Here is an 83,349-nt window from a genome sequence, read left to right as displayed (position 1 = left end):
GCCGTATTGGGAGCCGTTGCCGGTGCAGTATGCCGATTACACGTTGTGGCAGCGTGCGTTGCTCGGTGACGAGGACGATCCGGCGTCGGTGATGTCGTCGCAGTTGGCGTTCTGGTCGCGTGAGCTGGCCGATCTTCCGGATCTGCTGCCGTTGCCCACGGATCGACCGCGGCCCGCGCAGCAGTCGATGCGCGGCGCCACGGTGAAGTTCGAATTCGCGCCGTCGGTGCACCGCGCGTTGATCGACATTGCGCGAGAGGCGCATTCGACGGTGTTCATGGCGGTACACGCCGCGTGGGCACTGTTGATGGCCAGATTGAGCGGCACCGAGGACATCGCCGTCGGTACGCCGATCGCCGGTCGCGGCGAAGCAGGCCTCGACAAGCTCGTCGGCATGTTCGTCGGCACCCTCGTGCTGCGCACGGAGGTCTCACCGCACGTGAGCTTCACCGACCTGCTCGCTCGCACGCGTGCCGCCGATCTCGCCGCGTTCGACAACACCGACGTACCGTTCGAGCGACTGGTCGACGAGCTCGCGCCTCTGCGCACGACGGATCGCTCGCCGCTGTTCCAGGTGCTGATCGAGTTCCAGAACAACGAACGGCCGCACCTCGAACTGCCCGAACTCGTCGTCACCGCGCTCGACTTCGACGCTGCCGTCGCGAAGTTCGATCTGCAGCTGACGATGTCGGAGAACGTCGACGAATCCGGTGCTCCCGCAGGCATGTCGGCGGCGATCACGTACGCCACCGATTTGTTCGACGAGTCGACGGTACGCATGTTCGCGGACCGGTTCTCCGCCATCGTCGAGGCCGTCACCGCCGACCCGAACTGCATCGTCGGTGACGTCGACATCGTCATCCCCGCCGAAGTCACGGCGATGCAGTCCACGTGGAACCATGCGGGTCGCACGCCGTCCGAGGACACGCTCACCAGCCGATTCGAAACGGCTGCAGCCCGTTTCGCCGACACCGTCGCCGTCGTCGACGGCACGTCGGCCTACACGTACGCAGACCTGGACGCACGCGCGAATCGGCTTGCGCGACATCTGGTCTCCGTCGGCGTCGGACCCGAGACACTCGTCGCGGTGGCGATGCCGCGCACCGCCGACCTCGTCGTGGTGCTGCTCGCAGTACTGAAGGCGGGCGGCGGCTACCTCCCGGTCGACGTCACCTATCCGGCGGACCGGCTGGCGTTCATGCTCGACGACGCCAGCCCGGTGTGCGTCGTCTCCACGACGGCGGACATCGGATCGGTGCCGACCGACGGCACCACCTCGGTGCTCGTCGACGACCCGGAGACCGCGTCCGCACTGGAGCGGCTGTCGTCCGACGTGCTCGGCGACGAGGACCGCCTCGGCAAAGCGTCCGCGGACTCGATCGCCTACGTCATCTACACGTCCGGAAGCACCGGACGCCCCAAGGGTGTTCAGGTCACGCACACGACGGTCGCGACGCTGTTCGAGAACACGATCGACAAGTTCGGCTTCGACGACACCGACGTGTGGACGATGTTCCACTCGTACGCGTTCGACTTCTCGGTGTGGGAGCTGTGGGGACCGCTGCTGTACGGCGGCAAGCTCGTCATCGTCGACTACTACACGGCTCGCTCGCCGGAGAAGTTCCGCGAACTGCTGGTCTCCGAACAGGTCACGGTGCTCAACCAGACACCGACGGCGTTCTACCAATTCGCCGAGGCCGACCGAGTCGCACCCGCCGAGGCAGGCCGACTTGCGTTGCGCTACATCGTCTTCGGCGGTGAGGCCCTCGACCTGGCCCAGCTCGGTCGGTGGTATGCACGTCACGACGAGAATGCTCCGACCCTCGTCAACATGTACGGCATCACCGAGACGACGGTGCACGTCAGCTACCTGCCGTTGACCGCGGACTTCGCCGCGTCGGCGTCCGCAAGCGTCATCGGGCAGGCTCTACCGGGGCTGACCGTGTCGGTTCGCGACCACCGCCTGCGGCTCGTTCCGCCGGGTGTCACGGGTGAGATGTACGTTTCGGGTGCACAGCTCTCCCGCGGTTACCTCGGCCGCACGGCGCTGACGTCGACCCGTTTCGTCGCCGATCCGGAGTCCGCCACCGGTACGCGCATGTACCGCACCGGCGACACCGCGCGCTGGAACCGTGACGGGAGCCTCGAATACCTCGGCCGCAGCGACACACAGATCCAGTTGCACGGATTCCGCATCGAACTCGGTGAGATCGAGTCGGCGCTGTCGAACTTCGACGGGGTGGCCCAGGCGGTCGTGACGGTCCGTGACGACGGGGCAGGAGATCGACTCGTCGGCTACGTCGTGCCCGAATCGGGCCGCACCGTCGAACCGTCGGCCGTGCTCGAGTTCGTCGGCGCGACGCTCACGTCCTACATGGTTCCCGCGGCGCTCCTCGTGATCGACGAGCTGCCGCTCACCGCCAACGGCAAGCTCGACCGTCGCGCACTGCCTGCCCCGGACTTCGCGTCGCGCGTCACGCAGAGCCGAGCACCCGCTACCCCGGTCGAGGAGCGGCTCGCATCGCTGTTCGCCGAGGTGCTCGGTCTCGACGCGGTCGGCGTCGACGACTCGTTCTTCGCGCTCGGCGGCGACAGCATCATGTCGATCCAGTTGGTGTCACGTGCGAAGGCGGCCGGTCTGGTCATCGCGCCGCGGGACATCTTCGAGCGCAAGACCGTCGCGTCGCTCGCCGAGGTCGCCAAGTTCGGCAGCGCCACCGACGTCGTCGTGCTCGAAGAACTTCCGGGCGGGGGAGTCGGCGACCTGCCGCTCACTCCGATCGTGCAGTGGATGCTGGGGCGGAGCGAGCACTTCGGTCGCTACACGCAGACGGCCTTGCTGCAGCTGCCGCCGTCGATCGACTCCGACGTGTTGGATCGCACCGTGCAAGCGGTGCTCGACCGCCACGACATGCTCCGAGCGCGGTTGTACCACAACGAAATCGGAGACTGGACCGAGACTGTCGCTCCGGAGGGAACGATCGCCGCAGCATCGGTGATCCACCGCGTCGTCGTGGACACCGTCGTCGGCGACGAGTTCTCCGCCGTCGCCGCGCGCGAACTCGACGCCGCCGCCGATCGCCTCGACCCCGCCGACGGACGAATGATCCAGATGGTCTGGTTCGCCACGGAAGCGGGCGCGGGCCGTCTGCTGATCGTCGCTCACCACCTGGTGATCGACGGCGTCTCCTGGCGGATCCTGGTGCCCGACCTCGCGACGGCGTGGGCACGGATCGTGGCAGGAGAGAATCCCGATCTGGCCGAGACGGGGACATCGATGCGGCGCTGGGCCACCGGTCTCGCCGAGGTCGCGGAACGTCGTGCATCCGAGCTCCCGCTGTGGACTCGGATTCTGACCGGTGACGACCCGCTCATCGGCACGCGGGCGCTCGACCCGGCGATCGACGTCGACGCCACCGTCGATCGAGTGAAGGCGTCGCTGCCCGTCGAGGTCACCGAACATCTGCTGACGACGCTGCCCGAAGCGTTCCACGGCAGCGTGAGCGACGGGCTGCTGACCGGTCTGGCATTGGCGTTGACCGCGTGGCGCCGCGAACGCGGCGCGGACGTCGACAACGCGCTCGTGAGCCTCGAGGGCCACGGGCGTGAGGAAGGCGTCGTTCCCGGCGCCGACCTCGGCCGCACGATCGGGTGGTTCACGACCATCTTCCCGGTTCGGCTCGACCTCGCCGGCATCGACGTCGCCGACGCGTTCGTCGCGGGTAGTTCCGCCGGCGACGCGATCAAGACGATCAAGGAACAGCTGGTCGGCATCCCGGACCATGGCATCGGCTTCGGCCTGCTGCGCTACCTGACCGATCAGGGTGGGCAGGCACTGAGCGGATTCGATCGTCCGCAGGTCAGCTTCAACTACCTCGGCCGGTTCGCGACCGCGTCGACCGAGGGCATGGACGACGTCGGCTGGATTCCGGTGTCCGACGCGACCCTCGGGGATGCACAGAATCCGACGATGCCGGTCCCCGCGCTGCTCGACATCAATGCAGTCACCAATTCGACGCCTGCCGGGCCGGTGCTCGACGCGACGTTCGCGTTCCCGACGGGCGTGTTGTCCACGTCCGAGGTGGAGCGGCTCGTCGAACTGTGGATCGAAGCGCTGACGGCGCTGACGGTGCATGCGGCAGGTACCGATGCGGGTGGATACACCCCGTCCGACCTCGAGCTCGTCGATCTCGACCAGGCGACGATCGTGGACCTCGAACAGCGCTTCCCGGCGCTCGACGACGTCTGGTCGATGTCGCCTCTGCAGTCGGGTCTGCTGTTCCACGCGCGCCTCGCGGGCGAGGTGGGACACGGAGTCGCAGCGGGTGCCGACGACGGCGTCGACGCGTACATGGTGCAGCTCGGCCTCGAGCTTCGCGGAACGGTCGACGCGACGCGCATGAAGGCGGCAGCTCAGACGCTGCTGGATCGCCACGCGAACCTGCGTACCGCGTTCGTGCACGACGCCGCAGGCCACTCCGTGCAGGTCGTACAGACCGGGGTCCGGGTGCCGTGGAAGCAGGTCGACCTCCGCGGCACCGACGACGCCGACAGCGCGCTGGAATCCGTCCTGGCCGAGGACAGGGGCACGCGGTTCGTGCTCGATCGTGCGCCGTTGCTCCGGTTCACCCTGATCACGAAGGCCGACGGCGAGTGGCGACTGCTGCTGACCAATCACCACATACTGCTGGACGGCTGGTCCACCCCACTTCTCATCAAGGAACTGCTGACGCTGTACGCGACGGCGGGCGACGACTCGATGCTGCCGCGGGTGCCTGCATACCGTGACTATCTGTCGTGGATGAAGAAGCAGGACCCGGAAGTGTCGACGGCACAATGGGTTCGGGCGCTCGCGGGTGTCGAGGAGCCGACGCTGCTGGCCGCCGCGGACCGCGGCCGTCAGTTGTCGACGGTGTCGCTCGAGACGACGCGATCGCTGCCTCTGGAGACGACGGCGGCACTTCGCGACCGTGCGGCTCAGCGCGGTGCGACGCTCAACACGTTCGTGCAGAGCGCGTGGGGAATCGTGTTGGCCACGTTGACCGGTCGTCACGACGTCGTCTTCGGCGCCACCGTCTCGGGTAGACCGCCGGAGATTCCGGGCATCGAGTCCATGATCGGCCTGTTCATCAACACGCTGCCGGTCCGCGTCACACTCGACCCGGCAGAGCCGATCGGCGATCTCGTCGACCGGATCCAGGTGGAGCAGGCGTCACTGCTCGATCACCACTACATGGGTCTCACCGAGATTCAGCGTGCCGCCGGCGCCGGCGTCGCGTTCGACACCCTCACCGTGTTCGAGTCGTATCCTGTCGATCGCGCGGGACTGTCGGAGGACACCGACATCGCAGGCATGCGTGTCGCCGACGTGGTGGGCAAGGACGCCGCGCACTATCCACTGACGCTCGTCGCGTCGGTGGACGATCGACTGCATCTGAAGGCGAAGTATCTCCCGGACCTGTTCGCCGAGAACGAGGTCGAGCGCATCGTCGGCCGCGTCGAACGCGTGCTCCACGCGATGCTGTCCGACGACCGCAGGCCGGTCGCAGGCATCAGGCTGCTCGACGACGCGGAGCACGACGCGCTGGCACCCGTCTCGGGACTCGAAGGCGGGTCGACGCGGTTGCTCGCGCAGGTCTTCGAGCGTGCGGCGTCGATGGATCCCGATCGGATCGCGCTGCGCTACGACGGCAGGTCCGTCGACTACCGCGAACTCGATCGCCGGTCGTCGCAGCTGGCACGCCTGCTGCTGCGCCGCGGAGTGGCAGCCGAGACGTTCGTTGCGCTCGGCCTTCCTCGGTCGGTGGAGTCGGTCGTCGCGGTGTGGGCCGTCGCCAAGACCGGAGCGGCATTCGTTCCGGTGGACCCGGGCTATCCACGCGATCGCATCGACCACATGCTGTCCGATTCGGCCGCCCGATTCGGCATCACCACGACTGCGAGTCGCGACGATCTTCCGGCCGGACTCGTCGGCGGTGAGCCCTGGATCGTCGTCGACGACGTCGACACCGAGTCCGAACTGGCGTCGTTGTCGTCCGAGCCGCTCACCGAGACCGAACGCGTCGCAGGCGTCGACATGTCCAGCGCGGCCTACGCGATCTACACATCGGGTTCGACGGGTCTGCCCAAGGGCGTCGTCGTCACCCACAGCGGCCTGGAGAATTTCGCGAACGAACAGATCGATCGGTACTCGCTGACGCCGGACGCTCGGACGTTGCACGTGTCCTCGCCGAGCTTCGACGCGTCCGTACTCGAATATCTGCTGGCGTTCGGTGCAGGCTCGACCATGGTGATCGTCCCGCCCACCGTCTACGGCGGCGACGAACTACGGGCCATCATCGAGGCGGAAGGCGTCACGCACGCGTTCATCACGCCCGCTGTGTTGGCCTCGGTGAATCCGATCGGGCTCGACACGTTCGAAAACGTCGTCGTCGGCGGCGAAGCAGTACCTGCCGAGCTCGTGACGACGTGGGCGCCCGGCCGTGCCCTGTTCAACGGATACGGCCCGACCGAGACCACCATCATGTCGAACATCAGCGATCCGCTCGACGGCGATTCGCTGCTCACCATCGGCGGCCCGATCCGCGGCGTGGAAGCGGTCGTCCTCGACGGCCGGATGCAGCCGGTTCCCGTCGGCGTGCAGGGAGAGCTCTACCTCGCGGGCGCAGGCCTGGCACGCGGCTACCACGATCGTCCCGGCCTCACCGCGGAGCGGTTCGTCGCCAATCCGTTCGGCAAGCCGGGAACGCGGATGTACCGCACCGGTGACGTCGTTCGGTGGACGCCGGAACGCACAGTCGAATACGTGGGACGGCGCGACTTCCAAGTCAAGGTGCGCGGCTTCCGTATCGAGCTCGGCGAGATCGACGCAGTGTTGTCCTCGCACCCGAGCGTCGACTTCGTCGCGACGGTGGGCGCCGAATCACCCTCCGGCACTACGGTTCTCGTGTCGTACGTTCGTCCGGTGGACCGGACGGCGGAACTCGACGTGTCGGTACTGACCGAACACGCGGCCGCCAGCCTGCCCGGACACATGGTGCCGTCGATCATCGTTCCGCTGGAGGAGATTCCGCTGACGCCCGTCGGCAAGCTCGATCGCCGAGCACTGCCGACACCCGAGTTCGGTGCCGAGACCGCCGACTACGTCGCGCCGCGCGACGCGGAGGAAGAAGCGGTCGCCGCGGTGTTCGCCGACATCCTCGGAGTCGACCGCGTCGGAGCACTGGACGGATTCTTCGACCGCGGTGGCGACTCGCTGTCCGCAACGCGCGTGATCGCGCGTGTCAATGCGACGACGTCGAGCAGCCTCGGTGTTCGAGCCATCTTCGAAGCCCCGACGGTGGCGGCGCTCGCCGCACTCGTCCGCGGATCTTCGGCTGTGGACGGCCGTCCGGTACTCGGCGCGAAAGCGCGACCTGCGGAGATTCCGCTGTCGCTCGCGCAGCAGCGGATGTGGTTCATCAACCGCTTCGACCCGTCGTCACCGGCGTACAACGTGCCTCTCGTCGTCCGGCTGACCGGCGAGCTCGATCCGGCCGCGTTGACGGCGGCGGTGTCGGACCTGCTGGATCGGCACGAGTCGCTGCGCACGACGTTCCCCGCCGGAGCCGATGGACCGCAGCAGCTCGTACACCGCACCGAGGACGTCCTTCCGACGGTCGTCGTGACGCCGGTGGAGGAGAACGACATTCACGAGGCCGTCGGACGCTTCGTCGGCGTCGGTTTCGACGTGGCGACCGAGATTCCGATCCGCCTCGCGGTGTTCGAGGTCCCGTCGCCCGACGAGCCCGTCCACGTCCTCACCGTCGTCGTGCACCACATCTCGGCCGACGGCGCGTCGATGGCGCCGCTGGCTCGCGACGTCATGACCGCGTACCTGGCACGAACGCAGTCGACGGCTCCCGCGTGGGAACCGCTCGAGGTGCAGTACGCCGACTACACGCTGTGGCAGCGCGAGCTGCTCGGCGACGAGGACGATCCGACGAGCATCGCCTCACGTCAGCTCGAGTACTGGCGCACGACGCTGCGCGGTCTGCCCGAGCTGCTTCCGTTGCCGACGGACAAGCCCCGTCCGACCACGCAGACATTCGTCGGTGGCCGCGTCCGATTCACGATCGACGCCGAACTGCACGTCAGGCTGACCGAGTTCGCCCGGACTCACCCGGCGACGATGTTCATGATCGTGCACGGTGCGTTCGCGGTGACTCTGTCCAGGCTCAGCGGCACCGACGACATCGCCATCTCGACTCCGATCGCCGGCCGCGGCGAGGCGGCACTCGACGAAATCGTCGGCATGTTCGTCAACACCCTCGTGCTGCGGACCGTCGTCGTGGGCGCCGAGTCGTTCGATGCGCTTCTGCGACGCCTCGTACACGACGACCTCGAAGCGTTCGCGCGCGGTGACATCCCGTTCGAGCGGGTGGTCGAGGTGCTCAACCCGTCGCGTTCCACCGCGTATGCGCCGTTGTCGCAGGTCGCGTTGTCGTTCCAGAACAACGAACGGGCGCGACTCGACCTGCCGGGCCTGGTCGTGGAAGGCGTCGACATCGACGTGCCGGTGGCCAAGCAGGATCTGCAACTGCTGCTGTCCGAAACGTTCGACGAACAGGGCGCACCCGCCGGTATCGACGGTGCGATCGACTATGCGACCGCGCTGTTCGAACCGTCGACCGTGCACTCGTTCGCCGAACGCTTCGTACGCATCCTCGATGCGGCGATCGGCGCACCCGATGCTCCACTCGGCGACATCGACATCCTCACCGAGACCGAACGGCCGCTGTTCGCGCCTGCGCGCGGCGACGACGGGGGAGAACCCTCGACGTGGCCCGAAATTCTCGCGCATGCCGTCCGGGAAAATCACGACGGCATCGCCCTCGAGTACCTCGACCGAACGCTGACGTACGCCGAACTGGACTCCGTCTCGACCCAGATCGCGCGCATGCTCATCGATTACGGCGCGGGACCGGAGACGTACGTGGCGCTCGCGATGCCGCGGTCGATCGAATCGGTCGTCTCGACATGGGGCGTCACCAAATCGGGCGCCGCGTTCCTCCCCGTCGATCCGAACTACCCATCCGAGCGCATCGCTCACATGCTGGACGACTCCCGGTCTCCGATCGGCCTCACGTTGTCTGCGTTCCGAGATCAGTTGCCGGACAGCGTCACCTGGCTCGTCGTGGACGACCCGGAGTTCGTGGCCGATGCCGAGCAGTACCCGACGGATCCGGTGACCGATGCGGACCGAACGTCGGCTCTGCAGCTCGACCATCCGGCGTACTTGATCTACACGTCGGGGTCCACGGGCCGTCCGAAGGGTGTGGCCGTCCGACACCGCGGAATGTCGAACCTCGAGCACGAGGTGACACTGCGGTTCCACCCGACGCGGCAATCGCGCATCTCGCACAACGCGTCACCGAGTTTCGACGCGTCCGTGTACGAGATGACGATGGCCATCGGCGTCGGTGCGATTCTGGTCATCGTCCCGCCCGGCCTCTACGGCGGCAGCGACTTGGCCGATTACCTCGAAGCGCACCGGGTGACGCACACGTTCCTGACACCCGCGGCGCTCGCGTCCATCGACGCCGATCGGCTTCCCGACGTGGAGGTGCTCGCGCTCGGCGGCGAGGCGGTGACGTCCGAACTCGTCGCCCGCTGGGCGCCCGGACGCGAACTGTTCAACGGGTACGGCCCGACGGAGACGACCATCCAGGCCAGCGTCGGCGGCCCGCTCGCGGCCGGTGCTTCGATCGACGTCGGTAGCCCGGCGATCGGGTTCCGCTACCTCGTGTTGGACGAGCGACTGAGGCCCGTGCCTGCGGGGGTCGCCGGCGAGCTGTACATCGCCGGACCCGCGACGGCCCGCGGTTACCTGCACCGGTTCGCGTTGACCTCGGAACGGTTCGTCGCGGATCCGTTCGGCGAGCCCGGCGAGCGCATGTACCGCACGGGCGACGTCGTTCGCTGGACGAGCGGTCACACGATCGAGTTCGTCGGACGCAGCGACTTCCAGGTCAAGGTGCGCGGCTTCCGCATCGAACTCGGCGAGATCGACGCCGCGCTCACCGAGCACGACGCGGTCGGCTTCGCGGCGACGATCGGTCACACCGCGCCGTCGGGTGACACGGTTCTCGTCTCCTACATCCGGGTGAACGACGAACACAGCGTCTCTACGACGCAGCTGACCGACTTCCTCGCCGCATCCCTTCCGCGGCACATGGTGCCGACGGCGATCGTCGAACTCGACGAAATTCCGTTGACCCCCGTCGGCAAGCTCGATCGCCGTGCTCTTCCGGTACCGGAGCTGGGGTCGACATCGACGCCGTACCGTGCGCCGTCGACCCCGACGGAGACCGCGGTCGTCGCGGTGTTCGCCGACATCCTCGGAGTCACCACGGTCGGAGTCGACGACAACTTCTTCGATCTCGGTGGTACGTCCCTCGTCGCGACGAGGATCGTGCCCGCACTCGAAGCGGCCGTCGGCGTCCGGGTTCCGCTGCAGGCGCTGTTCCTCGATCCGACGGCAGGCGGTCTCGCCGCGCGGATCGACGCAGGGGAAGGCACGTCGACATCCCAGCTCGACGCCGCGTTCTCGGTCGTGATTCCGTTGCGCGCCGAGGGCAACGGAACGCCGTTGTTCTGCGTCCACCCGGGAATCGGCCTGTCGTGGGGTTACTCGGGAATCGTGCGGCACCTCGACGACGACCGTCCCGTCTACGGTCTGCAGCTGCCGAGTATCTCCGAAGGTGGGCGGTTCGAGTCCATCCAGGAACTCGCACACCGGTACGTCGAGGAAATCCGCGCGGTTCAGCCGGACGGGCCGTACAACGTGCTCGGGTGGTCGCTCGGCGGCGCCATCGCGCATGCCGTCGCCGTCGAGTTGCGTGCGACGGGTGCGGAGATCGAGTCGCTGACGATCATGGACAGCTACGTTCTCGATCCTGCCGAGACGACCGCGGGTGAACTGACCGTCGAGGAACTTCTCGAGGGCCTCGGCGTGGACGTCTCGCGTGACGAGTCCGAACCTGCCCTGACCTACGACGGTGCCGTGACGTTGCTGAACGACGCCTTCGGACAGGACACCGGCCTGACGCCCGGTCACCTCGAACGGATCAACGCGGGATTCTCGAATTCGACGGCATTGATGAATGCATTCGTTCCGGATGCGTTCGACGGTGATGTTCTGTTCTTCGCGGCCGCACGGGGATCCGGTGACGGAGTTCGACGAGAACCGTCGCAGTGGAATTCGTTCGTGTCCGGAGAAATACGTATTCGATCGATCGATTGCGCGCACAATCAAATGATCGAGCCGGAGGTTCTCGCGGAAATCGGAAAGGAACTCGAAGAGTATCTCGACAGATGATTTCTGGTTCCGACGAATTTCGCTTCATTCGGTCACAGAACGCGCGGTAGCGAATACCATCGTGACCTACGCACGATCCATTTCGCCGAACTACGGTCTGGGGATGCCTGTGAAACGAATCAAGTCCGTGTCAGCAACCATCGTGGCGGTCGTGGCCACGACCGCGGTCACCGTGGCTCTCGGCAGCGGACCCGCGAATGCTGCACCCGCAGCAGAGGCGGTCGGCTTCGAAACGTCGGCCACCCCCGAAGGATCGGTGAGGACCGTCCTCGACGGCGGCGCCTTCCGTCTCGACGCGTCGGCGTCGGCGGTTCAGGTCGTCGGTGATTCGGGGGCGGTGCTCGCGAGCCTGCCGCTGACGTACACGGTGAACGGAACGCAGTATTCGATCGCACCGTCGATCACAGGGGAGCGGCAGCTTCTGCTCACACCGCAGCCGGCCGCGTTGGTCACCGACGTGGCCGGACCGGTGACGAAACAGCAGGCGCTGGACAACCTGCTCAGCCAGACCGGAATCGGACTGGCCAACGGGGGAGCGGCAGGAGCAGCCGTAGGTGCGGCACTCGGACTTGCGATCGGGTGTGTGTCGATCTTCCCCAATTTCATCGCGGGTTGCATCATCGGTACAGCGATCGGTGTCGTGGCGGGCACGATCATCGGGACGAACAACGCGAACCCCAACATCGGGCCTGCGGCGTTCGAGTACTTCAACACTCCGTAGACGGCACGACGAAAGGTCGGGCCGCAACGGTGTCGCCGTTGCGGCCCGATCTTTTTCGATGGGTAGGTCAGTTGTTCGTGTTGTCCAACGCGCGGCGCATCGAGACGGCCTTCACCATGGTCTCGGTGAATTCCTCCTCGGGATCCGACAACGCCACGATTGCGCCGCCGACACCGAAGGTCACCTCGTGCTCGGTGGAGACGATGGTTCTGATCACGATCGAGAAGTCGGCGGTGCCGGTCAACGAGAAGTAGCCGATCGCTCCGGAATACACCCCGCGAGGGCCGTCTTCCAGCTTGTCGATGATCGCCATCGTGCGGATCTTCGGCGCTCCCGTCATCGAGCCGCCCGGGAATGCAGCCCCGATGCAGTCCACGGCCGACGCGTCCTCACGCAGACGGCCCCGAACAGTCGACACCAATTGGTGCACAGGAGCATAGGTTTCGACATCGAACAGCTTCGGTACGTGCACCGAACCGGGCACGCACACGCGAGCGAGATCGTTACGGACCAGATCGACGATCATGAGGTTCTCGGCGTTGTCCTTCTCGTTCGAGAGAAGATCCGCCCGCAGCAACTCGTCTTCCGCCTCCGTTGCGCCCCGGGGGCGCGTGCCCTTGATGGGCTTCGACTCCACGATGCGGTCGGCGTCGATGCGGAGGAAGCGTTCGGGCGACGCGCTCGAGACGGACAGGTCGTCGAACCCGAGGAACGCGCTGTACGGGGTCGGATTGATCTCGCGCAGACACGAATACGTGCCGAGCGCGTCGATCGGTCCCGGGAACGTAGCCATGTTGGTCAGACACACCTCGTAGGTCTCACCCGACCGGATGTCGGCGAGACACTGTTCGATCAGTCCGATGTACTTCGCACGATCGTGGCGGAGCTGCAGATCCGCTTGCACCGTCGGAGCGACCAACGGCTGTTCGGGCTCCGGCTCGGAACGACCTCGAACTCCGTCGAGACGCCGCAGCGACTCGGTGATCGATGCGAACCAGTCGAGTGTCGCCGGCTCCTCGTGATCGGCGACCAGCGCCAGAACATGGCACCGCCCGGCGTCGTGATCGAACACGAGCGCGCGGTCGGCGAAGACCATCGACGCGTCCGGAGTCGGGGCAGTGTGGACCAGCTGACCTCCCACGTCTGCCTTCAGTTCGTACCCCAGATAGCCGACGTACCCGAGACCGAAGGCGAACGGATGGTCGTGCAGCGGCGGGACGGCGCGTTCCGTCAACTGCCGATTCAGGTAGTCGAAGAACGTCGAATCCACCGACTCGACGGTGCCGTCGCTGCGCTGCACGTTCACGCGCGCCGCGGCGACGCTGTAGGTCACGTATTCCGCACGGGGACCGGAACAGTCACCCATGATGGAGAACCGTGAGTCCGCCTCCAACGCCGAGCTCCCGTCGAGCCAGAACTTGTTCGGACCGTCGGCGAACAATGCGCGAAAGACCTGTTCGGTATCGAAATCGCCCTCGACGCAACGGGTTTCGATGGTGTACGCGGACCGGGTAGGCGCAGTCTGCGACTTCGCGGCGGGCAGACTCAGATCGCGAAAGTTCGCCAGAAGCTCCCGTCCGTATTCGGTGCTGATCGACTCGGGGTGAAACTGCACTCCCCACATCGGAAGCGTGCGGTGGCGAACAGCCATGACGAGGCCGTCGGCCGTCCACGCACACGGCTCCAGGTCGTCGGGAAGCTCGATTGCGACGAGCGAGTGATACCTGACCACCGAGAACGACGACGGCAGCCCGTCGAACAGATCGGTGCCGGCGTGCGTGATCGTCGAGACACGACCATGCATCGGGAGCGGCGCGAGATCGACGTGACCACCCAGCACGTGACAGATGGCCTGGTGCCCCAGACAGACACCCAGCACCGGTAGACCACTCTCGAGAATCACACGCGACGAGATGCCGAGGTCGTGGGCGGTGGCGGGTCGGCCGGGGCCGGGGGAGATGACAACGTTGTCGTATCGGGCGAAATCCAATGTCTCCCAAGCGACGTCGTTCTTCACGACGGTGGGCGAAGTTCCGTTGACCTCGGCGAGTAGTCCGTACAGGTTGTACGTGAACGAATCGTAATTGTCGATCAACAAAGTGCGCACTGCCATGACGGCCACCTAACGCTGCCGCGGAGTCGAGGCGGGTCCGTCGCCGTTCGTCGATGCTGCGCCGTCCGAGTTCGACTCCAGCGAGGCTGCGACCGGGTCCGCGTCGATGATGACGTCCTCGACGCGACAAGCCTCTGCGATGAGCAGGGAATACACCGACGCCAGGAAGTCCTCGGACAGATCGTTGTTCCGCGCGAATTCACGAGCGCGGTCCTGCACGACACCGACACGGCCGGGCTGCATCATCGGAATATCGAAGTCTCGCTTCACATGTGCGACGCGAACGCACACGTCGATGCGTTCCTTGACCGCTTCCAGCAGCCGCCGGTCGATCGCATCGAGTTCACCGCGAAGCGATCTCAACAATCCGTCGGACTCGTCGCTCACGATTCGCTGCCCCCTCGTTCTGCAGCACAGCGCTGCGATTGCTCGATTTCAACGGTATTCACAACATATCGCGCTGACTTTCTGGACCGTTACCCCGACGACGATCGGCTCAGCCTTCGATTCTGACATCTCGGCGCGCCCCACGAGGGGAACAATGACCGACATTTTCGTTTTCGTCGTCGGATCGTTGCACGACGCCCGAAAAACAAACTTCGGGCCCATTCGAGACGAAAAAACTGCGCCGAACGAATGAATTCGTTCGGCGCAGTTGCATTTCGGACGCTCGGATTCGCGGAGTCCGAACGCGAAGGGTGGTGCGCATCGGCTCTACCCGAGTATCAGGCTCCGCGTCGCTTCACCTTGAGGAGATCCATTCGCTCCTTGAGAAGCTCTTCGAGTTCCTCGACCGAGCGACGCTCGAGCAACATGTCCCAGTGAGTACGGGGAGGCTTGACCTTCTTGGTCTCGGGCGCAGCGCCCTCGATCAGGGTGCCTTCCAGACCGTTGCGGCACATCCAGGTGCCCGGAATTTCGGCGTCGTCCGCGAACGGCACATCGAACTCTTCGCCGTTGTCGCAGCGGTAGCGGGCGACGCGACGAGGCGCGAGGTCGTGATCTCGATCGGTCTCGTAGCTGACAGCGCCGAGTCGGCTACCCCGAAGTACACGATCTGCCATTGTGAAGTCCTCTCCCTCGATAGTGCGTGCTGGGGCGGACGTCGTGCCTGCTGTACACGATCCGCACGCCACTCACAGATCTTCAACGCGCCGACGTCGCCGAACGTTCCCGGTTCAGCGTGCGACACGAATCGATCCGCGCACAAGTACGCATCATTCTACCCGGCAGCACGCCGTAGGCTCGTGGGCGTGTCACCGATGTCCCGACGAGCCCATGCGTGCGAATGGTGTGGACGCGAAGTCGCGGATTCCGGAATGGGGCGTCGGCGACGGTACTGCAGGCAGTCGTGCCGTCAACGCGCCTACGAACACCGAAGCGCAGTCAAGGGCACGTCGATCGCGGAGGATGCGGTCGTCCTGTCCGCGGACGAGGCGTCCGCCCTGATCGATCGAGCCTTCGAGGTCCGGTGCGCCGCCGAGGACGTGGCGATCGCGATAGGTGAAGGTGCCACGGCCGAGGAATTGACGCGCCTGTGCGACGACCTCGTATCGCGAGCACGGGACGCCGAACGACTTCGGTGAGGTGGGAGGGATCTGGACCGGGCCGGCAGTAGTGTTGTCGAATGAACACCGGCGAGGGCGAGGCTCAGCGCGAATGGAATGGCAAGGCGCGGAACGAGACCCCGACTCAGCAACTCGATCGCAATTGGAACGCACTGCTTCAGGAGCTTCGAGTCGTGCAGACCGGTGTTCAGCTGTTGACCGGATTTCTGCTCACGGTCCCGTTCCAAGGCCGCTTCGATCAGCTGTCGTCGACTGGCCGGGCCGTGTATCTGGTCACGGTCGCTGCGTCGATCGTCGCGACGATACTGCTGATCGCCCCGGTCGGTATGCACCGTCTTCTTTTCCGCAAGCGGGCCATCGGATATCTGGTCCGAGTCGGAAACCGACTTGCCATTCTCGGGCTGTTGTCACTCGCCGTGGCGCTCGTCGGGGTCGTGACTCTGACGTTCGACCTGGTGCTGGGCATCGTCGGAGCCGTCAGTGCTGCGATCGTCGTGGCGGTACTGCTGATCGGCCTGTGGTGGGTCCTGCCGCGTAGCCATCTCGCGCATGGCGACATGGATTCCGGCGACGGTTCCCGGATATCGGACTCGGAAGGTCCGACTGCGTCCTAGTGGTCGCGCAGCTTCTCGATCAGATCGTCCTTCTTCAGATCCGAGTAGCCCGACAGGCCGAGTTCCTTGGCCCGCGACTTCAGGTCGTCGACGGTCCAGTCCTCGTACGAACCCGAATGACCGCCCTTCGCGCCGACGGACGACCGACCCTTGTTCGCCGCGGCGTTGGAAATGCGAGCCGCTTTTTCTTTCGAGTTGCCTTCCTTGCGGAGCTCCTCGTACATGTCCTGGTCCTTGAGCTGCGGCTTCGAATCGCTCGACGAATTCTTCGGCATGGTTCCTCCTGACGTCGTGTCGGGAGTCGGATATCCGTGCGTTGCGCTGTTCAAACGACGCCGTGCGGGGCCGGGAACCGTTGGATCCACGGCTGCGCTTCCTCGAGCTGCGCCGCGAGCTGAAGCAGGAGACGCTCCGAGCCGAGAGGTCCGACGAACTGCACTCCGAGGGGGAGGCCGTCGTCGGTCCAGTGCAACGGAACGCTGATCGCGGGGCGGCCGGTCAGATTGGCCAGCTGGGTGTACGGCACCCAACCGAGGTTCTGCTCGATCGCGTCGTCGAGCAAGCCGCTCAGTGCCATGACGCGCCCGCCACGCATGGCGTTCATGACGCGTGCTGCAAGTTGGACCAGAGGCGACGTCGCGGTTGCGCCGAGCCGCGGCGGGGGAGTTGCGAGCGTGGGGGTAAGGAACAGATCGAACCGAGTGTGGAACTCGGCGAGGGACCGTACGTAGGTCCTCGTGTTCTCGAGAGCGGCGATCATCGCGTTCATCCCGCTGTGACGGCCGAACTCGGCCATCGCCAGCGTGTCTGGTTCGAACTGCGAGTTCTTCGCACCGAGACGGGCCTTGATGTCGACGACCTGGGCGTACACCTGCGCGAACCAGATCGTCAGGAAGTCACGGGACAAGGACCGGTCGTCGTAGGGAGGAGCCACCTGTTCGACGCGGTGGCCCAGCCCGGTCAGCAGTGTCGCAGCCCGTTCGACCGCCGCGACGGCTTCACGGTCGGGGTTCGGGTTCACCGACGACGAGGTGGACCAGCCGATGCGAAGCTTCGCAGGACGGCGGTCGAGATCGGACGCGAACGGCGTGGTCGGGAACTGCGCCGAATAGTCGGCGTAGGGGTCGGGGCCGACGATGGCGTCACACAGTGCTGCGCTGTCTCGAACGGTTCGGCTCACCACACCTTGCCCGACCATCCCGAACAGGACCTCACCGGTCTGTGGTCCGTACGGCGACAGACCGCGACCGAGTTTCAAGCCGACCAGTCCGTTGCAGGCAGCCGGGATGCGGATGGATCCACCGCCGTCGTTGGCGCCCGCTGCGGGCACGATACCGGCGGCGACTGCGGCGCCGGCACCACCCGACGATCCACCCGGCGTGCGTTCCGGGTTCCACGGATTACGGGCGGGGCCCCACAGTTCCGACTCGGTGACGCCCTTCGCGCCGAATTCGGGGGTGTTGGTCTTTCCGAAGATCACCAGACCGGCATCGAGGAACCGTTGTGTGACCAGTGCATGCTCTGCGGCGACATCGTTCTTCAGTGATCGTGAACCGTAGGACGTCGGGTAACCCTTGTACTCCTGCGCCAGATCCTTGATCAGGAACGGGACACCGGCCAACGGCCCGGTCAGATCGCCGCTGTCGGCACGCTCGTCGGCGGCAGCGTCCATACGCATGACGATGGAGTTGAGGCCACCGTCGACGGCGTCCGCCCGCGTGCGCGCCAGATTCAGCAGTTCGCGGGGCTTGACCTCGCCGGTTCGAACCAGCTCGGCCAGAGACGTCGCGTCGTTGGACACGTATTCGGCGAATTCCACCGGGCGATGCTATCCCGCGCCGGGCCGACGTTCGACCGATTCCGCACCGCGAATCGTTCCTCGGCTGGGCTACTCGGCTATCGATCGCGAAAAGCGCGCCCGGCCTTGTTTTCTCGCGGCCTGAGGCTGCTGTTCGGCAGCGTCGGGGCGGGCAGATGCTGGGTATCACCCTCGTAGCCCTGCACCTGGCCGAACCTGTCACTGTGCGCCTCCCACTGCTCGCGGTAGCGCTCGATCTCGGAGTGCGTGCGGCCGACGAAGTTCCACCACATGATGATGTCCTCGTTCAACGGAGTTCCACCGAGCAACACGACACGGGCCGACGCGTCGGCGCCGACGTTGCGCAGGTGAAGACGCGTCGCGCCGACCCCGATGTATCCCATCTCGGTTCTAACGAGCGGTTCGGCTGCGGACTCGACGACCTGCACTGTTCCGTCGTCGACGAGGACACCGTGTTCGAACGTGGGGTCCACGTCGAGCTCGATCTCGGCACCCGGCGCGAACGTCAGCTCGGCCCCGAGCAACGGCGTGAAGGTGTGCACCGGCGACCGATCACCCGCACATTCGCCGAGAAACACACGAACGGCGACGCCGCTCAGCTCGACGGCAGGTGGCACGTAGTGCGCGAAGTCGCGCGGCGTGTCCGCGGCGTCGGCCGGAAGGGCCACCCAGAGCTGGACGCCGTGCAGGATCGTGGTGTTCGACGTCGACACCTCGGTGTGCGCGATCCCGTGGCCTGCCGTCATCAGGTTCAGCTCACCGGGCCGCACCATCGCGTGATTGCCCATCGTGTCGCGATGTTCGATCTCTCCGGTGAACAGCCAACTGACCGTCTGCAGACCGGTGTGTGGATGCGGTGGTACGTCCATGCCACCCGTCGTCGACACGTCGTCGGGACCGTAGTGGTCGGCGAAACACCAGGCGCCGATCAGCGACCGTTCGCGCTGGGGCAGTGTGCGACGCACCGTCATCGCACGCGGTCCACCGAGCGGCACATCGCGCGCTGTGAGCACCTCCACGACGATGTCGCCGACGTCACCAGCAGTACCTGCGTCCGCGTCCGACCGGCAGTCGATCTCGGACGGCCGGGTTTCGAGGTTGCTCATGTGCTCATGTTCCTCCTTGCCGGCGCACCTCGTCGGATCGGGGTGGGAACTGCCGTCGGTCGACGAGTAATGTCGATGCGCGAGAACGTGTTCGATCCGCTCCGTACGACCCGAGAGGCTTCCGTGACCCACAGCGATTCCGACGATGCACACTCTCCAGTGCTGCGGGTGCTGATCGACAAACATGATCCCGAAGTGTTCAAAGCGCAAGTCGCTGTGGCCAAGGCTGTCCGCGCCGCCACGCACGACGCCGGTATGGATCGCCGGTTCGTCGAGCTGGTCAACGTCCGTGTTTCCCAGATCAACAGGTGCGCATACTGTCTGGACGTCCACGGCGCAGCCGCACTGGCAGCGGGGGAGACGCCGCAGCGCCTCTCGGTGTTGCCCGCGTGGCGGGACACGACGTTGTTCGACGATCGTGAGCGCGCCGCTCTGACGCTCGCCGAGTCGATCACCACGCTGCCCGACAGCGCCAGCCAGGATCGCGACTACGCATCCGCCCGAAAGGTGTTGTCCGACAAAGAGATTTCGGCATTGTGCTGGGTAGCAATTGCCATGAATGCCTTCAACCGCATATCGATCGTCAGCCGACACACGGTGCGACCTCAACAGTAGAAAGGCCACACGATGACCGCTTCGAACGACGACATCCGCGACCGCGTCACCGTCACTCACGATGCTCCCGGGCAGCGCTACACCCTCGGAATCGACGACTCCGTCATCGGCTTCACCGAGTACCGCGCCCACGACGGCCGGAGGGTGTTCTTTCATACCGAGATCGACGACGCCTATGCGGGCCACGGCCTCAGTTCGATCCTGGTGAAGAACGCACTCGACGACGTGCGTGCACAGGGCCTGCGAGTGGTCGCCGTCTGTCCGCTGGTGGCCAAGTACGTCGGCAAGCACACGGAGGTCCAGGACATCGTGGACCCGGTTACCCCACAGGTTCTCGAATTTCTCGACGCAGCGTCACAGTGAGCTGAACCCCGGCGACGAACTCCACACCTATACAAACGTCACTGTGACGTTTCTATAGGTGTGGGCAGGGTCGGTGAGTCGGGGGTCCCGTGGCTTTCCGGTGCCGCCGAGACTCCATGAGGTGAACGACGATCGTGGGGCGAGAACCGTCGGGCGACAATCGTGGGCCGACGACGTCCCGGCGGATGCCGGCTGGACCGAGTGCGCGAACCGCGTGGAGATCGACGTTAGGAGCGGTGTGAGACAGAGCGTTCCGATGTGTCGAGGCGTGACGCGTGTGCACCGTGGCACAGCCAGTTCATGACTCGGCGCCCACGTCAGCGTTTTGCCGATAATCTACATTATGTCAACTAAGCGACCGGCCATCGACTGGCCAGCGCTTCACAGATGGCACGCTGCTCTCCCTCGTCGTGCGTGTGCATCAGCAACCCTTCGACGGTGAACACCGCAATCATCACTTCGGCGTCGACGGTCTCCGCGGAGACGCCGGCTGCTTCCAGTTCGGCACGGAACAGACTGCCGGTGAGTAGATGAAAGTTGTTGTGCCACTCCGCTACCGCCGGTGAATGCGCCACGCGAGCATGGACTGTCGTCACCAGGCCGCTCATCTCGGTCAAACGCCGCACGATCCACAGCACCCGAGCCGCAATCGGCTCACCCGAAATTGCCTGATACATCGGCCAGACGTCTGCCATGACAGCCGAGACGACCGCGACGAGTACGTCGTCCTTGTCCCCGAAATACCAGTAGATCGTGTTGGCTGCTACCCCTGCTTCCTTCGCCAGCTTGCTCACCGACGTCGCGTCGAACCCGCCCTCGACGAACAACCTGCGCGCCGCCGCGACGATCTCTTCGCGCTTCTCATCGGCAGCTTGCGGTTTCTTGTTCCGCGCCACGGCGACGTTCACCTCCACAACGATGTCTCCGGAATGGTCACTGACTCTTGAATGGCATTCAAGAGTCTGCTAGCTTGTTGAATACCATTCAAGATACCTCGTGGAGGTTCTCTATGACGTCTCAGCGCAGTTACGTTCGGTCCGATGTCACCTTCGGATCCGGCGACCCGTCGTGCGCAGCCTGGCTCTACCGTCCGGACGGCGTCGCGAACCCGCCGATCGTCGTGCTCGCGCACGGCTTCGCGGCGTTCCGTGAACTCCGGCTCGACGCGTACGCCGCGCGGTTCGCCCAAGCCGGCTATGCCGCATTCGTCTTCGACTATCGCCATTGGGGTGCCAGCGAGGGTATGCCGCGCCGCATTCTCGACATCGGCAAGCAGCAGGCCGATTGGGCTGCTGCACTCGCCTATGTTCGGAGCCTCGACGGCATCGACACACGGCGAGTGGTGGCGTGGGGGTCGTCGTTCGGCGGTGGCCACGTCCTGAAGCTGGCCGCCCGAGACACCGGCCTGGCCGCTGCGATCATCCAAGTTCCTCACGTGAGCGGACCCGCGTCGGCGTTCTCCCAATCTCCGGCGTTGGTGGCGCGACTCATCCTGGGTGGAATCCGTGACCAAGTCCGGGCATGGACGGGGCGAGCGCCCTACCGCATGGCCGCGGTGGGACGGCCTGGCGACATCGCGATGATGACCTCACCCGGCGCCTACGAGCTGGTCGAACGCATGGGCGACATGCGTGAGGAACTCCTGGCGGAGAACGACGTCGCCGCCCGGATCGCTCTACGCGTCCCGCTCTACTCCCCCGGGCGCTACGCACGCGACGTGAGCGCCCCCGTCCTGGTCCAACTCGCTGCGAAAGACGACGTCACACCGATCGAGAAGGCCCAGGCCGTCGCTCGCCGAATTCCGAACGGTGAAGTCCACACCTACGACATCGGCCACTTCGAGCCGTACCTCGATCCCTACTTCGACACCATCGTCGCCGAGCAAATCGATTTCCTCGACCGCCACTTGGGAGACCCACGATGACCACCGACACCGTTCGACGTACAGCCCTCGTCACGGGCGCCTCCGCGGGAATCGGAACCGCATTCGCCCGCCATCTCGCGGCAGAGGGTCACGACCTCGTTCTGGTCGCCCGACGCGCAGACCGGTTGGAGACGCTCGCACACGAACTGCGTCGGCAACACGCGGTACGCGCCGAGATCGTCGCGGCAGACTTGAGCGACCCGTCGACTCCAGCCGCGATCGTCGACCGTGCACACGAACTGGGCATGCCGATCGACATCCTCGTCAACAACGCTGGGCTATCGTCGAGTACCAAATTCTCCGACACACCATGGGAGTCGGTCGCTGCCGAGATTCAGCTCATGGTGACTGCGGTGACCGAACTGACTCACCGCTTAGTACCCGGAATGAAGACGCGACGGTGGGGCCGCGTCGTGAATCTTTCGTCCCTCGCCGCGGTGTCTCCGCCGGGAGAAGGCCTGCTCTACACCGGAATAAAGACCTACGTCCTGAACATGTCCCAATCGCTCGACATGGAGCTGAAGCCCCACGGCATTCACGTCACCGCATTGTGCCCGGGCTTCACTTACAGCGAATTTCACGACGTCATGGGCACCCGCGACGCCGCAGACCGCCTACCGGGATTCATGTGGCAGCACCCCGAAGCCGTGGTCCGCGAGGGATGGGCAGCAGTCACCGCAGGAAAGCCCGTGTGCATACCCGGCGTGGTCAACAAGGTCTCCGCGGCAGCCATGCGGCCCATCCCGGGCCGTATCGGCTACTTCCTCGGACGGACACTCAACCCGTTCAAGTAAAAGTTCTTCGTCGGAGACCAGCCTGAGCCCGCCTCCGCACACGGTTCTCCCCCAGTTTCACGACGACGACCCCGGCGAGGATCAGCACACCACCGCCGATTTGGACCGCCCGTGGAACTTCGCCCAGCAGTAGCCATGCGAACACCAATGCCGACACCACCTCGGTCAGTCCGACGAACGACGCCAGTCGCGAGCCGAGCCGCCGGCCGGCGGCGATTCCACATACGTACGCCACTGCGGCCGTCACGACGCCCAGCACCAGAATCGAGACCCACCACGGCACACTCGCGCTCGCGAGCACCACCGAACGCGTCGTCGCGGTGAACGGCACGATGCCGACCAGTCCCGCGAAAAGGAGAATCGTTCCGCCGCACAGTAACCCGCCGGCCGCGAGCGTCAACGGCGGCAACCCGTTCGACTCGTCCGCTGACACGATCCAGTACACGGCCGCACCGGCCATGGCACCCAAGGCCCACAGAACACCGACCGGATTCAGCGAGGTACCCGAGACGAGGTCGAGCACCAGCACCAAGCCGACAGCTGCGAGTGCAGCGCCGCCGACGGTCTGCAGAGTGGGGCGTTGCTTGTGCCGCAACCACATCCACAGAACGACGACGACAGGCGAGGTGAACTCGATCAACAGCGCTACCCCGACCGGCATGTACCCCACCGCGTTGAAGTAGGCCAGCTGACATCCGGCGACGGCAATGGCCCCGTACGCGACGAGTACACCGATGTTGCGCGACAACACGTTCCATCGTCCACGCAGTGCAAGCAGGCCCGGAACGAGCAGAACGGCGGCGGCGATCAGGATTCGCGCTGTCACGGCTGCGCCTGCACTCCACCCCGCGTCGAGCAGACCCTTGGCCAACGGGCCCGACAATCCGAACGATGCCGACGACACGAGCGCCAGTCCCAGACCGGACGCGAGACGAGATGGGCGTCGGACCGCGATGTCATCAGTCAAGGAGGTCATGAGTCATGACGGTAGAAGGTGAAGATGTAAGGTGTCAATATGGTTTTCGCTCATGACACGGAGAGCGCGTTGGTGTCAGCGGTCGCCCTGGCCAACTCGGCCGAGGATCCCGACACACTCGAGACTCGGACCGACCTGCGCGAGTTCTATCGAAGCCACAATTACACGGGCCGATTCGACGGCGACGAGCTCGAGCTGGCTGCAGTTCGCGACCTGCGACCACTGCTCAGGCAGTTGCTGACGAGCGACCGTGACTCTGCGGTCGACGTCGTCAATCACATCCTCGCCGACGCGAATGCTCTCCCGCGTCTCGTGCGACATGGCGACACCGACTGGCATCTGCACGCGGTCGGCGACGACCGTCCCTTCGCGGAACGCATCGCCGTCGAGTCCGCTATGGCGATGATCGACGTCATCCGGTCGAACGAGATGTCGAGACTGCAGATTTGCGCCGCCGACTGCGACGGGATCGTCCTCGACCTCTCGCGGAACCGATCGCGCAAGTTCTGCAGCACGGCATGTGGCAACCGCACCGCAGTAGCGGCATATCGGAGTCGACAGAGCGAACGGGAACCGTCGGCCGAGGAATGAAGGAAGCGACGTATCTCGTCCTTCCACTGTCAATCTATAGCGCACCCGGGGCCTTGCGGCAAGACCCCGTCCGTCCCTCATACTCGTGGACCCAACGCTTCGACCAGCGGAAACGAGAACACATGAGTGGGAAACCGCAGACTGCCGACAGTGCCTTCGACCTTCCCGCGCACCTGCACCACAAGAACGACCCGACTCTGATCGCCCACGACGAGGCCTTCTTCGCATCCGTCGCCGCGAGTCTCGAACGCTCCATCACGGACTTGCTCGCTCGGCTCGACGCCACAAGGAAAGCGCCCGTCGAGATAGGTCGAGAAGCGCTCGAACGCGACATGGAGGTGCATCGGCTGAACGCTCGTATCCGGACGATGCGTCGGTACGGCCTCGATCTCTGCCTGGGCCACATCGTGAAAGCGGGGAGCGGCCGGACGGTCTACATCGGGCGACTCGGCCTGGTGGACTCGAACGGCGACCAGTTGCTGATCGACTGGCGCTCCCCCGCCGCCGAACCGTTCTTCGGCGCGACGCATGCACAGCCGATGGGCCTCGAACGACGTCGACGCTATCGCTGGACCCGGGGCCGTATCAGCGACTACTGGGACGAGGTCTTCACCGCCGACGGCTACGACGGTCCGCGCAAGGCAGCGCTCGACGATCAATCGGCGTTCATCGCGAGTCTCGGCGGTTCGCGGTCGTCGAAGATGCGCGACGTCCTGGGCACGATCCAGGCCGATCAGGACGCGATCGTTCGGGCCGGGTCGTCCGGAGCGCTCGTCGTCGACGGTGGGCCGGGGACGGGCAAGACAGTCGTCGCGCTGCACCGTACTGCTTATCTGCTCTACGCCGATCCACGTCTCGGGCGGGGCCACGGCGGCGTGTTGTTCGTGGGACCGCACAAGCCCTATCTCGCATACGTGTCCGATGTCCTACCCAGTCTCGGCGAGGAAGGCGTCACCACCTGTACGATCGCGGACCTCGTGTCCGAGGGCGAGAGAGCCGTCCCTGAGACGGATGCCGAGGTGGCCAGGCTGAAATCCTCCGTCGAACTCGTCCGTGCGATCGACAAGGCGGTTGCGTTCTACGAACAGCCGCCTAAGACGGGCATGACCGTCGAGACCGAGTGGGCGAACATCCAATTGACCCCGGACGATTGGACGGAGGCGTTCGACGCACCGGACCCCGGGACACCGCACAACGAGGCGCGCGAGATCATCTGGGATGCACTGATCGCCATTCTGATGGACAAGTACGCAGGCGACGAGCCGTTGTCGTCGGTGCGGAAGTCGTTGCAGGAGAATGACGATCTGCGCACCGCGCTCGACAACGCGTGGACTCTGATCGAGGCGGCCGACCTGGTCGGCGATCTGTGGTCGGTGCCGGCCTATCTGCGTCACTGCGCGCCCTGGCTGTCGGCGACCGACGTTCGCACGCTGTACCGCGTCGATGCGCACAAGTGGACGACCGCCGATCTTCCGTTGCTCGACACTGCGCGTGCACGTTTGGGTGACCCGGAAACTGCACGGCGGGAGCGCCGTCGGTCCGCGGCTGCCGCAGCCGAGCGTTGTCGGATGGACAGGGTGGTCGACGAACTTCTTCAACTCGACGACGAGGACGGCTTGATGGCGCAGCTGGGTCAAGACGGCATTCGCGACGCACTCGTCGACGACTCCGCGTTGCCCGACGTCGACCCCGACCGCCTGGCCGGACCCTTTGCTCACGTCGTCGTCGACGAGGCACAGGAATTGACGGATGCGGAGTGGCAGATGTTGTTGTTGCGCTGCCCTTCTCACAGTTTCACGATCGTCGGAGACCGGGCGCAGGCACGTCACGGGTTCGTCGAGACATGGCAGGAACGATTGGAGAGAGCAGGACTGACGCGCGTCCAGTTGGCGTCGTTGAGCATCAACTACCGGACGCCGGAAGAAGTCATGACCGTGGCCGAGCCCGTCATCAAGGCGGCGCTTCCCGACGCCAACGTTCCGAAGTCCATCCGTCGCAGCGGAATTCCCGTCGTCCATGCGCCGGTTGCCCAGCTCGACCAGTTCGTCGACGCATGGACCGACAGCAATCCCGACGGAATCGGGTGCGTCATCGGACTCCCAGCTTTTCGCGCCAGGGACAGGATTTCGTCGCTGTCGCCGGAACTGGCGAAAGGACTCGAGTTCGATCTGGTGGTGGTCGTTGATCCGGAGTCGTTCGGATCCGGTATCGAAGGTGCCGTCGATCGGTACGTCGCGATGACCCGTGCGACGCAGAAGCTCGTCGTGCTGACTACGAGTGGTGCCGAACGATGTTGACGACGTTGCCGTCGGGGGCGCGGACGAGGAATCGCCGCACTCCCCACGCTTCGGTCGTCAGCGGGTGGACGATGTCGTAGCCGAGGCGTTCGGCTTCCTCGTACGCGGCATCGACGTCGTCGACCATCACCGACATGACGGAGTCCGCTGGTGAGGTTGCGTCACCGGTGACCACCTGCACGCTCGATTCCCCGTCGGGCGTCGTGAAGCGGGCCACCCAGCCGAGATCGAACTCCTTGTTCTCGAGACCGAGGAATTCGCCGTAGAAGCTCTTGGACTGCTCGATGTTCCCGACTGCAAGATTCGGGACGATCTTACGCACTCGCATCGGCTCTCCTCGTGACGACCAGTGACGACCAGGCTCAGCGTAATGCCGGTTCGAGTGGCTCGGGACGATTCTGCATTCCATCACCGCCACCGGAGTACGTAGACTCCGTCCATGGCACTCGACCACGGTGATCCCGGTGACGCACCCTCGACTCCTCCCCCGCTGACCGAGACCGAAACGGTGCGACGGCCCACCGCGGCCGAAGAAGCCCGAACCGTTGCCGCGTCGACCAACATGGCGACCCTCGCGAGCCTGACGGCAGACGGCGACCCATGGGCGTCGTACATCACCTACGGGCTCCTGGACGGCTCCCCTGTCCTGTGTGTGTCACGGATGGCCGAGCACGGGCGCAACCTTCTGCACGATGCGCGGGCGAGCCTGGCCATCGTTGCTCCCGAGTCCGCGAGCGATCCCCTGTCCGTCTCTCGGGTGACGTTGGCAGGCGTCGTCGAGTCGCCACGTGACGACGAACTAGACGCGGCCCGCGAAGCCCACCTCGCGGCGGTACCCGCAGCGAAGTACTACATCGACTACAGCGACTTCACGCTCTGGATTCTGCGTGTCCACCGGGCGCGGTGGGTCGGCGGGTACGGCCGCATGGATTCGGCGACCGCCGAGGACTACGCGGCCGCAGCCGCGGATCCCGTTTCGCCGCACGCCGCGTCGGCGATCACGCATTTGAACGACGACCACGCGGATTCACTGCTCGCCATGGCGCAACGTCTGGGCGGTTACCCCGACGCGACCGCGGCAACCTGCACGTCGGCCGACCGCTACGGTCTCGATCTCAGCGTGCGGACGCCGCGCGGCAATGCGACGACGCGCGTCGGATATGCACACCCCATCGATGCGATCGACGAGCTTCGTTCGGCGACAGTCGAATTGGCTCGACGCGCACGAGGATGAACGCATTCACCACTTGTCGATGTGCAGAACGGAGTCGATCGGTTCCCGGGGCGCGGGCTTGAACGTCTCGCCGGTGAAGTACGCGGTCGGCATCAACGCTGCCTGGTGGAAGCCTTGCGGAATGCCGAGAAGGTCGGCCACCTCGGCTTCACGCGACAGATGCAGTGTGGTCCACGCCGTTCCCAGACCTCGCGCACGCGCAGCGAGCGAGTAGCTCCACACGGCGGGCAGTAGCGATCCCCACAGTCCCGCCTGATTGCCTGCGGGTAACTCGACAGCTCCGCGGATGCACGGAACGACCAGGACCGGAACCTCGCCCATGTGCTCCCCCAGCCACGCGACACTGTCTCCGACCCGCCGCTGGACCGGAGCTCGGTCGGGGTCGTCGGAGAACAGCTTCGCTGCAGAACCGCGGGAGTCGAGGTACTTCTCGACTTCCTCGCGATAGATTTCGCCCAGCTGAGCGCGCAGCGATCTGTCGGTCACCACCATCCATTGCCAACCTTGACGGTTCGAGCCCGACGGAGCCTGCAGGGCGATCTCGAGACATTCGCGAATCAGTTCGACGGGAACCTCTTTGGACAGGTCCAGCCGTTTACGCACGGTCCTCGTGGTGGTCAGCAGCTCGTCGGGTGTCAGGTCGAGAACAGGAAACGACGTCATTCCTCGAGTGTGTCACCGACGGGTCGACGACTCAAAGACGTGGCCTCCGGCCCGTGCGCGGATAGTTGTAAGGGGGTGGGACTATCCGCGCACGGGCGCGTCAGCGCCGTAGTTCGTGGGTGAGGGTGTCGAGTTCGTCGCCGCCTGCCATTTCACGGGTCAGATCATCGAGGCTGATCTGATCGTAGGTGCAGTCCAGTTTCTGCCGGCCACGGTTGAGCAGGACGAAGTGGTCACCGACCATGTAGGCGTGGTGCGGGTTGTGCGTGATGAACACGACCCCGAACCCTTGTTCCTTCGCCGCGGAGATGTAACGCAGCACCATCCCGGACTGCTTCACACCGAGCGCGGCGGTGGGCTCGTCGAGGATCAACACGCGGGCGCCGAAGAAGATCGCCCGGGCGATCGCCACACACTGGCGCTGTCCACCGGACAGCGACCCGATGGGCGCGTCGACGTCGGGCAAGTCGATGCCCATCTTGTGCAGCTCTTCGATCGTCGTGGCCCGCATCGCCGCCGCGTCCAGGGTTTTGAACGGGCCCTTGCGCAGTTCCTGGCCGAGGAAGAAGTTCCGCCACACCGGCATCAACGACACCACCGCGAGGTCCTGGTAGACCGTGGCGATGCCCTTCGAGAGGGCGTCTTTCGGGGAGTCGAACTTGGTGTCGACGCCGTCGACGAGCAGTTCTCCTTCGGTCTGTTGGTGCAGGCCAGCCATGATCTTGATCAGAGTGGACTTGCCCGCGCCGTTGTCGCCGAGCACGCCGGTGACCTCGCCGGCGCCGACGCGCAGGTTGATGTCTTTGAGCGCGATGATGTTGCCGTAGGACTTGCCGACGCCTTTGAGTTCGATCAGCGGGGTCTTCCCGCCGCCTGATGGGGTTGCGTCGATGGGAGTTTCAGCGTGTGTGGTCATGACCGGTCACCTTTTCGCTGCGTAGTTACGGAAGCTGTTGTTGGCGATGACGGCGAACAGCAGCATCGCGCCGAGGAAGAATTTGAACCAGTCGGGGTTCCAGCCGGCGTAGACGATGCCCTGGTTGGCCATGCCGAAGATGAACGCGCCGATCATCGCACCGATCGTGGTGCCGAAACCGCCGGTGAGGAGGCAGCCACCGATGACGGCGGCGATGATGTAGAGGAACTCGTTGCCGACACCTTGGCCGGACTGGACCGTGTTGAACGCGAACAGCAGGTGCATGCCGACGAACCAGGCGCAGAACCCGACGAACATGAACAATCCGATCTTGACCTTGGTGACCGGGACACCGATCGCACGGGCCGAGTCCTGGTTGCCGCCGACGGCGAAGATCCAGTTGCCGATGCGGGTCTTCATCAGCACGTAGGTCGAGATAGCAGTGAACAGCAGCCACCACACGACAGTGATGCGGATCGACACCCCGCCGATGGTGAACGAGGACGCGAATACCTTCTTCGCGGAGTCGAAGCCGGCCATGTCGGAGATCGAGGGGGTCGCGACCTGACCGGTGACGAGCTTGGTGACCGCGAGGTTGATACCGGTGAGCATCAGAAAACTCGCGAGGGTGATCAGGAACGACGGAATCTTCGTCTTCATCACCAGATAGCCGTTGAAGAAACCGACAGCGAGGGCGAGCACGAGAGCCAGGGCCGAGCCGAGCCACACGTTCAGGTGCAGGTTGTAGGCAATCATCGAGGCCATGATCGAGGAGAACGTGACCGCGACGCCGGTCGAGAGATCGAACTCTCCGCCGATCATCAGCAAGGACACGCCGATGGCCATGATGCCGATCGTCGAGGACGCGTAGAGGACCGTCGCCAATGCCTCCGGTGAGCGGAACGGTGGGGCGACGATGCAGAAGAAGACGAAGATGACGATCGCACCGAACAGGGCCCCGATCTCCGGGCGAACCAGCAACCGCTGCAAAGGCTTCTGCTTCTTCACCCGCTCATCGGTGACCACCGTGTGCTTCGACAGATCCAAATCGGCCTGTGTACTCATGAGAATTCCTTCCGTGCTGGAAGCCCGGTGGCCCGGCCGGTTTCAGCCGGGCCACCCGACGGTCCTAGCGAGTGCCGTTTGTGGCGTACTCGGCGATTGCGTCGATGTTGGAGGAGTCGATGAACGCAGGACCGGTCAGGACCGGGGTGCCGCCACCGATGGTGTTGCCGTTGTTCAGGTACAGCCACAGCGAATCGACGGCAAGGTAGCCCTGCAGGTAAGGCTGCTGGTCGATGGCCCACTTGACGTCGCCGCCCTTGATGGCGTCGACGAGAGCGGAGTTGGTGTCGAAGGTGACGATCGTGGCATTGCTGCCAGCGTTCGTCTTGGACTGGATCGCGGCGAGTGCGATCGGGGCGCCCAGAGTAACGATGTGGTCGATGCTTGGATCCTGCTGCAGCTTGGCGGTGATGGTCGCCTCGACGGACGGCATGTCCTTGCTGTTGACGTTCAAGATCTCGGTCTGTCCCGAGAACCCTTGCGTCACACCGGCGCAACGCGACTCCAGTGCGACCTGGCCCTGCTCCTGGATGATGCAGAGTGCCTTCTTGGCACCTTCGGCGTTGAGACGCTCACCGGCAGCTGCGCCGGCAATGGTCTCGTCCTGGCCGAAGTACTGCTGGACGCCCTGAGCCTTCCAGGCGTCGAAACCGGAGTTGAACGCGACGATCGGCGTACCGTCCGCGACTGCTGCCTCGACGGCGGGCGCCATGGCGTCGGGCTTCGCCAGCGTGACTGCAATTCCGTCGACGTCGCTGTCGAGTGCCGTCTGGATGAGGTTGGCCTGGTTGGGCGCCTCGGGGTCCGACGAGTACCGAAGCTCGATGTTGTCCTTGGCTGCCGCAGCCTCAGCACCCTTGCGGACGAGGTCCCAGAAGGTGTCACCGGGAACTTCGTGGGTGATCATGGCGATCGTCGCGCGAGGGGTGTCGGCCGTTCCGGCGTTGGATCCGCCGCCGGAGCTTTCCGGCGCACCGCCGGTGCTCGAGCAACCCGCCACGACGACGGTGGCACACAGCGCCAGCCCGATGGCGGCGCCCGAAGAGCGCAGCCTGCGGAGCGAACCCGGACGGCCAGTGCCGCGACTCGTGTGAAGTGTCATCAATTCTCTTTCTCGACGCCGGACCGAGATGGCCCGGTGGTGAATCAATCGATGGTGCGATCAATATGTAAGCCACATCACAGCCGAATGTCAAGCATTTGTCCTGACATTAGAAACTCTCGGGTTCCGACACTCCGTCGCGCTGCGGTGCCGTTCAGCCTCCGAACAGCAGAAACAGGCCTGCGAACGTGAAAAAGACCATCAGAACCATCAGCGCGAGTTGGCCGGTCAGACGGTGATTCCTCGGCAGTAGCCGGAGCGATGCATCGTGCGCTGCGGAGACACCAAGGATGTGCCCGGCAAGGACGCACAAGACCTTGACCGTAGAGACGACGCCAGGGTGTTCCGACAGGACGTACGACACTTCCCAACTCTGCTGGCCGACGAAGTTCCATCCCGAATGGAACGGGTCTGCGAGAAGCAGTACTGTCGTCTGCCCCTTCTCGACGAGGTAGGTCAGGTAGTGAGCGAGGACGTAGCCGAACACGATCGGAACCAGTGAATGAACCAGTTGCCCTGGTAATTTCGCGCGCTGTTCGCAGGTCATGCCCCCCGTTGCGCGGGCGCACAGCCAGAACGAGACACCGACGAACGAAACCAGCGCCAGCAGTCCCCCGGTCCGCCACAGCATCGCCTCGGTGCTCGTCGACGACATGTCGTCGACGAGATTGCGCCACGCGGGAAGTTGCGACGCACTGTCGAACGCCGTCGACCCGAGCAGCACGGCGACCACCGCGACGGTACCCCGCACGACGGGCAGAGACGGCAAGCCGTCCAACGGGTTTCGTAGCGTCAGCGCCCGGTCGCCCTGGCTGCGCGCCAGAATCGCAAGCCTCGAGATCGTATCGCTGTACTTCTCGAAAGGGTCTGCGTTCTCGAACCAGACGGTTCCGAACACGACCGCGCCGACGATCATGACGACCGCATATGCCAGACACCAGGTCCGGATCGCATCGAGCGATCCGGGATCGGACGATGCGAGCTCGAGCCAGACGAACGCGAACAGGCCGGCGGCAGAGGGCCACGCGCCCAACCGTTCCGGGTAGCGCAGCAGCATCGCACCCGGGGCGCGACCGATCATTCGACACACAACGGCGTGCACCGTCCTGAGCGGAGACACGATCCGCCACACCGGCCCGAACAAGGCGGAGACGACCGGGACGCCGACCCACAGCAGGACGTAGAAGACCCCGGGCAACGCGTTGGTGGCGTCGTCCGGGCCGGTGATCGCGATCCAGGCTACGAAGGCCGTGAACATCACGGCGGACAGCCGAACAAGCGCGCGGGTCAGGGCCGCATCGACGACCCGGGTAATACCAGGCGACAACGTCGCCCACCGACGCGACGGATCCAATCGCGGTGTGCGCCAAGCGAAGATCAAGATCGCGAACGAGATGGACAACGCCCACGCGCCGCCGACCAGAACGAAGGTGACCGGAAGCGGTAGGTCGGTGGATCCGCCGAGGCCGTGAGCGAGGATCACGGCCTGACGACGAGTGTGGCGATCGTCCGGTCTGCGTCGTGCAGTTCGAGCGCGACCTGTCCGGGAACCTCGACGGTGAACTCGAACGTCTGTCCGTTCGTCGGTGCTATGTCGAACGAGTGATCGGGCACCGAGTGGACATGAAGTTCGTCCTCGGCGTCGCTGTCGACGCGCACCGTGACCTTCTCGCCCACCGATCCGTCGACGCGTTCGTTCGTGGGCGTGACCGAACCGTCCGCGATCACGACGTCGATGGTCAGCGAATCGGGTTCAGCCGTGACCGCAGAGGTGGCGGCGGACGCCGACGTCGAGGTGACGGCCCCGTCATCGTCGTTCGACTGGCCGGACGAGCATCCGACCGCCAGACACAGCATCGCGGCGCCCGATATCGCGGCGCAGCGGGCGTACTTCATGAACTCTCCTCGTCGTGGTGATCGTGCCCGGCGGGTCCTTCGCCTCGTGGCGTGTCCTCTGCTTGTTCGTTGCGTTCGGCGCGGCGGTCCTTGGCGACGACGTACAGGACCACCGCGACGATGATTAACGCCGGAATCAGGGCTGGTAGAGCGAGCACCACCGAATGGTCGGCCAGATAGACGACGTTCTCCGGTGGTGTCGTCGCGAATGCGATCATGTTCGGCTCGGCGTCTTCGCGGTCCGTGCGTTACGAAGTGAGTTGCGTGGGGTGACCTCGCTGATGCGGACCGTGCCCCACGCCAGCGCCCACACGAGCGCCAGCGTGCAGACCAGAACCACCAGCGATGCCGCGCCGAACAGCCATGACGGGTGATCGAAATTGCGCTCACGCTGCAGCAGCGTGATCTCCGAGACCAGATCGCGGGTGAACTCGGCGTCCGCGGACACTTCCGGCGCGCCGATGCCCGGGTCCGCGGCCATGAACACCGGTGCAGCGGTGAGCAACCGGCCGTCGTGGATGCGGAGCACCGTCTTCCACGTTCCGTCGACGGGCACAGGCTTGGTCGATCGATACGTCCCAGGGCCGGTCTGCTCGAGCTTGTCGACGACCAGGCCTCGTAACGTGTCTCCCGCGCCCTGCCACGCCAGGATCGCCAACCATTCGGGATCGTCGCTGACGAGGTCGGGCGGGTCGATCGTGACGTCCGCAGTGACCATGCGGTAGCCGTCGACCGACGGCGCGTCGGTGAGGCGGACCGTCGCGGTGGCGTCGGTGGGGACGTCGAACATCAGACCATTCGCAGTCGTGCCGGCGAGCGCCAGAATCATCGCCAGCACGATGCTGCGACGGAACGCCGCGCGGGGTAACCCGTCGCCGCTCAGCGCCTGGGCGAACAGTCCGGCGCAGAGTCCGGTCGTGATGCCCACCGGGACCGTCATCAGCAGCGTGTCCGCCCACATGCTCGACGTCCACGGAAAGATGTAGACGGCGTCGACCCACAGCGACTCGCCCCAAATTCCGATCGTTCCGACGCCGAGGCCGGCAACGGCTCCGAACAACAAGCGGCGCCTGACCAACGGAGTCAACGCGATCAGTTCGACCACGATCGCAGCACCGAGATACAACGCGAACACGTTGTGCGGTTGGCCGAAGACCGGCCCGACGAGCAGAGCCGTGATCTCGCGAACGACGGCCGCGAACGCGACGGCGAAGAGCGCGGCACCGGGACCGACCATGAGACGAGCGGCAACCAGCGCGAACGCACCCGCTCCCGCGATCAGCATCGGCTGGAAGATCAACTGGAACTGTTCGACGCCGAAGTCGAACTCGATCTGGAACACCGACAGACCGATCACCAGGCCGCCGAACGCGGAGCTTCGCAGAAGCCAGGTGACCACAGGACTCTTGTGCCAGCGGGGATCCGGGCCGTCGGCGTCGGAACCCATCGCGATACGGCCCTCGTGTTCGAGAAGGATCACGCCGACGAGCGACAGCCCCGCACCGCCGATCAACATCAGGTGCGTCGGACCCCACAACGTGACGTCCTGGCCGAAGATGCGATGCCAGATGTCGTCGAGCGGGAAGCCGATCAGTGCATACAACCCAGCCCCGGCGATGAGGACACCACCGGTCGGCACGTACCAGGTTCGCGTCAGCTTGATCGCCGCACGGCCGGGCTTCTCGTCGAGCGGGAGGATCATCGCCAGTGCGCCGGCGATGAAGAGGAAGAACAGCCCGACGAGGATGAAGTAGTGCGCTGGGTTCGCGAGGGGTCCCTCGTCGCGCCCTTTCCCGATGTGCAGGCTGACATCCCAGATGAAGCCCAGGAACGCCGTCAAGATCGTCGATACGAACATCACCAACGGCAGCGCGGCCCACCCCGGCAGGTTGGCCTTGCTGCCGGCGAAATCGGCAAGGCGTCCCAGCCAGGTGATCCGCCGAGTACGGTGCAAGAAGGCGAGATAGAGCAATCCCAACGAGATCACTCCGGCTGCCGCGCTCATGCCGAAGACCTGGTCGAGCGCCGCACCTCCACCTTGCCCGCCGCTACCCTGAGCGACGACGGTCATCGGCGCCGCATTGAGGTTACTCGCGGTAACACTTATCTCGAACATGGTCAGAGTATGTACCGCCTCTGCTCGAAAAACCAGAGTTTCGTCGTATTGCTCGACGCCACCCGCCGATCGTATGTCCGGTGGTCACCGCACGTGTCTTTCTGAAGCGATCCAGTAGCGTCGACGCAACCATCGACGACCGTGCCGAAGACGCCGCCCAGGTCAGTGGCCCTGCGGCTTGTCGTCAGCAGCGAAAATGCCTGCTGCATGGGAACCTTGCCGCGACGACGAATCCGATGGCGACTACCGTTGCGTGAGACATCGCAATCTCTAGGGAGCAGGTAATGAGCATCCAACCGGTCGAATCGAAGCGTCATCATGTCGTCGTCATCGGTTCCGGATTCGGAGGACTATTCGGCGTCAAGGCACTGAAGAAGGCCGACGTCGACATCACGCTGGTCGCCAAGACCACCCACCACCTGTTCCAGCCGCTTCTCTACCAGGTGGCGACGGGCATCCTCTCCGTCGGCGAGATCGCGCCGACCACCCGAGTGATTCTGCGTAACCAGAAGAACGCCGAAGTTCTGATGGGTGGAGTTCTCGACATCGACCTCACGGCGAAGACGGTCACGTCGAAGCTGCTCGAGCGTGAGACGGTGACGCACTTCGACAGCCTCATCGTCGCGGCGGGCGCCCAGCAGTCCTACTTCGGAAACGACCACTTCGCCGAGTTCGCACCCGGCATGAAGACCATCGACGACGCGCTCGAGCTACGCGGACGGATCCTCGGCGCGTTCGAACAGGCCGAGCTGTCGAACGACCAGGAAGAGCGCGACCGACTGATGACCTTCGTGGTCGTCGGCGCGGGCCCCACCGGCGTCGAGCTGGCAGGTCAGATCGCCGAGCTCGCAGACCGCACCCTCGACGGTGCCTTCCGCAACATCGATCCGCGCGACGCACGCGTCATCCTCCTCGATGCCGCTCCTGCCGTGCTGCCCCCGATGGGCGAGAAGCTGGGCAAGAAGGCAGCGGACAAGCTCGAGAAGCTCGGCGTCGAGATCCAGCTGAACGCGATGGTCACCGACGTCGACAACGACGGTCTGACCGTCAAGGAAAAAGACGGCACGACGCGTCGCATCGAGGCGCAGTGCAAGGTGTGGTCCGCGGGAGTTCAGGGCAGCCCGCTCGGCAGGCAGCTCGCAGATCAGTCCGAATCGGAGACGGACCGAGCCGGTCGTGTCATCGTCGAGCCCGACCTGACGGTCAAGGGTCACCCGAACGTCTTCGTCGTCGGCGACCTCATGTCGGTTCCCGGCGTTCCCGGTATGGCTCAGGGCGCCATCCAGGGTGCGACGTATGCAGCCAAGCAGATCAAGGCATCGTTGAAGGGCGCCGACGCGACGCAGCGCGAGCCGTTCAAGTACTTCGACAAGGGTTCCATGGCCACGGTCTCGCGCTTTAACGCGGTCGCCAAGGTCGGCAAGCTCGAATTCGGCGGCTTCATCGCCTGGCTGATGTGGTTGGCTCTGCACCTGTACTACCTGGTGGGATACCGCAGCCGCATCACGACCGTCATCTCGTGGTTCGTGACGTTCCTCGGCCGCGGTCGCGCGCAGATGGCGTCGACCGAGCAGCAGGTGTTCGCGCGACTTGCCATCGAGCAACTCAACTCGCTGGAGCCGTCACCTCCGGCGGTCGACGGTGACGGCAACCGTCGTGAGGAGAAAGCGGCCGGCTAGCCCGCCCGACGCTGCACCGAACTCGGCGTCACTCGTGCCCGTGATGGGCATGGGTGGCGCCGAGTTCGTGCAACATGGAGTGCACGATGTCGTCGTCGAGGCGGTACGACATCTTCTTCCCGTCGCGCTGAACCGCCACCCACCCCTCGTTTCGAAGAAGCCGGAGTGCGTGGGATACCGACGTCGCCGACATGCCGAGCGCGGCAGACAGATCCGACACGCAGATCCCCGGCGCGCGGTGCATGCACAGCAGAATGCGCAGCCTCGTCAGGTCGCCCAGAAGGTCGAAACGCTGAACCCAGTCTCCGATGTCGTCGACGGCATCGAGTGCGGCTCTGGCCTGGGCTACGTGTTCCGGATCGAAGGCTTCGGTCGAGTCGGTCGATGCCGGATCGGCAGTGGACGGGTCGGTCATGGCACCAACGGTAGTGCGTCGAGCGCGGGACCGGTGCTCGTCGTCAAACTCCCTCCCGCGGCCAACGGCATACGGACGGCGGAACTGCCGACGGCCCCGGCCGGTCGATCGTCCGGATACACGAGTGTGCTGGACAACGACCGCGGCGCGGACAACACGTCGTGTCCGACCGTGCCGAAGCCCAATTCGACGCGGTGACGGAGATGAGCGTGTCCGTCGACATCGGTGTGCATCGTTCCGATCCACCGACCGAGGTTCTCGCCGACACGCCCGATCTGGACGCGCTCGCGATATTCGATTCGCGACGACGCAGCGAACTCGATCCGCGTGCGAGTGTGATGTATCGCGTTGCCCGCGACGACCATCGGCTCGGGATCGAAGACGAGGACGCCTCCCTCGTCCACGCTCACGAGCCATTCCGCATTCGACTCGACGACCGACCGGCCGGGAAGCGCGACCGACGCGGCCACGCTGTGCAGCGACAGCGTGGCACCGGCCCCGACGACGATCCTGATGCACAGAGTGTCGCCGCCGAGAGGCGTTGCGGCAGTACCGATCATGTGGACGGTGTCCGGACCCGTCAGACGCGCGGCCAACCCACCGACTGCGTCGATCCTCGGACTTCGATCGGCGGACGCGACGATGGTGAGCTCAGTGCGCATCGGCCGCGGCCGACTCCCGCAGCTGCGTTCTGATCCATTCGAGCACCAGTGACGCCGACGGATCCTCGGTCAGCGAGACGAGAGCGGTAGGGCGGCCTTCCCGAACGCGGACGGCGTCGTTCTCCATCACGGTCAGGTCGGCGCCGACGAACGGGGCCAAGTCGGTCTTGTTGATCACCAACAGATCCGAGTAGGTGACACCAGGTCCGCCCTTGCGCGGAACTTTGTCGCCGCCGGCGACGTCGACGACGAAAATCTGCACGTCGATCAGTCCCGAGGAGAACGTGGCGGTCAGATTGTCTCCACCCGACTCGACCAGGATCAGGTCCAGCGGCGGGTTGCCCTCCACCAAGTCGTCGATGGCATCGAGGTTGGCGGTGATGTCGTCGCGGATCGCGGTGTGGGGGCACCCACCGGTCTGCACGGCCGTGATGCGCTCGTCGGGCAGCACGGCATGACGCCGCAGGAAGTCGGCGTCTTCCGTCGTGTAGATGTCATTGGTCAACACCGCGAGCGACAGCTCGTCACGTAGTTCCCGGCACAGCGCCGCCACCAGAGCGGTCTTGCCGGATCCGACGGGTCCGCCGATTCCGACGCGCAGCGCCTCCCCGGGAACGCGGGTCCGGCGCGGTCGGTCGTGGCTGTGGTCGTGCGGTTCGCCGTCGATCAGATGCGGAGGCATGGGTTTTCCGCCTTTCTTGTGGTGTGCCGATCGGTCAGGACACGAACAGAGGTCGTTCGCGAAGGGCATGGGACTCGGACAGGACGTCGAGCAGTGGATCGGACAGGTCGACCAACTCAGGATGCGTCGACACGACGACATCGGTGACCTCGTCACACGTGCGTGCCAGTCGCAGCGTGCAGGCGGCCACGTCCGATGGATCGAGGGCGAGCAGCCGCTGTGCCGCAATCGCCGACCCGGTCATCGTCGTGTAGATCTGAACCGCCGCGATGTCGCGATACGACAGGCCGGCGACTCGGCCGACGAGTCCGGCCACGACCGGTAGGTGCGGTCGGCGGGCCACGCTGTTCCAATCATGTTCGGGCCACGTCGTTTTCGCGAGCCTGAGCAGACCTCTCCCCTGCGCCCGTGACGCACCACGCGCTGCGGGCGACGGAATGCGCGCGTCCGTCTCGGCGTCCGCGGTCGTCGGGTCGAGCAGCCCGGCGCAGACCGAAGCGGCGATCGACGCACCCACGGCACCGCTTGTACGGAGACGACGGTTCAGGAATGCCTCGACCGTCGGCAGGTCGCGGACCACACCCTGTTCGACGGCTTCCTCGACGCCGCCGGAGTGCACGTGGCCCCCGGTGGGCAGGCGCGAATCGGCCAGGGTGAGAAGCGTCGAAACCTGAGCTGTCACTGCACTCAAAACAGGAAATACCTTTGCGCCATGGGCAACTCGGTGGCCGGCTGCTCGGTCCAGACCTCACCGTCGATACGCACGGTGAACGTGTCGGGATCGACCTCGATCCGCGGTTGCGCGTCGTTGTGCGGCATGTCGGCCTTTCCGACAGCGCGCACGTTACCGACCGGGACGAGCCTGCGGTCGCAGTTCAACCGGTCCGCCAAACCGTCCTCGATGGCCTGCGGGGCGACGAAGTGCACCGACGTCGCGGCCGCTGCCTTCGCGGAGGCACCGAACATCGGACGCGGCAGTTCGGGCTGAGGGGTCGGGATGGATGCGTTGGCGTCACCCATCTGGGCCCACGCGATCATGCCGCCCTTGATCACCAGGTGGGGCCGGACACCGAAGAACGCCGGATCCCACAACACGAGGTCGGCCAGCTTGCCCGGTTCGACCGAGCCGACCTCGTGATCCAGCCCATGGGCCACTGCAGGACAGATGGTGTACTTCGCGATGTAGCGCATGACGCGGGTGTTGTCGGCGCGGACATCGCCCGACAGGTAGCCGCGACGCTTCTTCATGACGTGCGCCGTCTGCCACGTCCGCAGTACGACCTCACCGATACGACCCATCGCCTGCGCGTCGCTGCCGATCATCGAGATGGCGCCCATGTCGTGCAACAGATCCTCGGCAGCAATCGTCGACGGCCGAATCCGGCTCTCGGCGAACGCAAGATCCTCCGGAATGGACGGGCTGAGGTGATGGCACACCATCAGCATGTCGAGATGCTCGTCGAGGGTGTTGACGGTGTGCGGCCGCGTCGGATTCGTGGAACTGGGCAGCACGTACCCCTCGGACGCGACGGTGATGATGTCCGGCGCGTGTCCTCCGCCTGCGCCCTCGGTGTGATACGCGTGGATGCCGCGACCCTTGATCGCAGCGAGGGTCGTCTCGACGAACCCTGCTTCGTTCAGCGTGTCCGAGTGCAGCGCTGCCTGAACCCCTGCCTCCTCGCACACCGCCAGGCACGCATCGATCGCCGCGGGCGTCGATCCCCAGTCCTCGTGCAGTTTGAAACCCGAAGCGCCCGCGCGCAGTTGCTCCCACATCGCATCGCGGCTGACCGTGTTGCCCTTGCCGAGCAACACGATGTTCATCGGCCAGTCGTCGAGCGACTCGAGCATGCGCGACAGGTGCCACGCGCCCGGCGTCACGGTCGTCGCCTTGCTGCCCTCCGCAGGCCCCGTGCCACCACCGATGACCGTGGTTATGCCGCCTGCGAGTGCCTCGTCCATGATCTGCGGGCAGATGAAGTGGACATGGCAGTCGATTCCGCCTGCGGTGAGAATCTTGCCGTTGCCCGCGATGATCTCCGTCGACGGCCCGATCACGAGATCGGGATGCACCCCGGACATCGTGTCCGGGTTACCCGCCTTGCCGAGCGCCACGATTCGGCCGTCGCGAATTCCGACATCGGCCTTGACGATGCCCCAATGGTCGACGACGACCACTCCGGTGATGACGGTGTCGGGTGCGCCGTCGGCACGCGACGCGCGGGACTGTCCCATCGATTCGCGAATGACCTTGCCGCCACCGAACACGGCCTCTTCTCCGGCCAGACCAGGTCCACCACTACGGTCCTCGGTGATCTCGATCAGAAGATCCGTGTCCGCCAACCGGATTCGGTCACCCGTCGTCGGTCCGAACAGTTGCGCATAGCGCGCTCGACTCAGGTGCGCCATCAGGCATCCAACTTTCCGGGAGGGTTCATGCTCAGCCCATGCACTTCTCGTCCGCCGGCGAGAGGGACCAACTGCACCGTCATGGCGATGCCGGGTTCGAAACGCACTGCCGTGCCTGCGGGAATGTCGAGTCGCCGCCCGTACGCGGCGGCGCGGTCGTAGTCCAGTGCCTCGTTCGATTGCGGGAAGTGCACGTGGCTTCCGACCTGGACGGGCCTGTCCCCGGTGTTGACGACGTCGATCGTCACCACGTCGGCGCCTTCGTTGATCTCGATCGTTCCGTCCTCGGTGATGATCTCGCCCGGGACGACATGGCCGTCACCACGCTTCGGCGAGATCGGCTCGTGCACGGTGATGAGCTTCGTTCCGTCCGGGAACGTCGCTTCCACCTGCACTTCCGGAAGCAGCTCCGGTACACCGCCGATGACGTCGTCTGCCGTGAGAACCTCACGACCCGACACCATCAATTCGGCCACCGAGCGACCGTCACGCGCCCCCTCGAGCAGATGATCGGTGATCAGAGCGATCGCCTCGGGATGGTTGAGCTTGCGCCCGCGAGCCTGGCGTTTCCGAGCCAGCTCGGCTGCATAGCTGAGCAGTAGGCGATCCTGCTCGTGCGGAGTCAGCCGCATCGAATCTCCATCCCTCTCACGCGAACACCGTCGGGCGTCCACGCTAGTACCGACGCAGACCCACTCGGTGCGCGGGCGATGCTGAACGCCAGGGTGTTTCGCGGTGGAAACCCAGGTTTTACACGCTCGAAACAGGACCGGCCGGAGCGCCGGCGGTACCGTCGGACCGATCGAGAAGGCTGCGGAGCGACGCCCTCGTGATCGACGACGACACGTCCGACAACTCCCGTTCGGTCACCGCCCCGGAATCGAGGCCGCGAACGAGCACTCCCGCGAGTGCCTGTGCGGTCGCGGGCTCGTCCATGATGCCGCTGTCCTGTCGACTCAGATAGGCCGCCACCCGTGACGCAGCGGTCGGCATCGCGTCACGGAAGAATCCGAGCGTCGCCGCCCACCGCGTCACGAGGTGCCCCGGGTGCATGTCCCACCCCTGGTAGAACCCACGCTCGAGCGAACGAGTGACCAGACCGAAGTGCCTGCGCAACGCCGCCTCGATGTCGGCCTGCGAGCCGGTCGGGACCACCTGAGTGGATCCGTCGCACACCCAGACGCCGGTCTGCGCCGCCGCCGCGAGCATCACGTTCTTGGCGTGATCGGCCACCGGATGCGCCAGCGACTGCTGAGCGGACGTGATTCCGCACGCGGCGCTGTAGTCGTAGGTTCCGTAGTGCAGAGACGTGCACCTGCCGTCTGCCAGACGCAGTGCCCGCGCGACGGTCGCCGTACCGTCGGGACCCACGACGGCCTGGGGACTCTCGATCTGCAACTCGAAGCGCAGCGCGTGATCCATCAGCCCGTGCGCACGTTCGAGCTCTTCGCACAGTGCGACCACCGCGGTGACCTGTTCGGCCACACGCAGTTTCGGAACCGTGAAGACGAAGCCGTTCGGGACACCGCCCGCAGCATCGAGAACCAGTTCGAGTGTGCGAACGGCACGTCGCCGTTCGTGGGCGGCAAGTCCTTTGGGCCGGATGCCCACCCACGAAGGACCCGTCGGATCCGCCGCCAGCGCGGAAAGAACCTGCCCTGCGTGACGTGCGTCGCGGTCCTCGTCCTCGTCCGAACGCCAGCCGTAACCGTCCTCGAAATCGAGCCGAAGATCCTGGATCGGCGACGTGTGCAGGACATCGCGGACCGTCGTCAGAACCCCTGCGGCGTCGAGGGATTCGACGACGTCGGCGTGCGCGTCGACGAGACGGGCTGCCTGACTACCCCACTGCTGCGGGATGCCGACGTCGGCGATCGACGCGGGTACGTACACGGTGTGTATCGGCTGACCGCCGATACGGTCACCGGGATAGTCACGGGCGAGTTGCTCGTCGACGGGGCGGAGAATCGACTCGATGCGGCCGAGGGCTGCACCGTCCAACCTGGTGTCGAAGTATTCGGCGTCTCTCGTCACGCGCCCTAGTGTCCCAGAACTGCCGTGTCCACGATGTTCGCGAGGCGGACCTTCCCCTGCGCGACGGCCTTTCCTGCCTCGTCGACGATGTCGACCCGCCACAGTTGTTGGGTACGACCGCGATGCACCGGTACTGCCTCGGCGGACAGCGTGCCCGAACGTGACGCACGCAGGAAGTCGGTGTTGTTGTTCACGCCGACGACGTGGCCACGATCCCCCAGCCATACGCTCGCGCCGATGCTGGCCAGCGACTCGACCACGGAACAGAGAACTCCACCGTGCATGATTCCTGCGGGCTGATGCAGGCTCGGCGTGACGTCCCAGCGCGCACGCACGCGGTCGGCGGTGACCTCGGTGTACTCCAACCCGATCGCACCGTCGAAGCCACGCGAACTCACTTCGGTGATCGCAGCTACATCGCCGCTCGCCATCACGGCCGCGTCGACGGTGGGTCCTGGCTCGCTCATCGAATCTCCTCAAGCTGGTCCTGGTGTCACGACGGTTGGAACACCGACGAATCCAGAACTACACGAGGACATCTGCACATGGATCGGCGGGCCTCACATCGAGAGATGTGAGGCCCGCCGTGGCAAGGACCGGGAGTCACTGCAGCCCTCAGGACTCCGGCGCGGTCCGTTCGTCTGGGATCCAGAATAGGCAAGCCTTACCTGATTGGCAAGAGCTTCCGACGCCTTTTCAGGAGGCTCGCGATCGCAGTCGCGCCGCTGTCGACAGGCGCGACCGAACCGGCGCGCCGGCCGCCACGAACGCGTCGAGCAATGCTTGACCACGACGCGCCCCGTCGGACGCCCGGGCGCCGGCCAGAACCGGAACGTAGGTCGACGCACCCAGCACGGCGTCGCCGACAAGACTCCAGAATGTCCGCGCATCCAACGGCGCACGTGCTCCGATCGAGCGCAGTACTGCATGCAGCGAGGTGATGCATCGGTGGGCCGTCCAGACAAGAAGGGCTTCCTCGCACGGAAGGGTCACCGCACCCGGTTGGCCTTCGAGGTGGTCTCCGGGCAGGACGCGGAGCATCGGCGACGACACTCCCGCCCAATCGATTCCGCCGTCGCTGTCCATGTGAATCCACAGGTTGTCGATGCCGGGGTCCCAGGCACGACCCTCGAGCACGATCAGCGCCGCCACGCGCCCGACGACCGCATGAATGAGCGCGGTCGCGACCTGCGCGGCCGCAGCTTCGGGTAGCCGGAGGTCTTCCAACGACCTCGCGAGCATCTGATCGGTTCGGCCGTCCTCGAGCCCCACGCCTAGCTGCCACCAGCGCCGCTTGGCCTCCTGTGCCATGGATGCGATCGCGTACATGCGGGGGTAATCGGGGTTCAGCGCTCGAAGTTCGATACACGAGCGCGACAGCGCACCACCGTCGTCGATGCGGGTGATCGATCGATGCACCTCGGCCCATGCGGCGGACGTCGTAGTCGCAACTGACACCGAAACACTCCCTCTGTCGTTCCCTCGGCCCACGGCCGCTGTGCATAGGCTAGCCTAACCAATGCCACACGGTAGCGGTCCATCGGGCCATGTCTCCTGCATCACTGGAATGCGTTGGCTAGCCTTACCTGGACGCACGCTGAAGCAGAGGGTTCCGTAACCTAACTGCGTGGACCTTCGAACACAGTGAGGAATCAGGAACGACAGTGACTACGGCCCCCCTGCTCGGTCCGGGAGCACCTCACCCGACGCCCGACGACGACTTCGCCACCGAGGACATCCCCCGCGGACCTGCGCCGTGGGGCCCCAGAATCGCTGCGACCGTCGTCGATCTCGCGATCGTGCTGCTTCCACTCGGCATCGGGTGGTCCATCGTCGACTCGCTTCGGGACGACAACGGCGGCGGTGAAGCCGACAGGTTCGTGTTCGGCGCGATTTCGGTTGCCGTCGCCATCGGACTTCTGGTGTGGAATCAGGGGTTTCGTGAGGGTCGCGAAGGCCAGAGCACAGGAATGCGGTGGACCGACCTCGTCGTGCGCGACGCCGACACCCTGGATCCGATCGGTCCGAAGCGGTCACTGCTGCGCGCGACAGGAGTCGGCCGGGGACGCACCGAGGTAGTACGCCAGAAGACCGCCCTGGACGAACAATTCGAGCCCATCCCCCGTGACAACTCGGTGGCGGGAATACGCAAGCGACGAATTCTCGGACTGATCGTGCTCGTCGTGGCGCTGGCCGCCGCCATACTCGCCAGCATCGCGATCGGGGCAAGGCCACTCACATTCGCCGAGATCGGCCACGCGCTGCTGAATTCCACCGGCACGGACACCGACATCATCGTTCGTACGCTACGAGTTCCACGTACGGTGCTCGCTCTCGTCGTGGGAATCGCGCTCGGTATCGCAGGTGCCTTGATTCAGGGGCACACCCGAAACCCGTTGGCGGACGCGGGACTTCTCGGACTGAACGCCGGAGCCGCGTTCCTCGTCGTCCTCGCGATCTACCTGTTCCGCTTCAACTCTCCGAGTCAATACCTGTGGTTCGCCTTCGCGGGCTCCGCCATCGCAAGTGTCGTGGTGTTCGGGCTGTCGTCGATAGGAAACGGAAAAGCGAGCCCGTTGAATTTGGCGCTCGCAGGCGCGGGGGTTGCGTTCTTCCTGTCGGCCATGACGAACGCCATCGTGCTGCTCGACCAGACGAGTCTCGACGGCTATCGGTTCTGGTCCGTCGGGTCCGTTGCAGGCCGCGGGCTCGACATCTTCTGGACGGTCCTCCCCTTCCTCGTCATCGGCGTCCTCATCGCGTTGGCCAGCACTCCTGGACTGAACGTGATGAGCCTCGGTGACGACGTCGCTCGGTCGCTCGGCACGAACATCGCCTTGACGCGCACCGTCGGAATCGTCGCGATCACTCTGCTCACCGGTGCCGCCACAGCCGCGTGCGGCCCCATCGCGTTCATCGGTCTCGTCGTACCCCACGTCGCACGTGTGGTCACCGGTCCCGACTATCGATGGCTCGTGCCCTACGCGGGATTGATGGGCGGGGTGATGCTCATGATCGCCGACGTCATCGGCCGCGTCGTCGTCAGGCCCGGCGAGCTTCAGGTCGGCATCGTGCTCGCACTGTTCGGCGCGCCGTTCTTCATCGCTCTCGTCCGTCGTCGGAAGTTGGCAAGCCTGTGACCGCTCACCTCGAAACGCCGCTGTCCGAGTCGGATACGCCCGCGTCCACGGTTCCGTCCAGGCCTGCGTTCCGCTTCGGGCCTCTGTCTCTGGTCCGTCGTACGTTCATGGTCGTCGTGACCCTGCTGTTGGTCGTTGCGCTGTTCTTCGTCGTCTGCATCAACATCGGGCGCGGCGACTTCCCTCTGTCGATCGCGCAGGTCGTCGACGTGCTGTTGGGCGGCGGCTCCCGCATCGATCGATTCATCGTGATGGACCTGCGACTGCCGAGGTCTCTCACCGGCCTTCTCGTCGGCATGGCGCTCGGAATGTCCGGCGCTGTCACGCAGTCGATCTCGCGGAACGCTCTCGCCAGCCCGGACATCCTCGGCATCACGTCGGGCGCAAGTGCCGCTGCCGTCGCATTGATCGTGCTCGGCGGCGGCGGGTCGTTCGTCGGTGTGCTCGCGACGCTGGGCCTGCCCCTCGCTGCCCTGGTGGGTGGCCTCGTCACCGCCGTGTTGATCTACGCGCTTGCGTGGAAGCGCGGCGTCGAGGGCTTCCGGTTGATTCTCGTGGGCATCGCGATCAACGCGATGCTCGTCGCCGCGATCGGCTGGTTGCTGATCAGCGCCGACATCAACGACGTCTCGCGAGCGCAGCTGTGGCTCAACGGTTCGCTCAACGGCGCGGACTGGAGCAAGGTGTGGCCCGTGGCCGTGGCCGTCCTGGTCGTCGGCACGCTGACGATCATCTCGACGTTCACACTCGGCGCGCTTCGACTGGGCGACGACAACGCCAAGTCACTCGGTGTCCGCTTGCAATCGGGTCAGGCGACGCTCCTGCTCGCTTCGGTCGCTCTCGCGGCGGTCGCCACCGCCGCGGCAGGACCGATCGGGTTCGTCGCCCTCGCGGCACCGCAGATAGCACTCCGGCTGCTGCGGACTCCGGGGCCGCCGATCATCGCGTCGGCCATCCTCGGTGGTCTGCTCGTCGTCGGGAGCGATCTCATCGCGCGCACCATCCTTCCCGTCGAACTTCCCGTGGGCATCGTGACGTCCGCGTTGGGTGGCCCCTTCCTGCTCTATCTCCTGGTCCGCAGCAATCGAAAGGTCTCCGCATGACAACCATCGACCCGTTGCGCCTCGTCGCGGAAGACCTCACCCTCGGCTACGGCGACCGAACCATCGTCGAGAATCTCGACCTCGAAGTGCACACCGGTGTCATCACCACCGTCATCGGGCCGAACGGGTGCGGCAAGTCGACGCTGCTGCGATCCCTCGGCCGCCTGCTCAAGCCGAAGGCCGGTCGCGTCGTCCTCGACGGCAAGGCGATCTCGTCGATGCGCACCAAGGACGTCGCGCGGGTGCTTGGAATGCTCCCCCAGGCGCCGACGGCTCCCGAGGGACTCACCGTCGCCGACCTCGTGTCGCGCGGCCGCCACCCGCATCAGTCGTGGATCAGGCAGTGGAGTTCCGACGACGAATCCGAGGTCGCCAACGCACTCGAACTGACCGGCGTCGGCGACCTCGCCGACCGACCGGTCGACGAACTGTCCGGCGGCCAGCGGCAACGCGCCTGGATTTCGATGGCTCTGGCGCAGGGCACCGATATCCTGCTCCTCGACGAGCCGACGACGTACCTCGACCTCGCGCACTCCGTCGAGGTCCTCGACCTCGTCGACCGCATGCACGAGGACATGGGTCGCACGGTCGTGATGGTGTTGCACGACCTCAATCTGGCCGTGCGCTACAGCGATCAGCTGATCGTCATGTCCAAGGGCAAGATTGTCGAGAGCGGTCGACCGCAGGACGTCATCTCCGAAGAATTGCTGCTCGACGTCTTCGGTCTCGAGGCGACGGTCATCGAGGATCCCGTGTCGGACAGGCCGCTCATCGTCCCGATCGGCACGCGGCACGTGTACGGCGCGACCGGCGGGCCTCGCAAGACCGTGACACGCCGGAACGCCTAGCGCTCGATCATCGTGCGCACGAGTCGATAACCCTGACCGAGAGACACCTCGGGCAGATACGCACGACCGACGGCGTTGCCGATGCTCGGTAGCGCGGCAGGGTCGGCGTACGTCATGTGCATCGATTCGTACCGCGGCTGGAACTTCGACTTGAACGCCAGCAACGACCGGAAGCCGTAGACCGGTTCGAGCGTCCTGCCCAGCACGTCGAGCAACCGGTCGAGCAGACGCGAGAACGTCAGCTCTTCCGGTGTGCCGTTCTCGGAACTCTCGTCGTCGACCTTGGCCAGTGGCGCTCCGGACAGACTCAGGAAGCGGACCCCTTCCTCCTTCAGCAGAATTGCCGCCGACGCGATCAGGAATTCCATCGTCGGCCGGAATCCCTCCGACCGTCTCCGCATGAAATCCAGTGTCCACCCGACTATCTCGCCGTTCTCGTACACCGGCATCCACGACGTGACGCCGTGCACGGTCCGGTGCTCGTCGACCGCGATCAGACACCGCACCTGCGCGTCGTCCACCTCTTCGAGGCCACCGAGAGTGAAGCCCATCTCGGGCATCCCCTTGTCGGCGACCCACTCCTCCGAGATCGCCTCGATCTGATCCGTGATCGCGAGGGGAGCATCCGGAAAACGAATCCATTCCGCATCGACGCCGGCTTTCTTGGCACGGTTCAGAGCCGTCCGCACATCCTGGAATCGCTTGCCGGTGAACGCCAATTCCTCCAGGTCGAGGATGGTCTCCTCCCCGACCTGGATCCCGCCCCAGCCGAGCCCGTCGGTGATCTCTCGGACAGCAGGCGTCACCGAGTAGAAACACGGGATCCACCCGTTCTCCGACGCATACTCCGCGAATCCGACGACGTACTCGCGCAGCCGATCTCGGGGACCGACCGGATCGCCCGTCGTCAGTGCCACACCGGAGATGACCCGGTAGGCGACGTAGCCACTGCCGTCCGGCGAGAACCAGTACGTGTTTCCTCGCCACGTCGTCATCCACGAGAGCGCGCTGCCGGAGCTCGACGTCAACACCTCACGTGCCCGCTCGGCCGCGTCGGACTCGGCTCCGAAGGCGGGCGTCAGAAAGGTTCCGAAGGTCAGGACGCATACCGCGACCCAGAACACCACCCCGGTCCATTCGAACAGCAGCGTGGTCGGAATGTCCTCGGGCAAGAACCGAGGTTCGAGCCACTGGAGGTACACGGGTGGGATGAGTCGCTGGGGGAAGTCCGCGAGCAACCGAAGCGCAGTCGGGGTGTTGTCGAATCCACCTCGCGCCGCGAGTCCGCCCAGGACGTACAGAACCGCGAGGACCGCACCGGTGCCGAGCACCGACAGGGTCCATCGCCGATAGGTTCCCTTCAGGGCCGACACGTCGAAGAACTTTCGGGTTGCCACCAGGATCGTGAGCACCACGAGTGGAAGGAGGAACGGAATCACGGTGCGGTACACCGTCGGCGATTCGAGACCGTAGAACAGGGACTCGTCGTCGCCGGACTCGAGGTATCGGATGGCGAAGTTGGCTACCGACACCACGAGGAGCACGACCTGAGCGACGACCGTTGCCCCCCATGCGAAGCGACGACCCCGGCGAAGGCCGTCGGCAAGGAACAGCAGGAAGATCGACGGCATCAACGACAGGATCGTCGGACCGACACCGCCCAGACGTAATTCGAGGAGACCCGTTCGACATTCGGGATCGGTCGCGGAATCGGCGCAGATCTCGCGCACCTCGGCGGCGGTGTACGGCACGCCGCGTACGACCTCTCGTAGCACTGCAAAGGGGCCGACCGCATCGGGGCTCAGTGCCGCGAGCACAGGGCCGAGTGCACTTGCCGCGACCACGAGCGCCACCAACACGCGGCCTTCGCGCTGAGTGCCTGCAAGCCGCGGACCGCGTGCGGATCGGCCCACGAACGCCGGTCCGAGTATCAGCCCGACGATCGCCGCAGCCAGCCGAATGACGTCTTGAAGGTGGCCGCTGAAGAGCGCCGACGTGATGAGGAGCGCAAGAAGCCCGACGCGGATGCGTCGGCGCCACAACGTGTCCATGCGGGCGCTCGCCACCATGACGACACCGACGATCCACGTGGTGGGCCCGATGGCGGTTCCTACGTGCAGGCGAAAACCCCAGTCCGCGTCGAACATCTTGGCCAGCGCCGCGAGCCCGAGTCCGAACAAGGCACCGAGCACCTGGGTCACGACGGCCGCGAGCGCGAACTTGCCCGACCCCATGCGTCGCTCGATCGGTGCCGCCGCGACGACGACGGCCACCACGACGACGATGTAGCCGAGAACGTTCGGCGCGAAGAGACCGGCCGTCAGGACAGTCCACACGCGGAAGTCCTGGAACGCCATGATGCCGGTCGCGAAGTCACGGTGCAGAGTGTTACCGCCTACCGCCACACCGACGATGCCGAGCGCGAGGATGACGGCGAGAGCACCGAAACTGACCGGCGCCCCTTTGGCGCCGTAGACGATCAGCGAGCGCAGCCGTACGAGCTGACGGCCGGTGTTTCTCAGACCGGCGGCCACACGAATGCGGCGTAGTTCCAGCCAACTCGGCTCGGAGACCACGTCGTCCGTGGTGTCCTCGACGGCTTCGTTCACGAGATCAACCCCACTCTCTTCATCAGCCAGGGCAGCTCGAGCTTCAGTCCCTGCGACCACACGGCGAAACTGTGGCCCCCGGGAACCTCGTCGTAGCGCACGTCCATTCCAGCAGCCTTCGCCGCTTGATACATCGTTTGCTGGCCAGGCTTGTAGTCGTTGTCGTCGGCGCCGACGACGAATGCTCCACCCGAGTTCGGGAACTGCTCGGACTTCAGCAGATCGAGCGGGTTGACCGCGACGAACGCCGCATCGTTCCCGCCGAAAGCTTCGTCGACCGTGCGGGTCCGGTCACCCAGAGTCGGCTCGACCTGGCCCGACAGATCCAGGAACGTCGGATAGACGTCGGGATGATTCGTCGCCATCTGTATCGAGCAGGTACCGCCGTACGACAGGCCACCGATGATCCAGCTCCGGGGATCGGTCGACACCTGCAAGTTCTGCTTGATCCACGCCGGCACGTCCTGAGATAGGTACGTCGCGACGTTGCCGAGAGGCGAGTCGACGCACAACGGATTGGCGAGTGTCGACCCTGTCGCGTCGGCCACGACCACGACCGGCGCGAGACCGCCGTGGTCCCGCGCGAAGGCGTCCATGGTCTCGGCCAGCTTGCCGCCCTTCAGCCAGTCGTCCGGCTCACCCGGCTGTCCGGCGAGGAGAACGAGGACCGGCAGTAGCGGACGTGGATTCGCGAAGTACGACGGCGGCAGATAGATCTCGGCCTGCCTGGCCGAGAACGACGACGCCGTCGGAGGAATGGTGACCGACGTCAACTTGCCGGCCGACGGCATCGACGACGGCGGCTGCCATGCGTCGGACGTCGGATTGCCGCTGACGACCTGCTCCTGCGGCCCCGGTATGTCGGCGATCGAGATCCTGTCGACGTCCTCGACCCCGAACAGCGTCCCGACCGTCGGATACGCGGAGAACACGAGGTTGACGTGGGCGGACGCCGCCAGCACGACGAGAACGGCCGCGATCACCGATGCCGCCTTCGCCAGCACTCCCCGGGCAGCGATGGTGCGCGGTACGACGAGCAGCACCGCGGCGAGCCCGATGCCGATCCAGACGTAGATCTCCGTTTCGATGGGGTCGGGGAACGGACGCCACACCTTCTCGACGACGTAATAGAGCACCACACCGATCACGAACGCCGCGGTCGCGCCGATCGGCAGCGCCCGCAGCACATACCAACGCCGCTTCGACACGACCAGCCACACGCCTCCGAGGGCACCGAGAACGGACAGGACCGTCGTCGTGGCGCTACTGACGAATGACAGAGAGACGAACCAGTTCACGCGGTGCCTCCAGTTGTCTCGTCGTCGAGATGCTTCTGCAGAATAAGCGCATTCACCACCGGCCCCCCGAAGCCGACACCGTCCCGTGCGCAATGGACTATGACACATCACACAAGTACCGGCGACGCTTACTACCACCAGTAGTACGCATTCCTGTCGGACTACCCGTAAACTTGGACGAATGGCAGGTCTAGGGGAACTCGAACGCGCAGTGATGGATCATCTGTGGGACTCCGCGGAGCCACAGACTGTTCGGCAGGTGCACGAAGCACTCGCCGCACACCGTGAGTTGGCCTACACGACCGTCATGACGGTTCTGCAGCGTCTCGCGAAGAAGCAACTGGTGAAGCAGCAACGCGACGACCGCGCACACCGCTACGCCCCGTTGCACGGGCGAGACGAGCTGGTGGCCAGTCTCATGGTGGATGCGCTCGCGCAGGCTCCCGAGTCCGGAGGGCGTGCAGCAGCACTCGTTCACTTCGTCGGACAGGTGGGCGCCGACGAAGCGGCAGCTCTCCGTGACGCTCTCGCCGCGCTCGAGGTGGCACAATCGGGTGGACGTGCCGGCTCGGCCGAAGCCGGACGACAATCGGACTGACCCCAGCCCTCGGTTAGTGAGGAAATGAACTCCACCACAGCTCTGGTCTTCGCGCTACTTGCTCTGCTGCTCGCCGGGCCGGTTCCTGCCGTCCTGAGCAGGGCTACGTGGCCGTATCGAGCTCCTCGTGCAGCCCTCGTGCTGTGGCAGGCGATCGCCATCGCCGCAGTGTTCTCTGCGTTCTCCTCCGGCCTCGCCATCGGAGGGCTGCTGCTGGTCCCTGGCCCCGACGGCCGCCCGACGACGGCACCGACCGACGAAATCGATGCCCTCGGCCTGCCGCTGTGGCTTCTGTACGTCGTCGTTCTCGCGATCACCTTGGGTATCGGCGCGAAACTGATCTTCTCCGTGGTCCAGGTCGCCGTGCGCACGCGTCGCCGTCGCGCGCGGCACCGCGTTCTGGTCGACCTGCTCGACCGCAGCAGCGACGACGGTCGGCCGTTCCCCGGAGTCCGAGACGCGGATGTTCGAGTGCTCGACGCAGTCGAACCCATCGCGTACTGCCTGCCGGGCCTGAGGCAGCGAGTCGTACTGAGCGAAGGCGTTCTGACCAATCTTTCTCGCTCCGAGGTCAAGGCCATCCTCTCCCACGAACGCTCCCACCTGAGGTCGCGTCATGACCTGGTCCTCGAAGCGTTCACCGCGGTCAACGAAGCGTTTCCCCGCATCGTCCGTAGCAAGTCGGCTCTGGGCAGCGTCCAACTGCTGGTCGAACTGCTCGCCGACGATTCGGCAGTCAAGGTGACCGGACCGACTCCCCTCGCCCGCGCGTTGGTGACATGTGCAGGTTCGACCGCTCCCCGGGGCGCGCTGGCAGCGGGTGGACCCAGCACCTTGATTCGAGTGCAGAGGCTGGCGGGTCCCCGCAGCGACATGCCGCTCAGCGTCGCCGCGTACGCAGCGGCGGCGGTGATTCTCGTCGTGCCGACCATCTTCGTCGCCATGCCGTGGCTCGAAGAGCTCAGCCGACTGCTCGGCCACCGCTAGCAGTCGGCCAGCTCACAACTGTTCGAATCGAGGAATCGAACAGTTGTCGCGTACACTCGATCGAGGTCGCCATCGCGGCCACGAAATTCGAAAAGGCACAGGCAGCTCCATTCTGCGCGACTTCAGTTCGCTCATCGATGGCCAGGTGACAGTGCCCTGGCTCGTCTCACTGTTTTGGCTGTGCCCACGTCTTCGATCGGCGTTTTCTACGGCTGTGGCTTCGTGGCGTGCCCGTAATCCGGAGAGGTTCAACTGCGTGACCCACGCTGTTCCATCTAGTACATCCGTTTCTCCTACCGCGGACGCCGACGACGCGACCGTCACATTCGCCGAGCTCGGCCTACCCGAGCCCGTTGTCGCCGCACTCGCGCGCAACTCCATCACGGTGCCGTCGCCGATTCAGGCCAAGGCGCTTCCCGACGCCATCGCCGGCAAGAACGTTCTCGGTCGCGCTCAGACCGGCTCGGGTAAGACCCTTGCCTTCGGCCTGCCGATTCTGGCGCGCCTCGCACAGCACACGGATCGTCCCGCTGCGAAGCGACCCCGTGCGCTGGTCCTCGTTCCTACCCGTGAGCTGGCATTCCAGGTCGTCGACTCGCTGTCTCCGTACGCCGGAGCAGTCGGACTGAACGTGCGCGCCGCTGTCGGTGGCACGCCGTTCAACAAGCAGGTCGAGCAGCTGCGACGCGGCATCGACGTCTTCGTCGCAACTCCCGGTCGGCTTGCCGACCACCTCCGCCAGGGCACGTGCGTCCTGGACGCCATCGAGATCACGGCCCTGGACGAGGCCGATCAGATGGCCGACATGGGCTTCCTGCCCGAGGTTCGCGCCGTGCTGGCCGAGACCCCGTCCGACGGACAGCGGTTGCTGTTCTCGGCGACGCTCGACCGCGAGGTGCAGTCCCTCGTTCGCCAGTTCCTGCCCGACCACGTCGAGCACTCGACGCAGGACGGCAAGGCGAGCGTCCGCACCATGGACCACTACATGCTGATGGTCGATCGTGGCCAGAAAGACCTCGTGCTGTCCGAGATCGGCGCTCGCGAGGGTGGCCGCACCATCATGTTCGCGCGTACCAAGCTCGGGTGCGACGGCATCACCGATCGCCTGCGCGCAGTGGGCGTCGCTGCGGAGTCCCTGCACGGCGGTAAAGCACAGAACCAGCGCACCCGTGTCCTCGAGCGTTTCAAGAGTGGGCGAACACCGGTTCTGGTCGCCACCGACGTCGCTGCCCGCGGTATTCACGTCGACGGCATCGATCTCGTCGTGCACGTCGATCCCCCGGCCGACCACAAGGACTACCTGCACCGCGCAGGCCGTACGGCTCGTGCCGGCGAGAAGGGAACGGTCGTCGCGATCGTTCTGCCGAACCAGCGTCGACAGATTCAGCGTCTGACCGGAATGGCCGGGGTCAAGGCCACCTCCGTGAACGTCGCACCGGGGTCCGCCGAATTGACCGACATCACCGGTGCACAGAAGCCGTCGGGCGAGCCGTTGCGCGCGGTCAGCAGCGGTGTGCGCGATCGACGTGACGACCGGCCTCGTTCCGGCGGCTACCAGGGCGACCGGCCTCGTTCCGGCGGCTACCAGGGTGACCGCCCCCGCACCGGCGGCTACCAAGGCGACCGGCCCCGCACCGGCGGCTACCAAGGCGACCGCCCCCGCACCGGCGGCTACCAAGGCGACCGCCCCCGCACCGGCGGCTACCAAGGCGACCGGCCTCGCACCGGCGGCTACCAAGGCGACCGCCCCCGCACCGGCGGCTACCAAGGCGACCGCCCCCGCACCGGCGGCTACCAAGGCGACCGCCCCCGCACCGGCGGCTACCAAGGCGACCGCCCCCGCACCGGCGGCTACCAAGGCGACCGGCCTCGCACCGGCGGCTACCAGGGCGACAACCCTCGTACCCGGCCCAGCTACGCCCAGGACGACGCGAAGGCCGGCGGTTTCCGTAGCCGCACCGAGCGCCGCTCCTACGACGGATTCGACGGGCCTGCACGCGCCCGGTAATTTCGTTCGGAATTCCTGATCGTCCGATGGCTGCCACCTCTTCCGAGGTGGCAGCCATCGTGCTTTCCGTGCGTCGGACAACCGGCGAAACGATGGGATCCTCGGCCTGAAGCGGGGACCGCTTCGCTTGTCGTACGTTCGCGCGCCCGGCATGAAAAGCTGTACCTATGACCTCAGCAGTGAACTCGTCAGAACTCGCCCAGATCGGCGTCACCGGACTCGCCGTGATGGGCTCGAACATCGCCCGAAATTTCGCGCGCCACGGACACACCGTCGCGCTGCACAACCGCAGCATCGCCAAGACCGACGCATTGCTCGAGGAGCACGGAAGCGAAGGAAAGTTCGTCCGTACGGAGACGATCGAGGAATTCGTCGCCGCATTGCAGAAGCCACGCCGAGTCCTGATCATGGTCAAGGCAGGCGACCCCACCGATGCCGTCATCGAGGAGCTCGCGTCCGCGATGGAAGAGGGCGACATCATCATCGACGGCGGTAACGCGCTGTACACCGACACCATTCGCCGTGAGGCGTCCCTCAAGGAGCGTGGACTGCACTTCGTCGGTGCAGGCATCTCCGGCGGCGAGGAGGGAGCGCTGAACGGCCCCTCGATCATGCCCGGCGGTCCGGCCGAGTCGTACAAGGCTCTGGGCCCCCTGCTCGAGTCGATCGCCGCTCAGGTCGACGGCACCCCGTGCTGCACCCACATCGGTCCCGACGGTTCGGGTCACTTCGTGAAGATGGTCCACAACGGCATCGAGTACGCCGACATGCAGCTGATCGGCGAGGCGTACAACCTGTTCCGCGACGCACTCGACCTCACCCCGGCCCAGATCGCCGACGTCTTCACCGAATGGAACAACGGTGACCTCGAGAGCTACCTCGTCGAAATCACCGCGGAGGTGCTGAAGCAGGTCGACGCGAAGACGGGCCAGCCGCTCGTCGACGTCATCGTCGACGCTGCCGAGCAGAAGGGCACCGGACGGTGGACCGTCAAGGCCGCACTGGACCTCGGCGTCCCGGTCACCGGCATCGCCGAGGCTGTCTTCGCTCGTGCACTGTCCGGTTCGCGCACTCAGCGGAAAGCCGCCGTCGGCCTTGCGTCGGGCACGTTGTCCGAGAAGCCGTCCGATGCCGAGCAGTTCACGCACGACATCAGCCGCGCGCTGTACGCATCGAAGATCGTCGCGTACGCGCAGGGATTCGACCAGATCGCCGCAGGCAGTGCCGAGTACGACTGGAACCTCCACCCCGGTGACCTTGCGACGATCTGGCGCGGTGGCTGCATCATCCGTGCACGTTTCCTCGACCGCATCAAGGACGCGTACGACGACAATGCCGAGCTTCCCAGCCTGATCCTGGCGCCGTACTTCCGCGAGGCGATCGAGAACGCGATCGACAGCTGGCGCCGCGTCGTCATCACGGCTGCGTCGCTCGGCATTCCGGTGCCTGCGTTCGCGTCGTCGCTCGCGTACTACGACGCGCTTCGCGCCGAGCGTCTGCCGGCGGCGCTGACCCAGGGACAACGGGACTTCTTCGGGGCGCACACCTACGAGCGCACCGATTCCGAGGGCAAGTTCCACACACTGTGGAGCGGCGACCGCTCCGAGGTGGAGGCCTAGTAACCCACCGCCGCGACGAGCCGCCGGTCACGACACTCGCAGAGATGTCGTGACCGGCGGCTCGCTGTCACCATGCGCCGGCGTCGTACCACCCCGGCGGTGGACCGAGGACCGGTTGGACGATGGTCGATGGGACGTCACCCTCCCACGGCAAGACGCCCTCGCAGTCTCTCCAGACGGCCTGGACGGCCCGTACCGAAGCTGGAGAATAGATGCCGTTCGCCATTGCCAACCACTCGTCGGTACGGTCGACGTCGACGACATAGAAGTCGAAACCCGCTGCCGAGACGTGCATTCCGGCGACCAGACGATCTCCACCGATCACCACACGTCGCGCCAGCGCGTTCAATATCGCGGCGGAATCCGACGGGTCCCGGCCGGTCACCACGATCTCGGGGTGAACGTGGGCGGTCAAACCGATCGTGTAACAGAACGCGGGATCGATCCTGCCGTGCGGCAGGTCGGCGAGCGATCCTCGGGTGTCGGACTCGACGTACTGCAGCGCCCACCCGTGTTTGTCGATCAGTTCTTCGATACTGCGTAGGTACTCCGGAAACGATCGGCCCTCACACATAGCGCACATGGCTCCCCCAAGCTCTCGACGTGGTGCTCGACAATCGATCGAACACATGTTCTCGCCGCGCATGTTGACTCGAGGCACCGACAGAAACCCGCCACAGCGGTACTGTTCCGCTATGACGCGCCCTCGTACGTTCGACCACGTGAGGTGACGGGCGAGATGCCCGTGCTGGCGATCGTCCTCGCTCTCGTCGCAGCGTTTCTCTTCGCGTGCGCGTCGGTGGCGCAACAAAGTGCCGCGGCTGCGGTACCCGAGGGCGAATCCTTGGTCGCTTCGCTCGTTCGCAGTCCGCGGTGGTGGGCCGGTGTCCTCGGCGACGTGGGCGGGTACGCCGTTCAGGTCGCGGCGCTCTGGGCTGGATCCGTACTGCTGGTTCAACCACTGCTGGTGTCGATGCTGTTGTTCGCGCTGCCGCTGTCGGCCAAGTTCTCCGGCTACCGAATGACGCGGACGACATGGGTTCTCGCGATCTCCCTCGCTCTCGCGCTTGCGGTGTTCATCGTCGTCGGCGATCCCACCGAGGGACATGCGAATGCACCGCTGTCGCAATGGATCGTGCCTCTGGTGATTGCGTTCGGCGTCGTGCTTGCCTGTATTGCTGCGGGCTCGATGTCGAGAAGACCCGGGTCCCGTGCGCTGCTTCTGGGCGCCGCGGGTGGACTGTTGTTCGGAATGGCCGTCGCGTTCACGAAGTTCGTGACCGACCTGGTCGAGCATGATGCGATGACCGCAGTGACTGCGTGGCAGACCTATGCACTGGTCTTCTGCGGCATAGCAGGCTTCTACCTGCAGCAACGCGCATTCCAGTCCGGGCCGCTGTCTGCTTCGCTCCCCGCCGTCACGATCGGCGAACCCTTCGGAGCGGCCTTCCTCGGCATCACGGTTCTGGACGAGCGCGTGCGCCACGATGCTTTCGAGCTGACCGTCATCGCCGCTGCCGTCGCCGTCATGATCTACGCGACGATCACCTTGTCACGCTCGCAGGCGGAGGTCACCGCACACGCGGACGCCGTCTGACCGGTACGCTGGCGCACCGTGCAGTTCCTCGATGGCCAGCAGCCCCCGTACGACTTGACCTACGACGACGTCTTCCTGGTGCCCAACAGGACCGACGTGACGAGCCGGTTCGACGTCGACCTCTCGACCGTCGACGGATCCGGAACCACCATCCCGATCGTCGTCTCCAACATGACCGCTGTCGCCGGTCGTCGTATGGCGGAAACCGTCGCGCGACGCGGTGGGATCACGGTCATTCCCCAGGATCTTCCGGTCGCAGCCGTGGCGGACACCGTCGCATTCGTCAAGAGCCGCGATCTGGTGGCCGACACCCCCGTCGTCCTCGGTCCCGACGCGTCGGTGTCCGATGCACTCGCGTTGATGCACAAGCGTTCACACGGCGCCGTCGTGGTCGTCGAGGCAGGCAAGCCTGTCGGAGTCGTCACCGAGAGCGCCTGCACCGATGTCGACCGCTTCGCACGGCTCAGTTCGGTGGCCGTCACCGATTTCGTGACGGTGTCCTCGGACGCCACTCCTCGCGCGGTGTTCGAGTCGCTCGAGGCGTCACACGAGGGCCTGGCCGTTCTCGTGGCTCCGGACGGAACCCTCGCCGGCGTCCTCACTCGCACGGGCGCGATCCGGACCGGTATCTACACACCGGCCGTCGACGCCGCAGGCAAGCTTCGGATCGCAGCAGCGGTGGGCATCAACGGCGACGTCGCCGCGAAGGCGAAGGCACTCGTCGAGGCGGGCGCCGATCTGCTCGTCGTCGACACCGCGCACGGACATCAGGAGAAGATGATCGAAGCGCTGTCAGCCATCAAGGCGTTGGACCTGCCGGTCCCCCTCGCCGCCGGAAACGTGGTCTCGGCAGCGGGTACACGCGATCTCGTGCAGGCAGGCGCGGACATCGTGAAGGTCGGCGTCGGCCCAGGCGCGATGTGCACGACTCGCATGATGACCGGTGTGGGGCGGCCTCAGTTCTCCGCCGTCGCGGAATGTTCCGCCGCCGCGGCGGAACTCGGCGCGTCGGTCTGGGCCGACGGCGGTGTGCGCCACCCTCGCGACGTCGCCCTGGCGCTCGCTGCAGGCGCGGCGAACGTGATGATCGGCTCGTGGTTCGCCGGGACGTACGAGTCACCGGGTGATCTGCGATTCGATCCCGCGGGCAACGCCTACAAGGAGAGCTTCGGCATGGCGTCCAAGCGTGCCGTGGCGGCGAGGACTGCAACCGACAGCGCCTTCGACCGCGCACGAAAGGGTCTGTTCGAAGAAGGCATTTCGAGCTCGCGGATGCGGCTGGACCCCGATCGTCCCGGCGTCGAAGATCTGATCGACCACATCTGCTCGGGGGTCCGAAGCACCTGCACCTACGCGGGCGCGCGAACGCTACCGGAACTTCACGAACGCGCCGTCCTGGGCGTTCAGTCCGCTGCCGGCTTCGCCGAGGGACGCCCGCTGCCCAGCGGATGGTGACGTCCGCCGCGGCACACGGGCGCGTCGTCGGCCCTAGACGTTAGACTGAAGGCTTCGCGATTCATCGAACATCCTTCGGCCCGGTTCACGGACGTACGTGCGTGAACCGGGTTCGGTGGAACAACGGAAAGGAACAAGGTGCCTGAGGCACCCGTCATCACCAGCGCCGCCGTCGCGTCCAGCGACCAGGGCGACGAGGGCTCCACTTCGGAGGGCTCCTCTATCGAGCCGGGTGACGAACCCGGCGACCTCACTTCCTCTCGATCACCCTCACCATCTCGATCGACACTGCGTCGCCGTTCGCGGCAGCCGGAACCTCACGGCGCCATGCGCCTGTCTCAACTACGGCGGCGATGAGCCATGGACTTGATCCTGAGCATCCTCAGCCTCGTCGGATTCGTCGCACTGACCGCAGGCACTGCTCTCTTCGTCGCAGCCGAGTTCTCGCTGACGGCGCTCGAGAAGAGCGCGGTCGACTCGGCTGCTGCCGCAACGGGCGACATCCGTTCTCGGCAGGTTCAGCGCGCGCACCGAACGCTGTCGTTCCAGCTGTCCGGCGCGCAACTCGGCATCACCATCACGACCCTCATCACCGGCTACCTCGCAGAACCGGTCCTGGCCCGCTTTTTCGTGCCCATCGCGACGGCGCTCGGAGCGTCGGAGTCCCTGGCGTCGGGTCTGTCCCTCGCGGTCGCTCTGATCGTCGCGACGTCGTTCTCCATGATCTTCGGCGAGCTCGTGCCCAAGAACATCGCCATTGCCGAACCCATGGCAACCGCGCGTGCCACCGCCGGATTGATGTCCGGGTTCTCGGCCGTCTTCCGGTGGGCCATCAACGGCCTGAACGGTTCGGCCAACTGGCTGGTTCGCAGACTCGGCGTCGAGCCGGCCGAGGAACTTCGGTCCGCCCGCTCACCACGTGAGTTGAGCTCGCTGGTGCGGACATCGGCCCAGCACGGTTCGCTCGACGAGAGCACTGCCCGTCTCGTCGGCAGATCTCTGCAGTTCGGCGAGCGCACCGCCGAGGAACTGATGACGCCCCGGGTGAAAGTCGAATCGCTGTCGGTGTCCGACACCGCGTCCGACTTGATCGAGACGGCGTCGCGCACGGGCTTCTCCCGATTTCCCGTCGTCGACGGCGATTTGGACGACACCGTGGGTGTCGTCCATCTGAAACATGCGTTCGCCGTGCCCGCGGGGCGGCGAAGCGAGACCCTGCTCGACACGCTCGCCCAGGATGTGCCCGTCGTTCCGTCCAGCCTGGACGGCGACTCGGTCATGGAACGGGTGCGGGCGGACGGAATGCAGGTCGCACTCGTCGTCGACGAGTACGGCGGCACCGCAGGAATGGTGACCATGGAGGACCTCATCGAGGAGATCCTCGGAGACGTGCACGACGAGCACGACGAACCGGAAATCGACGTGCAGAGATTCGGCGACGGTTGGCTCTGCTCCGGCCTGCTTCGGATCGACGAGGTCGCCGCCGCGACCGGGTATCACGCCCCCGAAGGCGAGTACGAGACCATCGGCGGTCTGGTTCTGTCCGAACTGGGCAGAATCCCGACCGCAGGCGACAAGGTGGTACTCCCCCGCTTGGCGTCCGACGATCCGGCGGACTCCAGCGGCGGTTGGGTCGCTCGAGTCACCCGCATGGATGGTCGACGAATCGACAGAATCATGCTCCAGCCCGTAGCCGCCGAAACGGTGGCACAGATCAGCGCGGAGGAGAACGCACGTGGGTGACGTACTCGCCGTTCTGCTGGCGGTTCTACTGCTCGGCGGCAACGCATTTTTCGTGGGCGCCGAGTTCTCGTTGATCTCGGCACGACGCGACCGGCTGGAATCACAGCTCGCACAGGGCAAGAAGCGTGCAAAGTCGGTGATCGAGGCCGGCCAGAATCTGTCCCTCATGCTCGCGGCAGCGCAGCTGGGCATCACGATCTGTTCCATTCTGCTCGGGCGCGTCGGTGAACCTGCGGTCGCGCACCTGTTCGAGAAGCCGATGGATCTGCTCGGCGTCCCGGAAGCACTGCTGCACCCGATCGCGTTCACGATCTCGCTGGCTCTCGTCGTCGTGCTGCACATCCTGATCGGCGAGATGGTTCCGAAGAACATCGCCATCGCGGGCCCCGAGCGCACGGCGATGCTGCTCGTTCCGGTGCATCTGATGTTCATCAAGGTCGCCAAGCCGCTGATTTCGTTCTACAACCTGTGCGCCAACCTCACGCTGCGTGCTGTGCGGATCGAACCGAAGGACGAACTGGAGTCGTCGGTGTCGGCCGACGAGTTGTCTCAGATGATCGGCGAGTCACGATCCGAGGGCCTGATCGACGAGGAGGAACACCGTCGCCTCACACAAGCCCTCGATATCTCCGGACGCACGGTGGCCGAAGTTCTGATTCCGTTCGCGGAGGTGAGGACCGTTCGCTCGGCGAGTGCGACGTCGGGACCCACACTGGGTTCGGTGGAGGACGCCGTCGTCGCCACCGGCTTCTCGCGGTACCCGGTGCAAACAGCGGACGGTTCGCTCGCCGGCTATCTGCACCTGAAAGACGTCCTCGAGTACATGCTCGACGACACCGCAGGACCGGACACCGAGATACCCCGTGCGCAGGTCCGACGCCTACCCGTCATCGCGTCCGAGACGACGATCGACGACGCACTGACGCGGCTGCGTCGGATGAGCAGTCACCTCGGGGCAGTTCGTGACGCCACAGGAGCCACGGTCGGGATCGTCGCTCTCGAAGACCTCGTCGAGGAGTTCGTCGGCACGGTGCGCGACGGTACCCACCGGGTCGCCGACCCGACGCCCGGGCATCCGGCGCGCGGGAGTGGTTCGTCCTGATCGCCACACGTTCGGTTCTGCCGGAACAGGAATGGACGGCGATGCGGGCCGCTCACCTGGACCGCGTGGATCGGCTGGTGGGCGATTATCTCGCGGAGCGTGCTCGGGGCGCGACGCACCCGGTCCTGGACTTCCTGTTCACCTACTACAGCTTCAAGCCTGGACATCTCCGTCGTTGGAACCCCGGCTACGGTGTCGTGCTCGCGGGCGACGCCGCGCGTGACTACGCCGGTTTCGCGTCGTACGAGCTACACGACGGTCCCGACGGCGGCATTCGAGTCCGTGAGTCGGTGCTGGACTCACGTCGGTCCGCCGTCGAATTCACCCTGGGTCTTCTCCGGGCGACCGCAGCGCGACTGCCCCACCACGGCTGCTTCGGACTGCACGAGTGGGCCATGGTCTACCGCGGCGGGCACGAGGCGCTTCGACACGGTTCGGTGCCGCTTCGACTGGGCCACGACGGCACCGATGCCGTAGTCGATTCGATGACGATTCGGTGCACGCACTACGACGCTTTCCGCTTCTTCACCGACGACGCCGTACCCCGTAATCTGTTGCAGCTCGCGCCGTCGAGCCGGGTCGAGACGGAGCAACCGGGGTGCGTCCACGCGAGCATGGACCTGTACAAGTGGAGCTACAAACTCGCACCCTTGATCGATTCCGATCTCGTCACCGACTGCTTCGAATTGGCCCTTGCCGCACGCACTGTCGACATGCGGGCGAGTCCGTACGACCTGTCGGATTACGGCCTGGCTCCGATCGCCATCGAGACACCCGGTGGTCGGTCCGAATACGTGCGCGCGCAAGCCGACCTGACGGCCAGGGCAACCCCTCTCCGACACGCCTTGATCACACGGTGTGAGAACCTACTCGTGAGCGGCGGCGATCCCGCCCGACCTACTGCCGAGTAACATCGTCCACGATGTCGTTGGGGCGGCCATGGAGTCGCCCGTGACCGGAAAGAGCGAGGGATTCATGACCGATCGCAAAACTGTTGGCGGACTGCAGGTTGCCGAGGTGCTGTACGACTTCGTCCAGAACGAGGCACTTCCGGGTACCGGCGTCGACGCAGACAAGTTCTGGGCGGGCGCGGAAGCCGTCATCACCGACCTGTCCCCGAAGAACAAGGCGCTGCTCGCCGTCCGTGACGAAATCCAGGGCAAGGTCGACGCCTGGCACGGTGAACATGCGGGACCGAACTACGACCGCGCCGCCTACAAGACGTTCCTGAAGGACATCGGCTACCTGACCGACGAGCCGGCCGACTTCCACATCACCACCGCGGGCGTCGACACCGAGATCACCTCGACCGCGGGCCCGCAGCTCGTTGTTCCGGTCCTGAACGCACGCTTCGCGATCAACGCATCGAACGCCCGCTGGGGATCGTTGTACGACGCGCTGTACGGCACCGACGCCATCTCCGAAGAGGGCGGCGCCGAGAAGGGCACCAGCTACAACAAGGTTCGCGGCGACAAGGTCATCGCATTCGCCCGCGAGTTCCTCGACGAGGCAGCGCCCCTGTCGTCCGGTAGCCATGTCGGCACGACCAAGTACGTCGTGGATGCCGCGTCCCTGTCGGTCACGCTCGCCGACGGCTCGACCGTCGGTCTGGCAGATCCGTCGCAGCTCCTCGGCTACCAGGGCACCCCGGATGCGCCGTCGGCAATCCTGCTGCGCCACAACGGTTTGCACCTCGAGATCCAGATCGACGCCGAAAGCCCGATCGGCAAGACCGATGCCGCGGGTGTCAAGGACGTGCTGCTCGAGTCCGCGGTCACCACGATCATGGACTTCGAGGACTCCGTCGCCGCGGTCGACGCCGACGACAAGGTGCTCGGCTACCGCAACTGGCTCGGACTGATGCGCGGCGACCTCGCCGAGGAAGTCACCAAGGGCGGCAAGACCTTCACCCGCACCCTGAACGAGGACCGCGTCTACACCGCGATCGACGGAAGCGAACTGACGCTGCATGGACGTTCGCTGCTGTTCGTGCGCAACGTCGGTCACTTGATGACCTCCGATGCAATTCTGGACGCCGACGGCAACGAGGTCCCCGAAGGCATCCTCGACGCTCTCTTCACCTCGCTTGCCGGTCTGCACTCGCTGACCGAGGACAACGTGCTGAAGAACTCGCGCACGGGCTCGCTGTACATCGTGAAGCCGAAGATGCACGGCCCCGACGAGGTCGCGTTCACCGTCGAGCTGTTCGGGCGCGTCGAGCAGGTCCTCGGCCTGCCGGAGAACACGCTCAAGGTCGGCATCATGGACGAAGAGCGTCGTACGACGGTCAACCTCAAGGCCGCGATCGAGGCCGCGAAGGAACGCGTGGTGTTCATCAACACCGGCTTCCTCGACCGCACCGGCGACGAGATCCACACCTCGATGGAGGCCGGGCCGGTCGTCCCCAAGGGCGAGATGAAGGCACAGACCTGGATCAAGGCCTACGAGGATTTCAATGTCGACACCGGACTCGCCGCAGGCCTCGAAGGTAAGGCGCAGATCGGAAAAGGCATGTGGGCCATGCCCGATCTGATGCACGACATGCTCGAGCAGAAGATCGGCCACCCCAAGGCCGGAGCGAACACCGCCTGGGTGCCGTCGCCGACCGCCGCGACGCTGCACGCCCTGCACTACCACAAGGTCGACGTCTTCGCCCGGCAGGAAGAGATCGCGAAAGCCAAGCGGGCCACCGTCGACGAGATCCTCGAGATCCCGTTGGCACCGGCCACCGACTGGTCGGACGAGCAGAAGCAGCGCGAACTCGACAACAACGCGCAGTCCATCCTCGGCTACGTGGTGCGGTGGATCGACCACGGCGTCGGCTGCTCGAAGGTGCCGGACATCAACGACATCGCGTTGATGGAAGACCGTGCAACGCTGCGTATTTCGAGCCAGTTCCTCGCGAACTGGATTCGGCACGGCATCGTCACCGAGGACCAGGTCCGTGAATCGCTGCAGCGCATGGCACCGGTCGTCGATCGCCAGAACGCAGGAGACCCGGCATACAAGAACCTGGCACCGGACTTCGACTCGAACATCGCCTTCCAAGCAGCCAGCGACCTGATCTTCCAGGGCGCCGGCCAGCCCAACGGCTACACCGAGCCGATCCTGCACCGCCGCCGCCGCGAGTACAAGGCGGCCGCCAAGTAGGAGCCGACGCGATATCCCGGACTCCATGGGTCGGTCCGCAAGCTCTGCTGTCGCACAGCGCTTGTAGTCTTTCCACGTGGGTGAACATCGCACGTCGGGGGGCTCCCGGGGTATCAGCAAGGGACCGGTGATCGCGGCGGGCATCATCATCGTGGTGGTGCTCGCCGTGTTCGGATGGTTCCAATTGCGAGATCGAATCGCGGACCAGGGCGTGCAGGCGGCGAGTACGTGCGTCGAGGGTCCGTTGACGTTGCCGGTGACCGTCGATCCGGACATCTCGCCCATGGTCACCGAATTGGCCGCGCGTTTCGACGCCACCAACCCGATCGTGCGCGACCATTGCGTCACAGTCGACGTCGCGACGACGCCCACGGCTGCGATGGCCAGTGCCGTCGCAGCCGGCCCGGACAACTGGGACCCCGCCGCTCTCGGCGCTGTTCCCGCACTGTGGATTCCGCGCTCGTCCGACGCTCTGCAGGGGGTTCCCCCCGGAACGATCGACGGCACGCCCCGATCGGTCGCCAGTTCTCCGATCGTGCTCGCAGGCCCGGACGCTGTCACGTCCGCGTTGTCCGCCGGCAGCGTCGGATGGGCGGATCTGCCTCGCCTGCAACGCGCGTCGGACGGGCTGGACGCACTGGGGCTACCCGGCTGGGGTGGGCTCCGCCTGCAGGTGCCTACCGGGCCCGATGCGGCATCGACCTCCCCTGCATTGGCCGCGGTGGCAGCCACGACGGTCGAGTCACCGACTGGATCGCTGTCGTTGGAACAGGCACGCAGCGGGGCCGTCGTGTCGGCCATGTCGGCGCTCGCGACCACCGATCGAGGACAGAGCGCCGTCTCCGTCGACTCGACCGATGCGGTCCTCGCACGGATCAGTGCCGATCCCTCCCCGAACTCGGATGTGCACACGGTCCCCGTCACCGCGCAGCAGCTGCGCGCGTCCGCCCAGACAGGACTGTCCACGTACGCGCCCGTCGGTGCGACGCCCGTCGCGGACCATCCCGCTGCGATTCTGGGAAGCGGCTTCTCGACCGACACGCTCGACCGGGCAGCCGCTCAGTTCGTCGAGTTCGTACGGCAGCCCGCCAACGCCACCGTCTTCTCCGACGCCGGTTTCGACGTCGGAGACATCGAAGCCGAGGCTGCGGCGACCGCGTCGGACACGCGGCAGGCGTTGATCGACGCGGTTCGAGACCCTGCGACGCCACGTCGCGCGACGGTCTTGCTCGACGTGTCCGGTTCGATGGACACGACCGAAGGTGCCAGGACGCGCTTGCAGAACACGGTCGACGCGCTGAACCAGCAGTTCGAGTCCGTCGTCGGCGCGTCCGATCTCGGATTGTGGGTCTACAGCGCGAATCTCGACGGTCAGCGGGCATTCCGGACAGCGGTGCCCACCGGCCCTCTCGACGAGCAGATCGCATCGGGAACGCGACGCGATGCTCTTGTTTCGGCGGCGAGCGCGCTGCGTCCCGAGACATCGACGTCGACCTACGAATCCGTCGTGGCCGCCTATGTCGACGCCGTGGACAACTACGTGCCGGGCCGGCCGAACAGCGTCGTTCTCGTCACCGACGGACCGAACGACGACGCGTCGATATCGTCGGATCGATTCCTGCGCATGCTGTCCGACCTCGCCGAGCCCGACAAGCCGGTGGCCATCGATGTAGTGTCCATCGGAACCAATTCCGACATTCGCACGTTGCAGTCCATGTCCGACACGACCGGGGGTTCGACAACCACCGTCGGTTCGTCGGACGGGCCCGAACTCCTCGACCTTCTCCGAAAGTTGCTGTACTGAAACATGACACGCCTGCTCGTGTTCGGCACGTTCCTCGCGCTCGTCGCACTTGTGCTGCATCTGCGTTACGTCAGAGCAACTCGACTGCCTCGCCCCTACTCCCTCGTCGTCGACGTCGTACTGGTCGTCATGTGGGCCCTTGCCCTGATCGGAATCGGTTCCGGTGAACTGTTCGACCCCGCATGGGCACGCATTCCGGCGTTCGTCGGTCTCAGCTGGCTCGCCGTGGTGCTCTACCTCGTACTGGGTACCCTTCTCGTCGGTCTGGCGACCTTCGCGATCCGCATCGCGGCGGCCGCACGCGGCCGCGACTCCGTTGCCACCCGTCGGCGGGTGACACGGGTGGGTTCCGCAGTGGTCGCGGCGGCGTCCGTCGCTGCCGTCGGGTACGGCCTCGTCGAGGCCGCGCATCCCCGCATCACCGACACCACGGTCGCGCTGGACCGCCTACCCGACGAGTTCGCCGGTCTCCGAATAGCATTGGTGTCCGACGTCCACGCAGGCCCGTCGCGCGGCCGGGACTTCGTGCAGAAGATCGTCGACGACGTCAACGCGCAAGCGCCGGACGTCGTCGTGCTCGACGGTGACCTCATCGACGGCACCGTCGAACTCGTCGGTTCGGATCTGGAGCCACTGCGGCAACTGTCGGCGCCTCTGGGCGTGTTCGGAGTGAGCGGGAACCACGAGTTCTACGCCGACGACGGCGGAAAGTGGCTCGATCTGTGGTCGTCGCTCGGGGTGACGGTGCTGCGCAACGAGCGAGCCACCGTCAGCCGCGGAGGCCAGGACATCGACATCGTCGGAATCAACGACGCGACCGCACCTGCACCGTACGAGCCCGACCTCGCAGCCGCTCTCGAAGGTCGTGACCCCGAACGATTTTCGCTGCTGCTCGCGCATCAGCCGCTGCAGGCGGAGGAAGCGTCGGAGATGGGAGTCGACATGCAGGTGTCGGGCCACACGCATGCGGGGCAGATCTGGCCGTTGCGGTACCTCGTGCCGCTGCAGCAGCCGAGCGTCGAGGGCCTCGATCGGGTCGGAAACACGACGCTGTACACCACCAGGGGTGCGGGCGCATGGGGTCCTCCGGTGCGAGTCGCAGCACCGCCGGAGATCGCGATGCTGCGACTCGTGTCGTCCTGACCGTTCAGGCGAACGATTCGATCGGCGGGCACGAGCAGACCAGGTTGCGGTCTCCGTGCGCGCCGTCGATTCGCCGCACGGCAGGCCACACCTTGGCTCGCCCGGCGCCCGTGTCGGGGAATGCGGCCTCCTCGCGCGTGTACGGATGAGACCACTCCCGCGCGAGGCTGCGCGCGGTGTGCGGGGCGCCCCGCAACGGGTTGTCGTCGACGGGCCATTCGCCCGAGCCGACGCGATCGATCTCGACGCGGATGGCGATCATCGCGTCGCAGAATGCATCGATCTCCTCGAGACTTTCGCTTTCGGTAGGCTCGACCATGAGCGTCCCGGCGACCGGGAAGCTCATCGTCGGTGCATGGAAACCGTAGTCCGCCAACCTTTTTGCCACATCGTCGACGGTCACACCGGTTCGCTTGGTCAGCTCACGAAGATCGAGGATGCATTCGTGAGCGACCATGCCGTTGTCGCCCGTATAGAGCACGGGGAAGTGCTCGTCGAGGCGACGGGCGATGTAGTTCGCCGACGCGATGGCCGTCAGCGTCGCACGTCGCAGTCCCACCGCACCCATCATCCGAATGTAAGCCCACGTGATCGTCAGGATCGACGCGCTTCCGTACGGCGCAGCGGCGACCGGTGCGCCGCCTCCGAGTCCCTCGCGCAGCGGATGTCCCGGTAGGTACGGCTGCAGGTGGGCACGGACGCCGATGGGTCCGATACCCGGGCCGCCACCGCCGTGCGGGATGCAGAACGTCTTGTGCAGATTGAGGTGGCTGACGTCTCCGCCGAACTTTCCCGGACGGGCCAGTCCGACAAGTGCATTGAGGTTCGCGCCGTCGACGTACACCTGGCCGCCCGCGTCGTGGACCGCGGCACAGATGTCGTCGATCTGATGCTCGTACACACCGTGGGTGGACGGATACGTGATCATGATCGCGGCCAACGAGTCGGCATGCTGATCGATCTTCGCGCGCAGATCGTCCACGTCCACGTCGCCGTTGGTGCGACATGCGACGACCACGACCTTCATACCGACCATGACCGCGGACGCCGCGTTGGTGCCGTGCGCACTCGACGGAATGAGACAGATGTTCCGATGACCGTCGCCGCGACCGATGTGATAGTCCCGAATGGCAAGCAGCCCAGCGTATTCGCCTTGACTGCCGGCGTTCGGCTGCAGGCTCACCGCGTCGTAGCCGGTGATGTCGACGAGCCACTTCTCGACGTCGGCGATGATGGACCTGATGCCTGCTGTGTCATCGTCGGGCGCGAACGGGTGCAGCCTCGCGAACTGCGGCCACGTGATCGATTCCATCTCCGCGGTCGCGTTGAGCTTCATCGTGCACGAACCGAGCGGAATCATGCTGCGATCGAGCGCGATGTCCTTGTCGGACAACATGCGTAGATATCGCAGCATGGAGGTCTCGGTGCGGTGCCGGGTAAAGGCAGGATGCGTCAGGAACTCGGACGTGCGTCGGGCAGATGCAGGAAGCGAGTCGACGCGTTCCGCATCGGACCGCTCGGCACCGAACGCCGCGAGCACCGCGTCGACGTGCTCGTCCGTCGTCGCTTCGTCGCAGGACACACTCACGGTGTCGTCGTCGACGAGGCGCAGGTTGATACCCGCCTCCTTGGCGGCGGCCACGACGGCGCCGGCACGCCCCGGAACTGTCGCCGTCACGGTGTCGAAGAACGCGTCACCGGCCAGCGAGACACCCGCACCGCGTAACCCCGCCGCGAGAGCAGTTGCACGCGCATTGACCCGCAACGCCATCGAACGCAAGCCGTCGCTGCCGTGGTAACTCGCGTACATCGCCGCGACGATCGCCAGCAACACCTGCGCGGTGCAGATGTTCGACGTCGCCTTCTCACGACGGATGTGCTGCTCTCTGGTCTGCAGCGCCAGACGGTAGGCCACGTCGCCGTCGGCGTCGACGGACACCCCGACGAGCCGTCCGGGCAGCTGCCGCGAATGCGCCGATCGAACGGCCAGGTAGCCGGCGTGCGGGCCGCCGTAGCCCATCGGCACACCGAAGCGCTGAGAAGTTCCGAAGCAGGCGTCCGCTCCCACCTCCCCGGGCGGAGTCACGAGTGTCAGCGCGAGAAGATCGGCGCCGACGGCCACGAGCGCACCCCGCTCGTGCGCGCGGGCAACGATGTCCGACAGATCGCGTACCACGCCGCTCGCACCGGGTGTCTGCGTCAGCAACCCGAAGAACTCACCGTCCGGAAGACCGTGCGACAGGTCGCACCGCACCAGTTCGATCCCGAGCGGGGCCGCGCGCGTCTCGAGCACCGCAAGCGTTTGTGGGAAGACGTCGGTGTCGACGACGAATCTCGGTGACGTCGACGCCCGGTTCGCTCGTCGGAGCAATGTCATCGCTTCGGCTGCAGCGGTCGCCTCGTCGAGCATGGACGCGTTCGCGACCTCCATGCCCGTCAGATCCGCCACCATCGTCTGGAAGTTCAGCAACGCCTCGAGCCGACCTTGGCTGATTTCCGGCTGATACGGCGTGTACGCGGTGTACCAGGCCGGGTTCTCCAGGATGCCGCGGGTGATGACCGGGGGCGTCAGTGTGTCGTAGTAGCCGAGTCCGATCATCGAGACCGCGACCGTGTTCTGCTCCGCGCGCTGCGCGAGTTCGGCAAGCGCGTCGTGCTCGCCGACCGGGAGCGGCAACGCGTCGAGGCCGGCGCCTACTCCTGACGGCGCGTCGTCGAGGATCGCCTGCGGCACGGACTTCGTCGCGAGGTCGTCGAGCGTCGGCACCCCGACCACGTGCAGAATTCGTTCGAGTTCGTCGGCGCTGGGTCCGATATGCCGATCGGCGAACACGTGCTCGCTCGGCGTCGACGAAGAGTAGGTGGGGACGGTCGGATCGATCACGAGCCACTCCAGGTGCGTGCGACAGGGCCCTCCCCCTCTGTCGCATGCCCACCGACGCGGGCGCCTGAGAGATTCGGCCCGGGCGACGACGTCGTCCGGCCTTTCCCCTTGGGCGGATGGGTGCTCCCATCACTTTCCAGAGACGTCGAGGCTCACACGGTCCGTGTGCCTGAGAGATTGACGGGGAGGTGTTGCTCCTTCGGCGCCCGAGACTGGCTGTCCCGGAACTCTCCCGCGTAAGCGCGACGTGCGAAAAGTCTAACCGGTCTTTCGGCTGGCGCGATTCTTGCGTCGCGACGCGAGTTCGTCCTCGGGCGTCGTCTCGAAATCGCCGCCGTCGGCGCGTTCGGCCGGGAAGTCAGCGATCAAGCCGGTGAGTTCACGCATGGCGCCGTTCACCGCGATTCCGAAGACACCCTGTCCGCCCTGCAGCAGGTCGACGACCTCCTCGGCCGACGTGCACTCGTACACCGTCGTGCCGTCGGAGAACAGCGTGATGTTGGCCAGGTCGCCGACACCGCGCTGACGCAGATGATCGACGGCGACACGGATGTTCTGCAGCGAGATTCCGGTGTCGAGGAGACGCTTGACGATCTTCAGGACGAGCATGTCCTTGAAGGAGTAGAGACGCTGACTACCCGAACCCGCCGCGCTCCGGATGGACGGGACGACAAGCCCGGTGCGAGCCCAGTAGTCGAGCTGCCGATACGTGATGCCCGCGATCTGGCACGCGCTGGGAACGCGGTAGCCGACAAGTTCGTCCGGGACCGAATCGTCCGGAAACAAGCCTGGCTGGAAGTCCGGGACCGGAGTCGCCGGGGCCGCCGTGGTCTCGGGCGATGCGGTGGTCTCGGGCGATGCGGTGTCGGACGACGCCGTGTCCACCGCGTCCTGTTCAGCGGTGCCCGGCGTGTCGGACGCTGAACCGTGGCGGCGTTCCTGCGGCTGATCTCCCACTGACTGCTCCCTCTTCGGATGTCTCGACACTGCGCACGGATCGCCAACTTCGTTCGATCCGGCCGGGCTGAATTCCCGGCTTCCTGCCGCGTGAGGTCCATTCCGCGTACGAGGCCAGAGTACTCCCCGGCACGCAGCGACGACATGGGATCGCCGAGCGGAACTCACAGGCGGAACGTTAGGACCCGAGTGAGGGCGAATCAACGCAACGCGCCGTAACTCTGAACCTAAAGTTGAGGTTGAGACTCTTCCGTTATCGAATCGGTCGTTCTACCCGCCGGTGGCCTTGAAATCATCCGGGGACACCGACTCGAGAAACTCCTTGAACTTCTCGACTTCGTCTTCGCGTTCGTCGGGCATCAGCAAGCCCGCTTCGGCGAGGACCGGTTCCTCCGCGTAGATGGGAACTCCTGCGCGCAGCGCGATGGCGACCGAATCGGACGGTCGAGCCGAGACGCGCACCTCTTTGTCGAACACGAGATCGGCGTAGAACGTGCCCTCCTGGAGGTCGACGATTCGAACCTCTTTCAGGGTGTGCCCGAGGGCGCCGATCAGGTCTTTGATCAGGTCGTGGGTCAGCGGCCGGGCCGGCTGGACGCCTTGCTGCTCCAGCGCGATGGCTGCCGCCTCCGTCTGCCCGATCCAAATGGGCAGATACCGTTCTCCGTCGGACTCCCGCAGCAGGAGAACCGGCTGGTTCTGCGGCTGCTCGACCCTGATACCGACGACTCGCATCTCACTCATGGTGACTGCCTCCCACACGCGTTGAAATCGGGCCGCAGGTCTGGGTCCGTCCACTGCATTCGAGTCTATGGGAAGTCGGCGGTCGTAGTGGTGTCCGCCGACATTCCTCCGTACATCAACGATCGAGTGCCCCGCGCACCGCTGCCTTCACGAGACACGTGTGCAGAGTCAGCGACAACGCCGCGAGTTCGCGGATCATCTCCTCCGCGCGGTCTCGCGCGCCGGCGTCTCGGCTCTTCGCAACGGGCCCGGCGATCTGCGCGACCAGACCCGCCTCGCGGTCGGCGGCCAATTTGAACGCGCGAAGGTGCCGAACTTCGAGTCCGAATTGCAACATCGCATGTGCGGTCTTGGCCAGAACGACCGAGCCTTCGTCGTAGAACCCGGCCTGGCCGGGCGTGATCAGGCCGGCGCGAATCAGCTCGGTGAGGAACGAATCCTCGATTTCCGCGCGCTCCAACAGATCGCTCTTGCTCAGACGCACCTCACGGTCGGCGAGGAACTCTTCCGGCGACACCTCCCCCGGCGCGACGCTCAGCGAGCGCGGCCGGCGGGAGGTCGGCTCGGCACGCTCGACACGCGCCGCGCCACTGTCGATGGCCTCCAGTTGCTCCTTGATGACCTTCAGTGGCAGGTACTGATCTCGCTGCGCCGTCAATACGTACTTCAGGCGTTCGCAATCGGCGATGGAGAACCGCCGATAGCCGGACGGCGTACGTTCCGGCGAGATCAATCCCTCCGCTTCGAGAAATCGAATCTTGGAGATGGTGACGTCGGGGAAGTCGGGCCGTAGTCGATCGAGGACGGAGCCAATCGACATCCCCCCGGGAGACCGCTGCCCGACGGCGGTCACTGGCTGCCCGCACCCGCAGACGACTCGCCGACCTGAGTACCGGCACCGCCGCGAGGCCCGGTCAGGAAGACCAGGCGGAACTTTCCGATCTGTACCTCGTCACCGTTGGCCAGAACGGCAGAGTCGACCGGTTCACGGTTGACGTACGTGCCGTTCAGGCTGCCCACGTCGACGACCTGGAACTCGTCCTCGTCCTGGCGGAATTCTGCGTGGCGACGGCTCACGGTCACGTCGTCCAGGAAGATGTCACTGTCGGGGTGACGGCCGGCCGACGTCGTCGGCTGGTCGAGCAGGAAACGGGAGCCGGCGTTCGGGCCTCTCTTCACCACGAGAAGCGCGGACCCGACCGGAAGGCCCTCCACACCCGACACCGGAGCCTCGGACGTCTGACTCGTCGCCGAGTTGTCCAGCTCCTGCAGGAAGTCTGCACGGAAGACCGAAGTGGTCTCCGCCGGCGACTCTCCGTAGATGCCGTCGTTGTCGTTCTCGCTCACCGTTTCTCCTTCTCAGTCCGATCACCCGGGCGACGTACACCTCGGGTCTCGCAGTAGACAGCTTTCACGTTCAGTTCTTTGTGCGGACCTGTGCCCCCGACACGGCATCTACATACCCACGACCGTACCCTGCACACGAGCATGGGTGTAGACCGTTTCTCCGGTCCGCTCCCGCGAAGTTACCCGGCCGTAATGGCAGCATATCCGTCCGCGTCGAGCATCTGTGACACCGCCGCGTCCAGTGTCGCTTCGGTGTCGACTTCCAACTCCACCAACCACCCGTCGGTGTACGGACCCGAGTTGACCTTCTCGGGCGCAGCATCCAGATCTTCGTTGACAGCAACGACTTTCGCCGTCAACGGCGCGAAGACGTCGGACACGCTCTTCGTCGACTCGACCTCGCCCAACGAAGTTCCTGCTGTGACCTCGTCGCCGACGGACGGAAGTTGAACGAAGACGACGTCGCCGAGTTGTCCTTGGGCGAAGTCGGTGATGCCGATCCTGACCGTCGTCGGTCCCGTCCGCAGAACCCATTCGTGCTCGGGCGTGTACGACAATTCGGCGGATGGCGCGTTGTCACTCAACTCGGCGGTCCTTTCGGGTGGTAGTCGAGCGGGCTCGACCTAGTTTCCGGGCTGAGCGTATTGACGTGATCGCGGGTCTCGCAAGGCAGACACGGTGACCTGCTGAGATTGAGACACTGCGCACTCCCCACTGCTTTTCGCAACCGTGTCGACGACGCCACCGGGGATGTCCAGCGCGGCCGACAGCGTCAGCGGGTCGCCGATCGCGGTGATGACGAAGGGCGCCTTCAATTCCCGGCCGTCGACCACCGTGTTACCCGCCGGACCGGCGATCCAGGAATCGATGCCTATGCGAACCGTTTCGTCTGTGGCACCGGCGATCTGCATCGCTTCGGCACCGGCTGCTCGAAGTTCCTGTACTGCATCGACGAGAACCTCGGACCCGACGCCGTTTCGTGGATCGGTCACCGTGACGACGACGCCAGGCCCGGTCGCTGCGACCGACCCGACCTGGATCGACAGTGCGTCGAGCTCGGCGCGAGCCTCGTCCAGCGCCGCGCCGGATCCCCCGCTCTCGCTCTGCAGCGTCGTCAACGTGTTCTGCAGGGTGGCGATGTCCTCCCGGATGGCTGCCTCTCGGCGGCCGAGGTTGTCCAACACGACGAGCAGATCGGCCGGCCTCGCGGAGTCGAGATAGTCCTCGTTGTCGTTGACTCGCACCTGCGCGGCCAGGCCGATTCCGAGGACCGTCATCAGCAGAACAGCCAGGCATCCGAACACGACCGACCGACGACGGTTCTCACCGCGGCGTTGATGGCGACCTTCCTGCGACACCGTGTCTCACGCTCCGAACAGGCGGCGCCGGAGTGCCGCAGCGTTTCCGAAGATCCTGATACCGAGGACGACGACGATCGCGGTCGACAGTTGGGTTCCGACACCGAGCTGATCGCCGAGCCACACGATCGACGCGGCAACGAGCACGTTGAAGACGAACGAGACGACGAACACCTTCGCGTCGAAGATCTCGTCGAGGTAGGCACGAAGACCGCCGAACACGGCGTCCAACGCGGCCACGACCGCGATGGGCAGATACGGGGCCACGGGGTCGGGCACCTCGGGACTCGCGACGCTCCCGATGACGACACCGATCGCGAGTGCCACGAAGGCCAACAGAATCAGGCTGCCACCGCGTCGCCGGTGCTCCGGCGGTTCGTGCGGAGAATCGTCGACGTCCTTGTGCGTGCGCTCGTCGGTCATCGTGGGCCGTCCTGGTGTGCGAGGGCGATCGGGCGGCTGGCCGCTGCGGGTAGATCGATCTCGGACTCGGCTCGCACGTCGAATCCGACGCGGTAGAGCTGCGACAGCGCCGACATCCGGAGGTACGCGTCGCTGACCGAGAATCGAGCTTGCAGCTGTGTCGGCGACCCTATCGCCGACACGGTGTAGGGCGACGGCACCGGCCGATTGTCGACGAGCATCGCCCCTCCGGCCTGCCTGATGGTGACACCAGGACCGATCCTGATGCCGCCGACCGCAACCGCTTCGGCGCCGCTGGCCCAGAGGGAGTTGACGACGACTTGCAGGTCTCGATCCAACACGGTCGCGGCGGACGATCCGCGGGGCCGTGTGGACGCGTCGGACAGGGTTGCCGCGGCCGGCGGCTCGGACACCACGACGCTGATGCCGGGGCCCGTCACGGGCGTCGTTCCTGCCGCGTCCGCGACGGACTGCAGCGAGCCGAGTACGTCGTTGCCCGCATCGTCGCTCTGCAAGGCTTCTCGTCGTGCCTCGTCGACCGCGACGACCAGTTCGGCGCGCTGCGCGTCGAGCTCGTCGGCGCGATGCGACGCCTCGCGAGCTGCACCGAGCGCATCTCGTCCCACCCCCGGAGCATCGGACGGGTCGAGCGCTGTGCGGCCGACGGCAACGCCGAACACTGCCCCGACCGCGAGCGTTCCTGCGATCGTCCAGGTGGCGGCCGACCGTCGCGAGCGGTTGTTCTTCGCGTGGCGAGATTCCGACGCGGCCGCGTAGCCCGGGTCCAGATGCTCCGACGTCAGCGACCGAAGGAGCGAGGACTGGGGATTGCGCTGCGCCGGCCTACGCATGAGGAGTCGGCCTGCTTTCGGCTGTCGGAGTCGTCATGCCGACGAGAATCGCCTGGTACGTGTACAAGATGCCGGTCCACGTGTACAGTGCCGTCCCCCAGACAAGGAGTGCATATCCGATCGGCGAGCACACGTCGGCGACGGTCGAATCCCCTGCAGCGATCAGCAGGACGGGCAACGCCATCATGATGACGAACGTCGCCGCCTTGCCGAGGTAGATGACCTGCGGCGGAGGGAGTCCCCGTCGCCGATACACGAACATCGTTCCCGCCAGGACGAGATCCCGCCCGATCAGCAAGGCCGCAACCCACCACGGAATGATGCCGCGCACGACGAATGCGACGAGCGCGGTCACTACCGACAGCCGATCCACCAGTGGATCGAGCAGTTCACCGAGCCGTGACGACTGGTCGAGGGCGCGGGCGAGCTTCCCGTCGAGCCAGTCGGTCGCACCGCTCGCGAGCAGCACGGCGAGTGCGAGACCGTCGGCGTGGCGGACCAGGAGCAGGTAGAGGAACAGCGGAATCAGCAGCAGACGGAGCACACTGAGAACGTTCGGAACGGTCAGGATGCGATCGCCCCGATCGGTTTCGGACGGACTCACCACTCGCACCTCGATTCCTGAACTGTCGAACGCAGATGCGTCAGCGCCACGCGAACACCGGCTGTTCGAAGTCTGCCACGCGTGTGTGTCGTCCTCGAAGTACCACCTCTCGGAACTGGTGAACCACCGCGCCCGTGGGCGCGTGGACGAGCGACTCGCGGAACGGCCACTGGATCACCGGTCGTTCCGATTGCTCGATGGTCACGAATCGCGGATCGATGTCGATTTCCGACCCCCCGACCTCGTACACGATGGCGACCTCGTCGGGACTCGGTTTCAGTTCGGCCAAGCGGTCACCGACCCAGACGACGAACGGCGTGATCACGTAGCCCGATCTGGTCTCGTAGTCGTCGAGGCGTCCCAGCACGGCATCCTGGTCTGCCCGCAACCCGAGCTCCTCGTGCAGTTCACGCAGGCAGGCCTCGACCGACGACTCGCCCGGATCCACACTGCCGCCGGGCAACGCGAACTGCCCCGGGTGTGCACGCAGGCGCGACGGCCGTTTGGTGAGAAGCAGTCGTCGGTGTCCCGGTGTGCCACCGATCGCCAGCGCCACGGACGCGGCCCGCTTCGCCCGGGCTGGGACCGTCGTGGGGACGAACGACGAGAGAGCAGCGACGACGTCGGAGCGTTCGAGTCGGTAGTCGGGCGGTTCACCGGCGCCCGACGCGTCCGCCGTGTTCGCTGTCAGGACTTCGCCGACAACGCGACGACGGGAATGACCCGCGACGTCTTCTTCTCGTACTCCGCAAAGCCGGGGTACAGCTCTGCCTGTTTGCGATACAACTCGTCACGCTCGGTGCCGGTGATCTCCGATGCCACGACGTCGACCGTCGAATCCCCCACCTCGATCGCGGCATCCGGGTTGGCCTTGAGGTTGTGGTACCAGTCGGGATTCGTGTCGGCCCCTGCCTTCGACGCGAAGATGACGTAACGATCGTCGTCGGGCAGGTACATCACGGGGCTGATGCGCCGAGCACCGGACTTGGCCCCCGTGCTGTGAAGCAGCAGCAGTGGCGCCCCCTCGAACGGCCCTCCCACTTTGCCGTGATTCGCGCGGAACTCCGCGATGACTTGCTCGTTGAAATCGGCCATCGAACACTCCTCGTCTGCGGCTGAACGGTGCGGTTCACTCTACCGAGACGGGGCGTCGAAACACCGGCTCCGGTCAACGCGCCGCGGCGCGACCTGCAGCTCGGCCCGAGAAGATGCATCCACCCAGGAATGTGCCCTCGAGCGACCGGTATCCGTGGACTCCGCCTCCACCGAACCCGGCCACTTCACCGGCTGCGAACAGCCCGTCGAACGGTTGTCCGTCGCGACGAAGAACTCGGGAATCGAGGTCGGTTTCGAGCCCGCCGAGTGTCTTCCGGGTCAGAAGATGGAGCTTGACGGCGATCAAGGGTCCCGACGCAGGATCGGACATCCGATGCGGCGCGGCGATCCGTGCGGCCTTGTCGCCCCTGTATCTACGGGCCGCATGAATGGCCGACACCGACAGGTCCTTGCTGAAGTCGTTGTCCATTTCCCGGTCGCGTGCGGTGACCAGTCGTTCGATGTCGCCTGCTTTCAGTTCGACCTCGCCGATCCGGTTCATGCCGGCTACCAGTTCGCCTATCGAGTCGGCGACGACGAAATCCTCGCCGCGACGCTTGAAGGCTTCGACCGGTCCCGGTGCTCCGGATCGCACGCGTTCGAGAAGCTTGCGGACGCTCTTGCCCGTCAGGTCCGGGTTCTGTTCCTGGCCGGACAGCCCGAACTCCTTCTCGATGATCTTCTGATCGAGCACGAACCACGAGTAGTCGTATCCGGTCCGGACGATGTGTTCGAGTGTGCCGAGGGTGTCGAATCCGGGAAACAGCGGTGCGGGCAACTGTTGTCCGTGCGCGTCGAGCCACAGCGACGACGGGCCGGGCAGGATCCGGATGCCGTGGTTCGGCCACACCGGGTCGAAGTTGGTGATTCCTTCGGTGTAGTGCCACATGCGGTCCGGATTGATGACGCTCGCGCCCGCGTCGGCGGTGATCTGCAGCATTCTGCCGTCGACGTGCGCCGGTACACCGGTGAGCATGTGCTTGGGCGCAGGCCCCATGCGCTCGGGCCAGTTCTTCTTGACCAGGTCCCAATTCGCGCCGATGCCTCCGGACGTGACGATGACCGCGGGCGCGTCGAACTCGAACTCTCCGATGCCGAGACGCGACGACGGGACTCCGCGTGGCGCGCTCGACGGTTCGAGAACGGTGCCGCGCACGCCGGTAGCGGCGCCGTCGGTGACGACGATGTCGTCGACACGGTGGCGGTGCGCGAGCGTGACCAGCCCGTCGGTGACGCCCTTGCGCACGATATCGGCGAAGATCTCGACGAGCGCAGGCCCTGTCCCCCAGGTGATGTGGAACCGCGGAACCGAATTGCCGTGTCCGGTGGCACCGTATCCACCTCGTTCCGCCCATCCGACGAGCGGGAAGATCTTCAATCCTCTTTGCCGGAGCCAGCTTCGCTTCTCCCCTGCGGCGAACTCGACGTAGGCTTCCGCCCAGCGACGCGGCCACCGGTCTTCTTCGCGGTCGAACCCGGCCGTGCCCATCCAGTCCTGCAAGGCAAGCTCGTGCGAATCCTTGATGCCGAGGCGGCGCTGCTCGGGACTGTCGACGAAGAATCAAGCCACCGAACGACCAGAACGCCTGACCACCGAGATTGGCCTCGCTCTCCTGATCCACCAGAATCACGTGCTTGCGCGACGCCACGAGCTCGGCCGTCGCGACCAGGCCTGCCAGGCCCGCCCCCACGACGACGACATCCGCCTTGGAAACGACCATGTCCACCCCTTCTCATCCACACCCCGCCGGTACTGCGCTCCGACTGTAGACGCCACGGCGAACGAGTCGAGGGCGAACGCACGGGTTCTGCACTACTCTGCTGTCGACTGCCGACCGGAAGGTACCTGCCATGCCCGTTCGCACCACCGACGACGATCGTGTTCCCAGCGTTCTCTGCGTCCACGCGCACCCCGACGACGAAGCGCTCTTCACCGGGGGCGTGTTGGCCCGCACCGCTCGTCGGGGCGGACGGACCGGCGTCGTCACCTGTACGTGGAGCGAGGGAAGCGGCCGGGTCGAGGAACTTCGGCGGTCGCTCGACATTCTGGGCGCCGGCGAGCCGCGCCTGCTCGGGTATACCGACAACGCGTTCGACGACGGGGTGAAGTTCTGTTCCGCGCCGTTCGACGAGGCGGTCGGGAAAGTCGTCGGCCACATCAGGGACTTCCGTCCCGACGTCGTCGTCACGTACGACGCCTTCGGTTCCTACGGACATCCGGACCACGTCCACGCACACAGGGTGACCATTGCCGCTGTGGAGGCCGCAAGTCATCACCAGCTCTACCCGAACGCCGGGACGCCATGGGCGCCGTCGCATCTGTGTTTCGCGACGTTTCCGCGCAGCGAGGTCGAGAACCGGTGGGGAACGCTGTTCGGCGGCACGGCACCGCAGCCCGGCCCCGGAATCCCCGGCGTCGACGACGAACTCGTGACGGTGACCGTCGACGTTCGGGAGTTCTTCGAGACGAAGTGGGCCGCATTCACGGCCCACGAATCCGAACTCGCGCGCGGCGGCGGCGCGAGCCAGTTCGTCGCCATGAACGACTTGGATCGACGCGACACCCTCGGCACGGAGTGGTTCATCCATCGACAGCTGAGAGGCGACGCGACGGACCCCTTCGCACCTCGGTGACCTGCGCGTCGACGCGGCCGCGTCGTGGTGTCGCCGACGACGCGTACCGTGGTCGACGACCACTGAAGTCGAACGAGTAGGTCCGGAGAGTTCACCTCGTGCGATGGGACGACCGGCTGCGTCGCGAGCGCCTGGCGCAGACTCGGCTGGGGCACGACTGGATCGTTCTCGGCCGAACGCGTCGCGCGCTCCTACGCACGGCACTGACCCTGATTCCACTGCTGCTTGTGCTGAATCTGTACTGGCAGCACGACGTCGTGCCCGAACAACGCAGACTCGCGTCGACGACTCCTCAGGTCGATCAGATCGTCGATGCAGCGGAACCTCGAGACCGCGCTACCGCCGTCGTCGACATGGTCGGACTGGGCAACGTCGATGCAGCACCGACCGCGATGTCGCTCCCTGCATTCGGTGCGATCGGCCGCGTCTGGGCGGTGCGCTACGACAACCGCGGTCTCGACACCGAGGTGATCGGCCAGCTGATCGCCGCGCGCGCGAAGACCGCGGGGGTGAAG

At 65.6% G+C, this 83,349-nt stretch carries 70 protein-coding genes, 1 pseudogene and 1 riboswitch (1 of these 72 only partly in view); of the genes and pseudogenes, 29 read left to right on the top strand and 42 right to left on the bottom strand.

Translation table 11 applies throughout. The annotated features are described in order from the left end of the window. Positions 1-11,359 (top strand): non-ribosomal peptide synthetase (locus DK926_RS14560; RefSeq protein WP_133299114.1); only part of this gene is annotated, 11,359 nt, incomplete at its 5' end. Between the two features lie 103 nt (positions 11,360-11,462). Beyond that, the gene (locus DK926_RS14555) at positions 11,463-12,080 is read left to right on the top strand and encodes a hypothetical protein (protein WP_243636810.1); all 618 of its coding nucleotides are present in this window, start codon (positions 11,463-11,465) and stop codon (positions 12,078-12,080) included. A 67-nt stretch (positions 12,081-12,147) separates the two neighbouring features. Here DK926_RS14555 and pabB read toward each other — a convergent pair whose 3' ends face one another. The 3 genes from pabB to DK926_RS14540 form a co-directional block, all read right to left on the bottom strand. Then, positions 12,148-14,193, bottom strand: a complete 2,046-nt coding sequence (gene pabB / locus DK926_RS14550) for an aminodeoxychorismate synthase component I (protein WP_114331026.1) — start codon at positions 14,191-14,193, stop codon at positions 12,148-12,150. Positions 14,194-14,202: 9 nt separating this feature from the next. After that, positions 14,203-14,580: a chorismate mutase gene (locus DK926_RS14545; RefSeq protein WP_068424077.1), complete on the bottom strand. Its 378-nt coding sequence runs from the start codon at positions 14,578-14,580 to the stop codon at positions 14,203-14,205. Positions 14,581-14,918: 338 nt separating this feature from the next. After that, a complete protein-coding gene (locus DK926_RS14540) occupies positions 14,919-15,257 on the bottom strand; it encodes an RNA polymerase-binding protein RbpA (protein WP_068424075.1) in 339 nt (112 codons plus the stop codon). A 198-nt stretch (positions 15,258-15,455) separates the two neighbouring features. Between DK926_RS14540 and DK926_RS14535 the strand changes: the two genes are divergently transcribed. Together DK926_RS14535 and DK926_RS14530 are read left to right on the top strand one after the other, a co-directional pair. Further along, a complete protein-coding gene (locus DK926_RS14535) occupies positions 15,456-15,779 on the top strand; it encodes a hypothetical protein (protein WP_114331000.1) in 324 nt (107 codons plus the stop codon). Between the two features lie 41 nt (positions 15,780-15,820). After that, positions 15,821-16,375 carry a DUF6328 family protein gene (locus DK926_RS14530; RefSeq protein WP_243636809.1) on the top strand — a complete coding sequence of 185 codons (555 nt, stop codon included), beginning with the start codon at positions 15,821-15,823 and terminating at the stop codon, positions 16,373-16,375. Here DK926_RS14530 and DK926_RS14525 read toward each other — a convergent pair. From DK926_RS14525 to DK926_RS14515, 3 genes are all read right to left on the bottom strand, one after another. Continuing rightward, positions 16,372-16,650, bottom strand: a complete 279-nt coding sequence (locus DK926_RS14525) for a Rho termination factor N-terminal domain-containing protein (protein ID WP_068424073.1) — start codon at positions 16,648-16,650, stop codon at positions 16,372-16,374. The two genes, DK926_RS14530 and DK926_RS14525, sit on opposite strands and share 4 nt — an antisense overlap. 50 nt (positions 16,651-16,700) lie before the next feature. Continuing rightward, entirely contained in the window at positions 16,701-18,194 is a 1,494-nt protein-coding gene (locus tag DK926_RS14520; protein WP_114330999.1) for an amidase, read from the bottom strand. Between the two features lie 77 nt (positions 18,195-18,271). Continuing rightward, complete coding sequence (locus DK926_RS14515) at positions 18,272-19,300, bottom strand: pirin family protein (RefSeq protein WP_114330998.1); 1,029 nt, start codon at positions 19,298-19,300, stop codon at positions 18,272-18,274. A 75-nt stretch (positions 19,301-19,375) separates the two neighbouring features. Between DK926_RS14515 and DK926_RS14510 the strand changes: the two genes are divergently transcribed. Both DK926_RS14510 and DK926_RS14505 read left to right on the top strand, forming a co-directional pair. After that, positions 19,376-19,915: a carboxymuconolactone decarboxylase family protein gene (locus DK926_RS14510; RefSeq protein ID WP_114331025.1), complete on the top strand. Its 540-nt coding sequence runs from the start codon at positions 19,376-19,378 to the stop codon at positions 19,913-19,915. 12 nt (positions 19,916-19,927) lie between these two features. Continuing rightward, entirely contained in the window at positions 19,928-20,278 is a 351-nt protein-coding gene (locus DK926_RS14505; protein WP_114330997.1) for a GNAT family N-acetyltransferase, read from the top strand. A gap of 350 nt (positions 20,279-20,628) precedes the next feature. Here the strand turns inward: DK926_RS14505 and DK926_RS14500 are convergent, their stop codons facing one another. Next, entirely contained in the window at positions 20,629-21,174 is a 546-nt protein-coding gene (locus tag DK926_RS14500) for a TetR/AcrR family transcriptional regulator (RefSeq protein WP_114331024.1), read from the bottom strand. Positions 21,175-21,287: 113 nt separating this feature from the next. Here DK926_RS14500 and DK926_RS14495 point away from each other — a divergent pair, with 113 nt between their 5' ends. Both DK926_RS14495 and DK926_RS14490 read left to right on the top strand, forming a co-directional pair. After that, positions 21,288-22,202 (top strand): alpha/beta fold hydrolase, encoded by a 915-nt coding sequence (locus DK926_RS14495; RefSeq protein WP_114330996.1) that lies wholly within the window; start codon positions 21,288-21,290, stop codon positions 22,200-22,202. Next, a complete protein-coding gene (locus tag DK926_RS14490; protein WP_114330995.1) occupies positions 22,199-22,996 on the top strand; it encodes an SDR family oxidoreductase in 798 nt (265 codons plus the stop codon). Before DK926_RS14495 ends, DK926_RS14490 begins: the two co-directional genes overlap by 4 nt. Here the strand turns inward: DK926_RS14490 and DK926_RS14485 are convergent. Further along, positions 22,989-23,972: a DMT family transporter gene (locus DK926_RS14485; RefSeq protein ID WP_114330994.1), complete on the bottom strand. Its 984-nt coding sequence runs from the start codon at positions 23,970-23,972 to the stop codon at positions 22,989-22,991. The two genes, DK926_RS14490 and DK926_RS14485, sit on opposite strands and share 8 nt — an antisense overlap. A 39-nt stretch (positions 23,973-24,011) precedes the next feature. Here DK926_RS14485 and DK926_RS14480 point away from each other — a divergent pair, with 39 nt between their 5' ends. Then, positions 24,012-24,563: a CGNR zinc finger domain-containing protein gene (locus DK926_RS14480; RefSeq protein WP_114330993.1), complete on the top strand. Its 552-nt coding sequence runs from the start codon at positions 24,012-24,014 to the stop codon at positions 24,561-24,563. A 122-nt stretch (positions 24,564-24,685) separates the two neighbouring features. Then, positions 24,686-26,860, top strand: coding sequence for an RNA polymerase recycling motor ATPase HelR (gene helR / locus DK926_RS14475; protein ID WP_114330992.1), 2,175 nt, complete (start codon positions 24,686-24,688; stop codon positions 26,858-26,860). Here helR and DK926_RS14470 read toward each other — a convergent pair. Further along, complete coding sequence (locus DK926_RS14470) at positions 26,835-27,188, bottom strand: VOC family protein (protein WP_114330991.1); 354 nt, start codon at positions 27,186-27,188, stop codon at positions 26,835-26,837. The two genes, helR and DK926_RS14470, sit on opposite strands and share 26 nt — an antisense overlap. Positions 27,189-27,299: 111 nt before the next feature. Here DK926_RS14470 and DK926_RS14465 point away from each other — a divergent pair, with 111 nt between their 5' ends. Next, positions 27,300-28,094, top strand: coding sequence for a DUF2470 domain-containing protein (locus DK926_RS14465; protein WP_114330990.1), 795 nt, complete (start codon positions 27,300-27,302; stop codon positions 28,092-28,094). A gap of 6 nt (positions 28,095-28,100) precedes the next feature. Here the strand turns inward: DK926_RS14465 and DK926_RS14460 are convergent, their stop codons facing one another. The 8 genes from DK926_RS14460 to DK926_RS14425 all read right to left on the bottom strand — a co-directional run bounded on the left by DK926_RS14460 (position 28,101) and on the right by DK926_RS14425 (position 35,807). Further along, complete coding sequence (locus tag DK926_RS14460) at positions 28,101-28,757, bottom strand: nitroreductase family protein (RefSeq protein WP_114330989.1); 657 nt, start codon at positions 28,755-28,757, stop codon at positions 28,101-28,103. A gap of 100 nt (positions 28,758-28,857) precedes the next feature. After that, positions 28,858-29,673, bottom strand: a complete 816-nt coding sequence (locus DK926_RS14455) for an ATP-binding cassette domain-containing protein (RefSeq protein WP_114330988.1) — start codon at positions 29,671-29,673, stop codon at positions 28,858-28,860. A 6-nt stretch (positions 29,674-29,679) separates the two neighbouring features. Next, positions 29,680-30,738, bottom strand: coding sequence for an ABC transporter permease (locus DK926_RS14450; protein WP_114330987.1), 1,059 nt, complete (start codon positions 30,736-30,738; stop codon positions 29,680-29,682). Between the two features lie 64 nt (positions 30,739-30,802). Further along, positions 30,803-31,840: a substrate-binding domain-containing protein gene (locus tag DK926_RS14445; protein WP_207890822.1), complete on the bottom strand. Its 1,038-nt coding sequence runs from the start codon at positions 31,838-31,840 to the stop codon at positions 30,803-30,805. A gap of 154 nt (positions 31,841-31,994) precedes the next feature. After that, positions 31,995-33,323, bottom strand: a complete 1,329-nt coding sequence (locus tag DK926_RS14440) for a hypothetical protein (protein ID WP_114330986.1) — start codon at positions 33,321-33,323, stop codon at positions 31,995-31,997. Next, complete coding sequence (locus tag DK926_RS14435) at positions 33,320-33,736, bottom strand: hypothetical protein (protein WP_114330985.1); 417 nt, start codon at positions 33,734-33,736, stop codon at positions 33,320-33,322. The genes DK926_RS14440 and DK926_RS14435 overlap by 4 nt, the downstream gene beginning before the upstream one ends. Next, a complete protein-coding gene (locus DK926_RS14430; protein WP_114330984.1) occupies positions 33,733-33,954 on the bottom strand; it encodes a hypothetical protein in 222 nt (73 codons plus the stop codon). Before DK926_RS14430 ends, DK926_RS14435 begins: the two co-directional genes overlap by 4 nt. Further along, the gene (locus tag DK926_RS14425; protein WP_207890829.1) at positions 33,951-35,807 is read right to left on the bottom strand and encodes a hypothetical protein; all 1,857 of its coding nucleotides are present in this window, start codon (positions 35,805-35,807) and stop codon (positions 33,951-33,953) included. Before DK926_RS14425 ends, DK926_RS14430 begins: the two co-directional genes overlap by 4 nt. A gap of 329 nt (positions 35,808-36,136) precedes the next feature. Here DK926_RS14425 and DK926_RS14415 point away from each other — a divergent pair, with 329 nt between their 5' ends. Beyond that, on the top strand, positions 36,137-37,531 hold the full coding sequence (locus DK926_RS14415; RefSeq protein WP_114330981.1) for an NAD(P)/FAD-dependent oxidoreductase: 1,395 nt from the start codon (positions 36,137-36,139) through the stop codon (positions 37,529-37,531). Between the two features lie 28 nt (positions 37,532-37,559). Here DK926_RS14415 and DK926_RS14410 read toward each other — a convergent pair whose 3' ends face one another. The 9 genes from DK926_RS14410 to DK926_RS14370 form a co-directional block, all read right to left on the bottom strand. Next, positions 37,560-37,946: a metalloregulator ArsR/SmtB family transcription factor gene (locus DK926_RS14410; protein ID WP_068431147.1), complete on the bottom strand. Its 387-nt coding sequence runs from the start codon at positions 37,944-37,946 to the stop codon at positions 37,560-37,562. Next, positions 37,943-38,608 carry an urease accessory protein UreD gene (locus DK926_RS14405; RefSeq protein WP_114330980.1) on the bottom strand — a complete coding sequence of 222 codons (666 nt, stop codon included), beginning with the start codon at positions 38,606-38,608 and terminating at the stop codon, positions 37,943-37,945. Before DK926_RS14405 ends, DK926_RS14410 begins: the two co-directional genes overlap by 4 nt. Further along, positions 38,598-39,290 carry an urease accessory protein UreG gene (gene ureG / locus DK926_RS14400; protein ID WP_068431152.1) on the bottom strand — a complete coding sequence of 231 codons (693 nt, stop codon included), beginning with the start codon at positions 39,288-39,290 and terminating at the stop codon, positions 38,598-38,600. Before ureG ends, DK926_RS14405 begins: the two co-directional genes overlap by 11 nt. A gap of 34 nt (positions 39,291-39,324) precedes the next feature. Then, positions 39,325-39,981 carry an urease accessory UreF family protein gene (locus DK926_RS14395; protein WP_114330979.1) on the bottom strand — a complete coding sequence of 219 codons (657 nt, stop codon included), beginning with the start codon at positions 39,979-39,981 and terminating at the stop codon, positions 39,325-39,327. Continuing rightward, complete coding sequence (locus DK926_RS14390) at positions 39,978-41,699, bottom strand: urease subunit alpha (protein WP_114330978.1); 1,722 nt, start codon at positions 41,697-41,699, stop codon at positions 39,978-39,980. Before DK926_RS14390 ends, DK926_RS14395 begins: the two co-directional genes overlap by 4 nt. Next, positions 41,699-42,331 (bottom strand): urease subunit gamma, encoded by a 633-nt coding sequence (locus DK926_RS14385; RefSeq protein ID WP_114330977.1) that lies wholly within the window; start codon positions 42,329-42,331, stop codon positions 41,699-41,701. Before DK926_RS14385 ends, DK926_RS14390 begins: the two co-directional genes overlap by 1 nt. Before the next feature lie 118 nt (positions 42,332-42,449). Further along, positions 42,450-43,733: an aldolase/citrate lyase family protein gene (locus tag DK926_RS14380; protein ID WP_114330976.1), complete on the bottom strand. Its 1,284-nt coding sequence runs from the start codon at positions 43,731-43,733 to the stop codon at positions 42,450-42,452. A gap of 5 nt (positions 43,734-43,738) precedes the next feature. Next, a complete protein-coding gene (locus DK926_RS14375) occupies positions 43,739-44,164 on the bottom strand; it encodes a PaaI family thioesterase (RefSeq protein WP_114330975.1) in 426 nt (141 codons plus the stop codon). A 265-nt stretch (positions 44,165-44,429) separates the two neighbouring features. After that, positions 44,430-45,152, bottom strand: coding sequence for a hypothetical protein (locus DK926_RS14370; RefSeq protein ID WP_243636817.1), 723 nt, complete (start codon positions 45,150-45,152; stop codon positions 44,430-44,432). A gap of 260 nt (positions 45,153-45,412) precedes the next feature. Between DK926_RS14370 and DK926_RS14365 the strand changes: the two genes are divergently transcribed. Genes DK926_RS14365 through DK926_RS14355 form a run of 3 tightly spaced genes read left to right on the top strand, consistent with a single transcriptional unit; the run spans position 45,413 to position 48,824 of the window. Next, a complete protein-coding gene (locus tag DK926_RS14365) occupies positions 45,413-46,873 on the top strand; it encodes an iron chelate uptake ABC transporter family permease subunit (RefSeq protein ID WP_243636816.1) in 1,461 nt (486 codons plus the stop codon). Continuing rightward, entirely contained in the window at positions 46,870-47,976 is a 1,107-nt protein-coding gene (locus DK926_RS14360; RefSeq protein WP_114330972.1) for an iron chelate uptake ABC transporter family permease subunit, read from the top strand. Before DK926_RS14365 ends, DK926_RS14360 begins: the two co-directional genes overlap by 4 nt. Further along, a complete protein-coding gene (locus DK926_RS14355; RefSeq protein ID WP_068431172.1) occupies positions 47,973-48,824 on the top strand; it encodes an ABC transporter ATP-binding protein in 852 nt (283 codons plus the stop codon). The genes DK926_RS14360 and DK926_RS14355 overlap by 4 nt, the downstream gene beginning before the upstream one ends. Here DK926_RS14355 and DK926_RS14350 read toward each other — a convergent pair. Continuing rightward, a complete protein-coding gene (locus DK926_RS14350; protein WP_243636815.1) occupies positions 48,821-51,358 on the bottom strand; it encodes a phosphatidylglycerol lysyltransferase domain-containing protein in 2,538 nt (845 codons plus the stop codon). The two genes, DK926_RS14355 and DK926_RS14350, sit on opposite strands and share 4 nt — an antisense overlap. A 71-nt stretch (positions 51,359-51,429) precedes the next feature. Next, positions 51,430-52,731 carry an alpha/beta hydrolase-fold protein gene (locus DK926_RS14345; RefSeq protein WP_114330970.1) on the bottom strand — a complete coding sequence of 434 codons (1,302 nt, stop codon included), beginning with the start codon at positions 52,729-52,731 and terminating at the stop codon, positions 51,430-51,432. A 181-nt stretch (positions 52,732-52,912) separates the two neighbouring features. Between DK926_RS14345 and DK926_RS14340 the strand changes: the two genes are divergently transcribed. The 4 genes from DK926_RS14340 (at position 52,913) to gndA (ending at position 57,943) form a co-directional block, all read left to right on the top strand. Further along, positions 52,913-53,329 (top strand): BlaI/MecI/CopY family transcriptional regulator, encoded by a 417-nt coding sequence (locus DK926_RS14340; RefSeq protein WP_068431181.1) that lies wholly within the window; start codon positions 52,913-52,915, stop codon positions 53,327-53,329. A gap of 24 nt (positions 53,330-53,353) precedes the next feature. Then, the gene (locus DK926_RS14335; protein ID WP_068431184.1) at positions 53,354-54,316 is read left to right on the top strand and encodes a M56 family metallopeptidase; all 963 of its coding nucleotides are present in this window, start codon (positions 53,354-53,356) and stop codon (positions 54,314-54,316) included. 256 nt (positions 54,317-54,572) lie between these two features. Further along, a complete protein-coding gene (locus DK926_RS14330; protein ID WP_114331022.1) occupies positions 54,573-56,324 on the top strand; it encodes a DEAD/DEAH box helicase in 1,752 nt (583 codons plus the stop codon). Positions 56,325-56,491: 167 nt separating this feature from the next. Beyond that, the gene (gndA, locus tag DK926_RS14325) at positions 56,492-57,943 is read left to right on the top strand and encodes an NADP-dependent phosphogluconate dehydrogenase (protein WP_114330969.1); all 1,452 of its coding nucleotides are present in this window, start codon (positions 56,492-56,494) and stop codon (positions 57,941-57,943) included. Between the two features lie 67 nt (positions 57,944-58,010). Here gndA and DK926_RS14320 read toward each other — a convergent pair whose 3' ends face one another. Next, positions 58,011-58,517, bottom strand: a complete 507-nt coding sequence (locus DK926_RS14320; protein WP_243636808.1) for a DUF4262 domain-containing protein — start codon at positions 58,515-58,517, stop codon at positions 58,011-58,013. A gap of 165 nt (positions 58,518-58,682) precedes the next feature. Between DK926_RS14320 and DK926_RS14315 the strand changes: the two genes are divergently transcribed. The 8 genes from DK926_RS14315 (at position 58,683) to DK926_RS14280 (ending at position 69,937) form a co-directional block, all read left to right on the top strand. Further along, the gene (locus DK926_RS14315) at positions 58,683-59,540 is read left to right on the top strand and encodes a DMT family transporter (RefSeq protein ID WP_114331021.1); all 858 of its coding nucleotides are present in this window, start codon (positions 58,683-58,685) and stop codon (positions 59,538-59,540) included. A gap of 18 nt (positions 59,541-59,558) precedes the next feature. Continuing rightward, the gene (locus DK926_RS14310; protein ID WP_114330967.1) at positions 59,559-60,995 is read left to right on the top strand and encodes a GuaB1 family IMP dehydrogenase-related protein; all 1,437 of its coding nucleotides are present in this window, start codon (positions 59,559-59,561) and stop codon (positions 60,993-60,995) included. A gap of 360 nt (positions 60,996-61,355) precedes the next feature. Further along, positions 61,356-62,738: a hemolysin family protein gene (locus DK926_RS14305; protein WP_114330966.1), complete on the top strand. Its 1,383-nt coding sequence runs from the start codon at positions 61,356-61,358 to the stop codon at positions 62,736-62,738. Further along, on the top strand, positions 62,731-63,840 hold the full coding sequence (locus DK926_RS14300) for a hemolysin family protein (protein WP_114330965.1): 1,110 nt from the start codon (positions 62,731-62,733) through the stop codon (positions 63,838-63,840). The genes DK926_RS14305 and DK926_RS14300 overlap by 8 nt, the downstream gene beginning before the upstream one ends. 41 nt (positions 63,841-63,881) lie before the next feature. Then, on the top strand, positions 63,882-64,751 hold the full coding sequence (locus DK926_RS14295; protein WP_207890821.1) for a 3-methyladenine DNA glycosylase: 870 nt from the start codon (positions 63,882-63,884) through the stop codon (positions 64,749-64,751). Positions 64,752-64,815: 64 nt separating this feature from the next. Further along, entirely contained in the window at positions 64,816-66,990 is a 2,175-nt protein-coding gene (locus tag DK926_RS14290) for a malate synthase G (protein ID WP_114331020.1), read from the top strand. A gap of 76 nt (positions 66,991-67,066) precedes the next feature. Next, positions 67,067-68,794, top strand: coding sequence for a substrate-binding and VWA domain-containing protein (locus DK926_RS14285; protein ID WP_243636807.1), 1,728 nt, complete (start codon positions 67,067-67,069; stop codon positions 68,792-68,794). A gap of 3 nt (positions 68,795-68,797) precedes the next feature. After that, a complete protein-coding gene (locus DK926_RS14280; protein WP_114330963.1) occupies positions 68,798-69,937 on the top strand; it encodes a metallophosphoesterase in 1,140 nt (379 codons plus the stop codon). A 4-nt stretch (positions 69,938-69,941) separates the two neighbouring features. On the opposite strand, the gene gcvP is transcribed toward DK926_RS14280, so the two are convergent. The 13 genes and pseudogenes from gcvP to DK926_RS14215 form a co-directional block, all read right to left on the bottom strand. Further along, a complete protein-coding gene (gene gcvP, locus DK926_RS14275; RefSeq protein ID WP_243636806.1) occupies positions 69,942-72,821 on the bottom strand; it encodes an aminomethyl-transferring glycine dehydrogenase in 2,880 nt (959 codons plus the stop codon). A gap of 147 nt (positions 72,822-72,968) precedes the next feature. After that, positions 72,969-73,066, bottom strand: a riboswitch (glycine riboswitch). 13 nt (positions 73,067-73,079) lie between these two features. Continuing rightward, positions 73,080-73,778, bottom strand: coding sequence for a MerR family transcriptional regulator (locus DK926_RS14270; RefSeq protein WP_243636805.1), 699 nt, complete (start codon positions 73,776-73,778; stop codon positions 73,080-73,082). Positions 73,779-74,048: 270 nt separating this feature from the next. After that, positions 74,049-74,522, bottom strand: a complete 474-nt coding sequence (locus DK926_RS14265; protein ID WP_068431205.1) for a bifunctional nuclease family protein — start codon at positions 74,520-74,522, stop codon at positions 74,049-74,051. Between the two features lie 115 nt (positions 74,523-74,637). Further along, complete coding sequence (locus DK926_RS14260) at positions 74,638-75,375, bottom strand: MerR family transcriptional regulator (RefSeq protein ID WP_114330962.1); 738 nt, start codon at positions 75,373-75,375, stop codon at positions 74,638-74,640. Next, a complete protein-coding gene (locus DK926_RS14255; RefSeq protein WP_068431211.1) occupies positions 75,372-75,869 on the bottom strand; it encodes an FHA domain-containing protein in 498 nt (165 codons plus the stop codon). Before DK926_RS14255 ends, DK926_RS14260 begins: the two co-directional genes overlap by 4 nt. A 179-nt stretch (positions 75,870-76,048) precedes the next feature. After that, on the bottom strand, positions 76,049-76,453 hold the full coding sequence (gene gcvH / locus DK926_RS14250; RefSeq protein WP_068431214.1) for a glycine cleavage system protein GcvH: 405 nt from the start codon (positions 76,451-76,453) through the stop codon (positions 76,049-76,051). Positions 76,454-76,492: 39 nt separating this feature from the next. After that, on the bottom strand, positions 76,493-77,227 hold the full coding sequence (locus tag DK926_RS14245) for a DUF881 domain-containing protein (RefSeq protein WP_243636804.1): 735 nt from the start codon (positions 77,225-77,227) through the stop codon (positions 76,493-76,495). 6 nt (positions 77,228-77,233) lie between these two features. Further along, positions 77,234-77,650, bottom strand: coding sequence for a DUF1290 domain-containing protein (locus tag DK926_RS14240; protein WP_084424016.1), 417 nt, complete (start codon positions 77,648-77,650; stop codon positions 77,234-77,236). Beyond that, positions 77,647-78,501, bottom strand: coding sequence for a DUF881 domain-containing protein (locus tag DK926_RS14235; protein WP_068431218.1), 855 nt, complete (start codon positions 78,499-78,501; stop codon positions 77,647-77,649). The genes DK926_RS14240 and DK926_RS14235 overlap by 4 nt, the downstream gene beginning before the upstream one ends. Beyond that, entirely contained in the window at positions 78,494-79,105 is a 612-nt protein-coding gene (locus tag DK926_RS14230) for a CDP-alcohol phosphatidyltransferase family protein (protein ID WP_243636803.1), read from the bottom strand. The genes DK926_RS14235 and DK926_RS14230 overlap by 8 nt, the downstream gene beginning before the upstream one ends. Before the next feature lie 40 nt (positions 79,106-79,145). Next, positions 79,146-79,796, bottom strand: coding sequence for a CoA pyrophosphatase (locus DK926_RS14225; RefSeq protein ID WP_114330961.1), 651 nt, complete (start codon positions 79,794-79,796; stop codon positions 79,146-79,148). Continuing rightward, complete coding sequence (locus DK926_RS14220; protein WP_114330960.1) at positions 79,793-80,200, bottom strand: nitroreductase family deazaflavin-dependent oxidoreductase; 408 nt, start codon at positions 80,198-80,200, stop codon at positions 79,793-79,795. Before DK926_RS14220 ends, DK926_RS14225 begins: the two co-directional genes overlap by 4 nt. Positions 80,201-80,273: 73 nt before the next feature. After that, positions 80,274-81,921, bottom strand: a pseudogene (locus DK926_RS14215) (FAD-binding dehydrogenase). Between the two features lie 130 nt (positions 81,922-82,051). Here DK926_RS14215 and DK926_RS14210 point away from each other — a divergent pair. Together DK926_RS14210 and DK926_RS14205 are read left to right on the top strand one after the other, a co-directional pair. Beyond that, a complete protein-coding gene (locus DK926_RS14210) occupies positions 82,052-82,834 on the top strand; it encodes a PIG-L family deacetylase (protein ID WP_114330959.1) in 783 nt (260 codons plus the stop codon). Positions 82,835-82,932: 98 nt separating this feature from the next. After that, positions 82,933-83,349: the beginning of an alpha/beta hydrolase gene (locus DK926_RS14205; protein WP_114330958.1), read on the top strand. 741 nt of this gene lie beyond the right edge of the window; only the first 417 of its 1,158 coding nucleotides appear in the window; its start codon is at positions 82,933-82,935; its stop codon lies beyond the right edge, outside the window.

It is taken from the genome of Rhodococcus sp. Eu-32, assembly GCF_003336925.1.
Lineage (GTDB): Bacteria > Actinomycetota > Actinomycetes > Mycobacteriales > Mycobacteriaceae > Rhodococcoides > Rhodococcoides kyotonensis_B.
This window is presented reverse-complemented; position numbering and strand designations above follow the sequence as displayed.

Bases quoted from the DNA above. Each gene is read 5' to 3' on its own strand.
- DK926_RS14555 (WP_243636810.1), top strand. From the start codon at position 11,463: ATGCCTGTGAAACGAATCAAGTCCGTGTCAGCAACCATCGTGGCGGTC.
- pabB (WP_114331026.1), bottom strand. From the start codon at position 14,193: ATGGCAGTGCGCACTTTGTTGATCGACAATTACGATTCGTTCACGTAC.
- DK926_RS14540 (WP_068424075.1), bottom strand. From the start codon at position 15,257: ATGGCAGATCGTGTACTTCGGGGTAGCCGACTCGGCGCTGTCAGCTAC.
- DK926_RS14535 (WP_114331000.1), top strand. From the start codon at position 15,456: ATGTCCCGACGAGCCCATGCGTGCGAATGGTGTGGACGCGAAGTCGCG.
- DK926_RS14530 (WP_243636809.1), top strand. From the start codon at position 15,821: ATGAACACCGGCGAGGGCGAGGCTCAGCGCGAATGGAATGGCAAGGCG.
- DK926_RS14525 (WP_068424073.1), bottom strand. From the start codon at position 16,650: ATGCCGAAGAATTCGTCGAGCGATTCGAAGCCGCAGCTCAAGGACCAG.
- DK926_RS14515 (WP_114330998.1), bottom strand. From the start codon at position 19,300: ATGAGCAACCTCGAAACCCGGCCGTCCGAGATCGACTGCCGGTCGGAC.
- DK926_RS14510 (WP_114331025.1), top strand. From the start codon at position 19,376: ATGCGCGAGAACGTGTTCGATCCGCTCCGTACGACCCGAGAGGCTTCC.
- DK926_RS14505 (WP_114330997.1), top strand. From the start codon at position 19,928: ATGACCGCTTCGAACGACGACATCCGCGACCGCGTCACCGTCACTCAC.
- DK926_RS14495 (WP_114330996.1), top strand. From the start codon at position 21,288: ATGACGTCTCAGCGCAGTTACGTTCGGTCCGATGTCACCTTCGGATCC.
- DK926_RS14490 (WP_114330995.1), top strand. From the start codon at position 22,199: ATGACCACCGACACCGTTCGACGTACAGCCCTCGTCACGGGCGCCTCC.
- DK926_RS14485 (WP_114330994.1), bottom strand. From the start codon at position 23,972: ATGACCTCCTTGACTGATGACATCGCGGTCCGACGCCCATCTCGTCTC.
- DK926_RS14480 (WP_114330993.1), top strand. From the start codon at position 24,012: ATGGTTTTCGCTCATGACACGGAGAGCGCGTTGGTGTCAGCGGTCGCC.
- helR (WP_114330992.1), top strand. From the start codon at position 24,686: ATGAGTGGGAAACCGCAGACTGCCGACAGTGCCTTCGACCTTCCCGCG.
- DK926_RS14470 (WP_114330991.1), bottom strand. From the start codon at position 27,188: ATGCGAGTGCGTAAGATCGTCCCGAATCTTGCAGTCGGGAACATCGAG.
- DK926_RS14465 (WP_114330990.1), top strand. From the start codon at position 27,300: ATGGCACTCGACCACGGTGATCCCGGTGACGCACCCTCGACTCCTCCC.
- DK926_RS14460 (WP_114330989.1), bottom strand. From the start codon at position 28,757: ATGACGTCGTTTCCTGTTCTCGACCTGACACCCGACGAGCTGCTGACC.
- DK926_RS14455 (WP_114330988.1), bottom strand. From the start codon at position 29,673: ATGACCACACACGCTGAAACTCCCATCGACGCAACCCCATCAGGCGGC.
- DK926_RS14450 (WP_114330987.1), bottom strand. From the start codon at position 30,738: ATGAGTACACAGGCCGATTTGGATCTGTCGAAGCACACGGTGGTCACC.
- DK926_RS14445 (WP_207890822.1), bottom strand. From the start codon at position 31,840: ATGACACTTCACACGAGTCGCGGCACTGGCCGTCCGGGTTCGCTCCGC.
- DK926_RS14435 (WP_114330985.1), bottom strand. From the start codon at position 33,736: ATGAAGTACGCCCGCTGCGCCGCGATATCGGGCGCCGCGATGCTGTGT.
- DK926_RS14430 (WP_114330984.1), bottom strand. From the start codon at position 33,954: ATGATCGCATTCGCGACGACACCACCGGAGAACGTCGTCTATCTGGCC.
- DK926_RS14425 (WP_207890829.1), bottom strand. From the start codon at position 35,807: ATGACCGTCGTCGCTCAGGGTAGCGGCGGGCAAGGTGGAGGTGCGGCG.
- DK926_RS14415 (WP_114330981.1), top strand. From the start codon at position 36,137: ATGAGCATCCAACCGGTCGAATCGAAGCGTCATCATGTCGTCGTCATC.
- DK926_RS14410 (WP_068431147.1), bottom strand. From the start codon at position 37,946: ATGACCGACCCGTCCACTGCCGATCCGGCATCGACCGACTCGACCGAA.
- DK926_RS14405 (WP_114330980.1), bottom strand. From the start codon at position 38,608: ATGCGCACTGAGCTCACCATCGTCGCGTCCGCCGATCGAAGTCCGAGG.
- ureG (WP_068431152.1), bottom strand. From the start codon at position 39,290: ATGCCTCCGCATCTGATCGACGGCGAACCGCACGACCACAGCCACGAC.
- DK926_RS14390 (WP_114330978.1), bottom strand. From the start codon at position 41,699: ATGGCGCACCTGAGTCGAGCGCGCTATGCGCAACTGTTCGGACCGACG.
- DK926_RS14385 (WP_114330977.1), bottom strand. From the start codon at position 42,331: ATGCGGCTGACTCCGCACGAGCAGGATCGCCTACTGCTCAGCTATGCA.
- DK926_RS14375 (WP_114330975.1), bottom strand. From the start codon at position 44,164: ATGGCGAGCGGCGATGTAGCTGCGATCACCGAAGTGAGTTCGCGTGGC.
- DK926_RS14355 (WP_068431172.1), top strand. From the start codon at position 47,973: ATGACAACCATCGACCCGTTGCGCCTCGTCGCGGAAGACCTCACCCTC.
- DK926_RS14340 (WP_068431181.1), top strand. From the start codon at position 52,913: ATGGCAGGTCTAGGGGAACTCGAACGCGCAGTGATGGATCATCTGTGG.
- DK926_RS14335 (WP_068431184.1), top strand. From the start codon at position 53,354: ATGAACTCCACCACAGCTCTGGTCTTCGCGCTACTTGCTCTGCTGCTC.
- gndA (WP_114330969.1), top strand. From the start codon at position 56,492: ATGACCTCAGCAGTGAACTCGTCAGAACTCGCCCAGATCGGCGTCACC.
- DK926_RS14320 (WP_243636808.1), bottom strand. From the start codon at position 58,517: ATGTGTGAGGGCCGATCGTTTCCGGAGTACCTACGCAGTATCGAAGAA.
- DK926_RS14315 (WP_114331021.1), top strand. From the start codon at position 58,683: ATGCCCGTGCTGGCGATCGTCCTCGCTCTCGTCGCAGCGTTTCTCTTC.
- DK926_RS14305 (WP_114330966.1), top strand. From the start codon at position 61,356: ATGGACTTGATCCTGAGCATCCTCAGCCTCGTCGGATTCGTCGCACTG.
- DK926_RS14295 (WP_207890821.1), top strand. From the start codon at position 63,882: ATGCGGGCCGCTCACCTGGACCGCGTGGATCGGCTGGTGGGCGATTAT.
- DK926_RS14290 (WP_114331020.1), top strand. From the start codon at position 64,816: ATGACCGATCGCAAAACTGTTGGCGGACTGCAGGTTGCCGAGGTGCTG.
- DK926_RS14280 (WP_114330963.1), top strand. From the start codon at position 68,798: ATGACACGCCTGCTCGTGTTCGGCACGTTCCTCGCGCTCGTCGCACTT.
- DK926_RS14265 (WP_068431205.1), bottom strand. From the start codon at position 74,522: ATGAGTGAGATGCGAGTCGTCGGTATCAGGGTCGAGCAGCCGCAGAAC.
- DK926_RS14240 (WP_084424016.1), bottom strand. From the start codon at position 77,650: ATGACCGACGAGCGCACGCACAAGGACGTCGACGATTCTCCGCACGAA.
- DK926_RS14235 (WP_068431218.1), bottom strand. From the start codon at position 78,501: ATGCGTAGGCCGGCGCAGCGCAATCCCCAGTCCTCGCTCCTTCGGTCG.
- DK926_RS14220 (WP_114330960.1), bottom strand. From the start codon at position 80,200: ATGGCCGATTTCAACGAGCAAGTCATCGCGGAGTTCCGCGCGAATCAC.
- DK926_RS14210 (WP_114330959.1), top strand. From the start codon at position 82,052: ATGCCCGTTCGCACCACCGACGACGATCGTGTTCCCAGCGTTCTCTGC.